The organism is Streptomyces sp. L2 (assembly GCF_004124325.1).
Lineage (GTDB): Bacteria > Actinomycetota > Actinomycetes > Streptomycetales > Streptomycetaceae > Streptomyces.
Map to the genome: position 1 here is coordinate 1,311,317 of NZ_QBDT01000001.1, position 115,343 is coordinate 1,426,659.

The window sequence follows — 115,343 nt, forward strand, 5'->3', positions numbered from 1 at the left end:
TCGGTGACCATGTCAGCGGGAACTGAGGACCCCGGAGCCGACGTGTCGCTGTGCGGGGACTCGGCGGCCTGGAACCCCGTGGCCGTGGCGCCGGGGCTCGCGGGCTCCTGACTCTCGGGGGCCGTCGGGTGGGCGATCAGGCATACCGCGTGGACGCGGCCGTCGGTGTCCTCCAGGGGGATCAGTTCGGCCGGCAGGCGCCGTGCGTCGTCGGTGTCCAGACACAGGGGTACGTCCGCGCGCTCGCCGTCCTGGAGCACCCGGCGCATCCGTGTCTCCGCGTCGTCGCTGGCCGGGTGGGGCGCGAGGTCCGGCAGGCGCAGGCCGTACATCGCCTCGCGGGGGACGGAGAGGGCCCGCTCCAGGCCGGCGCTGGCCCGCACCAGCCGCAGGTCCCGGTCGAAGACGGCCAGCGCGCACGGGGAGCGGTCGAAGGCCCGCTCCCCCAGCTCCCGGCCGCCGTCGACGCGGCGCGGGCCCGTCACGGCGGACACGATCAGCCAATCGCCGCCGGTGCCGTCATGGGCGGGGCGGCGGTGGGCCAGGACGTGGCGATCGACGAGCCGGTGACCGTCCCGGTGGCGGAGCGCCAGGCTGCCTCCCCAGCGCTCCCGCGCGGCGGCCTCCGGCCATGCCCGCGAGGGGGTGCCGGGGTCGGCGAGGAGCTGGGCGGCCGGCCGGCCGATGATCTCCGCCGGCGGGTAGCCCAGCAGCAGCCGGGCCCCGTCGCTCCAGCCCGTGACGACGCCCCGTTCGTCGACGGTGGCCGTGGCGGTGAAGGCGCCCGGGGGCACGGCGTGGGTCTGCGCCCGACCGCTGGGAGGGGTGGGGAGTCGCTCCATCGCCGCTCAACCTCCGACGAACCCGCCCTCCGACGAACCTGCACGGGCCGGTCCTCCCCCCAGCATGATCCTGGGGCCCACGGAGCACCAATCCGCCAAGCGGTCGCCCCGGGCTACCAGGTGGAGGGCCTGTGACGCGCCTGTGACGTTCGGCGGACGTGGCGATGACGTCGGCCGGTCACGGTATTGAAAGCGGACAAACTTCAGCTTTCGGACACGCCTCCCCTGGCGACCCGAGCGAAGCCGACCGAGCCGACCCCGTCGTCGAACCACCGAAGCCGACGAAGCCGACCCAGCCGATCTGCCAGAGGAACCCCCATGAGCCTCACCGTCACCACGCCGCACAGCGAAGCCGCCGCCCCCGCGCTGGCCCCGCGTGAGCGCGAGACCCTGAAGCACATCGCGGCCGGCTGCACCTACCTCCAGGCGGCCCGGAACATGGGACTGTCCCGGCACACGGTCGACGCCTACCTGCGCCGCATCCGCGCCAAGCTCGACATCAACACCACGGCCGAGCTGACCCGGCTGGCGATCTCCCTGGGCCTGTGACGCCCCGCCCGGCCGGCACAGCCGTACGGGCCGGACAACGGGCTCCGCGTCCAGGGAACTTGTACGCGGGCCCGGTAGTTCCCCTGATGCCGTCAGCAGTCGTTTGTGGAGACGAGGAGTTCGCATGGCCCTGTGGGACCGCGTCAAGGAGTCGGCATCGCAGATGCAGACCCAGTTGGTCGCGAAGAAGAACGACCTGAAGAGCGGTGCCTTCCGCGACGCCAGCATGGCGATGTGCGCCCTGGTGGCCGCCGCCGACGGCACGATCGACCCGGCGGAGCGCCAGCGGGTGGCTCAGCTCATCGCCACGAACGAGGTGCTGCAGAACTTCCCCGCGGACGACCTCAGGCGCCGCTTCGAGGAGAACCTGAACAAGCTGACCACCGACTTCGCCTTCGGCAAGGTCAGCGTCCTCCAGGAGGTCGCCAAGGCGAAGAAGAAGCCCGCCGAGGCACGGGCCGTCGTCCAGATCGGCATCGTCATCGGCGGCGCGGACGGCGACTTCGACAAGACCGAACAGGCCGTAGTCCGCGAGGCCTGCTACACCCTCGACCTCCCACCCCACGAGTTCGACCTCTGAGGTGACGTCCTGACCCGCCGTGACGGGGGCTCGCTCGACCCGCTCGACCGGGCCCTCGTCCACGCCCTCCACCTGGACGGCCGGGCGCCGTTCAGCACCATCGCCTCCGTGCTCGGGGTCTCGGCGCAGACGGTCGCCCGCCGCTACCGGCGGCTCCGTACCGAGGCGGGACTGCGCGTGGTGGGCCTGGCCGATCCGCAGCGGACCGGCGGCACCCAGTGGCTGGTCCGGCTGACCGCGGCGGCCCGCTCCGCCCAGGACATCGCCGCCGCACTGGTCCGGCGTCCCGACACCTCCTGGGTGAAACTCACCTCCGGGGGGACGGAGATCACCGCGGTGATCCACGCCCCGGCCGAGGACTCCTCGGCCCCGGCCCTGCTCCTACGGGACATCCCGCGCACCACCGGCATCACAGCGGTGTCCGCGCACTGCCTGCTGCACACCTATCTCGGCGGCCCGGCGAACTGGCGGCGCAGCGCCGAGGCCCTGGACGAGGAGCAGCGGGCGGCGCTGGCCCACGGCGAGACCGCGCAGAGCGAGGGGCTACGGCCGCTCGCGCCGGACGGCGGCGAGAGGCTACGGCCGCTCGGGCCGGACGACGGCGCGCTGCTGGCCGCGCTGGAGCGGGACGGACGGGCCGGGCAGACCGAACTGGCGCGGGCCACCGGCTGGTCGCCCAGCACGGTGGCCCGGCGGCTGGCCGAACTCCGGGCGGCAGGCACCCTGTTCTTCGACGTGGAGGTCGACGCCGGCCTCTTCGGTGTCCGCACCCGCGCCCTGCTGTGGCTCTCGGTGCGCCCGGCGGATCTCGAAGAGGTCGGCTCGGCGCTGGCCGGCCATGACGAACTGGCCTTCGTCGCGGCCACCACCGGCCGCACGAACCTGGTCGCCCAGGCACTGTGCCGCGACCCGGCCGACCTGCACCGCTATCTGACCCGTCGGCTCGGCTCGCTCCGGGCGATCGACGCCCTGGAGACGAGCCCGGTCCTGAGCACCCTGAAGGCGGCGAGCCCGGCAGTCACGGACCTGGCGCGGCCACGACGACCGACGGCGTCCGGCGTCAGTCGCTGACCTCCGTCTCCGCGGGGGTGTCGGTTCCCATCCGGCCGCTCGCGGCCAGGGTCACGCCCACCAGGCCGACCGCCACCCAGCACACGGTCTGCGCCGCCCTCAAGGACGCCGCCGCGTCCCCGGTGTCCGCACCGGACAGATACACGCTGCCGAGGACGGCCACCCCCACCGTGGCTCCCAGTTGCTGGACCGCGTTGAGCAGCCCTGCCGCCGAACCGACCTCCTGAGGGCGCAGGGGTGCGAGGGCCAGCGTGAAGAACGCGGGCGTGAACAAACCGGCCCCGACGCCGATGAGCGCCAGCGCGGGCAGCAGTGCGACCGGGTAGGCGCCTGGCGCGGTGCCGCGGTAGGCGGCGACGGCGGCCGGCAGCCCGGCCAGCAGCACTCCGAGCCCGTACGGCATCATCCGGCGCCCGTACCGGCGTACCAGCCGGGCGCCCGCCAGCCAGGACGCCGCCGCGAGACCCGCCGACCAGGGCGACAGGCTCAGCCCGGACTCCAGCACACCGCGGTGGGCGCCGAGTTGGAGCTGCAGGACGACCACCGTCAGCAGTCCGTTGGTCAGCGCGAAGAAGGCGGTCGAGGCGGCGAGAGCCGCCGTGAAGCCCCGGTGGGTGAAGAGGCCGGGCTCCAGCAGCGGGCACGCCGAGCGGCGCTGCTGCCGGACGAAGACGACCAGGACGAGCAGCCCGGCCGCGAGCAACAGGCCGCTGCCGGAGCGGAGTTCCGCGAGCCCGGTGCCGATCAGCGGATACACGACGAGTCCGGTCCCGGTCGCCACCAGTGCCGTGCCGGGCCAGTCGAGGGCGGGCCGGGCGGGGGCGCGGTTCTCCGGCAGTTTCCGGGAGAGGACCAGGACCACGGCGGCGACGGGGACGTTCACCAGGAACGCCGCCCGCCAGGACGAGCCGAACAGGTCGGCGTGGGTCAGCACGCCGCCGAGGACGGGTCCGCAGACGGCGGCGAGGCCCATCACCGGGCCGATGCTGCCCAGTGCCTTCGCCGTCTCCGCCCCGGAGAACATCGCCTTGATCAGCCCGATGGTCTGCGGAACGATCACGGCGGCCGCGGCTCCCTGTACGGCGCGGAAGGCGATCAGCAGGAGGGCGCCGGGTGCGGCGCGCAGGCCACGGAGGCCGCCGTGAACACCGCGACGCCGAGCACGAACATGCGGCGCCGTCCGGCAATGTCACCGAGCCGCCCTCCGGTGATGAGCAGCACGGCGAACGGCAGGGTGTACGCGGCGCCGAACCACTGGACGTCGGACACCGGTCCGCCCAGGTCGGCATGGACGGTGGGCGCGGCCACCTGGACGAGGGTCGCGTCGAGCAGGTTCATCGCCTCGCCCAGCAGCAGCGCCGTCAGGGCGGGCCATCGCCAGGGGTACGGGGTGCGGGTGCGCGGGTGTGTGATGGTCATGGGAGCCAGCGTCGGCGGGGGGTGCCAGCGGCTCCAGCCGCGCGGGGCCGGCTGCGGGATTGTTCCGTCGCAGCCGGCGTCCGTGCGGGAAAATCACACCGGGGTCAGTCCAGGCCCGCGGACTTCAGCCATGCCTTGGCGACGTCCAGGGGGTCCTTCTTCTGGGTCTGGACCTGGGTGTCGAGGTCGAGCAGGGTGGCGGTGTCGAGCTTGGCCGAGACCGCGTCGAGGGCGGCGGCACCCTTCTGGGGCAGCGCCTTCTTGTTGACGAGGGGCTGGACGTTCTCGAAGCCGAAGAGGTTCTTCGGGTCCCGCAGGACGACGAAGTTCTCCTTGGCGATGGTGGGGTCCGTGGTGAAGAGGTCCGCCACCTGGACCGCGTTCTGCTTCAGCGCCTCCTGGGTGAGCTTGCCGCCCGCGTCCAGCGCCTTGAAGGACTTGAAGTCCAAGCCGTACACGGACTTCAGGCCGACGAGGCCCTGGTGCCGGGTCTGGAACTCGGGAGAGCCGCCGAGCACCAGGTCCCCCGCGACGCCCTTCAGGTCCGCGATGGAGGACTTCGCGGTGAGGTGGTACTTCTTCGCGGTGGCCGCGTTGACCGTGACCGAGTCCTTGTTCTCGGCGGAGGAGGGCTTCAGCAGGCCCAGCTTGGCGTCCAGTTTGGCCTCGATGGCCGTCGTGGTCGCCTCGACCGTCTTCGGGGCCGCCTTGGGGTCGAGGTAGGCCAGCAGGGCGCCGTTGTACTCGGGGAGGACGGAGACCGCGCCGTTCTGGAGCAGGCCGTAGGTGGTCTCGCGGCTGCCGATGTTCGGCTTGTACGTGACCTTGATGCCCTTGGCCTTCAGGGCCTCGCCGTAGATGTCGGCGAGCAGGATGCTCTCGGCGAAGTTGTTGGAACCGACGACGACGCCGCCGCCGCTCGCCTTGCCGACCGTCAGGGGGTTGTCTGCCGTGTCGTCGGAGGAACCGCAGCCCGCCAGCAGGGCCGTGGCCGCCGCGAGGGCGACCACCGCCGCGCCTCGGTTCCTCCGGATGGTCCTGCTGGTGCGCTTGTTTGAAGTCACCTGTTGATCCAATCCAGCTGGTTCTCCGCCAGTCAAGTGAGCGTCCTCTTCGCAATGGATTCTTGATACGACGGTCAACTGCCGCGCCGTACGCCGGGCGAGACCGCGGCGCGGGCCGCCGCCCAGAACACCGCGAGCGTGGCCAGGGCGAGTGCGGCGACCAGGGTGGCGCCGCCCACGACCTTCTCGTAGTCCTTCTGGTAGAGGCCGTCGATGATGTACCGGCCGAGCCCGCCGAAGCTGACGTACGCGGCGATGGTGGCCGTGGAGACGATCTGGATCGCCGCCGTGCGCAGGCCGCTCAGCACCAGGGGCAGCGCGACCGGCAGTTCGACCTGGAGCAGCACCCGGGGCTCGGACATGCCCATGCCGCGGGCGGCGTCCACCGGGGAGGGGTCGACGGAGCGGACGGCCTCGTAGGTGGGCACCAGGATCGGCGGCACGGCGAGCGCGACCAGGGGGACCATCACCGGCGTCAGCCCGAATCCGAACCAGGTGACCATGAGCAGCAGCAGGCCGAAGGTGGGCAGGGCGCGGGCGGCGGTGGCGATGAGGGCGAGGGCGTTGCCGCCGCGGCCGTAGTGTCCGGTGACGAGTCCTACGGGCAGCCCGATGCCGGCCGCGACCGCCAGGGCCTCCAGGGAGTACAGGATGTGCTCGGTGACGCGGGCGGGGATGCCGTCCTCGCCGTGCCAGTGCGCGCCGTCGCTGAAGAACGCCTGGACGAAGTGGAGTACGTTCACCGGGTCGCCCCCTTCCGCGGCATCCAGGGGGTCAGCAGCAGCCGCAGCAGCACGAGCAGGGCGTCGACGGCGATCGCCAGGACCGCGGTGGTCAGCACGGAGTTCACGGCGAGTTCGGGCCGGTGGTACTTCTGCGCGTCGTCGAGCAGGTTGCCGAGCGCGCCCTGGTTGCCGATCAGCATGCCGACGCTGACGAGCGAGATGCTGGAGACGGCCGCCACCCTGAGGCCCGCGACGATCGCGGGGACGGCGATGGGCAACTGCACCTGGAGATAGCGGCGTACGGGTCCGAGGCCCATGGCGGTGGCGGCGGCGAGGGTCTCCTGCGGGACCGAGCGGACGCCGTCCACGATCGCGGGGACCAGCACCACCAGGCTGTACACCGCCAACGGGATCATCACCGTCGTCTCGGTCAGGCCGGTGTAGTCGATGAGGACGACGAAGAAGGCCAGGGACGGGATGGCGTAGAGCACGGTGGTCACGCCGAACACGGGCGCGTACAGCCAGCGGAACCGCACGCACAGCTGGCCCACGGGCAGCGCCACCAGCAGTCCGGCCAGCACGGGCAGCAGGGCCTCGCGCAGATGCAGGCCGATGAGACCGGCGTAGCTGTGCTGAAGGTCGCTCGGGATGTCGAAGAAGCCGTTCACCGGGCCGCCTCGGCCGTCTCCGGGTCACCGTCAGCTGTCTCCGGACCCCCTTCGGCCGTATCGGCGTCCGCCACGGCCGTATCGGCGTCCCTCCCGGCCCCCGCCTCGGCGCTGTGGGCGGCCCGGATCGCCTCGCCGATCGTCTGCTGTGACACGACCCCGAGGGCCCGTCCCTCGGCGTTCACGGCGACGGCCCAGCCGGTCGGGGAGAGCACGGCCCCGTCGAGCGCGGTGCGCAGCGAGTCGGTGCCGGGCACGAAGGGGCGGCCGTACGGCAGGAGCCGGCCGGGGTCGAGGGTGTCCGCGGCGAGGTCGTCCGGTGTGCCCCAGCCGAGCGGCCGGCCGTCGGCGTCGGTCGCCAGGAGGTAGGGGGTGTCCCCGGCCGTGCTCCGGCCACCGCCCGCTCCGGTGCCGGCCAGCGGCTCGGTCCGCAGTTCCAGCCCGCCGGACGGGAAGAACGACAGCCGCCGGATGCCCCGGTCCGCGCCGAGGAAGTCCTCGACGAAGAAATCGGCGGGCGCGCTGAGGAGTTCGGCGGGCGGCGCGAACTGGGCGAGCCGGCCGCCGGTGCGCAGCACGGCGACCATGGTGCCGAGCTTGATGGCCTCGTCGATGTCGTGGGTGACGAAGACGATGGTCTTGCCGAGTTCGCCCTGGAGGCGCAGGAGTTCGTCCTGCAGCCCCTTGCGGACCACCGGGTCGACGGCCGAGAACGGCTCGTCCATCAGCAGCACCGGCGGGTCGGCGGCGAGCGCCCGCGCCACGCCGACGCGCTGCTGCTGGCCGCCCGAGAGCTGGTAGGGGTAGCGCTTGGCGAGCGCGGTGTCGAGTCCGACGCGCTCCATCAGTTCGGCGGCCCGCGCCCGCGCCTTCTGCCGGCTCCAGCCGAGCAGGCGGGGCACGGTGGCGATGTTGTCGACGATGGTGCGGTGCTGGAAGAGGCCGGCGTTCTGGATGACGTAACCCATGGACCGGCGCAGGGTGTTGACGGGCTGCTGCCGGATGTCGGCGCCGTCGAGGAGGATGCTGCCCTCGGTCGGCTCGACCATGCGGTTGATCATGCGCAGGGTCGTCGTCTTGCCGCAGCCGGAGGGACCGACGAGCACGGTGATCGAGCGGTCCGGGATGTCCAGCGAGAGCCGGTCGACCGCCACCGTGCCGTCCGGGTACCGCTTCGTGACTGACTCTATCCGTATCAAAACGCCGAATGCCCTTCGGTTTGGCAGGTTTCTGCCCGCTTCGGCCACGGTGTGCGGTGGCCCGGCCGTTGCGGGAAGAGTCTAGACGGCGCCTGTTTCAGCAGCTCCGCGCCATTGCCGCCGTGCTACGGCAGGTCGTCCGTCCGCAGCACCAGCAGCTCCTGGTGGCCGGGCCGCTCCACGTCCGCGAGCCGCACCGCCATCCGCTCCACCATCCCCTCGAACAGGGTGCGCGCGTCCCGCCCGTTGGCGGGTTCCGAGGCGTCGGCCCGCGCCCGGAACCGGGCGAGGAGCAGTTCGTCGACACCGGCGTCCAGCTCGAATCCGTGCCGGCGCACCAGGTGCCGTACGATCCGCACCAGTTCGTCCGGGGTGTACGGCCGGAAGGACACGGTCCGGGAGAACCGGGACGCCAGCCCCGGGTTGGCGGCGAGGAACTCGTCCATCTCCGCCGGATAGCCGGCCGCGATCACCACGACGTCGTCCCGGTGGTCCTCCATCAGCTTGGTCAGCTCGTCGATGGCCTCCTGCCCGAGGTCGTGGTTCACGCCGAAGCGCCGGGCGAGGCTGTAGGCCTCGTCGATGAAGAGGACCCCGCCGCGGGCGCTGTCGAAGACGGCGCGGGTCTTCAGCGCGGTCGCGCCCAGGTACTGGCCGACCAGGTCGCTGCGGTGCGCCTCGACGAGCCTGCCGTCCGCCAGCAGGCCCAGATCGGCGAGGATGCGGCCGTAGAGGCGGCCCACGGTGGTCTTCCCGGTGCCGGGCGGACCGGAGAACACCAGGTGGCGGCTGCCGGGCGGCGCGGGCAGCCCGGCGTCGCGGCGCAGGCCGGTCAGCCGGAGCAGGTCCACCTGCGTGCGGACCTGGTGCTTGGCCTCGTCCAGCCCGATCAGCGCGTCGAGTTCGGCGCGCGGGTCCGCGGATCCGTCGTCCTCCGGGGGCGGCGACGGGTCGGTGGTGACGGCGGTACGGCGCAGGGTGCCCTCGCCGGTGACCGGCGCGCCGTGGCTGCCGGTGATCCGGCTGTCGGTGATACGGCCGCGGGTGGTGGCGTCGGTGTGCAGTCCGTCGCGTTCGCTGTCGGTGAGGGCGCTGTCGCGGACGTCGAACTGGCTGTTGTCCTCGGCGAGGAGGCCGTGTCCGCCGGACCCGGTCACGGTCAGCTCCTCGGCGGTGAGGGAGGCGCTGTCCAGGAGGTGGACGCCGTGCCGCCCGGCCCGTTCCACGGTGCACCGGCGGGCGGTGAGGGAGGCGGTGTCACGGACGAAAAGACCGTCGGCGACGGTGTCGGTGACCTGGACGTCCCGGGCGGTGAGCCGGGCGGACCCGGTCAGTACGAGTCCGCAGTCGCCCAGGTCCCGCAGCCGCGCGCCGGTGAGGTCGCCGGCCGAGCCGCTGTCGGAGCCGTACACCCCGTATTTGCACCGCTCGGCGCGCAGTCCGTTGACCTCGACGGTGCCGTTCTTGCACAGCCGGACCGCCGACTCGGTCAGGGCGCGGGCGTCCAGTCCGGTGACGACGGCGTGCCCGTTCTCCACGAGCACTCCGGTGCGGGCGCCGTCGATCCGGCAGCCGTCGGCGCGCAGGCTGCCCCGCTGGTCGGCGTGGAGGGCGGTGTTGGACAGGTGGGTGAAGGAGCAGTCGGTCACCCGGCCGACGGCGTCCTCGGTGACGTGGACGGCGGTGTTGCGGCAGCTGTCGAAGACGCAGTCCGAGAAGGCCGGGTCGGCGCCGCCGGAGATGAGCGCGCCCGCGTTCGCGCCGGTCACGCGGGCGCGCGTGACGGTTCCGTGGCCCTGCTCGCGGAAGACGAGGGCGGTGCCGGCGAGGTCCTGGAACCGGCAGTCGCGCACCTCGGCGGCGGCGTGCTCCGTGACGAGGACGCCCTGGCCGCCGGTGCCGGTGAACACGCAGTCGGTGACGCGGGCGTGGCTGCCGGCGCCGGTGACGTGGACGGCGGCGGCCCGGGTGCCGGTGAAGGAGCATCCGATCGCCTCGGCGCGGCCGCCTTCGGTGACGCGGAGGGCGTCCTCGGCGGCCTCCGAGAACCGGGTGCCGACGAAGGCCGCACGGCCTCCACCGCTCAACGTGACCGCTCCCACGGCGAGTTCGCCGCCGGTCACGGTGACCTCGGCGTCCTTTCCGGCGGTCAGCGCGGCGGCCCCGGGCCGTCCTTCGAGCCGGCAGTCGCGCAGGGCGAGCCGTCCGGCACCGGCGCCGACGGCCGCCTTGCCGCCCGCGATGACGGTCAGACCGGTCAGCACGGCGCTGCCGGTGGCGGTGACGGTGGTCTCCCCGGACCGCTCGACCACCACCGTGCCCGGCCCGTGGACCGCGCGGATCTCCACATCGCCCTTGAGGACGAGGGGATCGCGGTACCGGCCGGGCTCGACCAGCACGCACACGGGTCCCTCGCCGCCGTGCGCGCGCAGCGCCGCCGCGATCGTGCGGTGCCCCCGGGTCGCGGAGCGGCCGACCCGCAGTACCCGCACCTCCCCGGCGGCGGCCGTACGGGACGCGGGTGGCGGGGCCGGCGGGTCCGGGGGCGGTGGTACGGCGCCGGGGGCGGGGGCGGCCCAGCGGCGCACGCCCTCGCTGCCCCGGGCCGGGCCGGTGACACGGGCGCCGTACGCGGCGAGGGTGTAGGCGAGTTGCTCGGGGTGCACCGACAGGCCGTGCGGTTCGCCGACGGGGCCCGCCAGCACGGGCACGACCTCCAGCGGCCCGCCGGGGACCGCCCGGAAGCAGCCCCGCAGCGGTTCCACGACCGGCGGCGGGTACGGCGGCGCCGTCGGCACGCGCTGGACGGTGCCGTCGGCCGCCGCCTGGAAGCCGGAGGCCGGCGCGGCGTCCGGCCGGTGGACGAGCAGGGTCCAGCGGGGCCTCAGCTCCCCCGCCGGGCCGGGCGGCGAACCGATCTCCAGGGAGGCCGCCTCGGCCCAGGTCAGCGCGCGTTCGTCGGCGCCAATACGCAGCCGCAGGCCCTCGTCGTCCAGGTACAGCGCGCAGCGGCGGCCGAGCAGCCGGTCGAGTGCGGTGAGCGCCGGCAGGACGACGGCGGGGGCGGCGAGCGCGCTGCCGACGTACACCCAGTGCAGGCCGGCGCCCGGCCGGACGCCGCTGTGCCACAGGTAGCCCCAGCAGCACAGCAGCCAGACGGCGACGGACAGCCCCCGGGCGCGGCGGGCGGCCCGGGCCGCGAACGGGGACCGCAGCCGGCCCGGGACCCGGTGGCCGGACTCCCCGTGCGGGGGCAGTCCGGTACGGCGCCAGCGGGGGCCGGCGTGGGTGCCGAGCGCGGTGTCCAGGGCGGCCGGGTCGGCGTCCAGCAGGCGCAGGTCGATGGTGAGGCCCTGCCAGTGCGGGTCCCAACGGGGCGTCAGCCGGAACGGGGACAGGGCGAGGGAGAGCGGGGCGTGCCGGGGCCGGCGCCGGCCGTCCGGGGCCACGGTGCGGACCAGCAACTGATCCGGGAACCGGTGGTCCGTGCGCGACAGGCGCCGGCCGGCCACTGGGACCACGCAGATCACGTCGATCTCCGCCCAGTGCAGCGTGGTCCGGCGCAGCGGGCCGCGCCACTGGAGGCCGGACGCGTCGACGACGAGCGCGAACGGCAGCAGGGAGGTCAGCAGGAGCCGCAGGCCGGCCAGCGCCAGGACGGCCGCACCGGCGACGCTCACGGCGAGCACGGGCCACGGCGAGTGCGCCGCGCGGGCGCCGTCGGCGGACAGGCAGCAGACCAGCGCGGCGACGCCGGAAGCGGACGCGGCCCACAGCCGGTTCTGCACGGTCTGCAGATCGCGGTGGAAGGTGGCGCGGGGCGTACGGGGACGTGGCGGCGCGCCCGCAGTACGTGCGGCGTCTGTCGTCCCTGCGGTGTCCGCCGTCCCTGCGGTGTCCGTCGGGTTCCCGGTGCCGAGCCGGACGTCCACGCGTACCCCCGTCCGCTGTTCCTGGGATCAAGCGTAGAGGATCCGACTACCATGGGTGATGTGTCGTCATCCGAGGTCCGAGATACACAACTTGCCTTGCTCTGTGCCCAGTTGCCCCGACTGCGGCAGATCAGCCGGGGGCCGGTGGGGGCGGCGAGACGCCCGCTGATCGACCGTGCGCTGCGTGCCGCGCGGGCGGGTGAGCCGGTCGAGGAGTATCTGGCCGAACTGGGCCTGCTGAACCGGCCTCCCGTTCCGGAGCCGGAGCTGGACGGGAGGTGGATCCCGGCCGGCGGACTGCCCCGGACGACCCTGCCGACGGCTGTCGCGGACGACGGTCCGCACGCGGTGTCCGGTGAGCACGTCTGCCCGCGCGGGGCGTGCTCCCGGCGGGAGCGGCGGGGGGCTGGCGAACAGCTGCCGGTGTGCGAGGTGTTCGACGTGGCGCTGCGCTTCGAAGCCGAGAGCTGAGCGGGTCGGCATGCTGACGGGGCTCGCCACGGACGTCGGCCGGAAGCTGGCCGAGCGCTGGGCGGCGGCCGTGGTGCTGCCGGGCCTGGTGTTCACCGCGCTGGCGGCGGCCGGTATGACGCTGGGCCAGCGGCACTGGTCGGACCTGGATTTGCTGCGGCACCGGCTGCGGGCGCTGACCGCCGACGGCTCCGGGTCCACGCGTACGGCGGTGCTGCTGCTCGGGGTACTGGCCGCGTCCTTCGCCGCGGGCCTGCTGGCGGACGCGCTGACCGGGCCGTACGAGCGGGCCCTGATGGGGAGCTGGCCCGGGCCGCTGGGCCGTGTGGCGGGCGCGCTCACCGAGCGGCGGCGCCGGTTGTGGGACGCCCGTGACCGCGCCTGCCGCGAGGCGCGGGAGGCCCGTGAGCTGGGGCCGTTGGAGGCCGCGCGCAACGATGTCGCGCTGGTCCGTCCGCAGTGCCCGACCTGGGCCGGGGACCGGCTGCGCGCCCCGGCCGCGCGGATCCGGCTGGAGTACCGGCTGGAACTGGCCGACGCGTGGCCGCGTTTGTGGCTGCTGCTGCCCGACTCCACGCGGCAGCCGCTGATCGAGTCACGGCAGCGGCTGGACGAGGCGATGCGGCTGGGTGGGTGGGCGGTGCTGTATCTGCTGCTGGGCGCGGTGTGGTGGCCGGGCGCGGTCGCCGGGGCGGGCGCTGCGCTGGTCGCCTGGCGGCGGGGGCGGGAACGGGCGGAGGAGTACGCGGAGTTGGTGGAGTCCGCGGTGGATGTCCACTTGCCGGAGCTGTACGAGCGCTTCGACGGGGAGAGCCGGCCGGTGCGGGCCGGGCTCGGGCCCGCCGTCACCGAGCGCTTTCGGAAGGGGGCGGGGGCGCGGCGCGGATGAGGGGTGGCTGACTGCCGGTTCACTGGTGCTGGTGCGTGGTGGCTGACCGCCGGTTCACTGGTGCGGGTACGCGGTGGCTGGGCGCGCAGTTCCCCGCGCCCCTGGGGAGTTGTGGTGCGGCTGGTTTTCTGGGTGAGCGGAGTTGGGCTCGGGCGATGCGCAGTTCCCCGCGCCCCTTGCGGAGTTGCTGTGCGGGGAGTTTGAGAGGTGAGCGGGGTGGCTGGGGAAGGTGGTGTGGGGTGGATGGGTGAGCGGGAGCGGTTGTTGGGGGTTGTGCGGGGGCGGGTGGACGGGGTGGGGGGTGGGGACGGGGCCGCGGCGCTGCATACCGAGGAGGCTCGGGGGGAGATCGAGGCTCTGGTGGGTTACTTGGTGGGACGGGCGCCGGACGGGGCCTACGGTGTCGATCAGGAGGTGGCGTACACGCTCGGTGTGGCGTGGCTGCTGCGGGCCGACGACCGGCGCGAGGCGCCGACGGCCGAACAGGAGGCCCGGCAGGGGCTGTTGCTGCTCGCGCCGTTCCACTGCCACCTGCCCGGTACGCCGGACGTGCTGCCGCCGCCGCTGCGGGCCGCGCTCGACGCCTGGCTGGGCCCCGGCGGGGGACGGCCCGACGATCCGGCGGCGATCGTCCAGGAACACGCGGCGTCCCTGGTCAACGTGTCGCTGCTCCTGCTGGAGCTGGGCGCCGGGCGGGGCCGCCCCGAGCCGCTGGAGGCCGCGGCCACGCTGACCCGCCAGGCGATGCCGTACCTGTCGCCCGAGGGGCACGACCGGGCGCTGGCCCTGTGCAACCTGGGGTACGCGCTGCTCCTGGGCAGCGTGCACGTGCCGGACGGGGAGCCGCGGCTCTCCGAGGCCGTCGACGTGCTGCGCACCGCCCTCGACGGCACTCCCCCGGACCACCCCAACCGCGCGCGCTGCGCCCACGGGCTCGGCGTGGCGCTGCTCGCGTGGGCCGGCGCGCGTGAGGACCGTACGCCGCTGCCCGAGGCGATCGACCTGCTGCGTGCGGCGGCCCGGGGCGGGGATCCGGCCGACGACAACGTGGCCCAGACGTACTCCGACCTCGGGCAGGCGCTCACCGCGTACGCCGTCACCGCCGACGACGGCGAGGAGGTCGGCCCCGAGGTGCGCGAGGAGGCGGTCACGGCGCTGCGCCGCTCCCTGGATCTCACCGGGGACGGGGACACCGAGGCGCTGCGCGAGCGCCTGGACCGGCTGGCGGGCGCCGCGCTGATCGGCGTGCACGACGTCGACCGGACCCCGGCCGCCGAGCGGGCCCGGGAGGCCGTCGAGGCGTTGCGGCGGCTGCTCGGCCTCACCCCCGTGGGCGATCCGGCACGCGTGGACGTCCTGCTGCGGCTGGCGGCGAGTCTGATCACCGCCCAGGAGCCGCAGGAGGCCATCGACCTGCTGGCGGACGCCGGCCCGGTCTTCGCCGGGGACGCCGAGCGGACCGCGCGGGCGGAGGCGCTGCTGAGCCGCGCGGCCGTCCTGAAGGGGGAGCTGGCGTCCCGTTCGGACCTCACACCCGGGCAGCGGGAGGACTGGGAGGCGATCGACGCGTTCCTGCGGCCCGTGCTCACCGGTGAAGGCGGCGGCGACCACCCCATCGCCGCCGTGATGGCCCTGCTCGGCATGGGCCCGCAGGAGGGCGGCAGCCGCAGTCACGAGCTGATGGAGTTCGGCAGCCTCGTCCTCGGCTATCCCGAACAGGTCTCCCTGGAGGAGGTGTACGGCAAGGGCCTGGAGATGCTGGCGCGGCGCATCGGCCGGCTGCCCGAGGAGAAACGCGGGAACGCTCTCGCCAGGCTCCTGCAAGGCGGCGACGAGCCGGCCGACCCGGTGCCGCAGGGACCGGCCGACCTCACCGGCGTCGAGGAACTCCTCGGCGTGCACGAGCGGTTGATGGCCGGCCTCGCACCGGACACCCGTGAGTACCGGCTCCTGAAGAGCGGCCGGTCCATGCTGACCATGCTGATGGTCATGCACGAGTCGATGGACGAGACGCAGGACCAGCGGGTCCGTCTCGGCAGGATGCGCGAGTCGCTGCCGCTGCTGCGTGAGATGTTCGAGGAACTCCCCAACAGCATGGAGGAGTTGGGCATCAGCCCGGAACTGTTCGCCGGGCACACCGCGCTGATCTTCGCCCAGGAGTCGCCGTTCGACCAGTTGCAGGCGCTGGAGGAGGGCGTCCGCGCGGCCCGGCGCACCCTGGACCGGCTCCAGCCGGGTTCACCGGAGTACGACGGTTCCCGCACGGCCCTGGCCATCTCCCTGTTCAGCCGGCACCAACTGTGGTCCGAGGAGGCGGACTTCACCGAGGCCGAGGCCATCGCCCGCGAGCTGACCGCGGCCGGGGAGCCCGATCTGCGCACGGTCATGCTGCTGGCGCGCTGGACGTCGGCCGTGCAGCACCGGGTCCAGCGCGGCCGGCTCCTCGGCGGCGGGCCGGCCGGCGCCGGCCGGTCCCCCAGCCTGGTCACCCGGCTGGCCTCCGAGGGTGCCGCGAAGGCGCTCGACGAGGACGACCCGGTGGAGGCCCTGGAAACCCTGGAGGACGGCCGGGCGCACCTGCTCTCCGCCGCGCTGAACGCCCGCCGCGAGCTGGGCGAACTGCACGGCGCCGACGCCGCTCTGCACGCCCGGCTGCGCTCGGCGCTGGACCGGATCCGGGAGCTGCGCCGGGGTGCGGAGCCGGGCCACTGGCCCACCCCGGAGGAGATGGCGGAGCAGCGCGCGGTCACCGAGGACGCGGCCCGGCTGATCACCGAACTCCAGCGGCGGCCGGGGTTCCAGCGGTTCCTGACCCCGCTGCCGCTCGGCCTGGACGACCTGCGGCCGGCCGCCGCGGAGGGGCCGGTGGTCAGCGTCAACATGCACCCCCGCCGCTGCGACGCGCTGGTCCTGGACGGGAGCGGGCGGCTGCGGACGGTACGGCTGCCCCGGCTGTACGCCTCGGACCTGGTGGCGCAGGCCGAGTCGTTCCGGCTGGCGGTTCAGGTGCTGACGGCGGGGCCGTACGACCCGCTGTTCGAGGAGGCGCGAGAGATCTTCACGGGCACCCTGGGCTGGCTGTGGGACGTGCTGGCCGAACCGGTCCTGGACGCCCTGGAGTTGACCGGCCCGCCGGAGCCCGGGGCGCCCTGGCCGCGGCTGTGGTGGTCGCCGTCCGGGGTGCTCAACGCCTTCCCGCTGCACGCGGCCGGTCATCACGGCACCGGGACCGGCACGGCCGTACTGGACCGGGTGGCGTCGTCCTACACGCCGACGCTGCGTGCCCTGCTGTTCAGCCGGGCGCGGCGGCGCGCGGAGCCCGGCCGGCGCGGGGTGCTGGCGGTGGCCATGCCCGAGACGCCGGGGCAGGCTCCGCTGGCCCGGACCGTGGCCGAGGCCACCGGGGCGGTCGCGGCGGGCGGCGGTGTGCCGCTGATCGGCGCGGCGGCCACGCGCGAGGCGGTGCGTACGGCGGTGCTGGACGCGGCGGTCGTGCACTTCGCCTGCCACGCCGGCGGTGACCCGGAGGACGCGGCGGACGGGCGGCTGCTGCTCGCCGACGGGGACCTGCGGATCGCCGACATCGCCGACCTGCGCCTGGAGGCGGCCGAGCTGGCCTACCTGTCCGCCTGCGGCACGGCCCGGGGCAGCGCGGCCCCGGCCCTGGCCGACGAGGTCATCCACCTCGCGTCCGCGTTCCAGCTGGCCGGGTACACCCAGTCGGTGGCCACCCTGTGGGAGGTCGGCGACGCGTTCGCCGCGGACGCGGCCGCCGCCTTCCACCACACCCTGGCCCCGTCCCTCCCGGACCCGGCCCCCCTCCCCGCGGCCCTGGCCCTCCACGAAACGGTCCGCGCCCTGCGCGCGGCGGACCCGGACCGCCCATGGACCTGGTCAGCCCTGGTCCACGCAGGCGCATGAGACGCCCCCTCAAAGGGGCGCGGGGAACTGCGCGAAGGGGGGCAAGGGGGCGCAGCCCCCAGGAACGGGAAGGGAAGGGGCGGCGGGGGCGAAAGAACCCGGCGAGAAGCCCGCCCTCAGCCCTCGTCCGCCGCCAGCCGCAGCGAGATGCTGTTGATGCAGTACCGCTGGTCCGTCGGCGTCGGATACCCCTCACCCTCGAACACATGCCCGAGATGCGACCCGCACCGCGCACACCGCACCTCGGTCCGCACCATCCCGTGCGACCGGTCCTCGATCAGCTCGACCGCGTCGGTGTCCTTCGGGTCGTAGAACGACGGCCAGCCGCAGTGCGAGGCGAACTTCGTGTCCGAGGTGAACAGTTCGGCGCCGCAGGCACGGCACGAGTAGACGCCCTTGGTCCTGGTGTCCGTGTACTCCCCGACGAAGGCCGGCTCGGTACCGGCCTCGCGCAGGACGGCGTACTCGGCCGGGGTCAGCTCCGCGCGCCACTGCTCGTCCGGCTTCTCGACGTCGTACGCCATGTGTCTCAGCCCCTCAGCTCTGCGTCAGGCGGTCCAGGATCTTCGGACCGAGGTCGGTCACGTCGCCCGCACCCATGGTGAGAACGAGATCACCGGCCTTCGCCATTCCCGCGATCAGGCCGGGGACGGCCGCCTTGTCGTGCACGGGGGTGACGTCGGCGCCGGCGGCGCGCGCGGCGTCGACGATCAGCTCGCTGGTGACGCCCGGGATCGGGTCCTCACGGGCCGGGTAGATGTCGAGGACCGCGGAGGCGTCGGCGAGTGCCAGGGACTGCCCCATCTCGGTGCCCAGCTCCTGGGTGCGGGAGAACAGGTGGGGCTGGAAGACGACCAGGATGCGGGCGTCGCCGGCGGCGGCCCGCATGGCCTCCAGGTCGGCGGTCATCTCCGTGGGGTGGTGGGCGTAGGAGTCGACGACCTGGACGCCGGCCGCCTCGCCCTTGAGCTGGAGGCGCCGCTTGACGCCGGTGTAGGCGGCGAGGGCCGGCGCCAGCTCGGCGGCCGGGATGCCGAGGGCCGCGCCGGCGGTGAGCGCGGCGACGGCGTTGAGGGCGTAGTGCCGGCCGGGGACGGAGACGCCGAAGGTCAGCTCCTGCCCGTCGAGAACCACGGTGACCCGGCTGCGCAGTCCCTCCGGGACGATCGCCAGGACCCGTACGTCGGCGTCCTCGGCCTCGCCGTACGTCACCGTCCGCACCGTGCCGGACAGGCGCCGGGTCAGCTCGCGGGCGCCCTCGTGGTCGGCGGAGATCACCAGGGTGCCGCCGGGCACGATCTTCCCGGCGAAGGTCTCGAAGGACTCGTAGATCTCGTCCATCGAGGCGTAGTTGGCGTGGTGGTCCAGCTCGACGTTGAGGACGATGGCGACCTCGGGGTCGTACGTGTGGAAGCTGCGGTCCGATTCGTCGGCCTCGGCGACGAAGATGTCGCCCGCGCCGTGCAGCGCGTTGGAGCCGGGGGCGTCCAGGTCGCCGCCGATGGCGTACGACGGCTCGCGGCCCAGTTCGGTGAGGGAGACCGCCAGCATGGAGGTGGTGGTGGTCTTGCCGTGGGTGCCGGCCACGGCGATCGGGCGCAGGCCGGTCATCAGGGCGGCCAGCGCGTCCGCACGGTGCACCACGGGGATGCCCAGCTCGGCGGCGCGGACCAGTTCGGGGTTGTCCGCGCGGATCGCCGACGACACGACGACACAGCTCGCGTCGTCGGCGAGGTGCCCGGCGGCGTGCCCGATGTGGACGGTCACGCCGAGGGTGCGCAGGGCCTCGGCGGTCGCCGAGTCCTTGGCGTCACTGCCCGCGACCTTGGCCCCGCGCTGCGCGAGGATCTTGGCGATGCCCGACATCCCGGCGCCGCCGATGCCGATGAAGTGCGGTCGGTCCATGGCGGCAGAAAGGCCGGATGCCATGCGTCTCTCCCAGAGTCACGAAAACGAGCTGAAGCAGGGCCCAGCCTATGCGCCCGCGCACCGGTTGCCGGGCAAGGGGCGGGGCGGAGACCAACCCAAGGGGCGCGGGGCTGTGTCCATGTGCGGCTCCGCCGCGTGGGCGCGACAAGCCACAACGCACCCGCACCGCACAACGCACCGCACCCCGAACGGCCCCCCGGCGAAGCCGGCGCGGCTACACCTTGCTGTGCGAGAAGAGCTTCAGCACCGGCACCCCCACTCTGTGCCGCGCACGCGAGGCCCAGTCACGGTGGAAGAACTCCTCCACATAGTGCGGGTCGGTCAGAACGATCACCTCGTCCGCGCCGACCTCCGCGACCAGCGCCTTCAGCGCGTCCAGCGGGTGGTCCTCCACGAGCCGTCCGTCGGCGCGGCCGCCGGCGCTCCGCAGGGCCTGGACGGACACCTCCAGGGCCCGTTGCCCGACGCCCTTGGCCTCCTCGCCCTCGGGTGTCTCGCCCTCGCGAACGGCGTCGTCGAGTTCGCCGAGCGCGATGTCGTCGATGGCGCGCAGCAGGCGGTCCGCCTGGTCGCCGCGCGGCTGGAGGAGCACATGGAAGGAGACCGGCTCCTCGCCGTGCAAGGTGCTGACGAACTCCACGTCGGCGGACGTCAGGGCCTTCTCGATCATCAGAACGCTTGTGAACACCAGCCGCCTCTTCTCCTGCGAGGACCGGTCGGGCCCTCTGTACCTCCGGGGGCCGGGCAGGCCCTGCGGAAACCATCCTTCCCCGTGATCGCACGGGTAGTGCCGGTCTCATTTTGCCCAGCGGAAGCCAAACGGAACTGCCTATTCCGCTTATTTCAGGGCCGACGGTACCGACCGAACAGAAATCCGTCCTCCTCCAGCAGGGACAGCAGTTCGAAGCGGCGGGGGACGGTGACGGACGGCCCGCCGGCGATGCGCTGCGCGTCCCCGGCGGTGAGCATCGGCGCCGTGGTCAGGCACAGCTCGTCGAGCACCTCTGCGGCGACCAGCTGGCCGAGCAGCCGCGGGCCGCCCTCGGTGAGCAGCCGGGTGTGGCCCCGTTCGGCGAGGGCCCGCACGGCGCGGGCGGGCTCGACGCCCATGCCCTCACCGGCGACGACGACCACGGCACCGGCGCGCTCGGCGGCGGCGACGCGGTCCGGGGCCGCGGCGGCGCCGGTCAGGATCAGGGTGGGCACCAGCGGCGAGGTGAACAGGGGCAGGGAGAAGTCCAGCTCCAGGCTCGCCGTGACGACGGCGACGGCCGGGGCCGGGCCCTGGCCGGCGGCCTTGCGGGCGCCCGCGAACTCGGCGCGCTCGCGGGCCGGGCGGTAGCCCTCCTGCCGTACCGTTTCCGCGCCTACGACGACGACGTCCGCGAGCGCCCGCAGCGTGCCGAAGATCCGCATGTCGGCCGCGCTGGAGATGGGGTGCGAGCGGCCCTCGTGCTGGGCGGCGCCGTCGAGCGTCGACACCATGTTGGCCCGCAGCCAGGCCCGCGGCTCCCCCGGCGCGGTCTCGGGGTAGGCGTAGGCGGCGGCCAGCTCGGCGAGCGTCCACTCCCGCGGCACGAGCGCGTCGCTTCCGAGTGGGCCGCCGACACTCGGCGCGCCACTCCCCGCGGGCCCGCCGACACGAGGCGCGCCGCCCCCCGCGGGCCCGCCGGCCCCGGGTGCCGCGCCCTCCTCGGGGGTCTCGGTCGGTGTCTGGTCGGTCACAGGGAACAGGCGTCGCATGTCGTGCAGTCTGACACGGCGCTTACCATGGATAACCGTGTCTTCCTCCCCCGCCGCCCCCGGAGCCGGCCCGCTGACCGAAGCGGGCCCGCTCTCCCTGTGCGCCCGTGAGCCGCACGTGCCCGCCGACCGGCTGGTCGCCGAGATGGTGCCGCCACCGCGTTTCGACTCGGTCCGGTTCGCCACGTACATCCCGGACCCGGACCAGCCGAGCCAGACGGAGGCCGTGCGGGTCCTGGAGGGCTTCGCGGCCGGGCTCGGCGGGGCGCACGCGTCCGGTGCCGGCAAGCGCGGGTTCCTCGGGTTCGGCCGGTCCAGGGCTCCGAAGACCCCTGCCGGGCCGCGCGGCGTGTACCTGGACGGCGGGTACGGCGTCGGCAAGACCCACCTCCTCGCCTCCCTCTGGCACGCCACCCCCGCCGAGCCCGCCCGCAAGGCGTTCGGCACGTTCGTGGAACTGACCAACCTGGTCGGCGCCCTCGGCTTCCAGAAGACCGTGCAGACGCTGTCCGGCCACAGCCTGCTGTGCATCGACGAGTTCGAGCTGGACGACCCGGGCGACACCGTGCTCGTCTCCACCCTGCTCGGCAAGCTGGTCGACGCGGGTGTCGCGCTCGCCGCCACCTCCAACACGCTGCCGGGCAAGCTGGGCGAGGGCCGCTTCGCCGCCGCCGACTTCCTGCGCGAGATACAGGGCCTGTCCGCGCACTTCCGCCCGCTGCGCATCGACGGCGAGGACTACCGCCACCGCGGCCTGCCGGAGGCGCCGGCGCCGTTCGGCGACGAGGAGGTGACCAAGGCGGCGTACGCGACCGACGGCGCCAGCCTGGACGACTTCCCGCACCTGCTGGACCACCTGGCCAAGGTGCACCCGAGCCGGTACGGCGCCCTCACCGACGGGCTCACGGCGGTCTGCCTCACCGATGTGCGGCCGGTGCCGGACCAGTCGACGGCCCTGCGGCTCGTGGTCCTCGCGGACCGGCTCTACGACCGCGAGGTCCCGGTGCTGGCCTCGGGACTGCCGTTCGACCGGCTGTTCAGCGAGGAGATGCTGAACGGCGGCTACCGCAAGAAGTACTTCCGGGCGATATCCCGGCTCACCGCCCTCGCCCGGGACGCCAAGCCGCTCGTCGCCGCGTAGCCCTCCTCACACTCCTCTCCGCACACCGCTCTCCGTACACCGCTCACCGCCGCCTTACCGCTGCCTTACGTCGCGCGCCCCCGTCGCCCGGTCCGTGGCTTCTACCGCAGGCCGGGCATATCGTTGCAGCAACAGACAAAGCGGGCCTCTTCGAGGAGGTCGTCATGGTCCAGGAGCTGGTGGGAGCCATCGCGGCGGCCGGTTCGCTCGGCGTGGTCTACCTGGCGATGGCCGCACGGGTGGTCAAGCAGTACGAGCAGGGCGTGCTGTTCCGGCTGGGCCGCGTCGCGGGTGACGTACGGTCGCCGGGCCTCACGCTGGTGGTCCCGTTCGTCGACCGGCTGCACAAGGTGAACATGCAGATCGTGACGATGCCGATCCCCGCCCAGGAGGGCATCACCCGCGACAACGTGACCGTGCGGGTGGACGCGGTCGTCTACTTCCGGGTGATCGACGCGACGAACGCGCTGATCAAGGTCGAGGACTACAAGTTCGCGGTCTCGCAGATGGCACAGACCTCGCTGCGCTCCATCATCGGCAAGAGCGACCTGGACGACCTGCTGTCCAACCGGGAGCAGCTCAACCAGGGGCTGGAGCTGATGATCGACAGCCCGGCGGTCGGCTGGGGCGTCCAGGTCGACCGGGTCGAGATCAAGGACGTGTCCCTGCCGGACACCATGAAGCGGTCCATGGCCCGCCAGGCGGAGGCCGACCGGGAGCGCCGGGCCCGGATCATCAACGCCGACGCCGAACTGCAGGCCTCCAAGAAGCTCGCCGAGGCCGCCCAGCAGATGTCCGACACACCGGCCGCGCTCCAGCTCCGCCTGCTGCAGACCGTGATGGCCGTGTCCGCCGAGCGGAACTCCACCCTGGTGCTGCCCATCCCGGTGGAACTGCTGCGCTTCCTGGAGCGCGGCTCGCAGCCGGCGCCGGACACGCCGACGGCCGGCGGGGACGTACGGCACCCCGTCCAGGCCGCGGACGACCTGCCGGCCGTGCCGAACGGGCCCACCGCGGCGAACGGGCCCGCCACCCCGAACGGGAACGGGCCGCGGCCCGCGCCGAACGGCGAACCGGGACGCCCGTGACGGGGAAAGGCACGAAGAAGGGCGCCCCGGACCCGCACCTGCGGACCGCGCTGCGCCTCCCGGCCGGTGAGCCGGTCGACCTGGCCGCGTACGACGCCCGGGCCACTCCCAGTGCCCCGCCCGGCGGCAAGAGGGCCGCGCGGGCGGCCGCCGCGCACACCGGCGAGCGCCTCGCCGAGCTGCAGGAGCGGCTGTGGGCGGCGGGCACCGCGGGCGACCGGCGCCGGGTGCTGCTTGTGTTGCAGGGCATGGACACCAGCGGCAAGGGCGGCACGGTCAAGCACGTCATCGGGCGGCTCAACCCATCCGGCTGCCGCATCAAGGCCTTCACGGCACCCACCGAGGAGGAGAGGCGGCACGACTTCCTGCGCCGGGTGCGCCGCGCGCTCCCCCAGGCCGGTGAGATCGGCATCTTCGACCGTTCGCACTACGAGGACGTCCTCATCGCCCGCGTCCGCGCCCTCGCCCCGCCCGCCGAGATCGAGAGCCGCTACGGCCGTATCGACGACTTCGAGCGCTCCCTCGCCGAGGACGGCGTGACCCTGGTCAAGTGCTTCCTGCACCTGTCGTACGAGGAGCAGCGGCGACGCCTGCTGCGCCGGCTCGACCGTCCCGACAAGCACTGGAAGTTCAGCGCCGGCGACATCGACGACCGCGCCCTGTGGCCCGCCTACCAGCAGGCCTACGAGACCGCGCTGGAGCGCTGCGCGGCCCCGCACGCGCCCTGGTACCTGGTGCCGGCCGACCGCAAGTGGTACCGCAACTGGGCAGTCGGCCGCCTGCTGCTGGAGCACCTGGAGGACCTCGACCCGCGCTACCCGAAGGCGTACTTCGACGTGGCCGCGTGCCGTGAGCGGCTGCTGGCGGAGGACTGATCCGGCCGGCCCCTCCCACCCCGCCGCGCGGGTGAGCGCGACGCCGCGCCGTAGTTCATATCACCCCATAACCAGACATGCGGCCCTACGTTCGTACGGTGATCCCACTCGTACGCCGTATCACCGCCCGTATCACCGCCCTCTGCGCCCTCGGCGCGGCCCTCTCCGCCTGCGGAACCACCGGTCCCGCGCACACCGTGCGGCCGGCCCCCGGCAAGACGGCCTCCGCCTCGCCGTCCCCAACCCGGCCCCCCGTCCTGGCTCCCGGTCCGGGCGGACTGACACCCGTCTTCGAGCACGGCCCGCGCGACCTGGGCAAGGTCGTGGCGTTCACGTTCGACGCCGACATGACCGCCGACGAGGGTCCACGCGCCGCCGCCGGCGAGCACTTCGACAACCCGAAGCTGATCAGCACCCTGCGCACGCTGAAGGTCCCGGCGACGATCTTCATGACCGGCCGCTGGGCCGACGAGTACCCGGCCGAGGCCCGCTCCCTGGGCCACGACCCGCGGTTCGAGGTCGCCAACCACTCCTACAGCCACTACGCGTTCACCGCCGACTGCTACGGCCTGCCCACGGTCTCCGGGAACGGGATGAAGGCGGACGTCGAGCGCGCGTACACCTCGCTGCGCAAAGCGGGGGTGCCGAACCCGATGCCGTACTTCCGCTTCCCCGGCGGCTGTTACGACCAGAAGGCGCTGCGCGCGCTCAGCGGGCTCGGAGTCACCGCGATCCAGTGGGACGTGGTGAGCGGCGACGCCTTCGCGACGAACGCCGACGCGGTCGCCCAGCAGGTGATGGACGGGGTGAAGCCGGGTTCGCTCGTCATCATGCACTGCACGCGCAGCGCCGCCCCGACCACCGAGCAGGTCGTCCGCACAGTCGTGCCGAAGCTCCGCAAGGAGGGCTACCGGTTCGTGAAGGTCTCCGAGCTGATCCGCGAGACGAACTCCCGCCACTGAGCAGCCATTGACCGGCCTACGCTGGAGACATGACCGAGAAGGACGACGAGACGTACTGCATGATCGTCGATACCCCGAGGCCCCCGAAGGCCGACGGGCCGCCGTACGCGGAGTGCGTGCTGTGCCGGGAGCCGACGGAGTACCCGGAGTCGTACAAGGGCGTCACGCTGTGCCCGCCGTGCGAGTGGCAAGAGGCCCAGCGCACCGCCTGCTCGGGCTGACCCGTTCCGCCGGCCTCACGGTGACCGGCGGGAGGTGAGCGCGCAGGCCGCGGCGAACGCCAGGGCGGCGGCCAGGGCCGCCGCCCCGAGGGGCCACCACGACAGCGGGACCCGGCCCGACTCCGAGCCGGTGACCAGGCCGCTGACCGCCGCCTGCGCCGGGGAGCCCGCGACCACCAGCGACAGCAGCGCGGCCAGCAGCGTCGACGGCACCGCGCGCCCGGTGGAACGCAGCAGCGGCCGGTTGGTGAGCGCGCCGACGGCGGTGCCGAGCAGGGCGCAGGCGAGGGCCGCGGGCAGTCCGGCCGCACCGGCCCGCAGTGGTGCGACATGCACGCGGTGGCCGTTGCTCGCCGGATCGCTGACCAGCGTCACCAGCAGGGTCGCGACGACGCCGAGCGCCACGGCGGCGAGCAGCGCCGTCAGCAGACAGGCCAGGTGGGCCCGGGCGGGCCCGCGGGCCGCCGCGACACAGGCCCGGGCCGCGTCCGGCTCGCCCGTGACACAGATCCGCACCAGCCAGGCGGCTACCGGCAGCAGGGCGGCGGCGCTGTACCCGAGCGAGTCGAGCACGGGCTGACCGCTCTGCACCCCGATCCCGAGGAACGCGGCGTAGAGGATCACCGGGGGCAGCCAGCGCTGGGAGCGCAGGAGCAGCTCGGCGTGGTAGCGGACGAGGGCGGTCATGAGCGGCTTCCGGGGTCGAGGAGGGTGGCGGCGGGTTCGGTGGACCCGGCGGCCGCGTCGGGCCGGGCACACGCCGAGTCGGCGGGTCCCGCTGGTTCCACGCTCACCACGTGCCAGGGCGGGGCGGCGGTCAGGAGGGCGCGCAGGACGGCGTCCATGTGGGTGGCCGGGACGGTGAGGCGGTGGGTACGGGGGGTGGTCTCCTCGGCGGAGGCGACCGACCGTGCCGCCTCCGGGGGCAGTGTCGCTCCGGGAGGCCCCTGCACGGTGATCCGGCCGAGCGGCCCGGACGGCGGCGGACTCCCGCCGTCGGTACGGCGTTCGAGGCCGGTGTCCACGACGGTGTAGGTGGCGTCGGCGGCCCCGGCGAGCCGGCGCGGGTCGTGGTCCACGAAGACGACGGCGCCGCCCGCGGCGGTCCGCTCGGCGACGGCTCGCTCCAGCTCGGCCCGCGCGGCCGTGTCCAGCCCGGTCCAGGCCTCGTCCAGCACCAGCAGTTCTGGCTCGGCGAGCAGCGCCTGCGCGACGGCGACCTTCTGGCTGCCGCCCTTGGACAGCCGGGACATCGGCGTACCGGCGTGGGCGGCCGCGCCGAACCGCTCCAGCCAGACGTCCGCGGCGCGCGCGGCGGCCGTACGGGACAGTCCGCCGATGGCGCCGAGGTGGGTCAGGTAGCCCGCGGCGGTGAACGGGAGGGCGGACGGGAACCGTTCGGGGACGTAGGCCGTACGGGGCCGTCCGGTGATCCGGCCCTCGCTGGGCGCGTCGAGCCGGGCCAGCAGCCGCAGCAGGGTGGACTTCCCGGTGCCGTTGGCCCCCTCGACGCGGGTGAGCGTGCCGGGCGCGAGGGTGAGGTCGACGCCTCGGAGCACCCAGGGGCCGCGCACGCCGTAGCGGCGGCCGACGCCGGTCAGTCGTAGGTCGGGACGCATGAGAGCCATTGTGGTCGGCTTCCTCGCGCGCCGGGCGCCCCCCTTAAGGTTGGCCCCTGTGAGTCACGTTCCCGCATCCCCCGGCACCAGCCCCTTCCAGCCCACGTACAACTCCCGTGACGAGGCACCCCAGTTCGTGCTGCCGCTCGTCGTACGGATCGAGCGGAGCGCTCCGCCCGTCCGCACCGACGCGCTGGAGACCGCCGCGCGGGCCGTGCTGGTGCTGCTCGGGGACGAGCGGGCGGGCGGGGACGGCGAGTGGGCCGAGGCCGTGCGGAACTGGCAGGACGCGCGGATCCGCAAGGTCGTACGGCGGGCCCGGGGCGCGGAGTGGCGGCGGGCCGAGGCGCTGCCGGGGATCACGGTGAGCGGCGCGTCCGCCGAGGTACGGGTCTTCCCGCCGGTCCCGCTGGACGGCTGGCCCAAGGAGCTGGCCAAGCTCCAGGTGTCCGGGACGGAGCTGGACGACCCCGAGCCGCCGGCCGCGCCGGGCTCCGGTCAGCCCGTGCTGTGGCTGAACCCTGACCTGACGATGTCCGCCGGGAAGGCGATGGCGCAGGCCGGGCACGGCGCCCAACTGGCCTGGTGGGCGCTGTCGGCCGAGGCCCGCGCCGCCTGGCGGGCGGCCGGCCACCCGCTGGCCGTGCGCACGGCCGCCCCCGCCGACTGGGACCGGCTGACCGGCAGCGGCCTGCCCGTGGTCCGCGACGCCGGGTTCACGGAGATCGCCCCGGGCTCCTGCACGGTCGTCGCGGACCACCCGGCGCTGCGGTAGGGGTTCCGGGGGCGACCGGGAACCTCAAATGTTGCTCTGAACGCGGGTGCCGCGCGGTTCGGGGGCGGCGGCGCGGGCCATACCCCCCTCATTCGAGGAGGGGGCGGGTCATGCGGCACTTGGGCACGGGGATCGGCTGGCGGCCGGAGATCGCGGACGTCGTGGAGCGGATGCCGGGCATCGACTGGGTGGAGGCCGTGGCGGAGAACGTCTGCCCCGGCCACCTCCCCGAGTCGCTGCTGCGGCTGCGCGAGCGCGGGGTGACCGTCGTCCCGCACGGCGTCTCCCTGGGCCTCGGCGGGGCTGACCGGCCGGACGAGGAGCGGCTCGGGGCGCTCGCCGAGCGGGCGGTCGCGCTCGGTTCGCCGCTGGTCACCGAGCACATCGCGTTCGTCCGGGCGGGCGGCCCGCTGACCGCCTCGCCCCGGCTGGAGGCGGGCCACCTGCTTCCGGTGCCGCGCACCCGGGACGCGCTGGACGTGCTGTGCGAGAACGTGCGCATCGCGCAGGACGCGCTGCCCGTGCCGCTGGCCCTGGAGAACATCGCCGCCCTGTTCTCGTGGCCGGGCGAGGAGCTGACCGAGGGGCAGTTCCTGTACGAGCTGGCCGAACGGACCGGGGTGCGGCTGCTCATCGACGTCGCCAACCTGCACACCAACCACGTCAACCGGGGCGAGGACCCGGCGGCGGCGCTGGCCGCGCTGCCGCTGGAGGCCATCGCGTACGTCCATGTCGCCGGCGGGTTCGAACGGGACGGCGTGTGGCACGACAGCCACGCGCACCCCGTGCCGCGGCCCGTCCTGGACATCCTGACCGACCTCGCCTCCCGGGTGGCGCCGCCGGGGGTGCTGCTGGAACGCGACGAGGACTTTCCGGGGGCGGAGGAGCTGGAGGGGGAGCTGGAGGCGATCCGGGAGGCGGTGCGGGCCGGGCGGGCGGCGGCCCGGGAGAGGGCCGCCGCCGGGTCGACGGCGGGTGCGGGCAGCGGTTCCGGCGCGGGCGGTGGGCGGCAGCGGCTCGGGGTCGCGCAGGCCGCGGTGCTGTCCTCGCTGGTGGCGGGGACGCCGGTGCCGGAGGGTTTCGACCGGGTACGGATGCGGGTGCAGGCGCGGGCGCTGGCGGCGAAGCGGGCGGACGTGGTGGCGAAGGTGGGGCCCGAGCTGCCGGTGATCCTCGGGGAGGGGTACCGGGAGGCGTTCCTGGAGTACGCGCGGGAGCGGCCGATGTCCGGGGGGTACCGGCGGGACGCGCTGGACTTCGCGGGGTGGCTGCTGGGGGCGGGGCGACCGGCGGACGCGGGGGTGCGGCGGGCGCTGCGGCAGTGGTGGGCCGAGCGGGCGGGGCGGGCACCGGGGTCCGCCCGGCCGGCGGTGCGGGTCGCCCGCGCGGCGCGGCGGGTGCTGCTGCGGGCGCGCCCCGAGTAGAGCGGGTTTCACTTGCCCGCGCTCGCGGGGTGCCGCTGCGCCCACCCGTGCCGCCCTGGGGGTCCCCCAGGCCCTTAAGGCACTGGGGGAGGCACGCATGCCCGCAGCTACGTACGTGCCCCGCAAGGGGCGCGGGGAACTGCGCGACGAGCCACCGCGTGCCCGCACCCGGAGACGGTCGAGCCAGCCGCAGGCGGCCCCGCAGTAATATGCCGGGGCCGCACACTCGTACCGTTCGTGTGCGGTGCCGTACAGGAGGCACCATGCGACCCCGACCCCCGGCCAAGGGACGAGGCATATTCAGCGGCACCGGACTCATCATCACCGGGCTCGCGGCGACGTTCGTGGCGCTGGTCGTGCCGCTCTGGTCGTACGCCGACCGCCCCGACCCGACGGGAGCCACCGTGCTGAGCGCGCGGACGGTGACGACGCCGTACGGCCCGCTCTCCGCACAGGACCGCGACTTCATCACCAAGGTCCGCCTCGCCGGCCTCTGGGAACTGCCCGCCGGTGAGCTCGCGGAGCAGAAGGGCACCACCGACGCCGTGCGGCAGGCCGGCCAGCACCTGGTCGACGGCCACACCGCGCTCGACACGCACGACCGCATCGTCGCCTCCCGCCTCGGCCTGCCCCTGCCGAACGAGCCGAACGCGCAGCAGGAGGAGTGGCTCGCCACCCTGCGCTCGGCCCGGGGCCAGGACTTCGACCGGCGGTTCGCCGGCCTGCTCCGCCTCGCCCACGGCCGGGTCTTCTCCCTGGTCGCCCAGGTCCGGGCCGGCACCCAGAACTCGCTCGTCCGTGACCTGGCCGACGACGCCAACAGCACGGTGCTGGACCACATCAAGGCCCTGGAGGCGACGGGCTACGTCGACTTCGGCGCGCTGGCCCGCGATCTGGCGGCCTCCCCCACTCCCGTCGCCTCCCCGCCGGTGGTCGATCCCGGTGCCGCGGTCCCGGTCGCTCCCTCGCCCTCCGCGTCGTACTCCCTGCCGCCCGCGACCGCCAGTCCGCCCCCGTCGGCGGACAGCCCCTGACCCGCACTGACCTGCACGGCAAACGGAATGTCACGCACCGGCGACAGTCGGTCCGGATGGTGAAAAGGGCATGGCGTTTCCGGGGCCCCTGACATAGAAAAACGTCATGTTCTGGGTCCTTCTCCTGCTCCTGGCCTGGGCCGTCGCCGGCGTCGCCTGCACCCGGCTGTGCCTGGCCGCCGTAGCGGCGGCCGCCGCCGAACCGCGCGACGGGTACGCCGACGTGGACGCGGGACCGGGGCACGATCTGACGCTGTACGAGGCGGCCTTCCTGTCCGGTGGCCCCGGGCGCGTCGCCGACGTGACGATGATCTCGATGGCCCGGCAGCGCCGTCTGCTGCTCGCGCACACCGGCTGGGCCACGGTGGTGGACCCGCGGGGGCGCGACGAGATGGAGCGGTCCGTCATAGGGGCCATCGGCCCCGAGGGGCAGTCCCGCATCGCGCCGGTCCGCGCGGCCGCCGCCGGTGCCGACGCGGTGCGCCGGCTCGCGGACGGTCTGGTGCGGGCGGGTCTGGCCGTACCGGACGGCGGTGCCGGTACGACGGTGGCGGCGGGCATGCGTCAGGTGCGGGCCGCCGCCGTGGCCGTGCTCGCGCTGGGCGTGGCCGCGCTGCTGCTGCCCGCCCGGACGGGGATGCCGGCCGGCCTGGTCGCCCTGTGGTTCGCGCTGCCGCTGACGCTCTGCCTGAGCTGTCTGGCCATCGCCCGGTTCGAGGCGCGGCCGTACTCCCGCTGGGCCTCCCCGGCCGGGCAGCGGCTGCTGGGTGCCCTGGCCCGGCGGCCGGCCGGTGAGGGCGACGAGCGGTCGTTCCTCACCTGCGTCGCCGTGCGCGGGGTCCGGGCGATCGGCGAGCCGGACCTGCGCGCGGCCTTCGCGCACCGCGACCAGCCCTGGCCCCCGCGGTGACGCTGGCCGCATAGCTCCTGGCAGGGGCGCCCGGGGGGGGGCGTACAGGCGCACTGGCGCGCGACACCGCCCGGTGGTGCTTGCCTTCGCCCACGGCCGTCCGAAACATCCCTTGTGGTGTCGCCGGGCCGTGGCAGCCGTGCCATCGCCGCCGCGCGCCGGAGGGATGTGCGATGAGGGCCCTCGCCCTGTGCTCGGCCGCCGGGTCCTTGCTGCTGACCACGCTGTCGGGCGCCCCACCGGCCGCCTCCCGCACACCAGTCGTCTCCGGAGTGTCCGCCGAGGCACGCGGCACGATGATCGCCGCCGCGCGGGCCCGTGCGGCCGGCATCGGCTTCGGACCGTGTTCCGCCGAGACGGACACGCCGGACGCGCCGGACAGCCTGCGCTGCGGCACGGTGACCGTCCCCCTGGACTACGCGCACCCGGACGGCACGCGGATCAAACTGACCGTCAGCCGGATCAGGGCCACCGGGAAGGACCCGCACGACGGCGGGCACCCGATGGCCCGGCAGGGCGCCCTCGTCTACGACCCGGGCGGGCCAGGCGCCTCCGGCGTGTCCTTTCCGCTGATCGGGGCGCTGCCCGCCTGGAAGCGGATCGCCGCGGCCTACGACCTCGTCGGCTACGCCCCGCGCGGGGTGGGCCGTTCCGCGCCCCTGTCCTGCACGGACCCGAAGCACTTCTTCCACGCGCCGAGCCAGGCGCCGGCGCGCCCCTCGGCGGCGTACAAGCGGGAGCGCGTCACCCGGGCGAAGGCGTACGCGCGCGGCTGCGCCCAGCAGTCCGGGAGCCGGCTGCGGTACTTCACCTCGCTGAACAACGCCCGCGACCTGGACGTGCTGCGGGCCGCGCTGGGCGAGGACCGGCTGACGTTCATGGGGGCGTCGTACGGCACCTACTTCGGCGCGCTGTACGCGACGCTGTTCCCGTCGCACGTACGGCGGATGGTGCTGGACGCGCCGGTGAACCCGGACCCGGCGCGCATCTGGTACCGCGACAATCTCGACCAGTCGGCCGCGTTCGAGGGCCGCTGGGCGGACTTCCGCGCGTGGGTCGCCCGGCACGACGACGTGTACGGGCTCGGGAGGACGGCGGCGGCGGTGCTGCGCGGATACGACACCGCGCGCCGGCGGCTGGCGGAGAAGCCCGCGGGCGGGAAGGTCGGACCGGGACAGCTCCAGGACACGTTCCTGACCGCCGGGTACTACGACGACGCCTGGCCGAGCCGGGCCGCCGCGCTGTCGGCGTACCTGAAGGGCGACCCAAAGCCGCTGGTGCGGCTGGCCGCGCCGGACCCGGCCACGGCCGCCGAGGCGGAGAACGGCAACGCCGTCTATACGGCCGTGGAGTGCAACGACGCCCCGTGGCCGACGGACTGGGCGGTGTGGGACCGGGACAACACGCGGCTCGCGCGTACGGCGCCCTTCGAGACGTGGGACAACGCGTGGATGAACCTGCCGTGCGCGTACTGGCCGGCGCCCCGGCAGCGGCCGCTCGATGTGCGGACGGCGCCAGGTGAGCTGCCGCCGGTGCTGCTCCTGGCGGCCGAGCGGGACGCGGCGGCGCCGTACGCGGGCGCGCTGGAGATGAACCGGCGGCTGTCCGGCTCGGTGCTGGTCACCGAGCGGGACGCCGGCACGCACGGGATCGGCGGGGGCCCGAACCGGTGCGTCGACGCCTACCTGGACGCCTATCTGCTCCAGGGCCGCCTCCCGGCACGGAACGCGGCCTGCGCCCCGCACCCGCAGCCGGCCCCGGAACGCCCGGCCGCCGCCCGTGCCCGGCACCGCCCCGCCGGGGCGAAGGCCGGCCCGGGCCTCCGCGCGCGCCCCTGACCCGGGTCAGGCCAGGCCGGCCACCAGGTCGGCGACATCCTTGCGGCGGCCCGTGTAGAACGGGATCTCCTCGCGGACGTGCATACGGGCCTCGGAGGCCCGCAGGTGGCGCATGAGGTCGACGATGCGGTGCAGCTCGTCGGCCTCGAAGGCGAGGATCCACTCGTAGTCGCCGAGGGAGAACGAGGCGACCGTGTTGGCGCGCACGTCCGGGTAGCCGCGGGCCAGCTTGCCGTGGTCGGCGAGCATGCGGCGGCGGTCCTCATCGGGCAGCAGGTACCAGTCGTACGAGCGCACGAAGGGGTAGACGCTCACGTAGTTGCGGGGCGTCTCGTCGGCAAGGAACGCCGGGATGTGCGAGCGGTTGAACTCGGCGGGGCGGTGCAGCGCCATGTTCGACCAGACAGGCTCCAGGGCGCGGCCGAGCCTCGTGCGGCGGAACAGGTTGTACGCCTCCTGCAGCTGGTCGCTGGACTCGGCGTGCCACCAGATCATGAGGTCGGCGCCGGCGCGCAGGCCGGACAGGTCGTAGGTCCCGCGGATCGTCACGTCCTTCGCGGTGAGCTGGTCGAACAGCTCCTGGACCTCGTCGGCGTAGCCGGCGCGGTCCTCGGGGAGCACGTCCTTCAGCTTGAAGACGGACCACAGGGTGTAGCGGATGACCTCGTTGAGGTCCTTGGCCAGCTTGCCCTTGTTCGGGATCCTGCCGGTCTCGGTGGTGGGGGCATCGTCACTCATGGTCCCTATTCTCCCGCTCCGCCGTGCAGGCTCTGCACCGGGTTGGCCGTCAGCTCCGCCACCCCGGCGAAGTCGCCTCCGAGCTGGTCCACCGCGGCGTACGCGCTCGCGATGCAGGCGGGGATGCCGACGCCGTCGTACTGCGCGCCGCACACGGCGAGGCCGGGCAGCTTGGCGACGTGCTCGCGGACGCGACCCACGCGCGCGTGGTGGCCGACCGGGTACTGCGGCAGCCCGTCGGTCCAGCGGGTGACACGGCTCCGCAGCGGTACGGCGGTCAGTCCGGTGGCCTCGCGCAGGTCGTGCCGGGAGACCTCGACGAGGTCGGCGTCGTCGCGCTGGAGCACCTCCGTCTCCCCGTGCCGGCCGACCGAGGTGCGCAGCACGACCACCTCGGGGTCGTCTGCGGCGATCCAGCCCCACTTCTGGGAGGCGAACGTGGACGCCTTGATGGTGCGGCCGTCGACGGGCGGCACCAGGAAGCCGCTGCCCTCGGGAAGGGTGAGGTCGGCGCGCCGGTAGGCGAGGGTGATCAGGGCCATGGAGGCGTACTCGACGGCGCCGAGTTCGGCCGCGGCGGCGGGAGCCTCGGCGCGCAGCAGGTCGGCGGCGGCGCGCGCGGGGACGGCGACGACCACGGCGTCGGCGTCCAGCACGCGGTCACCGGCGACGACCCGCCAGGCCGGGCCGGCACCGGCTGCACCGGACCCGACACTCGCCGTCCCTACACGGCGCAGTTCCCGGACGGGGGTGCCGGTGAGGATCTCGCCGCCGCGGTCCCGCACCGACCGGGCGACGGCGAGCGGCAGGGTGCCGACGCCGCCCTCGATGCCCATGAACACCGGGCCGGCCTGCTGAGCGGCCGCGGCCCTGGCCTGGATCTCGCGGACGGCCTCGGTGAGCGAGTCGTGGGTGCGGACGGCCTGGAACAGCTGGGGCACCGCCGAGCGCATCGAGATGCGGTAGGCGTCGCCCGCGTACACCCCCCCGAGCAGGGGTTCGACGAGGCGGTCGACGACCTCGCGGCCGAGCCGCGCCGCCACGTACTCCCCCACCGCCACGTCGTCCCCGACCTCTGTGCGGGGCAGGTCGGCGTCGCGTTCGATACGGGCCAGGCCCTCGTCGGACAGCACTCCGGCGAGGGCGGAGGCAGCGCCCGGCACGCCCATGACGTGGCCCTTGGGCATGGGCCGCAGGGTGCCCCGGGTCCAGATCGAGGCGCCCGCGGTGGCCGGCGGCTGGAGCCGGTCGGCGAGGCCGGTCTCCCGGGCGAGGGTCACGGCCTCGGGGCGGCGGGCCAGCATCGACTCGGCGCCCAGGTCGACCCGGACGCCGGCGATCTCACCGGGCAGCAGCTTGCCGCCGACCCGGCCGGACGCCTCGACAACGGTCACGCGCTGCCCGCGCGCCAGCAGCCGGTGGGCGGCGGCCAGCCCGGCGATCCCGGCTCCGATGACGACGACATGCCCCGTGCCCGTACCCGTTGCGCTCATGAACCCACTCTCTCAGACACCACCGACACTCCCACCGGGCCCGGGTGACGGCCCTGATACCGCGCGGGTGTCCGCCCCGAGTCCCGACCGTGACCGCATCGGGACCGCCGGAAGCCCAACGTCCCGGCGTGCCCGGGCGTCGAAGGGATGTCACGCGTCATGGCGCTTGTCATGGCGCTCGTCGTGCCGACCCTCGGGGGGTTTCGCCCATGCGCGTACCACGTTCCGCGTCACCGGTCCGGATCATGGCCGGGCTCCTGCTCGCCGCGTCCCTGGCGCTCGCCGGGTGCAGCGCCGGCGACTCCTCCTCGAACGGCGGCGCCGCGAAGTCCGCGGCCCGCGGACAGGCCCGGCAGGACGGGGCCGGCGGCGGCTCGGCGGCCGACGCCGGATCCGCCCCCAAGTCCCCGAAGACGAAGACACCCCGGCTCCGGCCCGAGGCCCTCATCCGCACCGCCTCCCTGACCGTGCGGGTGAAGGACGTCCCCAAGGCCCTCGACGCGGCCCGGCACACGGCCGAGGACGCCGGGGGCTACGTCGGTGACGAGAGCACCAGCCGGGACGCCGACGGCCACGAGCGCACCCGGCTGGTCCTGCGCGTGCCCGGCGACCACTACGACGAGGTCATGACCGGTCTGCAGGGCACCGGCAAGCTCGTCAGCCGCGTCTCGAAGGCCGAGGACGTCACCGACCAGGTCGTGGACATCGACAGCCGGGTCAAGTCCCAGCGGGCCAGCGTGGCCCGGATCCGCGCCCTGATGGACCGCGCGACGCAGCTGAGCGACGTCGTCAGCCTTGAAGGGGAGTTGAGCAGCCGCGAGGCGGACCTGGAGTCCCTGCTCGCGCGGCAGGCGTCCCTGAAGGACCGCACGACGATGGCCACCATCACCCTGTCGCTGTCCGGGACGCCGGTGAAGAAGGCCGCCGCGCACGACGACGGTCCCGGCTTCACGGACGCGCTGGCGGGCGGCTGGCACGTGTTCGTCACGCTGCTGGTGTGGATCGCGCTCGCGGTCGGCGCCGTCCTGCCGTTCGCCGCGCTCGCCGCCCTGCTCTACGTGGTGTGGCGGCGATTCGTACGCCGGCTGCTGCCGGCCCGCCCCGCCCCGGCGCCGACGACGGCGCTGGACCCGCTGCCGCAGGCCCGCCCGGTCACGGACGCCTCCCCGAAGGCCGGCGGCGACGGCGTATAGCCCGGTTCGCACAGCCAGGTCCGGCGACGCGAAATGCCGTCGCCCCGTAGCGTGTTCACATGAGCATGAGTGGTGGGCGGGGCGGGAAGCGGCGGCTGGTCGTGATCGGCGGCGACGCCGCGGGGATGTCCGCGGCGTCGCAGGCACGCCGGCTGCGGGGACCGGACGAGCTGGAGATCGTGGCCTTCGAACGCGGCCACTTCACCTCCTACTCGGCGTGCGGCATCCCGTACTGGGTGGGCGGCGACGTCGCCGAACGCGACCGGCTGATCGCCCGCACACCCGAGGAGCACCGCGCGCGCGGGATCGACGTACGCCTGCGCACCGAGGTCACGGAGATCGACGTGGCCGGGCAGCGGGTACGCGCGCGTGACGTCGATTCCGGCGCCGAGTCCTGGACGTCGTACGACCGCCTCGTCATCGCCACCGGCGCCCGGCCGGTCCGCCCCGACCTGCCCGGAGTGGACGCGCCCGGCGTGCACGGCGTGCAGACCCTGGACGACGGGCAGGCCCTGCTGGACTCGCTCGCACACGCGCGTGGTCGCCGGGCCGTGGTCGTGGGGGCGGGGTACATCGGCGTCGAGATGGCGGAGGCCCTGATCCACCGCGGCTTCGAGGTGACGGTGGTCAACCGCGGCGCGGAGCCGATGGCGACCCTGGACCCGGACATGGGCCGCCTCGTCCGCCGGGCGATGGAGGGCCTCGGCATCACCATGGTCAGCGGCACCGAGGTCACCAAGCTGCCGACCGGCCCGGACGGCCGGGTCCGCGCCGTCGGCACCGACGACGCGGAGTACCCGGCGGACGTGGTCGTCCTGGGCATCGGCGTACGCCCGGAGACTTCCCTCGCCGAGGCCGCGGGCCTCCCGCTCGGCAGCCACGGGGGCCTCGTCACCGACGAGGCCATGCGGGTCGCCGGCCACGAGGACATCTGGGCCGGCGGCGACTGCGTCGAGGTGCTCAACCTGGTCTCCGGCCAGCGGCAGTACGTCCCGCTCGGCACCCACGCCAACAAGCACGGCCAGGTCATCGGCGCCAACGTGGGCGGCGGTTACGCCACCTTCCCTGGGGTCGTCGGCACGGCGGTCAGCAAGGTCTGCGACCTGGAGATCGCCCGCACCGGCCTCCGCGAGAAGGACGCCCTCCGCGCGGGCCTGCGCTTCGAGACGGTCACCATCGAGTCGACCAGCCGCGCCGGCTACTACCCCGGCGCCACCCCCATGACCGTCAAAATGCTCACCGAACACCGCACCGGCCGCCTCCTCGGCGTCCAGATCGTGGGCCGCGAGGGCGCCGCCAAACGAGTCGACATCGCAGCGGTCGCCCTCACCGCCCGCATGACAGCGGACCAAATGACAGCCCTGGACCTGGGCTACGCCCCACCCTTCTCCCCGGTCTGGGACCCCATCTTGGTGGCAGCAAGAAGGGCGACTTCGCAACAAGGTCCAAGGTGACCCCGCCAGGGGCGCGGGGCTGTGCCGATATGCGGCTCCGCCGCGTGGGCGCGACAAGCCCCCACCGGCCCGCACCCCGCAACGCCCCTAAGCCGTCCCACTGATCCGCGGCAACGAAGCCACCGACCCATTCGAACCCACGGCGGCAGCCGCCGGCTGCTCCCCCGCCGGCTTCGCGTGGGTGGCCACCCCCGGCCGACTCGACCGCAGTCGATAACTCACCGCCTCGTCCAGCGTCACAGCCCGCTGCATCTGCGCGGCCAGCCGCCCCGCCTCCTGACCGAGCCGGGCGACGTCCTCCCAGGGGAGCCGTACGACCAAGGACAACTCGGCCTCGCCGTCGGGCAGCGCCTGCATCATCGGGGAAGCCTGCGGAGCACTCATCGCCTGATCCTCACGTCGGTTGAGAGGGGATACGCAGACGCACCCGGCGGCGTTCACCGATTTCGCGCGCCGTTTCGCGGGCACTACTGAGGTGTGGTCATCCCCGTCCATGACGTGAACCCGGTACGCCGTACCCCCTGGGTGACGTACGCCCTCATCGTCGCGAACGTCCTGGTGTTCCTGTCGACGCCCGGCATGGGCGACTCCGTGACCGGCAGCGGGAACCTCGCGCAGCTGTGCCATCTGCGGGCGTTCATGGACCACTGGGCGGCGGTCCCCCGGGAGCTGATCCACGGTCAGCTGCCCCGGGTGGTGCCGACGGGACAGGTGGGGGTCGGCGCGCACGGGCCCGGCTGTGTGGTGGCGCCGCCCTCGTACGACAAGTCGCCGGCACTGTCGGTGTTCACCGCGATGTTCCTGCACGGCAGCTGGCTGCACCTGCTGGGCAACATGCTCTTCCTGCTGATCTTCGGCGACAACGTCGAGGACCGGATGGGGCACGTCCGGTACTTCGTGTTCTACGTCGCCTGCGGCTACGCGGCCGGCTACGGCTTCGCGCTGCTGAACGACTCCTCCGGCGACCCGCTGATCGGCGCCTCCGGGGCGATCGCGGGGGTGCTGGGCGCCTATCTGGTGCTGTATCCGAGGGCCAGGGTGTGGGTGCTGGTGCCGTTCCTGGTCTTCCTGCCGCTGCGGCTGCCGGCCTGGCTGGTGCTGGGCTTCTGGTTCGTGCTCCAGGCGCTGTACTCCTCCGGCCTGGCCGTCACCGGCGCGGGGACGGTGGCGTACGCGGCGCACGTGGCCGGCTTCGTGGTGGGCGTGCTGCTGGCCTGGCCGCTGAAGCCGGGTACGCCGGCCCCGCCGGAGCCGCGCCGGCTGCTGTTCGGCAGGCAGGCGCGGCCGCGTCAGGTGTGGTGAGCCCCGGCAGGTGGTGAGGGAGCGGGCGCGTTCAGCGGGCGGTGCTCGTGTGGACGTAGTCGACGAGGCGGGTGAGGGCGTCGGGGTCGGTGTGCGGCATGACGCCGTGGCCGAGGTTGAAGACGTGTCCCTCCAGGCCCGCGGCGGCGTCGAGCACCTCCTGGGCCTTGGCCTCGACGGTGTCCTTGTCCGTGAACAGGACGGTGGGGTCGAGGTTGCCCTGGAGGGCCTTGCCGGGGCCGACGCGGTGGACGGCCTCGTCCAGCGGGATGCGCCAGTCGACGCCGACGACGTCCGCGCCGGCCTCGCCCATGAGGTTCAGCAGTTCACCGGTGCCGACGCCGAAGTGGATGCGGGGGACGCCGTAGCCCGCGACGGCGTCGAAGACCTTCGCCGAGGCGGGCATGACCGAGCGCCGGTAGTCGGCGGGGGCCAGCGCGCCGACCCAGGAGTCGAACAGCTGGACGGCGGAGGCGCCGGCCTCGATCTGGACCTTGAGGAAGGCGGCGGTGATGTCGGCGAGGCGGTCCAGCAGGTCGGCCCAGAGTTCGGGGTCGCCGTACATCATCGCCTTGGCGTTCTCGTACGTGCGGGACGGGCCGCCCTCGACGAGGTAGCTCGCGAGGGTGAACGGCGCGCCGGCGAACCCGATCAGCGGGGTGGCGCCCAGTTCGCTCGTGAGCAGGCCGATCGCCTCGGTGACGTAGGACACGTCGTCGGGGGTGAGGTCGCGCAGCCGGGCCAGGTCGGCGCGGGTGCGGATCGGCTCCGCGACGACCGGGCCGACGCCGGGCTTGATGTCGAGGTCGAGGCCAATGGCCTTGAGCGGGACGACGATGTCGCTGAAGTAGATCGCCGCGTCCACGTGGTGCCGGCGCACCGGCTGCAGCGTGATCTCGGTGACCAGTTCCGGCCGCATGCAGGACTCCAGCATGGGGACGCCCTCGCGCACCTTGCGGTACTCGGGCAGCGAGCGGCCGGCCTGGCGCATGAACCACACGGGGGTGTGCGGCACGGGTTCCCGCCTGCACGCCTTGAGGAAGGCGCTGTCGTACGTCTGGGTCGGCTGCTGGCCCGCGGGGCTTGCGTATCCACTCACGCCGGAAAGTCTCGCACGGCGCCGCCGGGAGAAGTGCGGCCGCCCTCAAGGGTGTCCTACCTGCGCCGGGGCCCTGTTCCCTTTACTCTTCCCCGCATGGCTGCGGCTCAGGGACGACTGTCGGACGGCGCTGACGGTATGGACGGCGCGAAGGACACCGCGGAGGCGGATCGGCACGCGGGCGCGGCGGCGCCGCCGGCGTTCCGTGCCGCCGTGGAGGCGCTGCGGTCGGCGCGGCTGCGGCCGCAGGTCGAGGTGGAGCCGACGCCGGCCCCGCGGCGGCTGGCCCCGTTCGCGCACGCGCTGGAGGCCGTCGTGGTGGACGGCGAGCAGGAACTGGCCGACGGGCGGCTGGTGCTGCTGCACGACCCGGCCGGGCACGACGCCTGGCGGGGCACGTTCCGGCTGGTGACGCTGGTGCGGGCGGAGCTGGAGCCGGAGATGGCGGCCGATCCGCTGCTGCCGGAGGTGTGCTGGTCGTGGCTGACCGGCGCGCTGCAGCTGCGCGGGCTGACGTACGGGGAGCCGAGCGGCACGGTCACGCGCGCGAGCTCGCACTACTTCGGGGGGCTGGGGGAGCGTCCGCCGGCCTCGCAGATCGAGATCCGGGCATCCTGGACGCCGCGGGAGGGCATGGGCGGGGTCCCGGACACCGCCGCGCACCTGGCCTCGTGGTGCGATCTACTGGCGCAGGTCGCCGGTCTGCCGCCGGCCAATCCGGGTGACGCCTCGGTGGTGACCCTGCCGCAGCGCAGGGACCCGCAGGCCCGCTGACACCTTTCCGCGGACTCGTTCCCGGTTTCTGCCGACTCACTTCCGGCCCGGCGGTCAACGTCGGGCCGTTGTCATGCCCGGCGACCGCCTCGTTGACCATCTCTTTGTCGATACGGCCACTTTCCGCCCTCGAATCGACTCGGCGCGAACCGACTCGATCTTCGGATGATCGATCGCGTGTCCGAATTGCACAGATTGTTACTCACTAGATCGTGATCATTCTCTAAAGGCGGCCGAGTTTGCTGCCGAAGACGACTGTGACCTTGAAAGCACGGTTCGTCCCGGCTTCATCCCCACAAGCCGGCCCCGTCCCCCACCCAGGAGGCCTGGTGTCCGTTCTCCTCGAGCAACCCGCAAGCCTGGTCGCCTACCGCCCGAACAAGCCGACCGCCATGGTGGTCGTGGCCGACCCGCGCGTGCGTTCCACCGTCACCCGCCACCTGTGGGCGCTCGGTGTGCGCGACGTCATCGAGGCCTCGTCCGTCGCGGAGGCTCGTCCCCGCATCGGCAACCCCCGCGACATCTGCGTCGCCGACGTCCACCTGCCCGACGGCTCCGGCCTGACCCTCCTGTCCGAGACCCGCGCCGCCGGCTGGCCCAACGGCCTGGCGCTGTCCGCCGCCGACGACATCGGCGCCGTCCGCAACGCCCTGGCCGGGGGCGTCAAGGGCTACGTCGTCACCGGCACCCGCACCAACATCGGGCTCCCCACCCGACCCGGCGCGGCCCCCATCGGGTCCGCCGCCGCCCGCATGCACCGCCGTCCCCCGGGTGCCCCGAGCCACCCGGGTGGCTACCGCGAGCTGTCCGGACGCGAGGTCGAGGTGCTGCGACTGGTCGCGGAGGGCCAGTCGAACAAGGCGATCGGCGTCTCGATGGGCCTGTCCGCCCTGACCGTCAAGAGCCACCTCGCCCGCATCGCCCGCAAGCTGGGCACGGGCGACCGCGCCGGCATGGTGGCGGTGGCCCTGCGGACCGGGATCATCCACTGAGCCGTCCGAGGGCATGCGCGGGAGGCATCCGCTGTCACCCGTGTGAACCCGTGGTTTCACCGGACTGACCGGTCTACGACCTCCGGCGCCCGTCGACGGAACGTTCCGTCGACGGGCGCGGTCCGCACACCGATACTCTTGAACTGTGTGATCATCGCTCTGACCTTGCCTTTCAGCGGGTCGAGGGGCTGGTGGACCTCCAGAGCGAACAGCTCACTCTGACGGAGCCGGGAAGCAGCGGCCAGGCAAGTCAGGCTCGTTCCCTGGGTGGGGCCGCTGTGTCGATCAGTATGCGAACGGCGGCATCGCTGGGCGGCACGATCTCCGTGCGGGAACGCTTTGGCATCTTCACCCCCGCACACGGTGAAGCCTTGATGATCCCGTCCTCGACGCCACCGACATAACCGTCTTGATCACGCCGTACGTGTTCTTCGGGCCCACCCATGCCAAGACCTCGGAACGGTCCTCCACCCGTGCCCGGATCTCGGACGGCTTGATGGCACCGATGGGCCGACCGCCCAGCGCCGGACAGACGTGCGTCTCCAGCCGCTGCTGGACGCTGTCTCCCGTGGTCGCCCGGTGTATGGCGTTCCCCCGCCACCGTTCCGCGACACCCTTGCAGGACAACTGCGTTGAAGCAGCCCCCAACCAGACGAACGCATACGTCCGCGATACCAAGGACCGTGACCGGGGCATCCTGGCCGTGTGTCCCGAAGCATGGTCGCCCGCTCGGAGTGTCCCAGAAGGGTCAGCGCTTCCCTCTTCGTTATGGTGTTGCTGCCCGCGAGGGGTTGACCCCCGGTGGATCGCCGATCGCCGGGGGCTCCTCCCCTCTCTCTGGGGGAGGGGCTCATGATCAGGCCACGACCACCAAGGACGTGACCACGTTCCGACGGGGCAGGGCAGGGGGCTCACGGGCATCCATGCGCGCGTGCACGCGGTTCAGCAGGCGGTCGTACTGCCGGCGTTCCCGGCGGCCTGTCGCCATGAGGCGGAAGGCTCCGACGACGTCCGCGACGGCCTCAAGTTCTTCGGCGTCGACCGCGACGCGAGTGGAGCGGCGGAGTGCGGTGATCAGGTCGTTGGGGAGGGTCCTGGCCATGATGATCTCTTCTTCCGGGGGGCACTCTGAGGGCACATCGGTGGGGGAAACGCCGAGATTCACTAAGCCTGGATGTGACCCGTTTTCGCTGGTCACGGAATCAATTGCGCGAACCCGCAGGTCAGGCATCCGGCTGGGCGGATACTCTTGACAGGTGACCGACGCCCAAGACACCGCAGCAGACAGTGCCCTGCGTACCGCCGGGGACACCCCTCCGGACGACGCCGGATCTTCTGTGACGGGGGCGCCGACACCGCTGCTGGAACCCCGCGAGGGCATTCCCCCCGTGATCGCCGACGACGCCGCGCTCGCCAAAGCGGTCGCCGCCTTCGCCGCTGGCTCGGGCCCCGTCGCGGTCGACGCCGAGCGGGCCTCCGGCTACCGCTACGGCCAGCGCGCGTACCTGGTGCAGCTGCGCCGGGAGGGTGCCGGTACGGCACTGATCGACCCGGTCGCCTGTCCCGACCTGTCCGGGCTCGGCGAGGCGCTGACCGGTGTGGAGTGGGTGCTGCACGCGGCCACCCAGGACCTGCCCTGCCTGCGCGACATAGGCATGGTGCCGACCCGCCTGTTCGACACCGAGCTGGCGGGGCGGCTCGCCGGGTTCCCCCGGGTCGGCCTCGGGGCGATGGTCGAGAACGTGCTGGGCTTCGTCCTGGAGAAGGGCCACTCCGCCGTCGACTGGTCCACCCGCCCGCTGCCCGACCCCTGGCTGCGTTACGCCGCGCTCGACGTGGAGCTGCTGGTCGACCTGCGCGACGCCCTGGAGAAGGAGCTGGACCGGCAGGGCAAGCTGGACTGGGCGCTGCAGGAGTTCGCCGCGATCGCGGCCGCGCCGCCGGCCGAGCCGAGGAAGGACCCCTGGCGCCGTACGTCCGGGATGCACAAGGTGCGGCGGCGCCGGCAGCTGGCGGTCGTACGGGAGCTGTGGCAGACCCGGGACCGCATCGCGCAGCGCCGTGACGTGTCGCCGGGCAAGGTGCTGAGCGACGCCGCGATCGTGGAGGCGGCGCTCGCGCTGCCGTCCACGGTGCACGCGCTGGCCGCGCTGAACGGGTTCGGGCACCGGATGGGGCGGCGCCAGCAGGAGCAGTGGCAGGCGGCCGTCGACCGGGCGAAGGCCCTGCCGGACGCGGCGCTGCCGCAGCCGGGGCAGCCGGTGACCGGTCCGCCGCCGCCTCGCGCGTGGGCCGACAAGGACCCCGACGCCGCGGCCCGGCTGTCCGCGGCCCGCGCCGGGGTCTCGGCGCTGGCCGAGCAGCTCGGGATGCCGCAGGAGAACCTGGTGTCCCCGGACACGGTACGGCGCCTCTGCTGGGAGCCTCCGGCGGTGGACGCCGAGTCCGTGTCCGCGGCCCTGGCGGGGTACGGGGCGCGGGCGTGGCAGGTGGAACAGGTGACTCCGGTCCTGATCACCGCGCTGAGCGCTGGCCGCGCGTAGCGCCGTACGGCGTCTCCTGTGCCGCGGCTGACGGTCGTCGGTGGCCGATCGCGCAGTTCCCCGCGCCCCCTTCGGGGCGCAGCGGCGGCGCGGGCCGCGCGTCACGCCGTGGCATTCTCGACTGCGGCGGCCCCGGGTCGTGAGTGGCCGATCGCGCAGTTCCCCGCGCCCCTGCCGGGGCGCTGCGGTGGCGCGGGCCGCGCGTCGCGCCGTGGCACTTCTCGATTGCGGCGGCCGCGGGTCGTGAGTGGCTGATCACGCAGTTCCCCGCGCCCCTGCCGGGGCGCTGCGGCGGGCGGAGACGGCGAGATCACGCCAAGATCCGGGCTCGGCTCAGCCCTCGCACCCGGCACGCGCCCCAGCCCCCTCCTCACGCGTCAGCCCCGCAGAAGGCCGTCCGTCGCCGCCCACGCCCCCGCCCTGCCCACGCGCACCCGCCCTCCCGCCGCCGTGGGCAGGCGTTCCGCAGGGCGGAACGGGTGGGCACGGCCAGGAGCGCCGGGTGCCGGTTCAGGGGCGCCCACTGGTGTGATGTCCGCTGCCCCGGGACCTGTCACGTGCCGCCCCGCTGGTGTGATGTTCGCCGCTCCCCCGGGTAGGACTGTGCAGCAACGTTACTCGTAAGTAGCATGGTCGTAAGCAAGCGCTCAGCGTCCCGCACTCTGGAGGAGAGCCATCGTGCCTCGTACCCTCAGGGACGTCGTCTTCGTCGACGGCGTCCGCACCCCGTTCGGCAAGGCGGGCCCGAAGGGCATCTACCATGAGACCCGCGCCGACGACCTCGTCGTCAAGGCGATCCGGGAGCTGCTGCGCCGCAACCCCGGCCTGGACCCGAAGAAGATCGACGAGGTCGCCATCGCCGCGACCACGCAGATCGGCGACCAGGGGCTGACCCTCGGCCGCACGGCCGGCATCCTCGCGGGCCTGCCGCAGTCCGTGCCGGGCTACTCCATCGACCGCATGTGCGCCGGTGCGCTGACGGCAGTCACCACCACCGCCGGTTCGATCGCCTTCGGCGCCTACGACGCCGTCATCGCCGGTGGCGTCGAGCACATGGGCCGCCACCCGATGGGCGAGGGCGTGGACCCCAACCCCCGCTTCGTGAGCGAGAAGCTGGTCGACGAGTCCGCCCTGTTCATGGGCATGACCGCGGAGAACCTGCATGACCGCTACCCGCAGATCACCAAGCTGCGCGCCGACGAGTACGCGGTGCGCTCGCAGGAGAAGGCCGCGAAGGCGTACGCCAACGGCAAGATCCAGCAGGACCTGGTCCCGATCTCGGTGCGCCGCACCAGCCCCGAGGCCAGCGAGACCGGCTGGGGTCTGGTCACCGCCGACGAGCCGATGCGCCCCAGCACCACCCTGGAGAACCTCTCCGGCCTGAAGACGCCGTTCCGCGTGCACGGCCGGGTCACCGCGGGCAACGCGGCCGGCCTGAACGACGGCGCCACCGCGTCGATCATCGCGAGCGAGGACTTCGCCCGCGAGAACGGCCTGCCGGTCAAGATGCGCCTGGTGTCGTACGCCTTCGCGGGCGTCGAGCCGGAGGTCATGGGCTACGGCCCGATCCCGGCCACGGAGAAGGCCCTCGCCAAGGCGGGCCTGAGCATCTCCGACATCGGCCTGTTCGAGATCAACGAGGCCTTCGCCGTCCAGGTCCTATCGCTGCTCGACCACTACGGCATCGCGGACGACGACGCGCGCGTGAACCAGTACGGCGGCGCCATCGCCTTCGGTCACCCGCTGGCCTCCTCCGGTGTCCGCCTGATGACCCAGCTCGCCCGCCAGTTCGAGGAGCAGCCCGAGGTCCGCTACGGCATCACCACCATGTGCGTCGGCTTCGGCATGGGCGCGACCGTCATCTGGGAGAACCCGCACTTCGCCGGAGGCAACAAGTGAGCACCGCTGAACTCCTGAAGGGCGCGGCCGAGCTGTTCGCGGACGAGGTCGTCACCGCGGCGCAGGTACGCCACTTCGATTTGCCGTTCGGCGCCGGGCGCTTCGCGCTCATCACGCTGGACAACGGCTTCGACCACACCAAGCCGACCACCTTCGGACCGCAGTCGCTCGCGAACCTCAACACCGCGATCGACCAGGTGGAGAAGGAGGCCGCGGACGGTTCGATCGTCGGCGTCGGCATCACCGGCAAGCCGTTCATCTTCGCGGTCGGCGCCGACCTCAAGGGCGTCGAGCTGCTGAAGAAGCACGAGGACGCGCTGGCCATCGGCAAGGGCGGCCACGAGGTCTTCAAGCGCCTGTCCGCCCTGGCGGTCCCGAGCTTCGCCTACTACAACGGCGCGGCGATGGGCGGCGGCGTCGAGGTCGGCCTGCACTGCTCCTACCGGACCGTCTCCAAGGCGATCCCGGCGTTCTCGCTGCCCGAGGTCTTCCTCGGCCTGGTGCCCGGCTGGGGCGGCTGCGCGCTGCTGCCCAACCTGATCGGCGCCGAGAAGGCCGTCTCGGTCATCATCGAGAACTCGCTGAACCAGAACAAGCAGCTGGGGGGCAAGCAGGTCTTCGAACTCGGCATCGCCGACGCGCTGTTCGAAGGCGCCGACTTCCTGGAGCAGTCGCTGCTGTGGACCGCGCAGGTCCTCAAGGGCGACGTCAAGGTGGAGCGCCCGGCGATCGACCGCGGCGAGGGCTGGGACCAGGCCGTCGCCAAGGGCCGGTTCATCGCGGACTCCAAGGTGCACGGCGCGGCCCCGGCCGCCTACCGCGCCCTGGACATCATCGCCGCCGCCAAGAACGGCGACCTGCAGCAGGGCTTCGACGCCGAGGACCAGGCGCTCGCCGACCTCATCATGGGCGGCGAACTGCGGGCCGGCATCTACTCGTTCAACCTCGTCCAGAAGCGCGGCAAGCGTCCCGCCGGCGCCCCGGACAAGAACCTGGCCCGCCCGGTCACCAAGGTCGGCGTGGTCGGCGCGGGCCTGATGGCCTCGCAGCTCGCCCTGCTCTTCCTGCGCCGCCTGGAGGTTCCGGTCGTCCTCACGGACATCGACCAGGAGCGCGTCGACAAGGGTGTGGGCTACGTCCACGCCGAGATCGACAAGCTGCTCGGCAAGGGCCGTGTCAACCAGGACAAGGCCAACCGCCTCAAGGCGCTGGTGACCGGCGTCCTGGACAAGGCCGAGGGCTTCTCGGACGCCGACTTCGTCATCGAGGCGGTGTTCGAGGAGATCGGTGTCAAGCAGCAGGTGTTCGCGGAGGTCGAGGCGGTCGCCCCGGCGCACGCGATCCTCGCCACCAACACCTCCTCGCTCTCGGTGTCGGAGATGGCGTCGAAGCTGAAGCACCCCGAGCGGGTCGTCGGCTTCCACTTCTTCAACCCGGTCGCGATCCTGCCGCTGCTGGAGATCGTCCGCGGCGAGCAGACCGACGACGCCTCGCTGGCCACCGCGTTCGCCGTGGCCAAGAAGCTGAAGAAGACCGCGGTCCTGGTGAAGGACGCCCCGGCGTTCGTCGTGAACCGTATCCTGACCCGCTTCATGGGCGAGATCCAGAACGTCATCGACGAGGGCACGACGGTCGAGGTCGCGGAGAAGGCGATCGAGCCGCTCGGCCTGCCGATGTCCCCGCTGGTCCTGCTGGAGCTGGTCGGCCCCGCGATCGGTCTGCACGTCTCGGAGACCCTCAACCGGGCCTTCCCGGACCGCTTCACGGTCTCCCCCAACCTGGCGGCCGTCGTCAAGGCCGGCAAGCGCGGCTTCTACGTCTACGACAGCGGCAAGCCCGAGCTGGACCCGGAGGTCGCCGCACTGCTGCAGCAGGGCGACTCCGTCCTCACCGAGGAGCAGGTCCGGACCCGGGTCCTGGACGCGGTGGCGCAGGAGATCGGTCTGATGCTCGACGAGGGCGTCGTCGCCGAGGCCCAGGACATCGACCTGTGCCTGATCACCGGCGCCGGCTGGCCCTTCCACCTGGGCGGCATCACCCCGTACCTGGACCGCGAGGGCGTCTCGGAACGCGTCAACGGCAAGAAGTTCCTCCAGCCGGGCGTGGCGTCGGTTCCGGCGTAATGCGCGCACGCGCGTGAAAGGGGGCCTCGCGGCAGCGGGGCCCCCTTTCCGACTGCCGGTGGCGTGCGTCTCAGCCGGCGAGCACGCCGGGCGCGGCGTACAGATCGCCGATGTAGACGGTGACCTGTCCCCTGGTCAGGCGGCCGTCCCCGTCGTCGAGGGTGTAGGCGAAGCGGTCGTATCCGCCCTGGCCGGGGGACGGGGTGTAGACGACGGCGCCGTCGGGCTCGACGGCGGTGACGCCGCGCAGCGCCGGCCCCACTCCGACGAGGCGGACCCGTTCCCCCAGGCCCTCGGTGAGTCCGTGGAGCACTCCGCGGTGGCCGGGCGCCACCTTCAGTACACGGCCCTGCCGGGGCAGCGGGGCGACCCGGTAGCCGTACTGCTTCACCGAGTGCGTGCTGCTGGTCAGGCTCGACCCGCCATGGGCGATGATGCCCGCCCGCACCTGCGGGATGAGGACGGCGCCGGACGGCACGTCGTGGTGGACCGTGGCCGTGAACCGCGCGACGCGGAAGCCGCCCGCCTCCACGGAGGTGGCGTACCGGTCTCCGGCGGGCAGCAGACTGATCCCGGCCAGCCGGCCGACGCCCACCGCACGTTCGAAGGGCTGGCTCATCACATAGCCGTAGTAGCGGTGGCCCGGTCCCTCGGGGTGCAGGGCGAGGGCGAAGCGGACCTCCTGCCCGGGCGTCAGCGGCAGCTGGGGATCGGCGCTCGCCGTCAGCTCGACCGTCAGCCGGATCTGTGGGGCGTCCTGCTGGACCGCGTGCACGCGGGCGAGGAGGAACGGCTCGGTCTGCTGCTCGGTCAGCACGGTTCCCGGTGTCACAGTGTGTCTCCTTGTCCGTTTGACCGTGCTCTGACCATGGCCGCGTGCTCGGCGTCGTCCATCCATCCGAGTGCCTGTGGCGGGAACGCCGGCACATCGAGTGCGGTCACCCAGTGCGGCGGGACGATCTGCCGGGACGCCAGCTGGTGGGCGACGAACCGCGCGCAGGCCACGGCACCTTCGGGCCGCAGATGCGTACTGTCCTCGATGCCCTCGGGGTAGTTCGGGTGCTGCCCGGGGGCCAGGTACATGAACAGGTCGCACGTGCCTTGGGGTCCGAGCTGCGCCCACCATTCGAGGCTCTGGGCGTACAGGTCGACGTAGGGGGTCGCTGTCTCCGCGGCCAGCTCGCGCTTGGCCATCGGGTACTCCCCGAACACCTGCCGCAGGTTGCCGTGTTCGTCCCAGGTACAGCGCTCGTGCGAGCTGACCAGTACCGGGTGCGCACCTCGGTCGCGGGCCCCGTCGACGAAGGCGCGCAGATGGCGCTGGTAGTCGTGGAACGCCTCGGTGCGCCATTCCTTCTCCGGCTTGTGGTCGATCAGGCCGAAGGAGGTGACGAGGTAGTCGTCGGGCCTGAGCCGCTCCAGGATCCAGGCGAGCCGGCCGCGCTCGGCGAAGGTGCGCGAACTGGCTCCGGCCCGGGCGCAGTTGACGATCTCGGCCGCGCCGGTGAAGAACAGCGGGAGCATCTGGCCCCATCCGGCCATGGGGGCCCTGCTGATCTCGCGCGTGCACACGCTCGAGTCACCGGCGAGAAAGATGCGGTAGGGGCTTCCGTCAGGCCGCATCGACCCACCTCGTCGACGCGGTGACGCCACTCGGCTCCAGCGCGCCCAGGGGGCCGTCCGGAGCGAGCTCCGCCGCGGGTGCCGTACCGAGGGCCTCGATCGCGTCGTAGACCCGCTGGCAGTTGCCGCCGCCGCGGTGCATGAAGAAGCTCTCGACCCGCGCCTGGTGGAGCGGCTCCACGGTGAAGCCCCGCTGCATCACGGCGATGATCTGGTCCACGGCCGCCTCGACGGTCCGGCACACCGGGCCGAAGCCGTCCTCGGAGAGGTCGAAGTAGCCGCGCTTGTAGTGGCGTCCGTAGAAGTCCTCCTCGTCGAAGGGGACGTGGACCAGCGGGATGCCCATGTAGGCCACGTCGAAGAAGACCGATGAGTAGTCGGTCACCATCAGCGAGCACTCCTTCATCGCCTGCTGCACGTTGCGCGTGCTCGGGTCGGCGACGTGGATGGACGAGGAGGACAGCTGGAAGGTGTGCAGGTACGGCCTGATCTCGTAGTGGGGGAAGAACTCCAGATCGACCCCGAAGTGCTCCAGTGCTTCGCCGAGGCGCGGGTTCGCCAGCAGCGACCGGTAGAAGCGGTAGTACTCGGACTGCGTGAAGCTGGTCTTCGCGGGACCGGCGGCCTTCTTGTACGAGGCGGTGACGATCCACTGGCGCCAGGTCGGCATCAGCAGGATCCGGGGGCGTTCCAGGGGCTCCTGCCGCAGCGCGTCGAACCGCGGGAGCCCCGCGAGGACCGCCCGGTCGCCGTAACCCGCCTCCAGCGCGAGGAACTCTCGCTCCTGGTGGCCGGTGGTGACGATCATGTCGTAGCTGGTGATCCGCTGGTCGACACCCGTGGTGACGTCGTTGTAGATGATGCCGTGCTGCAGGAACACCCGCTGGTACTTGAGGAGTTCGCCGAACCGGTGCAGGAACAACACCTTCCGGTAGCCCTTGGGCAGCAGGTAGGACTCCGAGTCGTAGGAGCCGATCAGCTTGGTCGCGTGCAGCAGGTACACACGGTGCTTGAAGGAGTCGAGCTTGATCACCTGCCCGTAGGGGGCGACCTTCGCGTAGTCGGCGGAGTCCCCGTCGATGACGTAGTAGATCTTGTGGCGCTTCCGGTTGGTCCGCATCCACGTGAAGAAGTGGTACGAGTTGTCCTGGGCCGTGTCGGAGCGTTCGCCGATGAGCCAGATCTCGCGGCGGTTGAGCAACGGGAACGTGAGCCAGTACATCAGCCGCATGCGCCAGCCGGGGTTGCGCATCCTGAGGATGCGGATCTCGCGCTTGGCACGCCACAGTGTGTGCTTGAGGCGTGCACCCGGGCCACGATCGACGAGGCGCAGGTTCAGGGCGTCACGGGCGGCGATGGTCAGCATGTAGCGGTAGGCGCCGACCCGCCCCTGGCCCTTGAGCCGGTGCAGTGGCAGGCGGGCCTTCATCACGACGTTGCGCTGCCGGCTGTCGTCGACGCGGTGCACCCTGAGGCGGAAGTCACCGATGCCGAAGCCGCCCTCGGCCAGCACCTCGGCGGGTATCTCGGCATACCAGCCGGCGTAGAGGTCGCGCTGGTTGCGGGCGTTCCACAGGTCCCGGCGATAGACCTGCCGCAGGGGCACGGCCACCTTGTGCTCCCGCGTCTGGTACACGAACTCCAGGCGGTTGAGCAGCGGTCCGGTGATATCCATACCGGGGAAGGCCATGCAGCCCTCGACGACGAGTACGTCGTCCCGGCTGCGTACGGACTCGACGACCACGTTGGGATCGGCGATCCGCGCGGTGCTGGTGGCGAGGGATCCGCCGGGGAAGGTCCGGTAGAAGCCCTCGTCGTCGATCTCCACCGCGAGCGGCGCGGCTTCCAGGGCGGGAGCCGGGTCGCAGAACAGTTCGAAGTTGCCGCTCTTGGCCGCGTAGTGGTCGATCTGCTGGGCGGCGTTGGTGGCGAACTCGAGGATGACGTCGTCGGGGATCTGCGCGTAGTGGCGGTGGATGTCACGGAACATCTCGGCCAGCTGCGAGCGGTTCATGACGTTGCGCGCGTTGCACAGGAAGCCCTTGTACGTGCGGGCCACATACCGGTGGAACATGTGCCGGATCGCGTCGCGTTCCTCGGCGGTGTAGTTCAGCAGGAAGTGGTTGAGGCGCAGGTGGTCCCGGTAGTTCGCGGGCTTGCTCCACAGCGAGTCCATGATGGACGAGCCGTCGGGCCGGCCGCGGTAGTAGTACACCGGGGCGTCGACCAGGCTGATGCCCCGGGAGCGCAGCATGGCCGGCAGCGTCAGCCACGAGTCCTCGAAGTGCACACCCTCGCCGAACCGGAGGCCCAGCCGGCGCAGCAGATCGGTGCTGAACAGCTTGTTGCACGCCGAGCCGCTGAAGATCAGGTCGGGGGTGTCCGCGAGGTCGTTGACGACCTGGTCGCCGTCGCCGAAGTACTTCTTCCAGGGGCCGTAGGGACGATCGGGGAAGTTCACGAGGTCGCCGACGGCGATCTCGGTGTGGTCGCGGCGGACGGCCTGGAGCATCAGGTACAGGGCATCCGGGCCGAGGATGTCGTCGGAGTCGAGGAACGTGACGTACGGTGCCGTGACATGGGCGAGGCCGTTGTTGCGGGCGTTGCCCAGTCCGCCGTTCTGCTGGTGGACGACGGTGACGTTGGCGTAGTACTGGGCGAAGTGGTCGAGGATCCGCGGCGTCTCGTCGGTGGCGCCGTCGTCGACCAGGATGACCTGGGTGGCTGCGAAGCCGCGTTGCGCGGCGATCGAGCCCAGGCAGTCGTCCAGGTACTTGGCGACGTTGTAGCACGGCACGACGACGGCCAGTTCGAAGCGGTGGGTCAGCGAGGGGATCGGGGAGTGGATCCGGTCGCGCCACCACATCCACGGGGCGTTCGGATCGTTCTGTTCCGACTCGAAGGTGCGGCTGCCGACCCGCGCGGAGCGGAAGGCGAGGTTGTCGCTGACCGTGCGGTAGCCCTCGAACTCCTCGCCGTCGCGCTCGAAGCGCAGCCCGTCCAGGTCGATGTCGCGCACGTTGAGCGCGGACCGGGACCGGCTGCGGTTCCACTCCACGACGACCGAGACGTTCCACACCGTGTCGTCGGCGAGGTCGTCGCCGAGCAGGCGGGCGAGGTCGGCGGTGCCCGAGAAGCGGACGTGGCGGTCGTCGACGGAGACCTTCGGGACCGGGACCAGGACGTCCTGCTTGGTGTGCCGGTTGCGCACCGCCAGGGACAGGGAGAGGGAGTCGCCGGCGGAGATCCGGCCGAAGCGGTTGACGAGCTCGCCGGTGTAGGACGCTTCCGTGCCGTCGACCCGCCAGTTCGTCAGCTGGGCGAAGAGCGGCACCTGGGAGACGGGCGCCGCGGCGAGGCCCAGTTCGGTGACGTCCAGCATGCGGCGCGCGCCGGGGAGGTGCAGGTGGTCGGCGGACCAGTAGACCCGCCCGTCCTCCTCCACCAGGTGGGAGGAGAACACGCTCTTGCGCCGGGTGTAGTCGAGCGTGGTGAGGGCGGCCTCGATCTCCTCGTACCGCAGCAGGTAGGCGCGTACCCGGTCGACGGGGCCGCACAGCTCGAACGCCTCATCGTCGATGGAGAAGAGGTAGGAACTGACGATGCCGGCGAAGCGCTGCTGGAACTCCGCGTCGCCCTCGGACAGGGCCCGCATGTACAGGCGCAGGTCGTGCGAGAGGAACTTCGAGTCCTTGCGGACCTTCAGCGCCCACAGGCCCCGTTCCAGCAGGAACCGGTCGGTGGCCCGGTGCACGGCGATCCGGTCGGTGATGCTGCGCAGTTCACGGGTGCGCCCGGTGATGGAGGAGCCGTCCGGTTCCCACAGCCACCGGTAGACGGGTTCGGTGATGAGGGTGATGCCCCGGGCGAGACAGCCCGCGACGGTGGAGAAGTACGTGTCCTCGTAGAAGACGCCCTCGGGGAACCACACGCCGGCCGAGCGCAGGAACTCCACGTTGTAGAGCTTGGCGGCGGCGATGGGGTCGGACAGCAGCGGGGGGAAGTCCTCCAGGTTCGCCACCGTGCGGCTCATCGCGTAGACCTCGGGCGCCCAGGGCTCGGACTCGCCGGTGGCCCGGTTGACCCGCAGTGCCTTGCCCGCCGTGATGTCGCTGCCGGTCTCCAGCGCGCTCTCGACCAGCCGCTCGCAGGCGCGGGGCGGCAGTTCGTCGTCGGCGTCCAGGAACATCACCCAGCGCCCCTCCGCCTGGGCTATGCCCCAGTTGCGGGGGGCGCCGACGCCGCCGCTGTTCTCCCGGCGGCGCAGTACGCGCACCCGGGGGGTTGTGCCCGGCGAAGTTGGCCACCACTTCCAGGGTGCCGTCGGTCGACGCGTCGTCGACGACGATCACCTCGACCGATTCGTAGGTCTGGTTGACGGCCGACTGAAGGGCCTTGCCGATGGTGGTGGCCGCGTTGTACGCGGGGATGACCACCGTGACCCAGTAGTTCTCGCCGTCCTGTGTCTGTCTCATGGGGACTCGTCCTGCAGATGGGGTCATCGCGAGTTCTCCCGGGCCCCGGTGCTGCCGTACGCGTCGCCGGGTGCCGCCTGCTGGAACCGGGTGAGCGGCATGGTGTCCCCGAGCTGCCGCGGCATGGCGGGCAGTGAGTAGGGGTCCTGGGAGAGGTCGTGCTCATGGGGGGTGACGTTCGGCTGCGGGTAGGGCCAGAAGCCGGGGTCGTCCTCCGGCTCCGGCGCCTGGTACCGCTCGTCGGCCAGCAGCGCCTCCTGCGCGGCCCGCCGGTGGCGGCCCCGGTGCAGGTGCGCCGCGATGGTGCCCGCGGTCGTCGGCGTGGGGTCCAGTTCCTCCATGACGCGGGTGAAGTCACGCGTGGAGAGCCAGAACTTGTACATGATGATCAGTTCGAAGAGCATCAGCAGCGCCGCCGAGACGGCGGTCGTCCAGAGGATCCTCCCGGTCACCGGGCCCACGATGAAGATGAACATCTGGAACTCGATGCCGCTGATCAGGTGCGGGCGGATCCGGGTGCGCAGCAGCGCCCGGCGGATCCTGATGTACCAGGGGAACTGACCGCGGAACTGTTCGTGCAGGTCGATCACGTTGCCGGCGCCGGCCTCGGCGCGGAGGGTCTCGGCCGGGGTGCCGGGGTTGTCCCGCAGCAGGTCCTCCATGAAGACGACCTGCTGGTCGTCCTCGGCGCCGGCCCGGGCCTCCTGCTCGGCGCGCTCGGCCTCGGCGCGCTCGGCCTCGGCGCGCTCCTTGGTGACCTTCTCGATCTTGGCCCGCATCGACATGCGCATCTTGTAGACCTGCAGCGCGTCGACGTACCGGAGCATGTCGAGGAAGACCACGACGAGTGCGGCGAGGAGGTGCCGCTCGTCGTCCGTGCGCAGGAACTGTCCGCCCATCAGGGCCAGGGCGCAGAACAGCACTCGGATGCGGTCGAAGACGTAGTCGAGCCAGCCGCCGAAGACGGTGCCGTTGCCTTTGAGGCGTGCCAGCTTCCCGTCGATGCAGTCGAGGATGAAGCTCAGGTGGTAGAGCGCCGCGCCGATGAGGAGCGACTGCTGGTCGCCCTTGAGGAAGAAGCCGGCCGATCCGAGTCCGACGACGAGGGCCGCCCAGGTCACCCGGTTGGGCGTGATGAAGCGGAACCGGGCGATGACGAGCAGCAGTCGGGTGGCGACGGGGTCGACCAGGAACACGGTCCACCAGGCATCGCGCTTCTTGCAGGTAAGTTTTTGGACAGCCCGCAGCGACAGCTTGGCCATAACCCCTCAGACACGAACACCGACATGACAGGACATAAGCCCCGTGGCCGCGTCGGTGCGCCGCAGGGATCGCGCAGGTGAGAGCCGCTTTCACAAGAAACTCACACGGGCGACGGGAATCTTAACAAAATCACACCTAGATATGACGGGTAGTGATTCCCCACGGTCGCGACGTTGATCACATGGTTGCCTGTACAACTTTTTTGCGCCGTCACGTGTCGCATCCCCGACCGTCTTGAAACAGTCGGTCAGCCGTGAGCCGCTCCGCGGGGGTTCACCCGCCCGTGGGCCGCCAGTCACCGAAGGCGAGACCGCCCTCGGGCTCCCGCCGGAAGGCCACCACGGGCCCGTCGCCGGCCGTCCACGCTCCCAGAGCGAGTCTCCCGTCGCGGCTCACCGCCGCCGCCGGGCCCCGGTACGAGGGGGCGGCCAGGTCCTGCCACCACACCCCGAGATCCGGCCGCCCCTCGGGATGGGCGCCCACCGAGCAGGTGCCCCCCGGGCCGGGACGGACCAGGACGGAGTACGGCCATCCGTCCACCTCCACGTGCCGCGCCATGGCCAGCGGCCCGCTCCCCTCCGCCTCGCCCAGCGGGCACGGCCCCGGAGCGCCGGGGTGCCACACCGACGCCTCACCGGTGCGCGCGTCGCGGAACAGAACCGCGCCCGGCTCCGCGGCCGGTGCCCAGGTGCCCGGCCGGGCCGCGAACGGAACCGTCCGGTCCTCTGCCCAGGCGCCGTTGGCACCCTGGTACCACCGGACCACCGCGGCGGAGTCACGCGCCCGCGCGAAGACCTCGACCCGGCCGTCGCCCGACGTCACCGCGAGGAGGTCGTCGGCGACGCGGACACCACCGAGGTGCCGCCACGCCGCCCAGGTACCGTCGGCCGACCGGCAGCGGTAGCTGATGCTGTGCCCGAAATTGCGGACGAACACGAACAGATTGCCCGCGGTGTCGAAGGCGGCCGTCGGGAACCCGACTTCGCGTCCCTTCTCCCTCGCCGCGCTGTTCGGTCCGCCGAGCGCGAGCCAGGGTGTCAGCGGACGGCCCACCCGGTACTGGGCCGCCTGCACGACCTCGACGTCCGCGCCGCCGTCCGCGCGGACGGTCCGGCGCAGCCCGAACAGGTGCGGGAACCCGTGCGGATCCGGTACGACGCACAGGCCCGGCAGCAGCCCCGGGCCCTCCACGGTCTCCGGTCCCCGCCACCGGTCCGGCTCCTCCTGCCACCAGCGCACGACTCCCCCGGCCGTGGAAGCGAAGGCCGTCAGCCGTCCGTCGAAGCCGGCGGACAGCCAGTTCACCGGGTCGGGGTAGCGCCTGCACGCGGCGGCGCCGAGCCCTGGATCCGCTCCGGCGCGGTGGCAGTCGACGAACAGGGGCCGGCCGGTCTCCCGTTGCCAGGCGCGGGCCGCCGCCAGAGCCTGCTCCGCGCTCCGCGCGTGCGCCCGCGGAACACCGTGGGACGGCACGCCGGTCTCGTCCACGGCGACATGTGCGGGATCGGGGTCCAGGGTGTGCAGCCGGTGCGGACCGATCGCGCGCAGTTCTCCGAGCAGCGCGGCCACGGCGTCGCCCGGGCCGGTGCCCAGGACACGGACGCCGCCCAGCACCCGGCAGCCACGCGTCGTGGCCTCTGCGAGCGCCCGATCGAGCGCCGCGCGCGTGTCCTTGGTCCCCTCCCCGAGACAGACCGCCGCGATCTGCGCCCCGGGCGGCTGCAGCCCGACGAGCGGCACGGCGTCGGCGGGCTCGGGAACGACCACGGCGACCGTGTGCGTCGGCGCCGACGGGCCGGCGGCGGTGACTCCCTGCCGGCGGTCTGTCCTACGCGTCATGCCGTCACGTCCCTCTGGCCGGCGGCGGAAACCGAGCCGGTCATATGCGCCTCCAGTCGCCGAGGGTCAGGCCCGGCCCCTCCTCCTGCCGGGCCAGGATCAGCGTGCCATCCGGGGAGACGGCGAGGACGACGACCCGTCCGAACCCGTCCAGGACGAGCACGGGATCACCCAGGCAGGGCGTGGTGGTGTCGATCCACCACACCCCGTTGCGCTCGTCCTCCGCGGGGCAGACGCCGAGGACGATCCGGCCGTCCGCGTCGCGATGGGCGAGCACCATGCACGGGTAGCCGTCCAGCACGGTGGTGAGGGCCGCATGACGGCCGTCACCCGGGTTCCCGCCGACCGGCACCGGCCACTCTCCGGGCCGGGCCGTGACGATGCCGCCGCTGCGGACGTCGGTGAGGACGTACGTGATCCGGCCGGGCGAGGTCTCCACCCCGGTCGCGGAACCCGGCAGCGGCACCACCGGGAGGTCATGGCCCCGCTCCAGGGCGGCACCGGGCTCGCGCTGCTGCCAGGACAGTGCCCCGGTGAGCGCGGGGGCGAGCACCCCCACGTGGCCGGCGGACGTGACCGCCACGGCCGGGGTGTCCAGGGCCGCGGCGACCTTCAGGTCGGCCCAGGGCTCCCAGCGTCCCTGGGAGTCCTCACGCCTCAGCGCCACGCGCCCCTCGGCCGTGGTGACGAAGACGTGCAGCGTGCCGGCCGGGTTGACGGCGGCGACGGGCGCCCCCATCAGCGCGGTCCGCTCCCGCTTGGCATGGGGGTTGCCGGCCGACCGCCACTCGGTCAGCGGCCGTCCCGCCTGGTACTGGACCGCGTAGAGCAGGTCCACGGCGGGTGGTTCGTCTGCGGAGCCGCGTACCCGGCGGCCGAGCAGGTGGACGTACCGGTTGCGTCCCTGCGCGACGCTGAGGTGGGTGACGCCCTTGGCCGGGAGCGTGTCCGGCCCCGACCAGCCGGGGCCGCCCGGGCTGTTCTCGGTCCAGCGCAGCACGGCCTGGTCCACGTGCGCGAACACGATGAGCCGGCCGTCGTGTCCGAGCGCCGGCCAGGGACCGGACAACACGGCCGGCAGCCGGCCCGAAGGGTCCGCTCCCGCGCCGCCCGCCTGCTGCCGTGGCCCGCTGTCGAGCGCGCTGCTGGCCCGCATGCTCCGTCGTCCTTCCCGCCGGGCCGGGCCCCGCCGGGGGCCGCGCCCTGATCACTGCGTCCTGAGTTCGAATGCCGGGGTCCGGCCGCCGGCCGGACCCGAAGCCGGCCGTGCGGCGGTCCGCGGACCGCCGAGTGCTCTCAGCGACGGGCCCGGGGGTGCTGCCGGCACCATCCCGACCAGGCCGAGCCGACCATCGCGCGTGCGTCGTGGCGCGCGGTCCAGCCGAGTTCCGTCCGGATGCGCTCGGCGGACGCGACGACCCGTGCCGGGTCACCCGGACGACGCGGCGCCGACACCGGCGTCGCCGCGGCACCATAACCGGTCACCTCACCGATCAGGGCAATCATCTCACGCACGGAAACGCCCTCACCGCGACCGATATTGACCGTCAGGTCACTGCCGGGTTCCCGGTCGGCCAGTGCGCGGGCGGCCGCGAGGTGCGCCGACGCGATGTCCTCGACATGGATGAAGTCACGGACGCAGGTGCCGTCCTCGGTGTCGTAGTCGTCCCCGAAGACGACGGGAGCGCCGCCCTCGGTGAGCTTCTCGAAGACCATGGGAACGAGGTTGAACACCCCGGTGTCCGCCAGTTCGTCGGTGGCGGCGCCGGCGACGTTGAAATAGCGCAGACAGGCGGTGGTCATGCCGTGCGCGCGGCCCGTCGCACGCACCAGCCACTCCCCCGCCAACTTGGTCTCGCCATACGGATTCACCGGGGCGCACGGTGTGTCCTCGGTCACGAGGTCGACGTCGGGCATGCCGTAGACGGCGGCCGAGGAGGAGAAGAGGAAGCGCCCGACGCCCGCGTCCGCCGCGGCCTGCAGCAGGGTCCGCAGGCCCTGCACGTTCTCCCGGTAGTAGTGCAGCGGGCGTTCCACCGACTCCGCCACCTGCTTCTTCGCGGCGAGGTGGACGACGCCGGAGACCCGCAGACCGGTCAGGGTGGTCCGGAGCAGCTCGGCGTCCAGGACCGATCCCTCGACGAACGGCACCTCGTCGGGAACGCGCTTGCGGTCACCGGTGGACAAATCGTCGTACACCGCGACACGTTCGCCCGCCGCCAGCATGGCGCGCACGACATGCGATCCGATGAAACCCGCTCCGCCTGTGATCAGCCAAGTCATGCGCGGCATCCTAATTCTTCGCCCACCGTTTACAAATGAGTCACATTATTCGCATGATCGGCGCACCTTCTGTCTATAGTGGCGCGGTCGCCTGGCATGACGCGGACCGGCCCTCCTTCCCCCCACCCGAGTCCTGAACGCCGTAAGCAGCGCCCCCCGCGGGCCACGACCTCACGAGGACTCCACAGACATGAGCCATGTCTCGACGCCCCAGCGCAGCGATTCGGAGGCGCCTTCCAGGCGGCGCGGCAAGGGCCGCAAGGGCCGTAGCGGAAAGCGCCACACCGGCCGGAACGTCCTCATCGCCCTGGGGCTGCTCGTCCTGGCCGCCGGCGGCACCGGCTACTGGCTCTACAGCGATCTCGACGGCAACATCAAGGGCGTCGACATCGACAAGGCCATCGGTGACAACCGGCCGGAGAAGCTGCCGACCTCCGGTCAGAACGTGCTGGTCCTCGGGTCGGACTCGCGGGCCGGTGCCAACGCCTCGCTGCACACCGGGCATGTCTCCGGGGCCCGTTCGGACACCGCGCTGGTGATGCACATACCCGAGGGCCGCACCAAGGCCGTCGCCGTCAGCATCCCCCGGGACACCCTGGTCACGCGGCCGGAGTGCACCAAGTCCGACGGCACCACGGTGCCCTCGGCGAAGCGTGTGATGTTCAACTCCATCTACTCGCAGGTCGGTCCGGCCTGTGTGGTCAAGACGGTGGAGCAGATGTCGGGGGTCCGCATGGACCACTACATCGAGATCGACTTCGCCGGCTTCAAGGGTCTGGTGGACGCGATAGGCGGCGTGCCCATCACCACCGACCAGGACATCCACGACTCCTCCAGCGGGCTCGACCTGCCGGCCGGCACCCACCGGCTCGACGGCACCCAGGCGCTGGAGTTCGTCCGCACCCGGCACGGCATCGGCGACGGCAGCGACCTCGGCCGGATCGGGCTCCAGCAGAAGTTCATGCTGGCCCTGCTGAGCGAGATCAAGAAGCAGGACCTGCTGGGGAGCCCCACCAAGGCGTACAAGATCGCCGACAGCCTCACCGCGGCCCTCACCACCGACTCCGACCTCGCCTCGCTCACCAAACTGGCGAAGTTCGGGCGCAGCCTCAACGGGGTCGACCCCGCCGACATGGACACCATCATGCTGCCGGTGGCGTACGACAAGATCGACCCCAACCGTGTCGTGGGGGCGGAGCCGCAGGACTCGCAGCTGTGGAAGGCGATCCGCACCGACTCCCGTATCCCGGAGTCCGCGAAGAAGTCCCCGGCCACCGGCGGGGGTTCCTGACCGGTTTTGACCGGCCGTCGGGCACACCGCCGCCCGTTTCCTCCCGCTCACTCGCCCTCGCGCGTCCGCCCGTCCGGTGGTGCTCCCGCCCGCCGTGCGACCCTGAAGCCATGGATGCCAAGGACCCCGCGGACCTGCCGGACGGGCACCCGCCCCTGCTGGTGATCGTCGACGCCGCGAACGTCGTCGGGTCGGTGCCCGACGGCTGGTGGCGGGACCGCCGGGGCGCGGCGGAACGGCTGCGCGACCGGCTGGCGGCGGACGGGCTGCCCGGCCGGGACGGCCCGGTGGACCTCGTCCTCGTCGTGGAGGGTGCGGCCCGCGGTGTGGCGCCGGTGCCGGGCGTGCGGGTCGAGGCGGCTCCCGGAAGCGGCGACGATCTCGTGGTGGAACTGGTCCGGAGGGCTCCCGGCCGCCCCTGTCTGGTCGTCACGGCGGACCGGGAACTGCGCCGCCGGGTCACGGAACTGGGGGCCGAGGTGACGGGCCCCAGAACGGTGCGCGGCTGACGCGTCCGGAAGAGGTACGCCGCCAGGGGCGGGGGCCGATTACGATGCCGGGTCGTTCGGGGGGCGGGTGGGGCCGGCGGCCGTGGCGCGTTCGCGTTCGGCGAGGCGGCTGTGGGAGCGGCTGTAGAAGAAGTAGATGACGAAGCCGGCCGCCATCCAGATGCCGAACCGCACCCAGGTCTCGGCCGGCAGGTTCAGCATCAGCCACAGCGAGGCGAGCACCGAGAGGATCGGCAGGAACGGCACCAGCGGGGTGCGGAAGGAGCGTTCCAGGTCGGGCCGGGTGCGGCGCAGGATGATCACGCTGATGGCGACGACGACGAACGCGAAGAGCGTGCCGATGTTCACCAGTTCGGCCAGCACGCTGAGGCTGGTGAAGCCGGCCACGATCGCGATGACGACGCCGAGCAGGATGGTCGGCCGGTACGGGGTGCGGAAGCGCGGGTGGGTGTGCGAGAAGAAGCGGGGCAGCAGGCCGTCCCGGCTCATCGCGAAGAACACCCGGGACTGGCCGAGGAGCAGGATCATGCACACGGTGGTGAGGCCGACGGCCGCGCCGAAGCTGATCAGGCCCGCGAACCAGGGGTGTCCGGTCGCCTTGAACGCGTCGGCGAGCGGCGCGTCCACGGACAGCTTCGTGTACTTCTCCATGCCGGTCACCACGACCGACACCGCCACGTACAGCACGGTGCAGATGATCAGGGAGCCGAGGATGCCGCGCGGCACGTCCCGCTGGGGCACCCGGGTCTCCTCGGCTGCGGTGGCGACGACGTCGAAGCCGATGAACGCGAAGAAGACCACCGACGCGGCAGTGAAGATGCCCATGACGCCGAAGTTGGACGGCGCCCAGCCGAAGATGAGCTGAATGAGTGGCGCCTTGAGGCTGCCGCCCGCCGGGACCGGCTGCTCCTTCGGGACGAACGGGTCGTAGTTCCCGCTGTGGATGAAGAAGGCGCCCGCGATGATCACGACGAGGACGACGGCCACCTTGATGGCGACGACGATCGAGGTGACCCGCGCGGAGAGCTTCATGCCGAGGACGAGGATCGCGGTGAGCACGAGGACGAGCGCGGCGGCCAGGATGTCGAAGCCGAACCCGGAGGCGCCGTCCCGGCCGCTGAGGTAGTCGGGCAGGTGCCAGCCCGCGTTGTCGAGCAGCGAGTGGATGTACCCGGACCAGCCGACGGCCACCACCGCCGTGCCGAGCGCGAGTTCCAGGACCAGGTCCCAGCCGATGATCCAGGCGGGGAACTCGCCGAGGGAGGCGTAGGAGAAGGTGTACGCCGATCCCGCCACCGGGACCGTCGCGGCGAACTCGGCGTAGCAGAGCGCCGCGAGCGCGCAGACGACACCGGCCACGACGAAGGACAGGGACACGGCCGGCCCGGCGGTGTTCTTGGCCGCCGTGCCGGTGAGGACGAAGATGCCGGTGCCGATGATGACACCGACACCGAAAACGGTCAGGTCGAGCGCGGACAGGGACTTCCTGAGCGCGTGCTCGGGCTCCTCGGTGTCCTGGATGGACTGCTCGACGTTCTTCGTCCTGAACAGGGCATTGCTCACGTCCTGCCTCCCACGCTTGTCGTCCTCGACATGATCGAGAGGGTCGGGGTGCGTATGCATGCCCCGGCACAGGCAGGTTCACGCAAACGGGCCGGTTCCGCCACCTGGAAGAGGCGGCGGAACCGGCCCGGTGTCGCTTTCGCGCGCGTCCTAGTCCCGTGCGGGCTCCACCTCGGCGGACGGGCGGGACGCGGGGGCGGAGCCGTTCGCGCGCAGCCGTGAGTGCGGAAGGCCGTCCAGCTTGGAGACCAGTCCGGTGACCTGGCGGGCGATGTCGGGGGCGGTCAGCCCGATCTCGGCCATGACCTCGGCGCGGGAGGCGTGGTCGAGGAAGCGGGGCGGGATGCCGAAATCGCGCAGCGGTACGTCCACGCCCGCGTCGCGCAGCGCCTGGGCGATCGCGGAGCCGACGCCGCCGGCCCTGCTGTTGTCCTCGACGGTGACGACGACCCGGTGCCGCTCCGCCAGCGGGGCCATCGCCTCGTCGACGGGCTTGACCCAGCGCGGGTCGACGACGGTGGTGGAGATGCCCTGCTTGTCGAGGAGCCCGGCCACCTCCAGGCACATCGGGGCGAGGGCGCCGACGGAGACCAGCAGCACGTCGGGGCGGTCGGTGCCCGGCTCGCGCAGCACGTCCATGCCCCCGACGCGGCCCACGGCCGGTACGGCGGGGCCGACGGCGCCCTTGGAGAAGCGGACCACGGTCGGCGCGTCCTCGACGGCGACGGCCTCGCGGAGCTGGGCGCGCACCTGGTCGGCGTCGCGCGGGGCGGCCAGCCGCAGGCCGGGCACCACCTGGAGGATCGACATGTCCCACATGCCGTTGTGGGAGGCGCCGTCGGTGCCGGTGACCCCGGCCCGGTCCAGCACGAAGGTCACCCCGCACCTGTGCAGCGCCACGTCCATCAGGACCTGGTCGAAGGCGCGGTTGAGGAAGGTGGCGTAGACGGCGAAGACCGGGTGGAGTCCGCCGTGCGCGAGGCCGGCCGCGGAGACGGCACCGTGCTGCTCGGCGATCCCGACGTCGTAGATCCGGTCGGGGAAGGCGTCGGCGAACTTCTTCAGGCCGACCGGCTGCAGCATGGCGGCCGTGATGGCCACGATGTCGTCGCGCTCCTTGCCGAGCCGGACCATCTCGTCACCGAAGACGGAGGTCCAGTCGGCGCCGGCGGCCTTGATGGGCAGTCCGGTGTCGGGGTGGATGGGGCCGATGCCGTGGAAGCGGTCGGCCTCGTCCTGGAGGGCGGGCTGGTAGCCGCGGCCCTTCTCGGTGAGGCAGTGCACGATGACCGGCCCGCCGAACCGCTTGGCCCGCGCGAGCGCCGACTCCAGCGCCTCGATGTCGTGGCCGTCGATCGGGCCGACGTACTTCAGGCCCAGGTCCTCGAACATGCCCTGCGGGGCGATGAAGTCCTTCAGGCCCTTCTTGGCGCCGTGCAGGGTCTCGTACAGCGGCTTGCCGACGACGGGCGTGCGGCCCAGGAGGTCCTTGCCCCGGGCGAGGAAGCGCTCGTAGCCGTCGGTGGTGCGCAGGGTCGCGAGGTGGTTGGCGAGGCCGCCGATGGTCGGCGCGTAGGACCGCTCGTTGTCGTTGACGACGATGACGAGGGGGCGGTCCTTGGCGTCGGCGATGTTGTTCAGCGCCTCCCAGGCCATGCCGCCGGTCAGCGCGCCGTCACCGATGACGGCGACGACGTGGCTGTCCCGCTTCTTGAGCTGGTTGGCCTTGGCGATGCCGTCGGCCCAGCCGAGGACCGTGGAGGCGTGGCTGTTCTCGATGACGTCGTGCTCGGACTCGCCTTGCGAGGGGTAGCCGGACAGGCCGCCCTTCATCTTCAGCTTGGAGAAGTCCCGCCGGCCGGTGAGCAGCTTGTGCACGTAGGACTGGTGCCCGGTGTCCCACAGCACCTTGTCCTTGGGCGACTGGAAGACCCGGTGCAGGGCGAGGGTCAGCTCCACCACACCGAGGTTGGGGCCGAGGTGGCCGCCGGTCTTGGATACCGCGTCGACGAGGAAGGTCCGGATCTCCTCCGCCAGCAGGTCCAGCTCCTCCAGGCTGAGCCGGTCCAGATCGCGCGGTCCCCTGATGCGGGTCAGCAGCGGCACCCGTGCCTCCTTGCAGTAGAGCTGATCGAGCTTTCGGGCGGGCCAGTCGAGTCTAAGACAGCCAGTTGCCCGGCACCGTCAAGGCACCGGGCAACTGGCTCACCCGGACACGCCGGGCGACTGGACGCGCCCCAAGGGGCGCGGGGCTGTGTCATTGTGCGGCTCCGCCGCGTGGGCGCGACCAGCCACGACGGACCGGCACGCGCAGCGCACCCCACGCCCCTACGGCGAACCGGCGTCGCTAGGCCCGCCCCGCGGACTTCTGCGTCTTCCGGGTGACCGCGTCGATCACGACGGTCGCCAGCAGCACCCCACCAGTGATCATGTACTGCACCGGCGAGGCGATGCCCTCCAGCGCGAGCCCGTACTGGATGGACACGATGACCAGCACACCGAGCAGCGCGTCCCAGGACCGGCCCCGGCCGCCGAACAGCGACGTACCACCGATCACGGCCGCCGCGATCGCGTTCATCAGCAGGTCACCGCCACCGGCGCCCTGGTTCGCGGAGGCGATCTTGGAGGCGATGAACAGACCGCCGACGGCCGCGAACGTACCGGCGATCGCGAAGACCGAGATCCGGACCATGGCCACGTTGATACCGGCGCGGCGCGAGGCCTCGACGCTGCCGCCGAGCGCGAAGATCTTGCGGCCGTAGGCGGTGCGGCGCAGCACGAAGTCGGTGAGGAACAGCACCGCGACGAAGATCAGCACCGCGAGCGGCAGGCCCTTGTTCTGGTTGAAGACGAACGCCGCGGCGAAGCAGACGATGGCCAGCAGCACCGTACGCAGAATGGTTTCGCTCAGCGGCTTGGACGGCACCCCGGCGGCCTCGCGGCGCTTGTTGCCGAAGTAGGCGCTGAGGAAGTACAGCACCGTGACGCCGATGGCCAGGCCGTAGGCGGCGGCCACGTCGGAGAAGTAGTAGCTGGTCAGCTTGGCGACCAGGCCGTCGCTGTTGAGGTTGATGGTGCCGTTGGAACCCAGGATCTTCAGCATGAAGCCGTTCCAGAACAGCAGGCCCGCCAGGGTGACGGCGAAGGCCGGCACACCGATCTTCGCGAAGAAGAAGCCCTGGATCGCGCCGGCGACCGTTCCGGTGAGGATGGCCAGCACGAAGGCCAGCACCTCGTTCATGCCGTGGGTGATGTTCAGCACCGCGAAGGTGGCGCCCGCCACGCCGGAGAGGGAACCGACCGACAGGTCGATCTCGCCGAGCAGCAGGACGAACACGATGCCGACGGCGATCATGCCCGTGCCGACCATCGCCACGGCGATGTCGGACAGGTTGCCCGCCGTCATGAAGTTGGAGTTCAGCTGCCAGAAGATCAGCCAGATGATCGCCAGACCGACGACGACCGGGAGGGAGCCGAGGTCACCGGCCTTCATCTTGCGCTTGAACTCGCTGAGGTACCCGGCCAGGCCCTGTTCGCGCACCAGCAGCCGGGGGTCGACGGCCACGTCGGAGCCGCGGGCGGCCTCGGTGTTCTCCACGGCGTTGTCCCCGGGGGGCGTGGAGGTCTTGTCGATGCTCACTTCTTGATCTCCCCATTGGTGCGGGCCGCACGACGGGTCACGGCGTTGTCCGTGGCGCCGGTGATGGCGGAGATGATCTCTTCCTGCGAGGTCGACTTGACCTCGAAGACGCCGTTGTTGCGGCCCAGACGCAGCACGGCCACCTTGTCGGCGACGGCCTTGACGTCGGCCATGTTGTGGCTGATGAGGATCACGGCGTGGCCGCGCTCCCGCAGCCGCTCCACCAGGTCGAGCACCTGTGCGGTCTGCTCGACGCCGAGGGCGGCGGTCGGCTCGTCCAGGATCACCAGGCGGGGCTCGCCGAGCATGGAACGGGCGATGGCCACGACCTGGCGCTGACCGCCGGAGAGCGAGGCGATCGGGATACGGACGCTCGGGATGCGGATCGAGAGCTGGTCCAGCAGCTCACGGGAACGGCGCTCCATCTCCACCTCGTCCAGGACGCCGCGCCTGCGGATCTCCCGGCCTAGGTAGAGGTTGCCGACGACGTCGATGTTGTCGCACAGCGCGAGGTCCTGGTACACCGTCGCGATGCCCAGGTTCTGGGCATCGTGCGGCCGGTTGACCTGGACGGTCTTGCCTTCCCATTCGATGGCGCCCTCATCGATGGGGTGCACGCCGGCGATCGTCTTGACCAGCGTGGACTTTCCGGCACCGTTGTCGCCCACCAGGGCGACCACCTCACCGGCGTGGACCTCAAGCTCTACGTCGGTGAGCGCCTGGACGGCACCGAACCGCTTGGAGACCCCGCGCAACGCCAGCACGGGCGTAGCGGACACGTGAACCAACTCCTTCGCCGCCTGACCCGGCGGGAGGTTGTGCAGAAAGAGAGTGAGTGGGAATTCCGTCCGGCGCCCCGCGCCGAGCTTGCGGGGCTGTGTGGTGGGCGGGGCACCGGAGGGAGCCGGGGGACTGCTTCAGACCGACTGCTTCAGACCGGCTGCTTCAGACGGGCTACTTCAGACCGATCTTGTCGCAGGCCGCCTTGTACTGCGCGGTGCAGATGTCGGCGACCGTGTAGACGCCGTCCTTGATGACGGTGTCCTTGATGTTGTCCTTGGTCAGCGCGGTGACCGGCACCAGCACGGACGGGACGCCCTTGGTGGTGGGGCTGTCGACCTTGTCCTTGGCGACGGAGTCGAGCGACTTGCCCTGGGCCAGGTCCACGGCCATCTCGGCGGCGGCGTCGGCCTCGGGGGCGTACGGCTTGTAGACGCTCATGTACTGGTCACCGGCGACGATGCGCTGCACGCCGGCCAGCTCGGCGTCCTGGCCGGTCACCGGCACCTTGATGCCGGCGGCCTTCAGGGCGGTGATGATACCGCCGGCCATGCCGTCGTTGGCGGAGTAGACGCCGATGATGTTCTTCTTGCCGAGGGCGGAGATGGCGCCCTCCATGTTGGCGTTGGCGTTCTCCGGCTTCCACTCCTTGGTGTCGTACTCCTTGCCGATGTTCACCTTGCCGTCGAGCACCTCGTGGGCGCCCTTCTTGAACTGCGCGGCGTTCGGGTCGGTGGAGGAGCCGTTCATCATGACGATCTTGCCGGACTTGGCCTTGGAGCCCAGCGCCTTCAGCAGCGCCTCGCCCTGGGTCTTGCCGACGGTCACGTTGTCGAACGACGTGTAGGCGTCGATCGGGCCCTGCGCCAGGCGGTCGTAGGCGACGACCGGGATGCCGGCGTCCTTGGCCTTCTGCACCGAGTTCTTGATGGCCGCGGCGTCCACCGCGTCGACGATCAGCACGTCCACCTTGTTGGTGATCATGGTGTCGACCTGCTGGTTCTGCAGCGTGGCGTCCTGCTTGGCGTTCGCGTAGACGATCTTGCCCTTGTTGTTCGTCAGCTCCGCGACCTTCTTCTCGATCAGCGGGCGGTCGAACTTCTCGTAGCGGGCGGTCTGGTTCTCCGGCAGGAGGAGGCCGACCTTGATGTCGTCACCCTTCTTCGCCGACGAGGACGAGCTGCTGCCGCCCTTGGACTCCTTGGCACTGCCACAGGCGGCCAGCGAGACGGCCATGGCACCCGCGGCTACGACGACCGCGGTACGGCGCATACGTGCGTTCACTTGGAAAACCTCCCTGACGAGGCCGCGAACGTTGCGGCCGAGGTGGCTGGAAGTCAACTCGGCCACGCGTGCGACGTCAAGAAGTAAATCCTTAACGAGATGACAACGGTGCCATCCGTCCTCTAAGTGAAGGCAGGGGTGGCCGCGGGCAGCGCGCCCGCGACAGAGCCGTCCAGAAGGGTCGAATCACCCATCTCGCTGAGCGCGAGAGCGAGTGCTCCGAGCACCTCCGCACGGCCCCCAAGCGCCCCCGGGAGGACGGACAGTTGGCGCGCCGCGCTGGGGATGGCGTAGCGGCCGACAGACTCCCTGATGGGCCCGAGGACGAGCTCTCCGGCCTCGGCGAGATCACCGCCGAGGACCACCCGGCTCGGGTTCAGCAGATTGCAGAGATTGGCCACTCCACTGCCGATGTGGCGGCCGACGTCGGCGATCACCCGACGGCAGCCCGGGTCCCCGTCCCTGGCCAGCCGTACGACGCCTTCCATCGTCAGGTCGGTGCCGTGACTGGACTGGAGCAGCGGGAGCACGTGGCGCGCCGCCGCGAAGGTCTCCAGGCAGCCACGGTTTCCGCAACGGCAGACCGGGCCGGACTCATCAAGAGTAATATGACCGATTTCTCCCGCTGTGCCACCCGGACCGCGGTAGATCTTGCCGTTGATGACCAGGCCGGCTCCGACACCGCTGGCGACCTTGATGTACGCAAGGTCCCGCACGCCCTTGCCGCTGCCCCAGACCAGCTCCCCCAGGGCGCCGAGGTTGGCGTCGTTGTCGACGTGCACGGGCACGCCCAGGCGGTCGCGCAGCTCCTGGGCGGGCCGGGTGCCGCCCCAGCCCGGCAGGATGGCGGTGGAGCCCAGGGTGCCCGACTCCAGGTCGATCGGTCCGGGCACGCCGAGGCCCACGCCCGCGATCTTCGAGCGGTCGACGCCGGTGGCCGCGATCAGGCGGCTGACCAGCTCCTCGGCCCGGTCGAAGCCCTGCGCGGAGGAGGCGTCGACGTCGAGCGGCTCGGCCTCCTCGGCCAGCACCTGGTGGGCGAGGTTGCCGATCGCGACCCGCAGGTGGGTGTGGCCGAAGTCGACGCCGATCACGATGCCGGCGTCGCCGCTCAGGCTGACGCTGCGGGCCCGGCGGCCGCCCGCCGAGGTGGGGGTGACCTCGACGGTCCCGCCGTCCTTCAGCTCCCGCACGATGTTGGAGACCGTCGCGGCGGACAGCCCGGTCGTCCGCGCGATCTCCGCCTGCGTGAGCGATCCGGCCAGCCGGACGGCCCGTACGACCCGTTCCAGGTTGGCTCGGTGCAGCGACGACTGCGACCCCGGAGTCTCCATCGACCCATCCACTCCCGCCATCGGCCGGGCGGCACCGGCGCCGCCCGTGACCCCGGTCACAGCGATCGGACCGGGCCACTTACAAGTTATGAACTCCAAGCTCCGCTGAACGGGTTACCGCAGTCAAGTCCTTGACGGAAATCGCTTCCGCCCGGGTGGTGTCGCGCCGGTCACCCCCGCGGCCGTGCCGGAGCACCCCGGAGCAGCCCAGGGCGCCTCCTGGAAGCGCCTGGAGGCCGCCGTGCGGGGCGGTGGGGGCGGGCGGAAGCGGCGGGCCGGCGGTGGCCGATCGTTCAGTCGCCGCAATCCCGGGCACACATTGTGACCGAGTCATTACCAGCTGTGCGCACAGAAGGCGCGCGCATGGAAGGGCACGCACGCGGGAGGGCGCACGCCGATCGGCGCGCGGCCGGACCGGCCGCGCGCCGAAGGGAGAGGAAGGTGGGTGTCCGGATCCGCCTACTTCAGCGCCCCCGCGGTGAGCCCGGCGACCACCTGCCGCTGGAAGATGATGTACGCCGCCAGGACCGGCAGCATCGCCATCACCAGGCCCGCGAAGAGACCCGACCAGTCGCCCTTGTAGCCCTGGCTGACCGCCAACTGGACCAGGCCCTGGGTGAGGACGCGTTTGTCGGGGTCGGTGTTCAGGACCGTGGGCAGCATGTACTGGTTCCACTGGCCCAGGAAGTTGAAGATGCCCACGCTGATCAGGCCCGGCTTGGCCATCGGCAGCATGATCTGGAAGAAGGTCCGCGAGTGGGAGGCGCCGTCCACGAAGGCCGCCTCCGCCACCGAGGTGGGCAGGGTGCGGAAGAACGCGGTGAGGAAGAAGACCGTGAACGGCAGTGAGTACGCGATGTAGACCAGGATCAGGCCGTGGATGGTGTTGAGCAGCCCCATGTTGTTCACGACGTAGAACAGCGGGACCAGCGCCAGCATGATCGGGAAGCTCATGCCGCCGATGAACAGGTAGTAGATGAACCGGTTGCCGGGGAAGTCGAAGCGGGCCAGGACATAGGCCGCCATCGAGCCGAGGACCAGCGTGCCGATGAGCGAGCCCCCGACCACCAGGACGGTGTTGAGGAAGTAGTCGCTCATATGGGCCTCGGTCCAGGCCCGCGACCAGTTGTCGAAGTGCAGCTTGTCGGGCAGCGACCAGGGCGAGCCGACGATGGAGCTGTCGTCCTTGAAGGAGGACATCACCGCCCACAGCAGCGGCATGATCACCATGATCGCCCAGATGACCAGCATGCCGTGGGAGAAGACGTTGAGGACGCCGCCCTCCTTCCTCGGCGTCTCGGGCCGCCGCCGCGCCACGTCCACCTTGGCCACGGGCGCCCCGGACTCGGCCGGCAGCGGGGCGGGGGTCTCGGTCGTCTTCATCGCTTCAGTACTCCAGCCGCTCGCGACGGCCCAGGCGCATCACGATCGCGGCGAACGCGAGCGTGACGACGAGCAGGGCGACGCCGATGGTCGTGGCGTAGGCGGCCTGACCGTCCCGGAACGCCTTCTGGTACACGTACAGGACCAGCACGGTGGTCGAGTAGTCGGGGCCGCCCGGCCCGGTCGTCATGATCTGCACGACCGCGAACGACTCGGCGCCGAGGGCGAGGATGCCCATGTAGACCCAGCCGGACTGCACGGTGTCCCACAGCAGCGGCAGGGTGATGCGGAAGAACGTGGTGAAGCGGCTCGCGCCGTCCAGCAGCGCCGCCTCGTACAGGTCGGCCGGGATGGACGCCATGCCGGCCGAGAACAGGACGACGAAGAAGCCGACCGTGGACCAGACCAGCACCGCCATCACGCACCACAGCGCCAGGTTCGGGGAGCCGAGCCAGAGCGGCTGGAGGCTGTCCAGGCCGATCCCGCGCAGGAACGAGTTGATGGCGCCGCTGTCGGGGTTGTACGCGTTCTCGAACAGCACCGCGACGATCGCGATCGACAGCACCTGCGGGAAGAAGTACACGATCTTGTAGAACGAGGAACCGCGGACCCCGGAGATCACGGGTCCGCCCTTCCTGCGCCGCCCGCCCACATTGATCATGAAGGCGAGGAACAGCGCCAGACTCAGTGTCACCAGCGGCAGCACGAGGGCGAAGACGAGGCTGTGCTCCAGCGACTTCCAGAAGATGTCGTCGTCGAACATCCTCTTGTAGTTGTCGACGCCGACCATCTTGAAATCGGGGCTCAGGCCCGTCCAGTCCGTGAACGAGTAGTAGATGGACTGGATGAAGGGCCATACGACAAAGAGCGCGTACAGCCCGAGGGGAACCGCGAGGAACCCCACGATGAACCGGTACTTGCCGTGCTGCATTACTGCCGACCCCGATCTTAGGTCAGGTGCTGCCGCTGGTGACGGGCCCTCAGACGAGGGTCACTGGTGCTTGTAGTGCTTGATCGACGTGTCCTTCGCGGCCTCGTCCGCGTAGCCCTGGATCTTCTTGATGGTCTCGGCCGGCGTGGCGCGCCCGGCCATCATCTCGCCGAGGCCGGCCACCCCGATCTTCTCCTTCTGGAGCTGCACGTACCAGTCCTGCAGGCGCGGATTCACCACGTTGGATCCGGCCTTGTCCAGGGCCGCGACGCCCGACTTCAGGCCGGGGGTGAGGGTGATGTCGGTGGTGCCGCCGTTGTACGCGGTCAGCGACTTCACCTTGGACGTGAAGTTCTTCGAGGACGCCTCGGAGAGCATGATGCGCAGCTGCTCCATGCCGCCCTCGGTGTTCGCCGCCTTGGCCGGGACGATGAAGGGCTCGCCGCCGGAGGCCCAGATGGTACCGAAGGGCATCTTGTCGGAGGAGTCGATGCCGGAGGGCGCGGAGACCGCGAGGTTGAAGTCCTTGGGGATGACGTTCGCCGACTCGTTCTCCACCCAGGAGCCGTTCGGGATGAACAGCGCCTTGCCCTTGGCCCAGGCGGCCTGGGACTGGATGTGGTCAAGGCCGGGGGTGCCCTTGAGGATGTAGCCCTTCTTGTACAGCTCGTAGTACGCCTCGAAACAGGCCTTGACGGCCGGGTGCTTCCAGGCGTTCGGCTCCAGGTTGTCGATGGCGTCGAGCACCTCGCGGCCGCCGACCTTGGCGATCATCGGGTACAGCGAGAAGGGGATGTAGTACGGGTACTTGCCCGCGTACGTCCAGCCGGCGATGCCCTTCTTCTTGGCCTTCGCGCAGACCGCGAGCATGTCGTCCCAGGTCTCCGGGTACGTCACGTCGAGGTCGTCCAGGGCCTTCTGCGAGTACCAGACGCCGTACACCGTGTAGGCGTAGTACATGATCCAGACGGGGTCGCCGTCGAACTGGCCCATCTCGACGATGCCGGGGCGCAGCGTGTCGCGGACCTTCTTCTTCGGGTCGTCGTACGACGGCGCGTCGAGCAGCGGGGTGAGGTCCGCGAGCTGCTTCTTGCCGACGAGGACACCCATGTCCATCTGCTCGGCGCCGGAGTTGTCGATGAGGTCCGGCGGGTTGCCCTGGTTGAAGCGGGGCTGGAGGGTGGACTGGATCTTCTGGGTGGCGGAGAACTTCACCGTGGCCTTCGGGAAGTCCTTCTGGTAGATCTTCACGGCGTCCTCGGCGTACTCCTTGCCGAAGCCGCCGTCGAACAGGACGAACTCCATCTTGGCGGTCTCGTTGACGCCGAGCGGGTTCTTGGCGGTCTTCTTGCCCGCCTTCGCCTTGTCCTGCCCGTCGCCGCCGCCGCTCGCGCAGGCGGACAGCAGGCTCATCCCAGGAGCCGCGACCAGGCCGATCGCGGCGGACCGCTTGATCAGATCACGGCGGCCGACGCCCTCGGCACCGTGGTTCGAGGTGGATCCCATGCTCAAGTCCTCGCCTTCTCCAGGACTCAGGCGGTGAACCGGATCCTCCCCGGCACCGCGGTCGGGTAGTGCTGGGTCGTGCAGGTCGTGCAGGTCTTGCGGGGACATCACGCTGAAAGAAATCGCTGGAAACGCCGACAGGTATAGTCCACTTCCCGCCAGCTGAGCAAGATCGAATGCAAGGTTGGCGACGGGTCTTTTCCGAGTTGAGACCTCCCGGACATAGGAACGCGCTGTGCGCCCCCGGCCGGAAAAAGTCGCGACATAGGCCCCTGAATGCCACAGCCAACACCTTGACATCGCCGGGCACTTGACTCCCTACTGGTTCCTGCGCCCCACATTGACAACGTTGTCTGACGAGGGTCAGGGAGGGAATCCGTAGATGCAGCGGAGAACGCGGCACAGAGGAAGTCCGGCGGTCGTCATCACGGCCGCCTTTGTCATGGCCGTCGGGGCCCAGGGCGCGGCGGTGGCCCTGCCCGCGCGGGCCCCGGCGGCCGGCCAGCAGTTCGCCTCCTCGTTCGAGACGGGCGATCCGGCTCCGGACTGGCTGAACACCGTCGACACCGGACCGGACGGCACCAAGCGCGCCTCCGGCGTGGACGGCGGCTACAGCACCGGCATCCCCGGCAATGTCACCGACCATGTGACCGACGTGCGGGCGAGCGGCGAGAACACCGGCGGCGGCGAGGTGAAGGAGAACCTCGTCGACGGAGAGTCCGCCACCAAGTGGCTGACGTTCCAGCCCACCGGCTGGGCCGAGTTCGACCTGGACAAACCCATCGAACTCCAGACGTACGCCCTCACCTCGGCCAACGACTACGCCGAGCGCGACCCGAGGGACTGGACCCTCCAGGGCTCGACGGACGGCAAGGACTGGAAGACCCTCGACACCCGGTCGGGCGAGACCTTCGCCGAGCGGTTCCAGACGAAGTCGTACGACCTCGCCGAGCCGGCCGAGTACCAGCACTTCCGGCTCGACATCACGAAGAACAACGGCGCCTCGAACATCGTGCAGCTCTCCGACGTGCAGTTCTCCATCGGCGGCACGGACAACCCCGTACCCGAGGACATGCTGTCGCTCGTCGACCACGGGCCCAGCGGCTCCCCGACGGCCAAGGCGCGGGCCGGATTCACCGGAAAGCGTGCCCTGCGCTACGCCGGACGGCACACGGCCACCGGCCGGGCGTACTCGTACAACAAGGTCTTCGACGTCAACGTGAAGGTCCACCGCGACACCGGGCTGTCGTACCGGATCTACCCGGCGATGGCCGACGGCGACCGCGACTACGACGCCACGAACGTCTCCGTCGACCTGGCGTTCACCGACGGCACCTACCTCAGCGACCTGGGCGCGACCGACCAGCACGGGTTCCCGCTGTCGCCGCGCGGCCAGGGCGACGCGAAGGTGCTGTACGTCAACCAGTGGAACGACGTGGTCTCTGGGATCGGCTCGGTGGCGGCCGGCAAGACCGTCGACCGGATCCTGCTGGCGTACGACTCCCCCGAGGGGCCGGCGAAGTTCCGCGGCTGGCTCGACGACGTGGCGCTGAAGCGGATGGCGCCCGAACGGCCCAAGGCGCACCTGTCGGACTACGTGCTGACCACGCGCGGGACCAACTCCAGCGGCAGCTTCTCGCGCGGCAACAACTTCCCGGCGACGGCGCTGCCGCACGGCTTCAACTTCTGGACGCCGGTGACCAACGCGTCCTCGCTGAGCTGGCTGTACGAGTACGCGCGCGCGAACAACGACGACAACCTGCCGACGATCCAGGCGTTCAGCGCGAGCCACGAGCCGAGCCCCTGGATGGGTGACCGGCAGACGTTCCAGCTGATGCCGTCCGCCGCCGCCGGTGCCCCGGACACCGGCCGGGACGCGCGGGCGCTGGCCTTCCGGCACGAGAACGAGACCGCGCGGCCGTACTACTACGGCGTGCGGTTCGAGAACGGCCTGAAGGCGGAGATGGCGCCCACCGACCACGCGGCGGCCCTGCGCTTCACCTACCCGGGCGACAACGCGAGCGTCGTCTTCGACAACGTCACCGACCAGGCCGGACTGACCCTGGACAAGGAGCACGGCATCGTCACCGGCTACTCGGACGTGAAGTCCGGGCTGTCCACGGGCGCCACCAGGCTGTTCGTCTACGGCGTCTTCGACAAGCCGGTGACCGGCGGCGACTCGGGCGGCGTCAAGGGCTGGATGCGCTTCGACACGGGCGCGGACCACACGGTCACCCTGCGCCTGGCCACCTCCCTGATCAGCGTCGACCAGGCAAAGGACAACCTCCGCCAGGAGATCCCCGGAGGCACCTCCTTCGACACCGTGAAGCACCGCGCCCAGCGCACCTGGGACCGCCTGCTGGGCAAGGTCGAGGTGCAGGGCGCGACCCCGGACCAGCTGACCACGCTGTACTCCAGCATGTACCGGCTGTACCTGTACCCCAACTCCGGCTTCGAGAAGGTCGGCGGCAAGGACCGGTACGCCTCGCCGTTCTCCCCGATGACCGGGCCGGACACGGCCACGCACACCGGGGCGAAGATCGTCGATGGCACGGTGTACGTCAACAACGGCTTCTGGGACACCTACCGGACCACCTGGCCGGCGTACTCGCTGTTCACGCCGTCCCAGGCCGGCGAGATGGTCGACGGCTTCGTGCAGCAGTACAAGGACGGCGGCTGGACCTCCCGCTGGTCCTCCCCCGGCTACGCCGACCTGATGACCGGCACCTCCTCGGACGTGGCGTTCGCCGACGCCTACGTCAAGGGCGTGCACATGGACGCGAAGGCGGCCTACGACGCGGCGCTGAAGAACGCCACCGTCGTGCCCCCGTCGTCCGGCGTCGGCCGCAAGGGCATGAGCACCTCGCCCTTCCTCGGCTACACCAGCACCGCCACCGGCGAGGGCCTGTCCTGGGCGATGGAGGGCTACGTCAACGACTACGGCATCGCGCGGATGGGCGCGGCCCTCTACAAGAAGACCGGCGAGAAGCACTACCAGGAGGAGTCGGAGTACTTCCTCAACCGGGCGCAGGACTACGTCAAGATGTTCGACCCCAAGGCGGGCTTCTTCCAGGGCCGCGACGCCAAGGGCGACTGGCGCGTGGACTCCGCGAAGTACGACCCGCGCGTGTGGGGCTACGACTACACGGAGACCGACGGCTGGGGCTACGCCTTCACCGCCCCGCAGGACAGCCGGGGCCTGGCCAACCTGTACGGCGGCCGCAAGGGCCTCGGTGACAAGCTCGACGAGTACTTCGCCACCCCGGAGACGGCCTCCCCGGAGTACGTCGGCTCCTACGGCGGTGTCATCCACGAGATGACCGAGGCGCGGGACGTGCGGATGGGCCAGTACGGCCACTCCAACCAGGTCGCGCACCACGTGATCTACATGTACGACGCGGCCGGCGAGCCCTGGAAGGCGCAGGCGAAGGTCCGCGAGGTGCTGTCCCGGCTGTACGTGGGCAGCGAGATAGGCCAGGGCTACCACGGCGACGAGGACAACGGCGAGCAGTCGGCCTGGTACCTGTTCTCCTCGCTCGGCTTCTACCCGCTCGTCATGGGCAGCGGCGAGTACGCGATCGGCTCCCCGCTGTTCAAGAAGGCGACCGTGCACCTGGAGAACGGCCATGACCTGGTCATCAAGGCGCCGCGGAACAGCGCGAAGAACATCTACGTGCAGGGCGTGAAGGTCGACGGGCACCGGTGGACCAAGGCCTCGCTCCCCCACTCGCTGCTGGCCAAGGGCGGCACCATCGAGTTCTCCATGGGCTCCAGGCCGTCGTCGTGGGGCACGGGCAAGGACGCGGCGCCCGTCTCCATCACCCGGGACGACAAGGTGCCCGCCCCGCGCGCGGACCTGCTGAGCGGTCCGGGCGCCCTGTTCGACAACACGTCGGCGACCGACTCGACGGTGACCTCGGTGGACCTGCCGGTGGCCGGTACGGCGAAGCCCGTGCAGTACACCCTGACCTCGTCGGCCGACCACACCAAGGCGCCGGCCGGCTGGACGCTGCAGGGCTCCACGGACGGCACGGCCTGGCACACGCTGGACCAGCGCTCCGGTGAATCGTTCCGCTGGGACCGGCAGACCAGGGCGTTCACCATCGCGCACCCGGGCTCGTACGCCAAGTACCGCCTGGTGCTGGACGGTTCGGCGACGCTGGCGGAGGTGGAGCTGCTGGGCTGACCGGAGGACGGCGAAGGGGGGCGGGCCCGAATCGGGCCCGCCCCCCTCTCGTGTGTCCGGATCGACTGCGCGTCCGGGTCAGTCGGTGGCGAGGGTGAAGACGTGCAGATCGCCGTTGCCCGGGAGGCGTACGCTCGCGATGGTCTTGCCGGCCGGTGCGGTGAACGGCTCGGTGGCGAAGACGTAGGTGGCCACCGGGTCCTTGCCGGCGCCCGCGACATTGCGGTACGCGGTCTTGGCGACGACCTCGTTGCCGTACTGGACGGTGCCGCCCCCGCCGCCGACGGTCCAGTCGGTGAAGGAGAGGTCGGCGGTGGCGGTCGTGCCGTCGGTGTAGGTGACGGTGGCCTTGGCCTGCTGGTTGCCGTTGACCGCGCTGCCGATGAAGGACAACGCGCTCGCGGGCTTGCTCAGTCGGATGGTCTGGCCGGTCGCGGAGGCGTTGTCCGGGCGGCCGGCGGGCGAGTCGGGCCAGGTGAAGCCGAGCCCGTGGACCGTACCGTGGCCGCCCGCGGCGAGGCCGGCCGCGGCGAGGGCCTGGCGGGAGTAGCTCCAGCCGCCGCCGTCGTAGTCCGCCTCGTCGTGTTCGCCGTCGTCGTCGGAGATCCCGGTGTTGTCGTAGGCGGCGAGGAGCGTGCCCGGGGCGGCCACGGTCAGCGACACGGGCTGCTGGTAGGAGCTGTCGCCGGAGGTCACGCTCACCTCGGCGTCGTAGAAGCCCTGGGGGGCGTCCGCGGCGGCGGTGAGGGTGATCTGCCGCGAGCCGTCGGACACCGTGCCCTCGGCGGGCGTGGCCGTGACGCCGGCCGGCGTCCGGACGTGGAACCGCACCTCCGGGCCGGTGCCGCCGCCCATGGACAGCGCGCGGATGGCGATCTTCGTGCTGTCGCCGGGTGCGAGCGTGGCGGACGTGGGGCCGACACCGATCTGGTACGGCTGCTCGCCCTGCCGGAAGGACGGCGGCGGGGCGTCCGCGCCCCAGGTGCGGTCGGGGGTGGTGGACAGGGTGTAGTCGAGCCGGCCGCCGTCCCGGACGAAGGAGGCGGGCAGCCACGGCCGGTCGCTGCTACGGCCGTTGACGCGCAGCGAGTGGATGTACGGCGCGTCGGCCGCGGCTCCCGCGGCGCGGATCGAGATGTCGTTGCCGTGCGGACGGTGGATCTCCACCCGCTCGAACAGCGGTGAGGCCAGGACCAGTTCGGCCCGGGAGGGCACCTGCGGGTACATGCCGAGCGCGGAGAAGACGTACCAGGCCGACATGGCGCCGAGGTCGTCGTTGCCGGGGATGCCGCCGGGCTCGGTGGACCACAGCGTGCCCATGGCCGCGCGGACCGTCTCCTGCGTCTTGTAGGGGGCGCCCGCGTAGTCGTACAGGTAGGGCACGTTGATGGACGGCTCGTTGTCCATCCCGGACTTGGTGCCGCCGCTGCCGCTGAACGCCCAGCTGCCGTCGGCGTTGTGGAAGAAGGTGTCGAGGCGGGCGAGTGCCTTGCCGGTGCCGCCCATCGCCGCGAACAGACCGGCCGGGTTGTGCTGGACCATCCAGGTGTACTGGGCCGCAGTGCCCTCGACGAAGCCGTTGCCGGTGTCCGGGGTGAAGCCGGTCACCCAGCTGCCGTCGGCCTTGCGGTTGGCGATGTACCCGCCGCCCGGGTCGGCCGCGATGTCGAAGTTGTTCTGCCACCACTGGGCGCGCCGGGCGAAGGTGGCCGCCGTCCCCTTCTCCCCCGCCGCGGCGGCCAGTTGGGACAGGGAGAAGTCCGCGGTGGACATCTCCAGGGTCTCGGCGGCGCCGCCCCAGGCGTTGGAGACGCTCGGCATGTAGCGCAGCTTCAGGTACTTGTCGAGCGAGGGCCGCTGGCCCGCCGACAGCACCGGCTTGCCGGCCGGGGACAGGTCCGCCGCCGTCGGCACGGTCGCCGCCTTCACCAGGGAGTGCAGGGCGCCCTTCAGGTCGAAGCCGGTGCCGCCGAAGGCGCGGATGCCGGCCAGCGCGGTCGGTGAGGGGTCGCCGTTCATGACGTGCGTGCCGCTCGCGCCGTGCAGCCAGCGGTCCCAGGTGCCGCCGTTCTGCCGCGCCAGCTCGTACAGCGACTGCGCGATGTCGGAGCCGGTGCGCGGGTCGAGGAGGGTGAGCAGCTGGACCTGGTCGCGGTAGACGTCCCAGCCGGAGAAGGTGCCGTACTGGGCGCGGTGGCCGTGGCCCACCCGGTGCACCTCGCCGTCGCTGCCCCGGTAGCGGCCGTCGGCGTCGCTGATCACGTTCGGGTGCAGCAGGGCGTGGTAGAGGGCGGTGTAGAAGGTGGTGCGCTCGGCGTCCGTGCCGCCGCCGACCCGGATCGCGCCCAGGCGTTCGCGCCAGGCCCGGCGGGCGGCGTTCTCGACCGCGCCGAAGGAACGGCCCTTCGGGTTCTCGGCCTTGAGGTTGGCCTCGGCGGCCCGCTCGCTGACGTAGGAGATGCCGACCTTGACGCCCACCGGGCCGGTACCGGGCGCGAACTGGACATAGCCTCCGACGCCCTTGCCGGCGACGGGCCGCCCGCCGTGCGAGAAGCCCCCGGTGCCGCCGGACGCCGTGCTCGACCCGGGGCTGACCGTGTCGTCCTGCCAGGTGCCGTGAGCGGTGAAGGCGCGGTCGAAGTGGGCGGTGAAGTACAGGGTGTAGTAGGAGCGCTGGCCCTCGGGGTCGAGGTAGCCGCAGAAGTTCCCGGAGGTGACGGAGCCCGAGACGGTCCGCGTCCTCGGGTCGATGCTGACGGTCGAATTCTCCGAGCCGACCTCGGAGTTGGCGGTGCGGATCAGCAGCGAGGCGGGCTTGTCCTCGGGGAAGGTGAAGCGGGCGGAGCCGGTGCGCGCGGTCGCGGTGAGGTCGGCGGTGACCCGGAGGCCAGGCCGACCCGGTAGTGGCCGGGCTCGGCCTTCTCGTCACCGTGCCGGAAGTCGGAGGCGTAGACGGCGTCCTTGGTGTCGCTCGCCGGGGAGGTGGTGACCGCGCCGGCGTACGGGAAGAACGGGATGTCGCCGCTGCCGCCGGCGCAGCCGGTGCCGGACATGTGGGTGAGGCTGAAGCCGCGGATCCGGGTGGCGTCGTACTGGTAGCCGCCGGGCGCCGCGGTGCGGGTGGCGTCGCCTCTGGTGTTCTCCGGGCTCCAGGACAGCATGCCGAAGGGCACGACGGCGCCCGGGAAGACGTCGCCGCCGTTCTTCGTGCCGATCAGCGGATCGACGTACGCCGTCGGGTCCTTGACCGGTTTCGGTGGTGGTGCCGCCGTCGCCGCGAGGGCGGGGGTGGCGCCGCCGGTCGCGAGTACCGCGGCCAGCAGCAGGGACGTGGGTCGAAAACGCATGACGCGGCCCTTCCTCCTTCGGACGGGTCGCGCACCACGGGTCACACAAGCCGCAGGGACAGTAACCCGGGCCGGCGGCGGGGCGGAAGACCTTGAGCGGGTGGGGCACGAACTGGGTTGACATCGTTGTCGGTTGAGGCGGTACAGTCGGGAACGAGAGTGTCAGACAACGTTGTCGCGCCCCGCCTGCTCCGCGAGGACACCTCCCCGGGTCCTCGCGGCCACAAGCCAGCACCATCCGGTCGGGCGGCCGTAGCCGGCCGAGCCCCTTCGCCCGGCCGGCTCGCGGACCCGGCGGCCCTGTGAAGGCCGCCGGGTCCGCCACGAGCGGCCTGTCAGTTGTAGCTGGGCAGGTACTTGTAGCAGTAGTTGTCGCCCCCGTAGTACTGGTCCCCCGCGTACAGCAGGTAGCCGCCGGTGGCCTTGCCGACGATGCCGTCCTTCTTGAGGCCCTCGACGCCCTGGAACCACCGCACCCAGTTGTAGGTGTGCTTGCCCCAGATACCGTCCTCGGCCAGCGGCCGGCCCTTGCCCAGGTCGTGCGCCACGTCGTTGGTCAGGTGCTGGACGCACCAGACGGCGTGCTTGTTGTTGGCATAGCCGTAGCCGACGTAGTGCGCGGACGTCGACGCCTGGGCCGGCACGACGGACGCGCCGATGCCCAACAGGCCCATGGCGGCGACGACGCCCAGCTTCGTGCGTGCGTTCCGGATGCGCATGCGGTTTCCCCCTGTGGCCGTGATCGGTGTCGTTCTGACACCCGGAAACCTACGGGTCCCGCGCCCGCCGCGAATCCGGCGGGGAGTTGACGTCGCCGTCGAACCAGCACGGTAAGGGCGAGCGGTCTGCAACTTCCGCGGTAGACCCGACGGCTTGGCACAGGTACGGCCGAGGGCCGCACCCCCGGGTGGGGATGCGGCCCTCGACAACTGCCGTACCGGACCGCCTGCTTGGGCGGACCGGACCGCTTACTTGCGGATCAGGCTGCGCAGCACGTACTGCAGGATGCCGCCGTTGCGGTAGTAGTCGGCCTCACCGGGGGTGTCGATGCGGACGACCGCGTCGAACTCGACACCGGTGTCGGTGGTGACCTTGACCGTGCTCGGCGTACGGCCCTCGTTCAGCTCGGTGACACCGCTGATGGAGAAGGTCTCCTCACCGGTCAGGCCGAGGGAGTCGGCCGTGGCGCCCTCCGGGAACTGCAGCGGGAGCACGCCCATGCCGATGAGGTTCGAGCGGTGGATGCGCTCGTACGACTCGGCGATGGCCGCCTTCACGCCGAGCAGCGCGGTGCCCTTGGCCGCCCAGTCGCGGGACGAGCCGGAGCCGTACTCCTTGCCGGCCAGGACGACCAGCGGGATGCCCTGCTCGATGTAGTTGCGCGAGGCGTCGTAGATGAAGGAGACCGGACCGCCGTCCTGGGTGAAGTCGCGGGTGTAGCCGCCCTCGGTGCCCGGCGCGATCTGGTTGCGCAGGCGGATGTTGGCGAACGTGCCACGGATCATGATCTCGTGGTTGCCGCGGCGCGAGCCGTAGCTGTTGAAGTCGCGGCGCTCGACGCCGTGCTCCGTCAGGTACTTGCCCGCCGGGGTGTCGGCCTTGATCGCGCCGGCCGGGGAGATGTGGTCGGTGGTGACCGAGTCGCCCAGCTTGGCGAGCACGCGGGCGCCGGAGATGTCCTCGACCGGGGCCGGCTCCATGCCCATGCCCTCGAAGTACGGGGGCTTGCGGACGTAGGTGGACTCGCCGTCCCACTCGAAGGTGTCGCCGGTCGGGATCGGCAGCGCCTGCCACTGGGCGTCGCCCGCGAAGACGTCGGAGTAGGACTTGCTGAACATGTCCTCGCCGATGGCGCCGGCCACGACGTCGTTGACCTCGGCCTCGGTGGGCCAGATGTCCTTCAGGTAGACCGGGTTGCCGTCCTGGTCGGTGCCCAGGGCCTCGCGGGTGATGTCCACCTTCATGGAGCCCGCGATGGCGTACGCGACGACCAGCGGCGGGGAGGCCAGGTAGTTCATCTTGACGTCGGGGTTGATACGGCCCTCGAAGTTCCGGTTGCCGGAGAGGACCGAGGTGACGGCGAGGTCGTGGTCGTTGACGGCCTTGGAGACCTCCTCCGGCAGCGGGCCGGAGTTGCCGATGCAGGTGGTGCAGCCGTAACCGACGAGGTTGAAGCCGAGCTTGTCCAGGTACGGCGTGAGGCCGGCCTTCTCGAAGTAGTCGGTGACGACCTTCGAGCCCGGGGCGAGGGTGGACTTGACCCACGGCTTGCGGGTGAGGCCCTTCTCGACCGCCTTCTTGGCGACCAGGGCGGCGCCGATCATGACGTACGGGTTGGACGTGTTGGTGCAGGAGGTGATGGCCGCGACCGTCACCGCACCGTGGTCCAGCTCGTAGGTCGTGCCGTCGGGGGCGGTGACCGGGACCGGGTTGGACGGGCCGCCGTTCGGGTGGTTGGCCGGGGCGTCGGAGGCCGGGAAGGACTCCTTGCCCGCCTCGTCGGTCTCGTCGACGTAGTTGCGGACGTCCAGCTTGAACTGCTCGGCGGCGTTCGCGAGGACGATGCGGTCCTGCGGGCGCTTCGGGCCGGCGATCGACGGGACGACCGTCGACAGGTCCAGCTCCAGCTTCTCGGAGAAGTCGGGCTCGGCCTTCGGGTCCAGCCAGAGGCCCTGCTCCTTGGCGTACGCCTCGACCAGGGCGACCTGCTGCTCGGAGCGGCCGGTCAGGCGCAGGTACTTCAGCGTCTCGTCGTCGACCGGGAAGATCGCGGCGGTGGAGCCGAACTCCGGCGACATGTTGCCGATGGTGGCGCGGTTGGCGAGGGAGGTGGCGGCCACGCCCTCGCCGTAGAACTCGACGAACTTGCCGACGACGCCGTGCTTGCGCAGCATCTCGGTGATGGTGAGCACCAGGTCGGTGGCGGTGGTGCCGGTGGGCAGCTCGCCGGTGAGCTTGAAGCCGACGACACGCGGGATCAGCATGGAGACCGGCTGGCCGAGCATGGCGGCCTCGGCCTCGATGCCGCCGACGCCCCAGCCGAGGACACCGAGGCCGTTGACCATGGTGGTGTGCGAGTCGGTGCCGACCAGGGTGTCGGGGTACGCCTTGCCGTCGCGGATCATGACGACGCGGGCCAGGTGCTCGATGTTGACCTGGTGGACGATGCCGGTGCCGGGCGGGACGACCTTGAACTCGTCGAACGCGGTCTGGCCCCAGCGCAGGAACTGGTAGCGCTCGCGGTTGCGGCCGTACTCCAGCTCGACGTTCTGCTTGAAGGCGTCGTTGGTGCCGAACTTGTCGGCGATGACGGAGTGGTCGATGACCAGCTCGGCCGGGGCGAGCGGGTTGATCTTCGCCGGGTCACCGCCCAGCTCCTTCACGGCCTCACGCATGGTCGCGAGGTCCACGACGCAGGGCACGCCGGTGAAGTCCTGCATGATCACGCGGGCCGGCGTGAACTGGATCTCCTGGCTGGGCTGCGCCTGCGAGTCCCAGCCACCGAGGGCGCGGATGTGGTCGGCGGTGATGTTCGCGCCGTCCTCCGTGCGGAGCAGGTTCTCCAGCAGGACCTTGAGGCTGTACGGCAGCCGGGCCGAGCCCTCCACCTTGTCCAGCCGGAAGATCTCGTACGACTCGCCGCCCACCTGCAGCGTGCTGCGGGCGTCGAAGCTGTTCGCCGACACGACAGTCTCCTTCATTGATGTGCGCCTACCACCGTCCATCGTGCCGCCACGCCGGCCTGGCCGAACCAGTAAGGTAAGGCTAAGTTAGGCTACCCTTACCCAGCGGGCGGCTACGGTGCGCCTCGGCAGATATCTCGATGTCGAGATAACTCTAGTACATGGGGGCTGGATGGTCATGCCCGACCGGGCCCGGGGGTGCGGTTTCGCCGGTGGCGTGGACCACAGCGGGGGCGATGGCGAGGCGCTCCAGGAACCCCGCGAAGGGGCGGTTTCGGCTCGGCGGCGAGGGAACCCGCAACAACGGGTGACGTGGGACGAAATGAGGAGTATTTCGAACATTCCCCGTGAATCCCTTACCCGGTGACACTACGTCACTCGAACGGACCCCCCAACGGGCGCCATCTCATATCTGAGATAGCCTCAACGCCATGGCAGACGACTACCTCGTACGCATCGGCAGGCTCATCCGTGACGCCCGGCAACACCGGGGCTGGACACAGGCGCAGCTCGCGGAGGCACTCGGCACCAGCCAGAGCGCCGTCAATCGCATCGAGCGCGGCAACCAGAACATCAGTCTTGAGATGATCGCCCGAATCGGTGAAGCCCTGGACAGCGAGATCGTGTCGCTGGGCTACGCGGGCCCGATGCATCTGCGGGTCGTCGGCGGCCGCCGGCTGTCCGGCGCCATCGACGTCAAGACCAGCAAGAACGCGTGTGTCGCCCTGCTGTGCGCCTCGCTGCTGAACAAGGGCCGTACGGTCCTGCGCCGGGTGGCCCGCATCGAGGAGGTGTACCGCCTTCTGGAGGTACTGTCCTCCATCGGTGTCCGCACCCGCTGGATCAACGGCGGGGTCGACCTGGAGCTGGTGCCGCCGGCCGAGCTGGACATGCCGGCGATCGACGCGGAGGCGGCGGTCCGCACCCGCTCGATCATCATGTTCCTCGGCCCCCTGCTGCACCGCGTGGACCACTTCAAGCTGCCGTACGCCGGCGGCTGCGACCTGGGCACGCGGACGATCGAGCCGCACATGATCGCGCTGCGCCGCTTCGGCCTGGAGGTCGCGGCGACCGAGGGCCAGTACCACGCGGTCGTGGACCGCTCGGTCCGCCCGGACCGCCCGATCGTGCTGACCGAGCGGGGCGACACGGTGACGGAGAACGCGCTGCTGGCGGCGGCCCGCCACGACGGCGTGACCGTCATCCGCAACGCCTCCTCCAACTACATGGTCCAGGACCTGTGCTTCTTCCTGGAGGCGCTCGGGGTCCGCGTCGAGGGCATCGGCACCACGACGCTCACCGTGCACGGCGTGCCGAACATCGACGCCGACGTCGACTACTCCCCCTCCGAGGACCCGGTCGAGGCGATGAGCCTGCTCGCGGCGGCCGTGGTGACGGAGTCGGAGCTGACGGTGCGTCGCGTCCCCATCGAGTTCCTGGAGATCGAGCTGGCGGTCCTGGAGGAGATGGGCCTGGACCACGACCGCACCCCGGAGTACGTCGCCGACAACGGCCGCACCCGGCTGGTCGACCTCACGGTCCGCCCCTCCAAGCTGGAAGCCCCGATCGACAAGATCCACCCCATGCCCTTCCCTGGCCTGAACATCGACAACGTCCCGTTCTTCGCGGCGATCGCGGCGGTGGCCCAGGGCAAGACGCTGATCCACGACTGGGTCTACGACAACCGGGCGATCTACCTGACCGACCTCAACCGCCTCGGCGGCCGCCTGCAGCTGCTGGACCCCCACCGCGTCCTGGTCGAGGGCCCGACCCGCTGGCGCGCGGCCGAGATGATGTGCCCCCCGGCCCTCCGCCCCGCGGTGGTCGTCCTGCTGGCGATGATGGCCGCTGAAGGCACGTCCGTCCTGCGCAACGTCTACGTCATCAACCGCGGCTACGAGGACCTGGCGGAACGCCTGAACTCGATCGGGGCGCAGATCGAGATCTTCCGGGACATTTGACGCGGGGATGCCGCCGCACTCTGTCCGACCTGCTGTTCAGCGGGCCAGGACGAGGTCGGCGGCCTCTCTGGGACGTCACGCCTGCGGCGAGCCCGGCAGAGGTTGTCCGTGACCGCCGGCGCGCGGATGACGAACAGGATCCGGCCTTCCAGCGTGCGGGTTCGCTGGACCGCCTCGTTACAGCGCCCGAACAATGGCAAATCGGCATACGGGTTGAAGGGGGCCCGGATGTCGGATCATCCTTGCCACCATGAGTCTCCTCTCCACCTCCTCCGATGTGCCCTTGACGGGCGACTACGGCTACGACTGGGCCTTGGTCGATGTGGAGACGTCGGGTCTCATAGCCCGGCGAGATCGCGTGCTGTCCGTCGCGGTGATCACGATCGGTCCGGACGGCGAGCAGACCGGGGAGTTCTCGACACTGCTGGATCCGGGGTGTGATCCGGGACCGGTGGAGGTGCACGGGCTGACGGTCGAGCGACTACGCGGTGCGCCGACGTTCGACCAGGTGGCCGGGCGAATCGGGGCGATGCTTCAGGACCGGGTCCTGGTCGCCCACAACGCCCAGTTCGACTACGACTTCCTGGCCTGCGAGTTCGCTCGTGCGCGGATGTGGCTGCCGGTGTCGCAGCGGCTGTGCACCCTGGCTTTGAATCGCCAGGTGGATCCGCCGACGGACGACATGAAGCTCGGTACTCTCGCCGCCCATTACGGCGTCCCCCAGCAGCGTGCGCACGATGCGCTGGACGACACCCGAGTGCTGGCCGGGATCCTGCGGGCGTCGCTGCGCGAGGCGGCGCGGCTCGATCTGCCCTTGCCGCTGGTGGCCTGCCCGCCCCGGGCGGAGTCGCAGTTCACGCCGAAGCCACCGAAGACTCCCTGCGCCTACCGCAATCCGGGACGGCTGGCTCCCGGCGGACCGCTCCAGCAGGGGATGAAAGTCGCGATCACTGGTGAGACCGCCCATGCCCGGGCGGAGTTGGTCGGACGGGCGGTCGCCGCCGGGCTGAACATGATGACTTCCGTCAGCCGGCACACCAGCGTGCTGGTCACCAATGAACCGTCGTCCGGTTCGGCAAAGGCCCGACGCGCACTCGGCGAAGGAGTGCCGGTTGTCGACGAGCACGCCTTCCTGAGGCTGTTGGCCGACGTACGGCCGGGGACCGCACATGAGGCGACAGCCCTCATTGTCACCCCCGGGACTGAGGCGGAAGCAGAACCAGTCGTGGGGGTCGCAGAGTCGGCGCCCGCCACGACCTCCGCCGTGCCGACCGCCACAACCTCTGCTGCCCCCGTCCCGGGAGCCGCGGCCCTTCCTGCGGCCGCCCCCGGTGTGTCGGCACCCGCTCCACCCCGACCGGTGCCCACCACCGTTCCCTCGGGCAAGCCTCTGGCCGGGCATCGCGTGCTGGTGCTCGGTGGCGTCCACGCCGATGCCGCGGCGGCTCGCACCCGCGTCGTCGAACTGGGCGGGTCCGCGGCGGTCAACCTGTCCGCCAGCGTCACCGACGTCGTACTCGTGGAGGGAGGGCCGGGCGACCGGCGCATGAGCCGCGTCACCGCCCTCGAACTCCCCGTGCACGGCCTCCACTGGCTCACCGCTCCGACCGCCACCGCCCCGGCTGGGGCGGCGCTCCGGTCTCAGGAGCCGCACGTGCTGTCGAGAGGCGGTGTCATCGACCTGCCCATGCCGCACGGCAGACCCACGCAGGAGTGGTATGTCACCGCAAGCTGGGCCTCGCGGTGCGGCTACGAGATCGACGTCGTCGCCTTTCTCCTCGACGAGGACGAACAGGTCACCTGCGACGAGGACTTCATCTTCTACGGCGCTCCTGAGAGCCCCGCCGGAACGGTGCGACTGCTGACCGGCGGCCCTGCCGAACAGACCATCGCCCTCAACCTGGCATCCCTGCCGCCCGCGACGCGCAAGGTCGTCGTCGCCGCGGCCATTGACGGCGCCGCCACCTTCGGGACGGTCGGTGCGATTCAAATCGGTGCCGCACCCGGTAGCAGCGGGGCACCTCTCGCCTGGGCAACCCTGGACGCCGCCACCACCGAACGCACCATGCTGCTCGCGGAGATCTACCGCAGAGGCCCGGTCTGGCGCCTACGAGCCGTCGGCCAGGGCTATGACCACCGTCTCGACGTCCTCGCACGCGGATACGGAGTCGACATCGCCGACTGAACGCCGGTGCCGGAGACGAAGGGGCGCGCGGGTCTGGGCAAGGAGGCCGGGGGGGGACGCGGTGCGAACGTGGAACGTGGAACAAGGACCGGGCATTGGCATGCTTGACCGGAATCAAAGACGCGGGCTCAGGCCTATGGAAGTTGGACTCCGGACCAGGCATTGACCTCGCACTGTCTGTCGGCATTGTTCCCTGTGGTCACGACTGTGCCGTTGGCGCGCAGGCCGAGGGTGTGCGTTGCACCGGCAGCAACGGCGACGATGTCGCGCCAATCGCTGACTTCGCACTGTCCGTAGTTGTTGTCTCCGGCTCCGAGGACCCGTCCGGACGCTGTGACTCCGATGGTGTGGTAGCTGCCCGCGTCGAGCGCCACCACGTCTTCCCACTCATCGACCGCGCACGCCCCGGTTGCCCGGTCTCCGGTCGCTACTGCCCGTCCGTCGGCTCTGAGGCCGACGGTATGGAGATATCCGGCCGAAATGGCGGCCAGGTCACGCCACCCTTCAACGGCACACTGTCCTCGTCGGTTGTTCCCCGCGGCCAGTGCAATACCGTCCGACCGGACGCCGACCGAGTGCCAGTCACCACACGAGACGGCGACCATCTCGCGCCAGGACCGCACGTCACACTGTCCTTCTGAACCCCTGCCAACTGCCAGCACGCGGCCATTCGCGAGTAGCCCGAGCGTGCGGCGCCAGCCTGCGGCCACGGCCGTGACGCCTCGCCATCCGGCGACATCACATTGCCCATCGCCATTCCACCCTGTTGCCAGCACCGTGCCGTCCGACCGGAGTCCCACCGTATGAGACCTGCCCGTGTTCGTGGCCGCGTGGACGTTGCCGGCTGCCACCGCGACGACGTCTTCCCATCGCTCGACACGACATTCAGCGGCTGCGGTATCGCCCACGGCGAGAACGGATCCGTCCCAGCGCCGTCCTACTGAATGGCGCCTTCCGGCCGCCAGCGCAGACGGGTTGGCGCGCATTCCACCTCCTCAATCCCCCTCATGGTGACAGGTCACAGCGTTGACTGGTCTCGTCCTGGACATCTACAAACAGGTGCCGCCGCGCCCTGCCTGGCCCGTCGCTGTGCGGGTCACGTGCGGGTGCGGTGGGCGGTTCGGGGGCGTTCGCCGGCCGGGGGTGCCGTCAGGGCCAAGGTGCGGTGCGTGCGGCGGAGCATGGTGCGGGCCATGAAGGGGTGGACGCGCTTGACCACGGCCCAGTAGAGGCGCGCGCGGGGGCCGTCGGTCTGGACGGCCGTGCTGAGAGTGACGTGGTGGTCATCGACGAGGATCGAGGCCCGGGCCGTCAGGCCGCCGGTGTTCACGTCCAGGAGCAGTTCGCCGCCCGACCGGGCGAGGACGGGGAAGGTGTTGCGCAGGATGCCCGTCCAGGCCGCCGGGTCGCGTGGCAGGCCGGGCAGGAGTTCCATGCGGTACGCGTCCTCGTAGTCGGTACGGTCGAGGCCGGTGCGGAGCAGCCGGGCCGCCGGTGGTGTGGTGACGGTTTCGGGCCGGGCCCAGCCGAGTCCGTGGAGCAGGCGTACCCACGGTGACCAGCGGGTGGGGCGGGCGACGCCGCCGGCCGCCGCTCGCTCGATGTTGTCGAAGATCTCCTCGATCATGGTGTCGTGTATGGGCCGTATGACGCACATCCATGAGAGACGGACGAGGCCGTGCGCCTCGCATACGAGGACATGGCGCACCCGGCAGCGTTCCGCGCCCAGCGGTGCGACCGTGAACTCGTGATAGCCGTCGAGGCCGCCTCCCGGCGGGGTGTCGAAGCGGACTCGGCGCCCGGGGTCGTACGCCGTGACGTGGTAGCGGATCCGGCCGTGCCCGCCGTCCGCGCCCACGGCGAGCGGGCCGTCGAGGCGCATGCGCGGCCAGGCCGGGGCCGGGAAGAGCGGGTCGTCCGCGGCGGAGAGGCGGTCGAGCAGCGCGCCGACGGCCTCGGCGGGGGCCTCGATCACGCGCTCGTGGACATTGCGTACCGCAGTCATCGGGCACCTCCATACGCTACCGTACGGTCGACCATACGGTAGCGTACGGTCATGGTGCAACGGCAGCAACGGCAGCAACGGCAGGACAGGAAAGCCCGGTTGACCGCTCAGGACTGGGCGGACGCCGCACTGGCCGCGATCCGCGAGGGCGGTGTCGCGGCCGTCGCCGTCGAGCCCCTCGCGGCCCGGCTCGGCACCACCAAGGGCAGCTTCTACTGGCACTTCGCCAACCGGGACGCCCTCGTCGACGCGGCTCTCGACCGCTGGGAACAGATCAGTACCGAGGGCACCATCAGCGAGGTCGAGGCGGAACCGGACCCCGCGGAACGGATCCGCCGGCTCTTCACCGAAGCCGTCGCGTCGGCCACGGCCGACCCGCTCGACGTCGCCCTGCTCGCCACCGCGACACACCCCCAGGTGGCGGCGGCCATGCGGCGAGTGACCGAGCGCAGGGTGGCCTACCTCGGCCGGCTCTTCGCCGGCCTCGGATTCCCCGAACCGGAGGCCCGCCGCCGGGCGCTGCTCGCCTACACCGTCTATCTCGGCCACGCCCAACTCGGACACGCGGTGCCCTCGGTCCTGCCCCCGGAGGAGGGCGGGGAACTCCGCGCCTACCTCAGCGAGGCACTCGAAGCTCTGATGACGCGCCCAACAGGTCCAACGCGTCCACCCGCCGATCGGTGATCTCAAAAGGAATGCGGGGGCGAGAATATCCGGTGCGTCGCACATGCGATGAGATCGCGCCTCCATTCCTCGCAGATGCTGGCCGGGCCGAGGGAATCGCGTGGCGCGCCTGCCGGGGGTTCGGCGCCGGGCGGGGGCCTACCGGCCAGTGGGAAGGCAAGGGGCGACCGCCGGACCTTGACCGGTGGGCCCGGGCCATCGTATTTTCAAACGAACCGACTCGAGAGCTGCCCGGAAGGAGGCGAAGTCGGATGTCGATCATCTCCGACCTGCATCGCCTCGCGCAGCGGACCGTCTGGGTCCCGGGTCGTGTCGCACACGGCTGCTGAACAGCCTTTCCCGGAGCGCCCGATGAGGGGCCCCGGTCTTTTCTGATCTCTTTCACCCGCCGGCGGCACGCCGTTCCGTGCTGATTTCTGCCCGGGTTCTCAACGCTTCAGCCTCGCCACCGAATAAGAAAGCCCCTGAAATGGCGACCAGCATCTTTTGTACGCCCGCGCTCCGAAATGAGGATGTGCCATGGTAGCGGCGCGGATCACGGTCAATGGGAAGACGGCGCCGATCGCCCCGGCCGCACCCCATACGACGGTTCTCGACTTCCTGCGTGAGCGTGGGCTCACCGGGACCAAGGAAGGCTGTGCCGAGGGCGAGTGCGGTGCCTGTTCGGTCCTCGTGGCCCGGCCCGGGGTGAACAAGCCCACCGACTGGGTGGCGATCAACGCCTGCCTGGTTCCGGTGGCCTCCCTCGACGGTCAGGAGATCGTCACCGCCGAGGGCCTCGCCACCCCCGGTGAGGCCGGTACGGCGCCGACCCTGCACCCGGTGCAGGAGGAGATGGCGGTCCGCGGCGGCTCCCAGTGCGGCTACTGCACGCCGGGGTTCGTCTGCAGCATGGCCGCCGAGTACTACCGGCCCGGCCGGTGCGCGCACGCCGGCGAGGGCGCCGAGCCGGCCGACGGCGGTGACGCCGAGCACGGTCCGAACGGGTTCGACCTGCACTCGCTGAGCGGCAACCTGTGCCGCTGCACCGGGTACCGCCCGATCCGCGACGCCGCCTTCGCCGTGGGGGAGCCCACCGAGGACGACCCGCTGGCGCTGCGCCGCGAGGAGGCCGCGCCGGAGCCGGTCGCCACCGAATACGCCCAGGACGACAGCGTGTTCGTACGTCCGGACAGCCTGGCCGAGGCGACGCGGCTGCTGCGCGAGCGGCCCGACGCGGTCGTGGTCGCCGGCAGCACCGACTGGGGCGTGGAAGTCAACATCCGGGCGCGGCGGGCGAGTTGTGTCGTCGCCGTCGACCGGCTGCCCGAACTGCGCGGGCTGCGCGTGGAGCCGGACCACATCGAGATCGGTGCGGCGCAGACGCTCACCGAGATCGAGCGGCGCCTGGACGGCAGCGTGCCGCTGCTGGCGGAGCTGTTCCCGCAGTTCGCGTCGCGGCTCATCCGCAACAGCGCGACCCTCGGCGGCAACCTGGGTACCGGCTCCCCCATCGGTGACAGCCCGCCGGTGCTGCTCGCGCTGGAGGCGTCGCTGGTCCTCGCCGACGCCGACGGTGAGCGGGTGGTCCCGCTGGCCGACTACTTCACCGGGTACCGGCAGAGCGTGCGCCGCCCCGGCGAGTTGATCCGCGCGGTGCGGATCCCGCTGCCGCTGGCCCCGGTCACCGCCTTCCACAAGATCGCCAAGCGGCGCTTCGACGACATCTCCAGCGTGGCGGTCGCGTTCGCGCTGGACATCGAGGACGGGATCGTCCGCAAGGCCCGTATCGGCCTGGGCGGCGTGGCCGCCACCCCGATCCGCGCCCTGGCCGCCGAGGCGGCGCTGGAGGGCAAGCCGTGGGTGACCGAGACCGTCGAGGCCGCGGCCGAGGTGCTGCGGGCCCAGGGCACCCCGATGAACGACCACCGTGCCAGCGCCGGCTACCGCGCCGCGATGCTCGGCCAGAGCCTGCTGAAGCTGTACGCACAGACCCCTGAGGCGGTGTCGTCATGAGCCATCTGTCCGAGCGTCCCGAGAAGCCCGTCGTCGGTGTCGCGATGCCGCACGAGAGCGCCGGCCTGCACGTCACCGGCACCGCGCTCTACACCGACGACCTGGTGTACCGCACCAAGGACGTCCTGCACGCCTACCCGGTGCAGGTGATGAAGGCCCACGGCCGGATCACCGCCCTGCGCACCGAACCGGCGCTGGCCGTGCCCGGTGTGGTGCGCGTGCTGACCAAGGCCGACGTGCCCGGTGTCAACGACGCCGGCATGAAGCACGACGAGCCGCTGTTCCCCGACGAGGTCATGTTCCACGGCCACGCCGTCGCCTGGGTGCTCGGCGAGACCGTCGAGGCGGCCCGGCTCGGCGCGGCGGCCGTGGAGGTGGAGCTGGACGAGCTGCCCTCCCTGGTCACACTGCAGGACGCGATCGCGGCGGACAGCTACCACGGCGCCCGGCCGGTGATGGTGACCGGCGACGTCGACGCCGGCTTCGCCGACTCCGCGCACGTGTTCAGCGGCGAGTTCCAGTTCTCCGGGCAGGAGCACTTCTACCTGGAGACGCACGCCTCGCTGGCCCAGATCGACGAGAACGGGCAGGTGTTCATCCAGAGCAGCACCCAGCACCCGTCGGAGACCCAGGAGATCGTCGCGCACATCCTGGGCGTGCCCTCGCACGAGGTGACGGTGCAGTGCCTGCGGATGGGCGGCGGCTTCGGCGGCAAGGAGATGCAGCCGCACGGGTTCGCGGCCATCGCCGCGCTCGGCGCCAAGCTGACCGGCCGCCCGGTCCGGTTCCGGCTCAACCGGACCCAGGACCTGACGATGTCCGGCAAGCGGCACGGGTTCCACGCCCAGTGGAAGATCGGCTTCGACGCGGAGGGCCGTATCCAGGCGCTGGACGCCACCCTGGTCGCCGACGGCGGCTGGAGCCTGGACCTGTCCGAGCCGGTGCTGGCCCGCGCGCTGTGCCACATCGACAACACGTACTGGATCCCCAACGCGCGCGTCGCCGGCCGGATCGCCAAGACCAACACCGTCTCCAACACCGCCTTCCGGGGCTTCGGCGGCCCGCAGGGCATGCTGGTGATGGAGGACATCCTGGGCCGCTGCGCGCCGCTGCTCGGCCTGGACCCGATGGAGCTGCGGGAGCGCAACTTCTACCAGCCGGGCCAGGGCCAGACGACGCCGTACGGCCAGCCGGTCACCCAACCCGAGCGGATCTCCGCCATCTGGCGCCAGGTCCAGGACGACGCGGGCATCGCCGACCGCAAGCGCGAGATCGCCGCCTTCAACGCCGCGCACCCGCACACCAAGCGGGCGCTGGCGGTCACCGGCGTCAAGTTCGGCATCTCGTTCAACCTCACCGCCTTCAACCAGGGCGGCGCGCTGGTGCTGATCTACAAGGACGGCTCGGTCCTGATCAACCACGGCGGCGCCGAGATGGGCCAGGGCCTGCACACCAAGATGCTCCAGGTGGCCGCGACCACGCTGGGCATCCCGCTGCACAAGGTGCGCATCGCTCCGACGCGTACCGACAAGGTGCCCAACACCTCCGCCACGGCGGCCAGTTCGGGCGCGGACCTGAACGGCGGCGCGGTGAAGAACGCCTGCGAGCAGCTGCGCGAGCGGCTGCTGCAGGTGGCCGCCACGCAGCTGGGCGCGAGCGCCTCGGACGTGCGCATCGTCGAGGGTGTCGCGCGCGCCCTGGGCAGCGACAAGGAGCTGGCCTGGGACGAACTGGTGCACACCGCGTACTTCCAGCGGGTGCAGCTGTCGGCGGCCGGTTTCTACCGGACCGAGGGTCTGCACTGGGACGCGCAGGCGTTCCAGGGCTCGCCGTTCAAGTACTTCGCGCACGGCGCCGCCGCGACCGAGGTGGAGGTGGACGGCTTCACCGGTGCCTACCGCATCCGGCGGGTGGACATCGTGCACGACGTCGGCGACAGCCTCTCCCCGCTGATCGACATCGGTCAGGTCGAGGGCGGTTTCGTGCAGGGCGCGGGCTGGCTCACGCTGGAGGACCTGCGCTGGGACACCGGTGACGGCCCGAACCGGGGCCGGCTGCTGACCCAGGCGGCGAGCACGTACAAGCTGCCGAGCTTCTCGGAGATGCCCGAGGAGTTCAACGTCACGCTGCTGGAGAACGCCACCGAGGAGGGGGCGGTGTTCGGCTCCAAGGCGGTCGGTGAGCCGCCGCTGATGCTGGCGTTCTCGGTGCGGGAGGCGCTGCGGCAGGCCGCGGCGGCGTTCGGGCCGGCCGGTGTCAGCCTGGAGCTGGCCTCCCCGGCGACCCCGGAGGCCGTGTACTGGGCGGTCGAGGCGGCCCGCCGCGCCGACGTCCACGAGGGCGGCGGGGTCCCCGCCGCCGATGCCCTGAGCCATGCCTGACATGACCTGGGTCGCCGCGGTCGCGCGGTTGCGGGCCCGCCGGGAACCCGGCGTGCTCGTGACCGTCGCGGCCGTGCGCGGTCACGCGCCCCGCAAGGCCGGCGCCAAGCTGGTGGTGGGCCGGACCGAGGCGTGGGGTTCCATCGGCGGCGGCAACATCGAGGCCGTCGCGATCGACCGGGCCCGCGAGCTGATGGGCGCGCCCGGTCCGGAGCCGGAGCTGATGGAGTTCAAGCTCAACGACAAGGTGACCAACCGGCACGGGGTGCAGTGCTGCGGCGGGGCGGTCTCCGTCCTGCTGGAGCCGCTGCCCGTGGTGCCGGCGGTCGCGGTGTTCGGCGTCGGGCACGTCGGGCTGGAGCTGGCCCGCATCCTGGCCCGGCACAACCTCGATCTGCACCTGGTCGACAGCCGGTCCGACATGCTCACCGACGAGCGGCTCGGGGTGCTGCTCTCGGACGCGGTCGCCGAGGTCCGGGTGCACCACACGCCGCTGCTCCCGGAGGAGGTGCTTCAGGAGCTGGCGCCCGGCACCCACGTCCTGATCATGACGCACGACCACGCGGAGGACGCCGCGCTGGCGGACGCCGCCCTGCGCACCGACGGGCTCGGCTCGATCGGGCTGATCGGCTCGGCCGCGAAGTGGGCGCGGTTCCGGCACCGGCTGGCCACCGAGGGCGGCCACGACGACGCCGCCATCGACCGGATCAAGACCCCGATCGGGCTGGACGGCATCACCGGCAAGGAGCCCGCCACGATCGCGGTGAGCGTCGCGGCGGACCTGCTGCGGACCTTCGAACAGGCCGGCCGCTGAGCGCTGCCGCCCGGCGTTTGTAGAAGTCTACGAATACCCGGTTCCAGCCTGCGGGGTTTTCAGTTTTTCCACCCCTAGCTGACACCCCTCGTTTACCTGTGTACTCCTCACACAAGCAACGAGTCGAGCAGCGAAGCTGCGGGCACCCGCGAGGCCGTGGTGCCCCACTTGTCGCCCCGCGAGCGGTGTCCCGCACGGCAGAGCATCCGGGGAGATCCCCACCGTATTCCGAGAAGGAGTGACCGTGACCGCGCACACCGAAGAGACCAGCCTCCAGGAACTGCAGCACGCCTGGATGGAAGAGGCGATCAGAGTGGCCACGAACAGCGTGAAGAACGGCGGCGGTCCGTTCGGCGCCCTGATCGCCAAGGACGGCGAGGTCGTCGCGCTGGGGAACAACCAGGTCACCGCGACCCTGGACCCGACGGCGCACGCCGAGGTCAGCGCGATGCGGGCCGCCTGCAAGGAGCTGGACACCTTCTCGCTGGAGGGCTGTGTCCTGATCACGTCGTGCGAGCCGTGTCCGATGTGCCTGTCCTCGGCGCTGTGGGCGCGGGTCGACGCGATCGTGTACGCCGCCGACCGGCACGACGCCGCGGTGGCCGGATTCGACGACCGCAAGTTCTACGACCTGTTCGACAAGAAGCCCCAGTCGATGTGGCCCACGCGGGTCGAGCACCTGGACCTGCCGAACCGCACGGCGCCGTTCGACGCGTGGCTGGCCAAGTCGGACCGCATCGACTACTGAGCATCGGCTGCCGATCATCGGCTACTGAGCATCGGCCGCTGAGCCCGGTGCGCGACTGATCTGCGGGTGTCACTCTGCGTGAGGGGCTGGGGCGGGAACTTCCCGGCCCCTTCGCGCGTTGCGGAGAACGACCTGATCGTTCGATGTGTGACACGACGGCGTGCCGTCGTCGGGGGAAGTGGGCAAGCCATGGCCATGGTGGGGCTGTTCTGGATCGCCGAGGGCGACGTGTACGTGGGCGCGAAGCCGGCCGGCCTGGCCCCCGGGGTGCGCCTGACTCCTGAGGCCGTGCTGGGGCTCGGGGACGGACAGTCCGGGCTGCACCTGTGGGAGGACGTGCGCGCCCTGACCGTGACGGACGTCCCCGTGAAGACCCTGAGACGGCAGGTCGGCGCGGTCACGGGCCTGGCGCTGGACACGGTGAAGGAGCTGGCCCTGCCCATGGGCCACGGCCGGGTGGACGAGGCCCCGCCGATGATGACGGTCCGCGTCGGCACCGCCGCCGGTGAGCACGAGCTGTCCGCGTACTCCGCCGCGGCCGTCGGCTACTCCCCCACCGAGACCGATCTCTCGCTCACCCTCCTGTCCCGCCTCACGGAAGGCGCCGCCACGATGGCCACGACGCTCGCGGAGATGGCGGAGTGGGGCCGCGCGTGGGAGGGCGGTTCGCCCCGGACGGCGGAACGGGAGCGCCTGCTGCGGTCCTGGGCGGGCTGAACCCGGCCGGCGGCCGTCCTGTCAGCGGGTCAGACGGCCGCGCCCGACCTTCGTTGCGCCTGTTCGAACTCGGTCACCGGGTCGCCCGCGGTCTGCCAGGGCCAGGCGGTGACGATGCCGCCCAGGGTCTCGAAGACCGGGCGGGCCTCGTGGCGGCGGTCGGCGGCCATCAGGGCGTAGGCGAGGAGGTTGAGGTCGGCCGTCGCGCCGGCGTGGCGGAGGAAGCCGGGCTGGGCCCAGCCGTGCGCGGCGCGGTCGAGGGCCGCCGCGGCCGCGGTCTGGGACCAGTGGTTGCGGGCCACCAGCGCCTCGAATCCGCCGCGGGCGAGCACCGCGTGGTAGTGCAGGACCTGCGCGGTCAACTCGATGCCCGCGCAAGGAGCGTTGGCCGGCATGCGGGCGCGCAGGGCGTCCACGAAGTCCAGGACCTGGATACGGGAGCCCGCCTCCTCCGGGGTGAGGTAGCTCAGCATGTTGAGGTACGCCTCGCGGTTCCAGCGGTCGCGGGCGAGGATCTCGTTCCACACGCCGAACACCTGGGGCTGCTCCCAGCGTTCGAGGCGTGCCACGCCCAGCAGGGCCACCCAGGGGGTGGGGTCCTCGGGGGCGATGTCGGCGGCGCGCAGGCAGGTGTCCACGGCGCCGGCCGGGTCCTCCAGCCGGCCCTGGGTGCGGCCGTGGGCCACCTGGGTCCAGGTGTGCAGGACGAGTGCGCCGGGGTTGCGTGGTTCGCGGCCGGCCCAGGCGCGGGCCAGCTGGGTGGCGGACAGGTAGTCCGCCAGCACGGCCATGCGGTGGGTGCGGCGGTCCCAGTCGTCCGTGTCCTGGTCCAGGAGCCGGGATATCTGGGCCACGCACAGGTCGGTCGTCGCGATCATGCCGGTCTTCGTCGTCGCCAGGAGGGACTTCAGGAGCTTGCCGAGGTCCTGGTCGTCGAGTTCGGGGGCGAGCCGCACTTTTCTGCGACGGCCGGAAAGAAATGCCATGCCCGGAGGCTAGAGGGGACACCGGCTCGCACAAGGGATGAAGAGCGATCGTTATGGGTTACCCCTCCCATTCCGGGTTACTCGCTCGTACCGCGAGACGGCTGCTCGCGGGCTGTGCGGTACGGGCCCGGCGGAGACGGCTGCTCCGCCGGGCCGTGCGCCGGGGCCGGGGCGTCAGTTCCGACGGAACCAGGGTGTGTTCGGGCGGTCCTCGCGGACCAGGGTGTCGGGGTGGCCGGCACCGTCGGCGACGCAGATGACGCGGTACCGCTGCCCGTGGAAGAGCCAGCACCAGGTCCGGCCGTCGTCACGGAACCGGCCGGGGACGGTCACGAAGGAGTCGGGCCGGGTGACGCCCCGGAAGGAGCCCCACTTGCTGAGGTCGCGGTCGCCGCGGTCCATGCCGTCGGTGTGCCGGCCGCCGTCGGCGACGGAGACGAGCCGGTAGCGCGAGCCCTGCGGGGTGGTGTGGAAGAGCCAGTACTGGGACCGCCCGCTCACCTGCTGCAGATCGGGCACGGGCAGCACCGCGTCGACGTGCGTGACCTGGACGTCCCCGCCGAAGGAGTTCCACCGGGTCAGCGGCCCGTCGTCGCCGACGCGCCGGTTGCTGTGCCGGGCGTCGTGGGCGATGTTGATCCGCCGGTAGACCTGGGTGCCGTTCACGGTGTGGAAGAGCCAGTAGCTGCTCTCGCCGTTGATGTCCTGTTCGTCGGGGACGGGCCAGACGGCGTCGACCCGCTCGACCCCGGCGAGGGCCGGCCAGGTGGCGAGGTCGGCGCCGGAGCCCATGACGGTTCCGGTGGCGTCGTCGGAGCCGGTGGTGAGCTGGTCCTGCTCGCCGGGGCCGGTGGTGAGGACGCGTACCGTGCGGCCGGAGAAGGCCCAGTAGCGGCCGGGCACGTCCGGCCAGGGCAGGATCTCGTCCACCGGAGCCGGCTGGACCTGCTCCCCGCCCCCGCCGGCCTGCCCGCCGGTCTGCCCGCCCGTCGTCTGACCGCCGCCCGAGACCGCCGCGCCGTCCAGCCGGCCCTCGCCGAGCTTGCGGAGCGTGGTCAGCGAGGGGGTGAAGGCGTAGAGGGAGCCCTCGGTGTTCACGAACGGCTTGAAGTGCAGCATGGTCGTCCTGCGCTCGCCCTCGGGGGCGGTCTCGAAGGCCACGTGCCCGTCACCGATCTTGCTCAGCTCGCCGCTGACCATCGGGTCCGGGCCGGGCATCGGATCGCGGTCGCGGGGGAAGTTCGACGTGTTGATCCAGTTCCGCTGCATGAACTCGAACTGCCGCACCAGGTCGGCCTGGTAGCAGATGAACAGCAGGCCGCGGGGTTCGTCGGGCCCGCCGTTCTCGGAGGACGGGTCGAACGGGGCGCCGTAGGGGATGCCGCGGCGGATGATGCGGCGCTGGTCGAGGAACTCCTTCTCGTCGACGGGCTGTCCGTCGTCGATCAGCCCGTCGCGCGGATTGGTCTTGCGCAGGTGGGAGAAGAGCGGGGTGGTGAGGCCGTCGGGGTCGTGCGCGTAGCTGATGGCGTTGTCGGGGTCGATGTTCGGATCGCGGGTGGCGTCGGGGTGGTTGGCGATGGACGCGCCGCAGCGCCAGCGGCCGACGAGCCGGGAGGCGAGCCATTCGCTCGTGGTGTCCGCGGGCACCGCCTTGGCGGTCTTCAGCTTCTGCAGCTCGGTGGTCACCTGCGCCCACCAGCCGGGCACGTCCTGGGCGAGCCGCCGTACGACCTGGAAGGAGCCGTTGCGCATCCACTCGGGCACGCCCTCGGGCAGGGCGCCGCCCGAGGCGCCGAGCACGAACAGGTCGGCGGGGAGGAGGTGGCCGCCCTCGGGGTCGTCGTCGATGCCGTCGACGGCCGGTTCGCTGACGCCGTCCTTGAAGCCGAAGTGCTCGCGGCCGCGCCGGGTGCCGGGCAGGGTGGCGCCGGGCTGCGGGTAGACGATCACGAGGCCGGCGCGGGTGGCGGCCTCGCTCTGACGCCTGAGTTCGCCGTCGTGGTCGTCCTTGCCGTCGGCGGCGATCGTCAGCACGGCGTGCACGGGCTGGTTGTGGCCGGCGCCGAACATCCAGCGCGCGGACTCGCTGCAGTCGACGTCGCCGAGGACCTCGGAGCGGCGGGCGGCGCCCTGCACGAACGCGCCGATCGTGCCGCGGCCCTTGTTCTCGGGCAGCAGGTCCCGCTTGGCGGTGAGGTGGGCGATGCCGGGATAGGTGAGGCTGAGGCCCAGCCAGGTGGCCTTCAGGGTGGCCGGGTCGGCGCCCATGGAGTTGCGGCGGGCCTCGCTGAACTTGGCGTTGAAGGCGGCGACCTGCTGGGTCGTGGCCAGGCGCGGGACCAGGTCCGTCAGCCAGCTCCGGGCGGCCGCCGGGTCGCCGAATTGCAGGAACAGCAGGGTCATGTGGTCTTTCTTGAACCCGGCGAGGATGTCGCCCTGGATCTCGGTGCTGTCGCGCAGGGACTGGGGGGTCGTCATGGTTCTCCCTTGGGGGGCGGGGACAGAAGGTGGCTCGAAAGGCTCCCGGGCGGCCCGTGGGCGGGGCCGCCCGGGCCGGGCGGCGGGGGAGGCCGGGAGGCCGGCCGGTCAGGAACCGGGGCGCAGATGCACCCACTTGGCGATGCTCGGCACGCCTCTGCTGTCGAGGAGGAAGAGCAGGTAGTAGCCGGGAGGGGCGTCCGCGGTGGACTGCGGGGTGCGCAGCCGCAGCGTGTTGCCGGCCGTCTGCGTGATCTCCAGCTCGATGCGGCGCTGACTGGTGTCCACGGAGTGGGTGGAGGTGACCGGCGCCATCAGCACGGCCTTGTCGATCAGGTCGGGTGTGCCGGAGTCGACGTCGAAGGTGTCGTCGTAGCCGACCGGTCCGCGCGGCACGCTGGTCAGGACGGGCCGGGTGCCGCCCTGGTGGAGGTACGGCGGCTCGTAGATCTCGATGGTGCCGTTCATCCCGGACTTGATGTCGGGGTTGTTGGCGATCTCCTGGAGTTCGTCGCCGGTGATCATGATGCGGCCGTCGGGCAGCAGCACCGCGTTGGAGTGGTAGCCGCGCGGCAGCCGCTGTTCGGGGCCGGACCGCCAGGTGCCGTCGGCGCCGCGGATCTCGGTCTTGCGCCAGAAGTCGTCGGCGTTCGGGTTGTACTGGCCCTTGCCGTAGTCGCGGATGTCGAAGGCGCCGTTGACGGTGAAGAGCCGCCCGTCGGGGAAGATCAGCGTGTCGTCCTGGGTGCGGCCGAAGGCGCGTGAGCTGTCCTCGGTCCAGCGGCCGCCGGAGAACCTGTACGTCTTCGGGTCGTTGCGGTCGCCGCCCAGGATCAGCACCGAGTCGGGGCCCTGGCCGGGGGTGGGGTTGGGCAGGGCGACGGCGGAGCCGTAGTTGCGCATGCCGCCGCCGGGGCGGTTGCGCAGCGGCCGGCTGGTCTCGCTTTGCGGGTCGAAGACGAACTGCTCGTCGTAGTTGCGGCCGAAGCCGTAGATGTCCCCGTCGCGCAGGGAGAACAGGTGCGGGTAGTCGGTGGAGTACTCCGCCTTGATCGGCCACCGGTCCAGGGCCTGGCCCTTCGGGGTGGCCGAGGGGTCGTACGACACGGGGGTGTTCTTGGCGGGGAAGCGTTCGATGCTCTGCGAGAGCTTGCCCCAGCCGATGTCGCCGTGCCCGGAGGTGATGAACTGCCGGCCGTCGGCGCCGGTGACGACGGACGGGTACCAGCGGCCCTCGGCCAGGTCCTGCTGGCGGTACCAGGTCTCCTTCCACGGGTCGAAGACCAGGGCGAGGTGGGCGCCGGTGCCGTGGTTGCCGCCGAGGTTGCCGCCGAAGATGCCGACCATGCCGTTGGGCAGGTAGGAGTGGCCGGCGCAGAAGACCGGCGCGGGCCGCGGCTCGTCCAGGCCGTCGTCCATGTTCACGACGGGCGGCGGTACGGCCTTGAAGGCGCTCGGGGCGGTGCCCTTGGCGGGGTCCCAGACGTAGGCGCGGCCGGCGTTGTCGCGGCCGATGACCTCGGTGGGCGCGGTCTCCTTGTTGGGGCTGTCCTCGACGGACTCGAAGGAGAACAGCAGCACTTTGCCGGTCGGCAGCAGGGCGACGTGGTCGCCGAAGTCGGGGCTGGAGAAGTACTCCGCGAACCGGCCGGACCGCGCGGCGGTGAAGGCGGCGTTGTACGCGGCCTGCGAGTCGGCGTGCTCGTTCAGGCTGCGGGTGCGCAGCGGCTGCGGGTAGCCGCGGTCGACGGCCGCGAGGCCGATGCGGTCGCGGGCCAGCTGCTCGGCGCGGTCCCGGCCCAGGGCCTTCACCTCGGCGGGGCGGACCTCTGCGGCGAGCCGGTCGCGGCTGATGTGCACGCCGTGCGGGAGGGGGTCGACGCCGTGGGTGACGTGCGGGGACGAGCCGAACGCGGCGGGGGCGGTGACGGAGAGGACGAGCGCGGCGCAGCCGGCGGCGAACGTCCATCTCCTCGGGCGGGGGATCCCTCTGCGGGTCATGGGACTCCTCGGGGCAGCACGGGGCGCCGGAGCGCGCGCGGAAGGCAGCACCCGGCGACCACGTAGAGTGACGGAATACCCGCAGTGAATCACACAATGTAGCGATTTGGAGGCGCTTTCTCGAAAGATTGACCGTTTTACCCCGATAGGCGGTAACGCTGCGTGTTCGCTACGACGAGGTCGGGAAGGGCGGCTCCAATGGTCGGACCCCGTCCCCTCCCCCTTCGAGGAGCCCCAGCATGACCGCACCACGCGCCTCACTCGCCGCCGCGGCGGCCCTGGCCCTGCTCGGCTGCGCCGCCGCCCCGGCCGTCGCCGTCGCCGACCCGCCGCAGCCGCCCCGCGAGATCACCGGCAAGGTCGTCCCCGGCGGTGCCGACGGCACCCCGCACGAGGTGATGTGCCCCGCCATGCAGCACGCGTACGGCGGCGGGTACGCGCTGACCGCCTCCCGGCCCGGCACCCGGCTGTCCGAGGAGGCGGCCGACGTCCTGGAGAACCGCCCGAACGACCACGCCACCGGCTGGATCGTCGCCGTGCACAAGTCGACCTGGTGGCGCGAGCAGCAGGGACACAAGCCGCACGGCGGGAGGCAGGACGGCACGAAGTGGCGCGACGCGGGGCCGGCCGACCTGACCATCCACGTCAGCTGCACGGACGACGTGATGACGCACGGCGCCTGACACTGTCCGCCGGGGCGGGAGGCTCAGTCCAGGAAGGCCGTCTCGATCCAGCGGCGGACCGCGCGGGGGCGCATCCGGTGCAGGCCGCCGACCGTGTCGGCGACCTGGGGTGCGCCGCCGACCGACAGGAACTTCTCCCGCACCAGATCGGCGTGGGCGGCCCGGGTCTCCGGGCCGGCCGCGCCGACCGGGATCAGCCGGGACCGGGAGACCGTACGGCCGTCCGTCAGCCGGACGGTGACCCGCGCGCCGGTCGCCTTGGTGGACCGGGAGAAGTCCCGGTCGTCGGCCTGCAATGCCCCGATCAGATCGACGAGTTCGTCCCCGCCGAACCCGCGCAGCCAGGGCACGGCCTGCTCCCCCGCCTCGCGCACCGCCTCGCCGAACGGGGCGTCGGACAGGAAGAGTTCGCGGGTCATCTCGGTGTCGTGCTCCAGCCGGATCCGCTGGGCCAGCGCCCAGCGGTCGGGGTCGTCCAGGTGCGGGGAGGAGAAGTCGTCCACCGAGAACTCGCCGGTGAGCAGCGTGGTGGCGACCGGGTAGGGCACGTCCAGGACCAGCGCGCCGAGCGGGGAGCCGGGGCCGGTGACGTAGCGGGCGGCCCGCTCCCCCGCGAACAGCGTGTAGAGGGAGGCCTCCACGACGACCTCGGCGACGTCCCGTGGCCGCAGGGCGCCGAGTTCGCGGTGGATCTCGGCGGCGCAGTCCACGGCCGCGTCGATGCCGGGGCCGCCGGGGTGCATCTTGAACGACAGGGTGTCGGTGTGCCAGCGCCGGCCGAGCCCCTTGGCGACCGCCTGCGGCAGCGGCACGGTCGCGAACCGGGCCAGGAAGCCGTCGCCGTGCTCGATGATGTCCGGCGCGCCGCGCAGCCCGGCGTGCGCCGCGTCGCAGGCGTCCATCGCGGTGCGCACCGGGGTGAAGGTGTTGAACAGCCGGGCGTCGCTGGCCAGGAAGGCCCGCATCAGTGGCCAGTTGGGCATGGCGAAGGCCAGCCCGAAGGCGTTCTCGTAGAGGGCGGCCGGGGCCCGGTCGCAGTGCAGCCGTCCGGCCACCGCGCCGGCCAGGTGGGTGTGCACGGCGCTCTGGCCGCGCAGTGGTCCGAGGGTCGCGGAGGCGGTGATGCGGGCGGCGCACTCGTTGGCCGCGACGACCGCGGTGAGCAGGGAGAGCCCGTCCAGCTGGCGGGCATAGGCGAAGGCGAGGGGGACGGCGACCGTGGAGTTGGACAGGTGTCCGGCGTACGCGGTGTCGTCCAGGTTGAGCCAGGAGCCGAGGGCGGCGAAGACCCCGGCGGCCTGGCGCGGGTCGCGTTGCATGGGGTGCCCGAAGGCGGCCACCAGCTTGCGGCCCAGCGGGTGCTGGAGGCCGGCCCGGATGGAGGCGATCTGGGAGAGCACCTGGCTGGCGGCCAGCTTCAGCACCCGGCAGGGGATGTCCTGGGGGCGCAGGGTCGCGGCCCAGTGGGAGAGTTCGCGCAACGGGGTGTCGAGGGGCGCGCGGCCCTGCCGTGGACGGGGCAGGGCGGGCGCCTGGTCGGCCCAGTCGGCGCACAGCGCCCGGGCGACGCTCTCGCCGAGGACAGCGGTCATGGCGTTTCCTTCCTGCCTTCTCGGCGCGTGCCGTCGACCGGGGGCACACGACCGCGGGAGCACCGTCGCCCCGGTGCTCCCGCGGTGTGTGTGGGGATCAGGCGGCCGGGAGCTTGTCCAGGAAGCCGTAGACGGCCTTGATCTTGCCGTGCTCGTCGGTGACCAGGACGTCGAACCCGATGGCGATGGGCTCGGTGCCCGGCGCGGTCACCAGGCCCCACTGGAAGCGGGCCTGGTTGTGGTGGGCGTCGACGGCGCCGTGCAGTTCGAAGGACAGGCCCTTGAACTGGTCGCGGGCGCCGGCCACCACGGCGGCGAAGCCCTCGGGGCCCTCGACCGCGGCCATCGGGTCGATGTACGGCGCGTCGGCGGTGAACAGCTCGGCGATGGCCGCGGCACGCTTCTCGGCGTCCGCCTCGTTCCAGATGTCGAGGTACTGGGTGACGGTGGTGGTCAGGTCGCTCATGCGGGCCTTCTCCTCGTGTATTGCGTGTCGTGCATTGCTGACAAGTGGCTTGGAATGGCGAACGGCGAGGGTGCCGGCGGTGGCGTCAGGCGGTGGCCGGGGCCCACACCGGGAGGGCCCCGGGGAGCACCTCGAAGGTGGCCGAGCCGCCGATGCCGGGCTGGTACTCGCCGTCGTGCTCCAGCGGGAGCCGGCCGCCGTCGGTCCGCTCGACGGTGATGGTGCGGCCGCGGGCGTAGACGGTGGCGGGATGGTTCATGTGCTCGGCGTTCAGGGTCAGTCCGGGCACGTCCTCGGCCGGGACTTCGCCGCCGATGACGCAGACGTCGAGCAGTCCGTCGTCGAGCAGCGAGTCGGGCAGGACCAGGAACCGGCCGCCGCGGTACGGGCCGCCGCCCACGTTGGCGAGGACGGTCGGGCCCTCGTGCACCACCCGGCCGTCGACGACGACCCGGCCCGGATACGGCGGGTAGCCGGCGGCGGTGTCCGCGTAGGCGCGGGCGTAGCGCTCCCGCCCCTTCAGCGGCAGGTCCCGGGCGGTGATCAGCGCGTCGGCGATCACCCCGGAACAGGCCCCGAGGTACACGTAGTTGCGGGTCTCGGCGAGGCGGGCCAGGTCGAGCCGGCGCAGTCGGGCGCTGCCGCCGATGCCGTGGTCGGCGAGGATCGCCTTGAGGGACTCGCTCCACGGGCGCTCGCCCCAGAGCATCTTGTAGCCGGAGTTGCCGGTGCCGCCGGGTACGACGGCCAGGGCCGCCCGGCCCGCGGCCGGGACGAGCCCCTGGACCGCCTCGCGGACGGTGCCGTCCCCGCCGATGGCCACGACCAGGTCCGGTGCGCCCTCCGTCCGCTCCAGGGCCCGCCGTACGGCACCGGTGGCATCGCCGGGTGCCGTGGTCAGGTGGACCTCGGTGCGCTCCAGGATTGACGCGCACAACTCCCTCACGTCGCTGACGAGTTCGGGACTGTGACTGCCGGAGGCCGGGTTGGCCAGGATCAGGGCCCTGGTGGGGCCCGGTGCGGCGGTGTCTGCCATGGCGGGCGTTCTCCTCACGTCGGACGCACGGGCGGCGGACTTTCGGACGGCATCGGCCACCCCGGCCGGCGGGCCGGACGGGGCGGAGCGTGCGACACGGATGACTCTGCCAAGACCGGCTGACCCGGCACTGACACGCGGCTGACACCGGTGTGGTGCGGGGGTCCGGGGTGATCCGGGGCAACCGGGGAGGTGTCGCCCGCACGCGCGGGGTGCGTCCCGGTCCGTCACCAGGTGACGGGGAGTTCCTCCAGGCCGTACACGATGGTGTGCTCACGGAAGCGGACGTCGTCGGCCGGCACCGCCAGGCGCAGCGTGGGGAAGCGGGCGAAGAGCGCGCTCAGGCACACCTCCAGCTCCATGCGGGCCAGCGAGGCGCCGGGGCACAGGTGGGGGCCGTAGCCGAAGGCGAGGTGGCCGGAGGCGTCGCGGCGGATGTCGACGCGGGCGGCGCCGGGGTAGACGGCCTCGTCGTGGTTGGCCGCGGGGATCGCGACGATCACGCCGTCGCCCTTGCGGATCAGCGCGCCGCCCAGGTCCACGTCCTCCACGGCGGCCCGCACCTGGTTGTCCTGGGAGATGGACCAGTAGCGCAGGAGTTCCTCGACCGCGTTCTTGTACCCGGACGGGTCGGCGCGGAGTGCGGCGAGCTGCTCCGGGTCGCGCAGCAGGCTGAGGACGCTGAGGCTGATCTGGTGGGCGGTGGTCTCGTGCCCGGCGACGAGGAAGAAGCGGGCCATGGCCACGAGTTCCTGGTGGGTCAGCTCACCGGTGGCGACATAGCGGGTGGCGAGCCGGCTGATCAGGTCCTCCCGCGGGTGGGCGGTGCGTTCGGCGGCGAGCCGGTCGAGGTACTGCGACATCTCGACGAACGCCGCGTACGTCACCTCGGGACTGGCCTCCTGGGAGAGGATGACCTGGCTCTGCTCGGTGAACGCGGCCTCGTCCTGCTCCGGCACGCCCAGCATGCGGGCGATCACCAGGGAGGGCAGCCGGATCGCGTAGCTCTTGACCAGGTCGACGGGGTTCGGGCCGCGCTCCAGCTCGTCCAGCAGACCCTCGACGAGGGCCTCCACCTCGGGGCGCAGGGCGCGGGTGCGGCGGGCGGTGAACTCGGTCATCGCCATGCGGCGCTGCCGGCCGTGCTCGGGGTCGTCCATGCGGCTGAAGGACATGATGCCGGGCTCGGGCGGCAGCTGGATGCGGATGGGGAAGCCGGGCTGCTGGTCGTCGGCGCTGAACCGGTGGTCGTTGAGGACCTGGCGGACATCCGCGTGCCGGGTCACCAGCCAGGCCTCGCCGCCGCGTATCCGTACCTTCAGCGGGGGCTTCTCGCGCAGGCCGGCGTAGTCGTCCGGAGGCGCGTACGGGCAGGAGCGGGGCATGGGCCAGGCCGGCAACTGATCAATTGTGGACATGGGAGTCCCTCCGTTGGCTGGTTTCCAGCGTTCTTCCAGCGTTGGGGACATCCTGATGAGGGGCCCTGACAAGAATCTGATGGGCCACTGACACGTTTTGAGCCGCTCACTTTGCGACACCACGTTCCGGGACAGCGGAACGGGGGCCGGCGGAATTCGCCGGCCCCCGTCGGGCTTCCTCTTTCTCCGGTGCCGCGTCAGGCGGCCTCGGCCTGCTTGGCCTTGGGCAGGAACTGCACCAGCAGCGCCACCAGCACACAGATCCCGGCCTGCACGAGCAGGCTCTCGCCGAAGGCGTGGGCGTAGGTGTGCCCGGTGCCGTGCTGTCCGGCCACGCCGAAGAAGACGACACCGATGACCGCGACGCCGATCGCGTTGCCCATCTCCTGGGCGGTGGAGAACACCCCGGACGCGGCGGCCGCGTGGTGCGGGGCCACGCCCTCCAGGACCAGGGAGGCCAGCGGGGCGACGACGAAGCCCATGCCGAACCCGGCGACCACCATGGCGGGGATGCACCAGGCGACGGCGCCGGTGCTGTCCAGCTCGTACGCGGTCACGGCCAGGGCGATGTTGCCGACCGCCTGCAGCACCGCGCCGACGGTCAGGACCTGCTTGCCCAGCTTGGCCGCGGCCTTCGGGGCCTGCGCGCAGCCGATGAAGAAGCCCAGGCCGAGCGGCATGAACAGCAGACCGGACTGGAGCGCGGACAGCCCGCGGCCTTCCTGCAGGTACAGCGCGAGGACCAGGAAGAAGGAGGCCATCGCGGCGAAGAACACCAGCAGGGAGACGACACCGACGCCGAACGCGCGGTCCTCGAACAGGCTCGGGTGGACCAGCGGCGACTTGTCGCGGGCCGCCTTGCGGCGCTGCGTGTACCAGAACACCGCGAGCAGCGGCACCGCGAGGACCAGGCACTCCCAGGTCCAGGTCGGCCAGCCCTGCTCGCGGCCCTCGACCAGCGGCAGCACGACGGCCGTGAGACCGGCGGTCACCAGGACCACACCGGTCCAGTCGAGCCCGGTGTGCCCCTCGGCCTTGGACTCGGGCACCAGCTTGGGGCTGAGCAGCAGGACGACAGCGCCGATCGGGAGGTTGATCAGGAAGATGGTCCGCCAGTCCCAGCCGAAGATGTCGGCCTTGATCAGCAGACCGCCGATCAGCTGCCCGAAGACGGCCGAGGCACCCATGGTGATGCCGTAGGCGTTGAACGCGGCGACCCGCGCCTTGCCCGTGTAGGCGGTGGTCAGGATGCCCAGTACCTGCGGGATCACGAGCGCCGCCGCGGCACCCTGCACCGCGCGGGCCACGATGAGTTCGCCCATGTTGGGGGCGATGCCGCAGACGACCGAGGACAGGGTGAACAGGGCCAGGCCGATGGCGAAGACCTTGCGGCGGCCGTAGAGGTCACCGAGCCGGCCGCCGGTGATGAGCATGGCGGACAGGCCGATGTTGAAGGTCGCCGCGACGAGCTGGATCTCGGCGCTGGTGGCGTGCATGTCGCTCTGCAGCGACGGGATGGCGACGTTGACGATGAAGAAGTCGACGTTGGCGATGAAGAGGCCGGCGAGCACCACCAGGAGCGCACCCCAGGCAGGCTTGCCCTCGGCCTCCTCGATGTCCGGTGGCGGTGCGGCGGCGGCCGCGCTGCCGGTCAGTTCCGCTTCGGTGGTCATGTACGACCCTCCTAGGTCGTTCTTTTCGTGCTGTGGGGGGCGTGCCGGTGGGGTGTCCGCGGGCGCGGCGGGGCACGGAACAGCAGGCGCTGGGACGGTTTTCGCACCACTGTCCCGCACCCCGCTGACACGGCGCTGACACGGACCGGCGGGTCAGTGGGCGGGATTCGGCGGCCGGTGGGCGCGTTCGGCCGTCAGCGGGCGGCCTCGGCGGCCAGCCGCTGAAGGCGGTGCGCGAAGTGCGCGGTGACGGCCTGGGCGTGCGTGTCGATGTAGAAGTGGCCGCCCTCGTACTCGTTGTGGCCCAGGTACGCCGGGGTGCGCCCGGCCCAGTGGGTCATGGCGTCCGGGGTCTCCTGGAGCGGGTCGCTGCGGCCGCCGTAGGAGGCGAGCGGGCAGCTGACGCCGGCGCCGTCGTCGTCGTAGTCCCCCGCCACCCGCAGGTCGGCGCGCAGGGCCGGCACCACGAGGGCGAGCATCTCGGGGTTGTCATAGATCTCGGCCGGGAACGAGCCCAACTTCTTGATCCACTCGACGAGTTCGGGCTCGGGCATCCGGCTCTGCTCCTCGGTCGGCTTGAAGAAGCCGACGGGCGACCAGCCGGACATGCCGACCATGAGCGGCGCCGGGCCGCCCTCCTCCTCCATCTTGATCGCCAGCCGGAACGCCAGCTGCGCGCCGAGGCAGTGGCCGAAGAACGCGAACGGGCGGTCGTCCAGTTCGTTCAGGACCGCGTCGTGCAGGGCGTCCAGCAGCGGCCAGAAGTCCTCGTACGTCTCCTCCTCACGGCGGTTGTGCCTGCCGGGCAGGGTGACCGCCTGCGGGGCGATGTCCGGCGGCAGCAGGCGCTCCCAGTCGCGGTAGATGATGGCGCCGCTGCCCGCGTGGGGCAGCAGGAAGAGCCGGATCGAGGCGTCGGGCGAGGGCTCCACGGGCTGGAACCACTGTCCCGCTGCGGACATCTGGCTTCCGACGGCGGTGATGGCGGTGGTCACGACTGCGTACTCCCAACGGTGGTGGACTGGCCGAGGGCGCGTACCGCGGGCAGCAGCACCTCGGCGATCTCCTTCAACTGCGGCTCGGGATCCAGGGATCCGATCCGTACGACGAGGTGCCGGGCGCCGGCGCGGACGTAGCCGCCCAGCCATTCGGCGCACTTCTCGGCGCTGCCCCAGGCATAGGCCTGGATGGTCCGCATCTGGTCCAGGGAGCGGCCGTAGTAGTGGCTGACGTAGTGCTCCAGCTCGGCCCGGGCGGCCGCCTCGTCGGCGCCCACCGTGACCGTGGCGTACAGCGCGGGTGTGACGGCGTGGGCGCCGCGGCCGGCCTCTTCGGCGAGTTCGGCGATACGGCGGCGGGCGCGGGCGTAGGCGTCGACGTCCGGGAGGAAGGGCAGCCAGCCGTCGTAGCGGGTCGCGGCGCGGGCCAGCACCTTCGGGGTGTCGCTGCCGGCCAGCCAGAGCGGGGGGCCGCCGGGGACCGCGGGGGCGGGCAGCCGGTCCAGGTTCTCCGCCTGCCAGAACTTCCCCTCGAACTCGGCGGGTTCGCCCTCCTCGCCGGAGCGCCAGGCCGTGCGCCACAGCGCGGTGATCTCGTCCAGGCGGCCGACCCGGCCCTGGAAGGAGGCGCCGACGGAGGCGAACTCCTCCTCGGTCTCGGGCATCGGGAAGCCGGAGCCGAGGCCGAGGATGAGGCGGTCGGCGGCGACGTGGCTGAGGCTGGCGGCCATGTTGGCTCCGATGAGGGGGTGGCGGAGGGCCGGGGTGAGGGCGGCTGTGCCGACCTTGATGTGCTTGGTCGCCGCGGCGGCTGCCGAGAGGACGATCAGGGGGTCGAGGCGGGGGCGGGCTGTGAGGGAGTCTCCGGCCCAGAGGGAGTCGAATCCCAGGGTTTCCGCGGTTCTGGCGAAGTCCAGGAGGGGGGCTGCGGCGTAGGTGCCGTTGATGGCTTGTTCTCTTGTGGGGAGGAGGATGCCGATCTGGAGAGGGGGGGGTTCGTGCGTTGCGGGGTGCGGGTGCGTTGTGGCTAGTCGCGCAGTTCCCCGCGCCCCTTCAGGGGCGTTGCCGTGCCCGGTGTGCGAAGGCACGGGTTCGGCTTCGTGCGTTTCCAGGCGCGGGTGCGTTGTGGTTGCTCGCGCAGTTCCCCGCGCCCCTGACGGGGCGCTGTTTCCCGGGGAGTTGGAAGGCATGGGTTTCCTCTCGGGGTTCAGGCGAGCGGGGTTGTCAGGTGGTCTCGGACTGCGCGGCGGAGGATTTTGCCGGAGGGGTTGCGGGGGAGGGCGGCCGTGAAGTGGTAGGTGCCGGGGATCTTGTAGTCGGCTATGCGGCCGCGGAGGGAGAGGAGGAGTTCGCGGGGGGTCGCCTTGGTGCCGGGGCGGAGGACGACGACCGCGTGGACGCTTTCGCCCCAGCGGTCGTCGGGGAGGCCGACGACCGCCGCGTCGGCGACCGCGGGGTGGGCCGCGAGGGCCTTCTCGACCTCGGCCGGGTAGATGTTCTGGCCGGCGACGATGATCGTGTCGTTGATGCGGTCGCAGAGGTGGAGGTAGCCGTCCTCGTCGAGGTAGCCGGCGTCGCCCATGTGCAGCCACTCCCCCACCAGGGTGCGGGCGGTGGCGTCGGGCAGGTTCCAGTAGCCGAGCATCCGGGACGGGGCGCGGACGCAGATCTGGCCGATGGCGCCGGGCGGGAGTGTCTCGCCGGCGGGATCGACGACCTTGATCTCGTTTCCGGGGCACGCACGGCCCACCGAGGTGAGCTTGTCGCTGCCGGGGTGGTGGTCCTCGGGCGGCAGGCAGACCGCGACGCTGCCGGTCTCGGTGCTGGCGTAGATCTGAGCGAACTCGCAGCCGTAGGTCTCCAGGCACTGTTTGAGCAGCGTCTCGGACATGGGGGCGGCGCCGTACGCGATCTTGCGCAGGGAGGCGAACGCCTCGGGGGTGGCGCCGCGTTCGGCCGCCATCGCCTGCAGCATGGCCGGCGCGGCGAAGGTGGTGGTCACCCCGTGGACGTGGATGAGGCGGACGGCCTCCTGCGGGTCGAACTGCGGCATGATCACGTTGGTGCCGCCGGCGTTGAAGGTGTGCAGGAACCAGCCGATGCCGGCGACGCCGAAGCCGGGCAGGGAGATCAGGCTGACGTCGTCGGGGAGCCAGTCGATCCAGTCGACGCCGTGCACGCGGCCGGCGTGCGGCAGGGTGAAGAAGCTGCGGTGGGCGAGGACCGCGCCCTTGGGCAGGCCGGTGGTGCCGCTGGTGTAGATCTGGATGACCGCGTCGTCGGGGCCGGTGCCGGGCGCGAGGTCGGTGTCGGGCTGGTCGGCGGCCCAGGCGGGCAGGCCGGCGCCGCGGGCGGGTTCGCCGTCGGCGTCGGTGCCGTCGACCCTGATCACCTTGCGCAGTCCGCGCAGTTGGTGGCGGACGGTGGCGACGGTGTCCCAGAACTCGTCGTCGACGAAGATCAGGGTCGCCCCGGAGTCGCGCAGGATGTGGTCGACCTCGTGCGGGGTCAGCCGCCAGTTGACCGGGACGAGGACCGCGCCGGCCTTGGCGCAGGCGATCATCACCAGGTAGTAGTGCTCGGACTCGCGGCCCAGGTAGGCGATCCGGTCGCCGCGCCGGACGCCGCTGGTGTGCAGGGCGTGGGCGGCGCGGTTGCTGTCGCGGTGCAGCTTGTCGTAGGTGGTGACGCGGCCGTCGCAGACGATCGCGGGGTGGTCCGGGCGGCTTCCGGCGTGGGCCCGGGCGGTGTGGTGGAGCGTCCAGCGCTCCCTCGGTATGCCGTTCATCGGGGTTCTCCCGTCCCTTGGGGCTGTCACGCCGCCGGTGCCGGGGCGAGCCGGCCGTCGACGAACTGGGCCAGTGCGCGGACCGTGGGGTGGTCGAGGGTGAGGGAGGCCGGCAGGGGCAGCCGGAAGGCCTGCTCCAGACCGGACCTGACCTGCTGGGCCATCAGGGAGTCCAGGCCCAGCGAGACGAACTCGGTGTTCTGGTCCAGCTCGTCGCCCTCCTCCAGGTGCAGGACGGCGGCGACCCGTTCGCCGACGACCGCGGTGACGGCGGCGAGGCGCTCGGCGTCGGGCAGCGCGGCCAGCGCCGTG

Annotated in this window: 88 protein-coding genes and 1 pseudogene (2 of these 89 running past the window's edge); 37 read left to right on the forward strand and 52 right to left on the reverse strand. The window is 71.8% G+C overall.

Going from position 1 to position 115,343, the window contains the following annotated elements:
* Nucleotides 1-842: the 5' end (the start) of a SpoIIE family protein phosphatase gene (locus DBP14_RS05625; protein WP_129305932.1), read on the reverse strand. Its footprint begins 1,954 nt before the window's first position; only the first 842 of its 2,796 coding nucleotides appear in the window; the start codon lies at nucleotides 840-842; the stop codon falls past the left edge of the window.
* A gap of 318 nt (nucleotides 843-1,160) precedes the next feature.
* On the opposite strand from DBP14_RS05625, the gene DBP14_RS05630 reads away from it, so the two are divergent.
* The 3 genes from DBP14_RS05630 to DBP14_RS05640 all read left to right on the forward strand — a co-directional run bounded on the left by DBP14_RS05630 (nucleotide 1,161) and on the right by DBP14_RS05640 (nucleotide 3,042).
* Nucleotides 1,161-1,391: a helix-turn-helix transcriptional regulator gene (locus DBP14_RS05630; protein ID WP_129305933.1), complete on the forward strand. Its 231-nt coding sequence runs from the start codon at nucleotides 1,161-1,163 to the stop codon at nucleotides 1,389-1,391.
* A gap of 124 nt (nucleotides 1,392-1,515) precedes the next feature.
* Entirely contained in the window at nucleotides 1,516-1,971 is a 456-nt protein-coding gene (locus DBP14_RS05635) for a TerB family tellurite resistance protein (RefSeq protein ID WP_129305934.1), read from the forward strand.
* A gap of 9 nt (nucleotides 1,972-1,980) precedes the next feature.
* Nucleotides 1,981-3,042: an Lrp/AsnC family transcriptional regulator gene (locus tag DBP14_RS05640; RefSeq protein ID WP_129305935.1), complete on the forward strand. Its 1,062-nt coding sequence runs from the start codon at nucleotides 1,981-1,983 to the stop codon at nucleotides 3,040-3,042.
* On the opposite strand, the gene DBP14_RS05645 is transcribed toward DBP14_RS05640, so the two are convergent.
* The 7 genes from DBP14_RS05645 to DBP14_RS05670 all read right to left on the reverse strand — a co-directional run bounded on the left by DBP14_RS05645 (nucleotide 3,032) and on the right by DBP14_RS05670 (nucleotide 12,049).
* Nucleotides 3,032-4,102, reverse strand: coding sequence for an MFS transporter (locus DBP14_RS05645; protein ID WP_277752694.1), 1,071 nt, complete (start codon nucleotides 4,100-4,102; stop codon nucleotides 3,032-3,034). The two genes, DBP14_RS05640 and DBP14_RS05645, sit on opposite strands and share 11 nt — an antisense overlap.
* Before the next feature lie 35 nt (nucleotides 4,103-4,137).
* On the reverse strand, nucleotides 4,138-4,461 hold the full coding sequence (locus DBP14_RS37240; RefSeq protein WP_277752695.1) for an MFS transporter: 324 nt from the start codon (nucleotides 4,459-4,461) through the stop codon (nucleotides 4,138-4,140).
* A 104-nt stretch (nucleotides 4,462-4,565) separates the two neighbouring features.
* Nucleotides 4,566-5,525: an ABC transporter substrate-binding protein gene (locus tag DBP14_RS05650; protein ID WP_129305936.1), complete on the reverse strand. Its 960-nt coding sequence runs from the start codon at nucleotides 5,523-5,525 to the stop codon at nucleotides 4,566-4,568.
* Nucleotides 5,526-5,599: 74 nt separating this feature from the next.
* Nucleotides 5,600-6,268, reverse strand: a complete 669-nt coding sequence (locus DBP14_RS05655) for an ABC transporter permease (protein WP_129305937.1) — start codon at nucleotides 6,266-6,268, stop codon at nucleotides 5,600-5,602.
* Nucleotides 6,265-6,918 carry an ABC transporter permease subunit gene (locus DBP14_RS05660; protein WP_129305938.1) on the reverse strand — a complete coding sequence of 218 codons (654 nt, stop codon included), beginning with the start codon at nucleotides 6,916-6,918 and terminating at the stop codon, nucleotides 6,265-6,267. Before DBP14_RS05660 ends, DBP14_RS05655 begins: the two co-directional genes overlap by 4 nt.
* On the reverse strand, nucleotides 6,915-8,117 hold the full coding sequence (locus DBP14_RS05665; protein WP_164992253.1) for an ABC transporter ATP-binding protein: 1,203 nt from the start codon (nucleotides 8,115-8,117) through the stop codon (nucleotides 6,915-6,917). The genes DBP14_RS05660 and DBP14_RS05665 overlap by 4 nt, the downstream gene beginning before the upstream one ends.
* 125 nt (nucleotides 8,118-8,242) lie before the next feature.
* Nucleotides 8,243-12,049, reverse strand: a complete 3,807-nt coding sequence (locus DBP14_RS05670; RefSeq protein ID WP_129305939.1) for a right-handed parallel beta-helix repeat-containing protein — start codon at nucleotides 12,047-12,049, stop codon at nucleotides 8,243-8,245.
* A gap of 96 nt (nucleotides 12,050-12,145) precedes the next feature.
* On the opposite strand from DBP14_RS05670, the gene DBP14_RS05675 reads away from it, so the two are divergent.
* The 3 genes from DBP14_RS05675 to DBP14_RS05685 all read left to right on the forward strand — a co-directional run bounded on the left by DBP14_RS05675 (nucleotide 12,146) and on the right by DBP14_RS05685 (nucleotide 17,330).
* The gene (locus DBP14_RS05675) at nucleotides 12,146-12,520 is read left to right on the forward strand and encodes a hypothetical protein (RefSeq protein ID WP_129305940.1); all 375 of its coding nucleotides are present in this window, start codon (nucleotides 12,146-12,148) and stop codon (nucleotides 12,518-12,520) included.
* Between the two features lie 10 nt (nucleotides 12,521-12,530).
* Nucleotides 12,531-13,409 carry a hypothetical protein gene (locus DBP14_RS05680; RefSeq protein WP_129305941.1) on the forward strand — a complete coding sequence of 293 codons (879 nt, stop codon included), beginning with the start codon at nucleotides 12,531-12,533 and terminating at the stop codon, nucleotides 13,407-13,409.
* Between the two features lie 414 nt (nucleotides 13,410-13,823).
* Nucleotides 13,824-17,330, forward strand: a complete 3,507-nt coding sequence (locus DBP14_RS05685) for a CHAT domain-containing protein (RefSeq protein ID WP_129305942.1) — start codon at nucleotides 13,824-13,826, stop codon at nucleotides 17,328-17,330.
* Between the two features lie 116 nt (nucleotides 17,331-17,446).
* Here the strand turns inward: DBP14_RS05685 and msrB are convergent, their stop codons facing one another.
* From msrB to DBP14_RS05705, 4 genes are all read right to left on the reverse strand, one after another.
* Entirely contained in the window at nucleotides 17,447-17,854 is a 408-nt protein-coding gene (gene msrB / locus DBP14_RS05690) for a peptide-methionine (R)-S-oxide reductase MsrB (protein ID WP_129305943.1), read from the reverse strand.
* Between the two features lie 13 nt (nucleotides 17,855-17,867).
* A complete protein-coding gene (murC, locus tag DBP14_RS05695; protein ID WP_129305944.1) occupies nucleotides 17,868-19,259 on the reverse strand; it encodes a UDP-N-acetylmuramate--L-alanine ligase in 1,392 nt (463 codons plus the stop codon).
* A gap of 214 nt (nucleotides 19,260-19,473) precedes the next feature.
* Nucleotides 19,474-19,947: an indole-3-glycerol phosphate synthase gene (locus DBP14_RS05700; protein ID WP_206739207.1), complete on the reverse strand. Its 474-nt coding sequence runs from the start codon at nucleotides 19,945-19,947 to the stop codon at nucleotides 19,474-19,476.
* A 155-nt stretch (nucleotides 19,948-20,102) separates the two neighbouring features.
* The gene (locus tag DBP14_RS05705) at nucleotides 20,103-21,002 is read right to left on the reverse strand and encodes a pyrimidine reductase family protein (protein WP_129305945.1); all 900 of its coding nucleotides are present in this window, start codon (nucleotides 21,000-21,002) and stop codon (nucleotides 20,103-20,105) included.
* Between the two features lie 37 nt (nucleotides 21,003-21,039).
* Between DBP14_RS05705 and zapE the strand changes: the two genes are divergently transcribed.
* The 5 genes from zapE (at nucleotide 21,040) to DBP14_RS05730 (ending at nucleotide 25,289) form a co-directional block, all read left to right on the forward strand.
* The gene (zapE, locus tag DBP14_RS05710) at nucleotides 21,040-22,143 is read left to right on the forward strand and encodes a cell division protein ZapE (protein ID WP_129305946.1); all 1,104 of its coding nucleotides are present in this window, start codon (nucleotides 21,040-21,042) and stop codon (nucleotides 22,141-22,143) included.
* A gap of 164 nt (nucleotides 22,144-22,307) precedes the next feature.
* A complete protein-coding gene (locus DBP14_RS05715; protein WP_129305947.1) occupies nucleotides 22,308-23,231 on the forward strand; it encodes a slipin family protein in 924 nt (307 codons plus the stop codon).
* On the forward strand, nucleotides 23,228-24,106 hold the full coding sequence (locus DBP14_RS05720; RefSeq protein ID WP_129305948.1) for a PPK2 family polyphosphate kinase: 879 nt from the start codon (nucleotides 23,228-23,230) through the stop codon (nucleotides 24,104-24,106). The genes DBP14_RS05715 and DBP14_RS05720 overlap by 4 nt, the downstream gene beginning before the upstream one ends.
* 98 nt (nucleotides 24,107-24,204) lie before the next feature.
* Nucleotides 24,205-25,068 (forward strand): polysaccharide deacetylase family protein, encoded by an 864-nt coding sequence (locus DBP14_RS05725; protein WP_206739208.1) that lies wholly within the window; start codon nucleotides 24,205-24,207, stop codon nucleotides 25,066-25,068.
* A gap of 29 nt (nucleotides 25,069-25,097) precedes the next feature.
* On the forward strand, nucleotides 25,098-25,289 hold the full coding sequence (locus DBP14_RS05730; protein WP_129305950.1) for a hypothetical protein: 192 nt from the start codon (nucleotides 25,098-25,100) through the stop codon (nucleotides 25,287-25,289).
* Nucleotides 25,290-25,304: 15 nt separating this feature from the next.
* Here DBP14_RS05730 and DBP14_RS05735 read toward each other — a convergent pair whose 3' ends face one another.
* Together DBP14_RS05735 and DBP14_RS05740 are read right to left on the reverse strand one after the other, a co-directional pair.
* Entirely contained in the window at nucleotides 25,305-25,976 is a 672-nt protein-coding gene (locus DBP14_RS05735; protein ID WP_129305951.1) for an ABC transporter, read from the reverse strand.
* Nucleotides 25,973-26,908 carry an ATP-binding cassette domain-containing protein gene (locus tag DBP14_RS05740; RefSeq protein ID WP_129305952.1) on the reverse strand — a complete coding sequence of 312 codons (936 nt, stop codon included), beginning with the start codon at nucleotides 26,906-26,908 and terminating at the stop codon, nucleotides 25,973-25,975. Before DBP14_RS05740 ends, DBP14_RS05735 begins: the two co-directional genes overlap by 4 nt.
* A 58-nt stretch (nucleotides 26,909-26,966) precedes the next feature.
* Here DBP14_RS05740 and DBP14_RS05745 point away from each other — a divergent pair, with 58 nt between their 5' ends.
* The 5 genes from DBP14_RS05745 (at nucleotide 26,967) to DBP14_RS05765 (ending at nucleotide 32,889) form a co-directional block, all read left to right on the forward strand.
* Nucleotides 26,967-27,683, forward strand: a complete 717-nt coding sequence (locus tag DBP14_RS05745; protein WP_241740817.1) for a peptidyl-tRNA hydrolase — start codon at nucleotides 26,967-26,969, stop codon at nucleotides 27,681-27,683.
* Nucleotides 27,684-27,793: 110 nt separating this feature from the next.
* Nucleotides 27,794-29,107, forward strand: coding sequence for a DUF692 domain-containing protein (locus DBP14_RS05750; RefSeq protein WP_129305954.1), 1,314 nt, complete (start codon nucleotides 27,794-27,796; stop codon nucleotides 29,105-29,107).
* A 263-nt stretch (nucleotides 29,108-29,370) separates the two neighbouring features.
* Nucleotides 29,371-30,141 (forward strand): DUF4142 domain-containing protein, encoded by a 771-nt coding sequence (locus tag DBP14_RS05755; protein WP_129305955.1) that lies wholly within the window; start codon nucleotides 29,371-29,373, stop codon nucleotides 30,139-30,141.
* A 106-nt stretch (nucleotides 30,142-30,247) separates the two neighbouring features.
* Complete coding sequence (locus DBP14_RS05760) at nucleotides 30,248-31,051, forward strand: TIGR04222 domain-containing membrane protein (protein ID WP_129305956.1); 804 nt, start codon at nucleotides 30,248-30,250, stop codon at nucleotides 31,049-31,051.
* A 173-nt stretch (nucleotides 31,052-31,224) separates the two neighbouring features.
* Entirely contained in the window at nucleotides 31,225-32,889 is a 1,665-nt protein-coding gene (locus tag DBP14_RS05765) for an alpha/beta hydrolase (RefSeq protein WP_129305957.1), read from the forward strand.
* A 6-nt stretch (nucleotides 32,890-32,895) separates the two neighbouring features.
* On the opposite strand, the gene hemQ is transcribed toward DBP14_RS05765, so the two are convergent.
* On the reverse strand, nucleotides 32,896-33,627 hold the full coding sequence (hemQ, locus tag DBP14_RS05770) for a hydrogen peroxide-dependent heme synthase (RefSeq protein WP_129305958.1): 732 nt from the start codon (nucleotides 33,625-33,627) through the stop codon (nucleotides 32,896-32,898).
* A gap of 5 nt (nucleotides 33,628-33,632) precedes the next feature.
* The gene (hemG, locus tag DBP14_RS05775) at nucleotides 33,633-35,120 is read right to left on the reverse strand and encodes a protoporphyrinogen oxidase (RefSeq protein ID WP_129305959.1); all 1,488 of its coding nucleotides are present in this window, start codon (nucleotides 35,118-35,120) and stop codon (nucleotides 33,633-33,635) included.
* 209 nt (nucleotides 35,121-35,329) lie between these two features.
* On the opposite strand from hemG, the gene DBP14_RS05780 reads away from it, so the two are divergent.
* Nucleotides 35,330-36,313 carry a DUF4349 domain-containing protein gene (locus DBP14_RS05780; protein WP_129305960.1) on the forward strand — a complete coding sequence of 328 codons (984 nt, stop codon included), beginning with the start codon at nucleotides 35,330-35,332 and terminating at the stop codon, nucleotides 36,311-36,313.
* Between the two features lie 59 nt (nucleotides 36,314-36,372).
* Nucleotides 36,373-37,767: an FAD-dependent oxidoreductase gene (locus tag DBP14_RS05785; RefSeq protein WP_129305961.1), complete on the forward strand. Its 1,395-nt coding sequence runs from the start codon at nucleotides 36,373-36,375 to the stop codon at nucleotides 37,765-37,767.
* 87 nt (nucleotides 37,768-37,854) lie between these two features.
* Here DBP14_RS05785 and DBP14_RS05790 read toward each other — a convergent pair whose 3' ends face one another.
* Nucleotides 37,855-38,124 (reverse strand): hypothetical protein, encoded by a 270-nt coding sequence (locus tag DBP14_RS05790; RefSeq protein WP_129311700.1) that lies wholly within the window; start codon nucleotides 38,122-38,124, stop codon nucleotides 37,855-37,857.
* 120 nt (nucleotides 38,125-38,244) lie between these two features.
* Between DBP14_RS05790 and DBP14_RS05795 the strand changes: the two genes are divergently transcribed.
* On the forward strand, nucleotides 38,245-39,069 hold the full coding sequence (locus DBP14_RS05795) for a rhomboid family intramembrane serine protease (protein WP_129305962.1): 825 nt from the start codon (nucleotides 38,245-38,247) through the stop codon (nucleotides 39,067-39,069).
* 31 nt (nucleotides 39,070-39,100) lie between these two features.
* Here DBP14_RS05795 and hemE read toward each other — a convergent pair whose 3' ends face one another.
* The gene (gene hemE, locus DBP14_RS05800) at nucleotides 39,101-40,168 is read right to left on the reverse strand and encodes a uroporphyrinogen decarboxylase (protein ID WP_129305963.1); all 1,068 of its coding nucleotides are present in this window, start codon (nucleotides 40,166-40,168) and stop codon (nucleotides 39,101-39,103) included.
* A gap of 96 nt (nucleotides 40,169-40,264) precedes the next feature.
* On the opposite strand from hemE, the gene DBP14_RS05805 reads away from it, so the two are divergent.
* The 3 genes from DBP14_RS05805 to DBP14_RS05815 all read left to right on the forward strand — a co-directional run bounded on the left by DBP14_RS05805 (nucleotide 40,265) and on the right by DBP14_RS05815 (nucleotide 42,790).
* Nucleotides 40,265-40,942: a DUF3000 domain-containing protein gene (locus tag DBP14_RS05805; RefSeq protein ID WP_129305964.1), complete on the forward strand. Its 678-nt coding sequence runs from the start codon at nucleotides 40,265-40,267 to the stop codon at nucleotides 40,940-40,942.
* Nucleotides 40,943-41,271: 329 nt separating this feature from the next.
* Complete coding sequence (locus DBP14_RS05810) at nucleotides 41,272-41,934, forward strand: response regulator transcription factor (protein ID WP_129305965.1); 663 nt, start codon at nucleotides 41,272-41,274, stop codon at nucleotides 41,932-41,934.
* A gap of 583 nt (nucleotides 41,935-42,517) precedes the next feature.
* Nucleotides 42,518-42,790, forward strand: coding sequence for a DUF397 domain-containing protein (locus tag DBP14_RS05815; protein WP_129311701.1), 273 nt, complete (start codon nucleotides 42,518-42,520; stop codon nucleotides 42,788-42,790).
* Here DBP14_RS05815 and DBP14_RS05820 read toward each other — a convergent pair whose 3' ends face one another.
* A complete protein-coding gene (locus tag DBP14_RS05820; protein WP_129305966.1) occupies nucleotides 42,791-43,036 on the reverse strand; it encodes a hypothetical protein in 246 nt (81 codons plus the stop codon).
* A gap of 154 nt (nucleotides 43,037-43,190) precedes the next feature.
* Between DBP14_RS05820 and DBP14_RS05825 the strand changes: the two genes are divergently transcribed.
* The 3 genes from DBP14_RS05825 (at nucleotide 43,191) to DBP14_RS05835 (ending at nucleotide 48,499) form a co-directional block, all read left to right on the forward strand.
* Entirely contained in the window at nucleotides 43,191-44,477 is a 1,287-nt protein-coding gene (locus DBP14_RS05825) for a ribonuclease D (RefSeq protein WP_129305967.1), read from the forward strand.
* Between the two features lie 678 nt (nucleotides 44,478-45,155).
* On the forward strand, nucleotides 45,156-46,376 hold the full coding sequence (locus DBP14_RS05830; RefSeq protein ID WP_129305968.1) for an acetyl-CoA C-acyltransferase: 1,221 nt from the start codon (nucleotides 45,156-45,158) through the stop codon (nucleotides 46,374-46,376).
* Nucleotides 46,373-48,499: a 3-hydroxyacyl-CoA dehydrogenase NAD-binding domain-containing protein gene (locus tag DBP14_RS05835; protein ID WP_129305969.1), complete on the forward strand. Its 2,127-nt coding sequence runs from the start codon at nucleotides 46,373-46,375 to the stop codon at nucleotides 48,497-48,499. Before DBP14_RS05830 ends, DBP14_RS05835 begins: the two co-directional genes overlap by 4 nt.
* A 70-nt stretch (nucleotides 48,500-48,569) precedes the next feature.
* On the opposite strand, the gene DBP14_RS05840 is transcribed toward DBP14_RS05835, so the two are convergent.
* The 7 genes from DBP14_RS05840 to galE all read right to left on the reverse strand — a co-directional run bounded on the left by DBP14_RS05840 (nucleotide 48,570) and on the right by galE (nucleotide 59,982).
* Entirely contained in the window at nucleotides 48,570-49,331 is a 762-nt protein-coding gene (locus DBP14_RS05840) for an Ig-like domain-containing protein (protein WP_241740818.1), read from the reverse strand.
* Nucleotides 49,328-50,122 (reverse strand): rhamnogalacturonan acetylesterase, encoded by a 795-nt coding sequence (locus tag DBP14_RS05845; RefSeq protein ID WP_129305970.1) that lies wholly within the window; start codon nucleotides 50,120-50,122, stop codon nucleotides 49,328-49,330. The genes DBP14_RS05840 and DBP14_RS05845 overlap by 4 nt, the downstream gene beginning before the upstream one ends.
* Entirely contained in the window at nucleotides 50,112-54,398 is a 4,287-nt protein-coding gene (locus tag DBP14_RS05850) for a glycosyltransferase (protein ID WP_129305971.1), read from the reverse strand. Before DBP14_RS05850 ends, DBP14_RS05845 begins: the two co-directional genes overlap by 11 nt.
* Nucleotides 54,399-54,620: 222 nt before the next feature.
* Nucleotides 54,621-55,859 (reverse strand): CDP-alcohol phosphatidyltransferase family protein, encoded by a 1,239-nt coding sequence (locus DBP14_RS05860; protein WP_129305972.1) that lies wholly within the window; start codon nucleotides 55,857-55,859, stop codon nucleotides 54,621-54,623.
* 274 nt (nucleotides 55,860-56,133) lie between these two features.
* Nucleotides 56,134-57,699 (reverse strand): hypothetical protein, encoded by a 1,566-nt coding sequence (locus DBP14_RS05865; protein ID WP_129305973.1) that lies wholly within the window; start codon nucleotides 57,697-57,699, stop codon nucleotides 56,134-56,136.
* 40 nt (nucleotides 57,700-57,739) lie between these two features.
* Entirely contained in the window at nucleotides 57,740-58,855 is a 1,116-nt protein-coding gene (locus DBP14_RS05870; RefSeq protein ID WP_129305974.1) for a hypothetical protein, read from the reverse strand.
* A 140-nt stretch (nucleotides 58,856-58,995) separates the two neighbouring features.
* A complete protein-coding gene (galE, locus tag DBP14_RS05875) occupies nucleotides 58,996-59,982 on the reverse strand; it encodes a UDP-glucose 4-epimerase GalE (RefSeq protein WP_129305975.1) in 987 nt (328 codons plus the stop codon).
* A gap of 190 nt (nucleotides 59,983-60,172) precedes the next feature.
* On the opposite strand from galE, the gene DBP14_RS05880 reads away from it, so the two are divergent.
* Nucleotides 60,173-61,273 (forward strand): LCP family protein, encoded by a 1,101-nt coding sequence (locus DBP14_RS05880; protein ID WP_129305976.1) that lies wholly within the window; start codon nucleotides 60,173-60,175, stop codon nucleotides 61,271-61,273.
* A 110-nt stretch (nucleotides 61,274-61,383) separates the two neighbouring features.
* Nucleotides 61,384-61,782 carry an NTP pyrophosphohydrolase gene (locus tag DBP14_RS05885; RefSeq protein ID WP_129305977.1) on the forward strand — a complete coding sequence of 133 codons (399 nt, stop codon included), beginning with the start codon at nucleotides 61,384-61,386 and terminating at the stop codon, nucleotides 61,780-61,782.
* Nucleotides 61,783-61,821: 39 nt separating this feature from the next.
* Here DBP14_RS05885 and DBP14_RS05890 read toward each other — a convergent pair whose 3' ends face one another.
* The 9 genes from DBP14_RS05890 to ngcE all read right to left on the reverse strand — a co-directional run bounded on the left by DBP14_RS05890 (nucleotide 61,822) and on the right by ngcE (nucleotide 74,203).
* Nucleotides 61,822-63,345: an amino acid permease gene (locus DBP14_RS05890; RefSeq protein ID WP_129305978.1), complete on the reverse strand. Its 1,524-nt coding sequence runs from the start codon at nucleotides 63,343-63,345 to the stop codon at nucleotides 61,822-61,824.
* A gap of 150 nt (nucleotides 63,346-63,495) precedes the next feature.
* Nucleotides 63,496-65,451 (reverse strand): 1-deoxy-D-xylulose-5-phosphate synthase, encoded by a 1,956-nt coding sequence (dxs, locus tag DBP14_RS05895; protein ID WP_129305979.1) that lies wholly within the window; start codon nucleotides 65,449-65,451, stop codon nucleotides 63,496-63,498.
* Between the two features lie 241 nt (nucleotides 65,452-65,692).
* Nucleotides 65,693-66,985, reverse strand: coding sequence for a sugar ABC transporter permease (locus DBP14_RS05900; protein ID WP_129305980.1), 1,293 nt, complete (start codon nucleotides 66,983-66,985; stop codon nucleotides 65,693-65,695).
* The gene (locus DBP14_RS05905) at nucleotides 66,982-67,773 is read right to left on the reverse strand and encodes an ATP-binding cassette domain-containing protein (RefSeq protein ID WP_164992257.1); all 792 of its coding nucleotides are present in this window, start codon (nucleotides 67,771-67,773) and stop codon (nucleotides 66,982-66,984) included. Before DBP14_RS05905 ends, DBP14_RS05900 begins: the two co-directional genes overlap by 4 nt.
* Before the next feature lie 166 nt (nucleotides 67,774-67,939).
* A complete protein-coding gene (locus DBP14_RS05910; protein ID WP_164992497.1) occupies nucleotides 67,940-69,037 on the reverse strand; it encodes a sugar ABC transporter substrate-binding protein in 1,098 nt (365 codons plus the stop codon).
* 134 nt (nucleotides 69,038-69,171) lie between these two features.
* On the reverse strand, nucleotides 69,172-70,383 hold the full coding sequence (locus DBP14_RS05915) for an ROK family transcriptional regulator (protein WP_129305983.1): 1,212 nt from the start codon (nucleotides 70,381-70,383) through the stop codon (nucleotides 69,172-69,174).
* 459 nt (nucleotides 70,384-70,842) lie between these two features.
* Nucleotides 70,843-71,766, reverse strand: coding sequence for a carbohydrate ABC transporter permease (locus tag DBP14_RS05920; protein ID WP_129305984.1), 924 nt, complete (start codon nucleotides 71,764-71,766; stop codon nucleotides 70,843-70,845).
* A gap of 4 nt (nucleotides 71,767-71,770) precedes the next feature.
* Nucleotides 71,771-72,697, reverse strand: a complete 927-nt coding sequence (locus DBP14_RS05925; protein WP_129305985.1) for a sugar ABC transporter permease — start codon at nucleotides 72,695-72,697, stop codon at nucleotides 71,771-71,773.
* 60 nt (nucleotides 72,698-72,757) lie between these two features.
* The gene (gene ngcE, locus DBP14_RS05930; protein WP_129305986.1) at nucleotides 72,758-74,203 is read right to left on the reverse strand and encodes an N-acetylglucosamine/diacetylchitobiose ABC transporter substrate-binding protein; all 1,446 of its coding nucleotides are present in this window, start codon (nucleotides 74,201-74,203) and stop codon (nucleotides 72,758-72,760) included.
* A 382-nt stretch (nucleotides 74,204-74,585) separates the two neighbouring features.
* Here ngcE and DBP14_RS05935 point away from each other — a divergent pair, with 382 nt between their 5' ends.
* Nucleotides 74,586-78,389 (forward strand): GH92 family glycosyl hydrolase, encoded by a 3,804-nt coding sequence (locus DBP14_RS05935; RefSeq protein WP_206739209.1) that lies wholly within the window; start codon nucleotides 74,586-74,588, stop codon nucleotides 78,387-78,389.
* Nucleotides 78,390-78,467: 78 nt separating this feature from the next.
* On the opposite strand, the pseudogene DBP14_RS05940 reads toward DBP14_RS05935, so the two are convergent.
* From DBP14_RS05940 to acnA, 3 genes and pseudogenes are all read right to left on the reverse strand, one after another.
* Nucleotides 78,468-81,736 (reverse strand): annotated as a pseudogene (locus DBP14_RS05940) (GH92 family glycosyl hydrolase).
* A 335-nt stretch (nucleotides 81,737-82,071) separates the two neighbouring features.
* Nucleotides 82,072-82,455, reverse strand: coding sequence for a peptidoglycan-binding protein (locus DBP14_RS05945; protein WP_129305987.1), 384 nt, complete (start codon nucleotides 82,453-82,455; stop codon nucleotides 82,072-82,074).
* Nucleotides 82,456-82,704: 249 nt separating this feature from the next.
* Nucleotides 82,705-85,422 (reverse strand): aconitate hydratase AcnA, encoded by a 2,718-nt coding sequence (gene acnA, locus DBP14_RS05950; protein ID WP_129305988.1) that lies wholly within the window; start codon nucleotides 85,420-85,422, stop codon nucleotides 82,705-82,707.
* A 428-nt stretch (nucleotides 85,423-85,850) separates the two neighbouring features.
* Here acnA and DBP14_RS05955 point away from each other — a divergent pair, with 428 nt between their 5' ends.
* On the forward strand, nucleotides 85,851-87,380 hold the full coding sequence (locus tag DBP14_RS05955; protein WP_129305989.1) for a UDP-N-acetylglucosamine 1-carboxyvinyltransferase: 1,530 nt from the start codon (nucleotides 85,851-85,853) through the stop codon (nucleotides 87,378-87,380).
* A gap of 250 nt (nucleotides 87,381-87,630) precedes the next feature.
* Nucleotides 87,631-89,565: a TerD family protein gene (locus tag DBP14_RS05960; protein ID WP_129305990.1), complete on the forward strand. Its 1,935-nt coding sequence runs from the start codon at nucleotides 87,631-87,633 to the stop codon at nucleotides 89,563-89,565.
* 134 nt (nucleotides 89,566-89,699) lie between these two features.
* Here the strand turns inward: DBP14_RS05960 and DBP14_RS05965 are convergent, their stop codons facing one another.
* Together DBP14_RS05965 and DBP14_RS05970 are read right to left on the reverse strand one after the other, a co-directional pair.
* Entirely contained in the window at nucleotides 89,700-90,551 is an 852-nt protein-coding gene (locus DBP14_RS05965) for a chromosome condensation regulator (protein WP_129305991.1), read from the reverse strand.
* Nucleotides 90,552-90,661: 110 nt separating this feature from the next.
* Nucleotides 90,662-91,570 (reverse strand): DUF2867 domain-containing protein, encoded by a 909-nt coding sequence (locus DBP14_RS05970; protein WP_129305992.1) that lies wholly within the window; start codon nucleotides 91,568-91,570, stop codon nucleotides 90,662-90,664.
* 51 nt (nucleotides 91,571-91,621) lie between these two features.
* Here DBP14_RS05970 and DBP14_RS05975 point away from each other — a divergent pair, with 51 nt between their 5' ends.
* The 6 genes from DBP14_RS05975 to DBP14_RS06000 all read left to right on the forward strand — a co-directional run bounded on the left by DBP14_RS05975 (nucleotide 91,622) and on the right by DBP14_RS06000 (nucleotide 98,909).
* Nucleotides 91,622-92,254 carry a TetR/AcrR family transcriptional regulator gene (locus tag DBP14_RS05975; protein WP_129305993.1) on the forward strand — a complete coding sequence of 211 codons (633 nt, stop codon included), beginning with the start codon at nucleotides 91,622-91,624 and terminating at the stop codon, nucleotides 92,252-92,254.
* A gap of 519 nt (nucleotides 92,255-92,773) precedes the next feature.
* Complete coding sequence (locus DBP14_RS05980) at nucleotides 92,774-94,249, forward strand: FAD binding domain-containing protein (RefSeq protein WP_129305994.1); 1,476 nt, start codon at nucleotides 92,774-92,776, stop codon at nucleotides 94,247-94,249.
* Nucleotides 94,246-96,630: a xanthine dehydrogenase molybdopterin binding subunit gene (xdhB, locus tag DBP14_RS05985; RefSeq protein ID WP_129305995.1), complete on the forward strand. Its 2,385-nt coding sequence runs from the start codon at nucleotides 94,246-94,248 to the stop codon at nucleotides 96,628-96,630. The genes DBP14_RS05980 and xdhB overlap by 4 nt, the downstream gene beginning before the upstream one ends.
* Nucleotide 96,631: 1 nt before the next feature.
* The gene (xdhC, locus tag DBP14_RS05990; protein WP_129311704.1) at nucleotides 96,632-97,444 is read left to right on the forward strand and encodes a xanthine dehydrogenase accessory protein XdhC; all 813 of its coding nucleotides are present in this window, start codon (nucleotides 96,632-96,634) and stop codon (nucleotides 97,442-97,444) included.
* Between the two features lie 244 nt (nucleotides 97,445-97,688).
* The gene (locus tag DBP14_RS05995; protein ID WP_129305996.1) at nucleotides 97,689-98,192 is read left to right on the forward strand and encodes a nucleoside deaminase; all 504 of its coding nucleotides are present in this window, start codon (nucleotides 97,689-97,691) and stop codon (nucleotides 98,190-98,192) included.
* Between the two features lie 189 nt (nucleotides 98,193-98,381).
* Nucleotides 98,382-98,909 carry a hypothetical protein gene (locus DBP14_RS06000; protein ID WP_129305997.1) on the forward strand — a complete coding sequence of 176 codons (528 nt, stop codon included), beginning with the start codon at nucleotides 98,382-98,384 and terminating at the stop codon, nucleotides 98,907-98,909.
* Between the two features lie 29 nt (nucleotides 98,910-98,938).
* On the opposite strand, the gene DBP14_RS06005 is transcribed toward DBP14_RS06000, so the two are convergent.
* The 3 genes from DBP14_RS06005 to DBP14_RS06015 form a co-directional block, all read right to left on the reverse strand.
* Nucleotides 98,939-99,895 carry a hypothetical protein gene (locus tag DBP14_RS06005; protein WP_241740819.1) on the reverse strand — a complete coding sequence of 319 codons (957 nt, stop codon included), beginning with the start codon at nucleotides 99,893-99,895 and terminating at the stop codon, nucleotides 98,939-98,941.
* 174 nt (nucleotides 99,896-100,069) lie between these two features.
* Nucleotides 100,070-102,376 (reverse strand): Dyp-type peroxidase, encoded by a 2,307-nt coding sequence (locus tag DBP14_RS06010; RefSeq protein ID WP_129305998.1) that lies wholly within the window; start codon nucleotides 102,374-102,376, stop codon nucleotides 100,070-100,072.
* 108 nt (nucleotides 102,377-102,484) lie between these two features.
* Nucleotides 102,485-104,377, reverse strand: coding sequence for a galactose oxidase early set domain-containing protein (locus tag DBP14_RS06015; protein ID WP_129305999.1), 1,893 nt, complete (start codon nucleotides 104,375-104,377; stop codon nucleotides 102,485-102,487).
* A 239-nt stretch (nucleotides 104,378-104,616) separates the two neighbouring features.
* Between DBP14_RS06015 and DBP14_RS06020 the strand changes: the two genes are divergently transcribed.
* A complete protein-coding gene (locus tag DBP14_RS06020; RefSeq protein ID WP_129306000.1) occupies nucleotides 104,617-105,060 on the forward strand; it encodes a hypothetical protein in 444 nt (147 codons plus the stop codon).
* A 23-nt stretch (nucleotides 105,061-105,083) separates the two neighbouring features.
* On the opposite strand, the gene DBP14_RS06025 is transcribed toward DBP14_RS06020, so the two are convergent.
* The 9 genes from DBP14_RS06025 to DBP14_RS06065 all read right to left on the reverse strand — a co-directional run.
* The gene (locus tag DBP14_RS06025; protein ID WP_206739211.1) at nucleotides 105,084-106,652 is read right to left on the reverse strand and encodes an MmgE/PrpD family protein; all 1,569 of its coding nucleotides are present in this window, start codon (nucleotides 106,650-106,652) and stop codon (nucleotides 105,084-105,086) included.
* Nucleotides 106,653-106,749: 97 nt separating this feature from the next.
* Nucleotides 106,750-107,118 (reverse strand): nuclear transport factor 2 family protein, encoded by a 369-nt coding sequence (locus DBP14_RS06030; RefSeq protein ID WP_129306001.1) that lies wholly within the window; start codon nucleotides 107,116-107,118, stop codon nucleotides 106,750-106,752.
* 85 nt (nucleotides 107,119-107,203) lie between these two features.
* The gene (locus DBP14_RS06035; protein ID WP_129306002.1) at nucleotides 107,204-108,154 is read right to left on the reverse strand and encodes a diacylglycerol kinase family protein; all 951 of its coding nucleotides are present in this window, start codon (nucleotides 108,152-108,154) and stop codon (nucleotides 107,204-107,206) included.
* Nucleotides 108,155-108,381: 227 nt separating this feature from the next.
* On the reverse strand, nucleotides 108,382-109,572 hold the full coding sequence (locus DBP14_RS06040; RefSeq protein WP_206739212.1) for a cytochrome P450: 1,191 nt from the start codon (nucleotides 109,570-109,572) through the stop codon (nucleotides 108,382-108,384).
* A 197-nt stretch (nucleotides 109,573-109,769) separates the two neighbouring features.
* On the reverse strand, nucleotides 109,770-111,245 hold the full coding sequence (locus DBP14_RS06045; RefSeq protein ID WP_129306003.1) for an MFS transporter: 1,476 nt from the start codon (nucleotides 111,243-111,245) through the stop codon (nucleotides 109,770-109,772).
* 194 nt (nucleotides 111,246-111,439) lie between these two features.
* On the reverse strand, nucleotides 111,440-112,207 hold the full coding sequence (locus tag DBP14_RS06050; protein WP_129311708.1) for a thioesterase domain-containing protein: 768 nt from the start codon (nucleotides 112,205-112,207) through the stop codon (nucleotides 111,440-111,442).
* 29 nt (nucleotides 112,208-112,236) lie between these two features.
* The gene (locus DBP14_RS06055; protein WP_206739426.1) at nucleotides 112,237-113,217 is read right to left on the reverse strand and encodes an LLM class flavin-dependent oxidoreductase; all 981 of its coding nucleotides are present in this window, start codon (nucleotides 113,215-113,217) and stop codon (nucleotides 112,237-112,239) included.
* Between the two features lie 233 nt (nucleotides 113,218-113,450).
* On the reverse strand, nucleotides 113,451-115,031 hold the full coding sequence (locus tag DBP14_RS06060; RefSeq protein WP_129306004.1) for a fatty acid--CoA ligase: 1,581 nt from the start codon (nucleotides 115,029-115,031) through the stop codon (nucleotides 113,451-113,453).
* 26 nt (nucleotides 115,032-115,057) lie between these two features.
* Nucleotides 115,058-115,343, reverse strand: partial view of a type I polyketide synthase gene (locus tag DBP14_RS06065; RefSeq protein WP_129306005.1) — the 3' portion only. 5,606 nt of this gene lie beyond the right edge of the window; only the last 286 of its 5,892 coding nucleotides appear in the window; its start codon lies off the right edge, out of view — the gene reads right to left on this strand; its stop codon occupies nucleotides 115,058-115,060.

What these genes read in the sequence shown, in the direction of transcription:
- DBP14_RS05735 (WP_129305951.1), bottom strand. Translation starts at nt 25,976, where the DNA reads ATGACCGCCCTCGTCCGCTACCACGCCGAGCTGCTCCTGCGCTCCCAG.
- DBP14_RS05965 (WP_129305991.1), bottom strand. Translation starts at nt 90,551, where the DNA reads ATGCGCGCCAACCCGTCTGCGCTGGCGGCCGGAAGGCGCCATTCAGTA.
- DBP14_RS05925 (WP_129305985.1), bottom strand. Translation starts at nt 72,697, where the DNA reads ATGCAGCACGGCAAGTACCGGTTCATCGTGGGGTTCCTCGCGGTTCCC.
- DBP14_RS06010 (WP_129305998.1), bottom strand. Translation starts at nt 102,376, where the DNA reads ATGACGACCCCCCAGTCCCTGCGCGACAGCACCGAGATCCAGGGCGAC.
- DBP14_RS06025 (WP_206739211.1), bottom strand. Translation starts at nt 106,652, where the DNA reads ATGACCGCTGTCCTCGGCGAGAGCGTCGCCCGGGCGCTGTGCGCCGAC.
- xdhB (WP_129305995.1), top strand. Translation starts at nt 94,246, where the DNA reads ATGAGCCATCTGTCCGAGCGTCCCGAGAAGCCCGTCGTCGGTGTCGCG.
- DBP14_RS05635 (WP_129305934.1), top strand. Translation starts at nt 1,516, where the DNA reads ATGGCCCTGTGGGACCGCGTCAAGGAGTCGGCATCGCAGATGCAGACC.
- DBP14_RS06060 (WP_129306004.1), bottom strand. Translation starts at nt 115,031, where the DNA reads ATGAACGGCATACCGAGGGAGCGCTGGACGCTCCACCACACCGCCCGG.
- galE (WP_129305975.1), bottom strand. Translation starts at nt 59,982, where the DNA reads ATGACTTGGCTGATCACAGGCGGAGCGGGTTTCATCGGATCGCATGTC.
- DBP14_RS05630 (WP_129305933.1), top strand. Translation starts at nt 1,161, where the DNA reads ATGAGCCTCACCGTCACCACGCCGCACAGCGAAGCCGCCGCCCCCGCG.
- DBP14_RS06035 (WP_129306002.1), bottom strand. Translation starts at nt 108,154, where the DNA reads ATGGCAGACACCGCCGCACCGGGCCCCACCAGGGCCCTGATCCTGGCC.
- DBP14_RS05755 (WP_129305955.1), top strand. Translation starts at nt 29,371, where the DNA reads ATGCGACCCCGACCCCCGGCCAAGGGACGAGGCATATTCAGCGGCACC.
- DBP14_RS05715 (WP_129305947.1), top strand. Translation starts at nt 22,308, where the DNA reads ATGGTCCAGGAGCTGGTGGGAGCCATCGCGGCGGCCGGTTCGCTCGGC.
- DBP14_RS05765 (WP_129305957.1), top strand. Translation starts at nt 31,225, where the DNA reads ATGAGGGCCCTCGCCCTGTGCTCGGCCGCCGGGTCCTTGCTGCTGACC.
- DBP14_RS05970 (WP_129305992.1), bottom strand. Translation starts at nt 91,570, where the DNA reads ATGACTGCGGTACGCAATGTCCACGAGCGCGTGATCGAGGCCCCCGCC.
- DBP14_RS05920 (WP_129305984.1), bottom strand. Translation starts at nt 71,766, where the DNA reads ATGAAGACGACCGAGACCCCCGCCCCGCTGCCGGCCGAGTCCGGGGCG.
- DBP14_RS05740 (WP_129305952.1), bottom strand. Translation starts at nt 26,908, where the DNA reads ATGCGTCCCGACCTACGACTGACCGGCGTCGGCCGCCGCTACGGCGTG.
- DBP14_RS05955 (WP_129305989.1), top strand. Translation starts at nt 85,851, where the DNA reads ATGGCAGACGACTACCTCGTACGCATCGGCAGGCTCATCCGTGACGCC.
- DBP14_RS05790 (WP_129311700.1), bottom strand. Translation starts at nt 38,124, where the DNA reads ATGCAGGCGCTGCCCGACGGCGAGGCCGAGTTGTCCTTGGTCGTACGG.
- DBP14_RS05820 (WP_129305966.1), bottom strand. Translation starts at nt 43,036, where the DNA reads ATGGCCAGGACCCTCCCCAACGACCTGATCACCGCACTCCGCCGCTCC.
- DBP14_RS05815 (WP_129311701.1), top strand. Translation starts at nt 42,518, where the DNA reads ATGGCGTTCCCCCGCCACCGTTCCGCGACACCCTTGCAGGACAACTGC.
- DBP14_RS05760 (WP_129305956.1), top strand. Translation starts at nt 30,248, where the DNA reads ATGTTCTGGGTCCTTCTCCTGCTCCTGGCCTGGGCCGTCGCCGGCGTC.
- DBP14_RS05750 (WP_129305954.1), top strand. Translation starts at nt 27,794, where the DNA reads ATGCGGCACTTGGGCACGGGGATCGGCTGGCGGCCGGAGATCGCGGAC.
- DBP14_RS06000 (WP_129305997.1), top strand. Translation starts at nt 98,382, where the DNA reads ATGGCCATGGTGGGGCTGTTCTGGATCGCCGAGGGCGACGTGTACGTG.
- DBP14_RS05960 (WP_129305990.1), top strand. Translation starts at nt 87,631, where the DNA reads ATGAGTCTCCTCTCCACCTCCTCCGATGTGCCCTTGACGGGCGACTAC.
- DBP14_RS05880 (WP_129305976.1), top strand. Translation starts at nt 60,173, where the DNA reads ATGAGCCATGTCTCGACGCCCCAGCGCAGCGATTCGGAGGCGCCTTCC.
- DBP14_RS05935 (WP_206739209.1), top strand. Translation starts at nt 74,586, where the DNA reads ATGCAGCGGAGAACGCGGCACAGAGGAAGTCCGGCGGTCGTCATCACG.
- msrB (WP_129305943.1), bottom strand. Translation starts at nt 17,854, where the DNA reads ATGGCGTACGACGTCGAGAAGCCGGACGAGCAGTGGCGCGCGGAGCTG.
- DBP14_RS06050 (WP_129311708.1), bottom strand. Translation starts at nt 112,207, where the DNA reads ATGTCCGCAGCGGGACAGTGGTTCCAGCCCGTGGAGCCCTCGCCCGAC.
- murC (WP_129305944.1), bottom strand. Translation starts at nt 19,259, where the DNA reads ATGGCATCCGGCCTTTCTGCCGCCATGGACCGACCGCACTTCATCGGC.
- DBP14_RS05870 (WP_129305974.1), bottom strand. Translation starts at nt 58,855, where the DNA reads ATGCGGGCCAGCAGCGCGCTCGACAGCGGGCCACGGCAGCAGGCGGGC.
- hemQ (WP_129305958.1), bottom strand. Translation starts at nt 33,627, where the DNA reads ATGAGTGACGATGCCCCCACCACCGAGACCGGCAGGATCCCGAACAAG.
- DBP14_RS05780 (WP_129305960.1), top strand. Translation starts at nt 35,330, where the DNA reads ATGCGCGTACCACGTTCCGCGTCACCGGTCCGGATCATGGCCGGGCTC.
- DBP14_RS05680 (WP_129305941.1), top strand. Translation starts at nt 12,531, where the DNA reads ATGCTGACGGGGCTCGCCACGGACGTCGGCCGGAAGCTGGCCGAGCGC.
- DBP14_RS05910 (WP_164992497.1), bottom strand. Translation starts at nt 69,037, where the DNA reads ATGCGCCGTACCGCGGTCGTCGTAGCCGCGGGTGCCATGGCCGTCTCG.
- hemG (WP_129305959.1), bottom strand. Translation starts at nt 35,120, where the DNA reads ATGAGCGCAACGGGTACGGGCACGGGGCATGTCGTCGTCATCGGAGCC.
- DBP14_RS05945 (WP_129305987.1), bottom strand. Translation starts at nt 82,455, where the DNA reads ATGCGCATCCGGAACGCACGCACGAAGCTGGGCGTCGTCGCCGCCATG.
- DBP14_RS05785 (WP_129305961.1), top strand. Translation starts at nt 36,373, where the DNA reads ATGAGCATGAGTGGTGGGCGGGGCGGGAAGCGGCGGCTGGTCGTGATC.
- DBP14_RS05730 (WP_129305950.1), top strand. Translation starts at nt 25,098, where the DNA reads ATGACCGAGAAGGACGACGAGACGTACTGCATGATCGTCGATACCCCG.
- DBP14_RS05705 (WP_129305945.1), bottom strand. Translation starts at nt 21,002, where the DNA reads ATGCGACGCCTGTTCCCTGTGACCGACCAGACACCGACCGAGACCCCC.
- DBP14_RS05865 (WP_129305973.1), bottom strand. Translation starts at nt 57,699, where the DNA reads ATGACGCGTAGGACAGACCGCCGGCAGGGAGTCACCGCCGCCGGCCCG.
- DBP14_RS06015 (WP_129305999.1), bottom strand. Translation starts at nt 104,377, where the DNA reads ATGACCCGCAGAGGGATCCCCCGCCCGAGGAGATGGACGTTCGCCGCC.
- DBP14_RS05885 (WP_129305977.1), top strand. Translation starts at nt 61,384, where the DNA reads ATGGATGCCAAGGACCCCGCGGACCTGCCGGACGGGCACCCGCCCCTG.
- DBP14_RS06030 (WP_129306001.1), bottom strand. Translation starts at nt 107,118, where the DNA reads ATGAGCGACCTGACCACCACCGTCACCCAGTACCTCGACATCTGGAAC.
- xdhC (WP_129311704.1), top strand. Translation starts at nt 96,632, where the DNA reads ATGACCTGGGTCGCCGCGGTCGCGCGGTTGCGGGCCCGCCGGGAACCC.
- DBP14_RS06045 (WP_129306003.1), bottom strand. Translation starts at nt 111,245, where the DNA reads ATGACCACCGAAGCGGAACTGACCGGCAGCGCGGCCGCCGCCGCACCG.
- DBP14_RS05980 (WP_129305994.1), top strand. Translation starts at nt 92,774, where the DNA reads ATGGTAGCGGCGCGGATCACGGTCAATGGGAAGACGGCGCCGATCGCC.
- DBP14_RS05915 (WP_129305983.1), bottom strand. Translation starts at nt 70,383, where the DNA reads ATGGAGACTCCGGGGTCGCAGTCGTCGCTGCACCGAGCCAACCTGGAA.
- DBP14_RS06040 (WP_206739212.1), bottom strand. Translation starts at nt 109,572, where the DNA reads ATGTCCACAATTGATCAGTTGCCGGCCTGGCCCATGCCCCGCTCCTGC.
- DBP14_RS05845 (WP_129305970.1), bottom strand. Translation starts at nt 50,122, where the DNA reads ATGCGGCCTGACGGAAGCCCCTACCGCATCTTTCTCGCCGGTGACTCG.
- DBP14_RS05805 (WP_129305964.1), top strand. Translation starts at nt 40,265, where the DNA reads ATGGCTGCGGCTCAGGGACGACTGTCGGACGGCGCTGACGGTATGGAC.
- DBP14_RS06020 (WP_129306000.1), top strand. Translation starts at nt 104,617, where the DNA reads ATGACCGCACCACGCGCCTCACTCGCCGCCGCGGCGGCCCTGGCCCTG.
- DBP14_RS05975 (WP_129305993.1), top strand. Translation starts at nt 91,622, where the DNA reads ATGGTGCAACGGCAGCAACGGCAGCAACGGCAGGACAGGAAAGCCCGG.
- ngcE (WP_129305986.1), bottom strand. Translation starts at nt 74,203, where the DNA reads ATGGGATCCACCTCGAACCACGGTGCCGAGGGCGTCGGCCGCCGTGAT.
- DBP14_RS06005 (WP_241740819.1), bottom strand. Translation starts at nt 99,895, where the DNA reads ATGGCATTTCTTTCCGGCCGTCGCAGAAAAGTGCGGCTCGCCCCCGAA.
- DBP14_RS05860 (WP_129305972.1), bottom strand. Translation starts at nt 55,859, where the DNA reads ATGGCCAAGCTGTCGCTGCGGGCTGTCCAAAAACTTACCTGCAAGAAG.
- DBP14_RS37240 (WP_277752695.1), bottom strand. Translation starts at nt 4,461, where the DNA reads ATGACCATCACACACCCGCGCACCCGCACCCCGTACCCCTGGCGATGG.